This is a genomic window from Azospirillum mesophilum (assembly GCF_053470405.2).
Genome location: NZ_JBPXMQ020000005.1, coordinates 167,379 through 276,008, shown reverse-complemented (window position 1 = coordinate 276,008; position 108,630 = coordinate 167,379). Strand labels below are relative to the sequence as shown.

Sequence of the window (108,630 nt, the reverse complement as noted above, 5' to 3'; positions counted from 1 at the left end):
AGAATGCGTTCGTACTCCGGGGGGCCGCGGTCGGGCATGATCTCGGCGACCGGGGTCAGGCTGCGCCGGCAGGCCACGCCGCAGCGGCAGGCGTCGAAGGGGACTGTCTGAAATTTCGTGTACGGGCCATAACTTCGGGACCGAAGGAGGTCCCGCATGGCACGACGCAAACACCCCAGCATTCCGGACGCGCTGCTTGATCAATTGCTCGCCGGCGCCGATCCGAAGAGTGCCTTCGCCAAGGACGGCCTGCTCGATGAGCTGAAGAAGGCGCTCGCCGAGCGGGCGCTGAACGCCGAGATCGACCATCACCTGGAGAGCGGTGAGCCGGACGGCCGGAGCAACAGCCGCAACGGCTATGGCAGCAAGACGGTGCTCACCGACACCGGCAAGATCGCCCTAGACGTGCCGCGCGACCGGCTCGGCACCTTCGACCCGCAACTCATCGCCAAGTACCAGCGCCGCTTTCCGGGCTTCGATGAGAAGATCATCTCCATGTACGCCCGCGGCATGAGCGTGCGCGAGATCCAGGGGCACCTGCGCGAGCTGTACGGCATCGAGGTCTCCCCCGACCTAGTCAGCGCCGTCACCGACGCCGTGTGTCAGTGCCGGTTGAATACTCCCCAGAGCGAGCTGAAGAACCGCGGGGTCGAGGACGTCCTGATCGCCGTCGTCGATGGCCTCAAGGGCTTTCCCGAGGCGATCACCGCGGTGTTTCCGCAGGCCCAGGTGTCAAACGACATCCCGAACTGGTTCTTCCGCGTTTTCGGTGCAGCGTGAATGAACTTACCGGCGGCAGTGAGCACATGGAGGGAACGGCATCCCTTTTCTGAGTGCTCTGATTTCCTTGTCCAAATCGCTGCTGTCCCTACTCCCGCCCGGTCTCGCCGTTGATCACGTCACCGTCGCCCATGATCGCGTTGTTGTGGCCGTGCGCGCTCGCGCCGCTGCGGCGGCCTGCCCGGTGTGTCGGCGCCCTTCGCGCCGCGTACACAGTCGTTACAGTCGCCGCCTCGGCGACCTGCCTTGGCAAGGCCGGGTCGGCCAACTCGACCTCCAGGTTCGCCGGTTCCGCTGCGCCGCTGTCGAGTGTCCGCGCCGCATCTTCGCCGAACGCCTGCCGGCCGTTGCCTTGCCGAAGGTTCGGCGGACCGTCCGGCTCTCGGAGGCGCAACGGCGCATCGCCCTCAGCGCCGGCGGCGAGGCTGGTGCCCGCTTGGCGGCTTGCTTGGCCATGCCGGTCAGCGGCGACACGTTGTTGCGCCTGATCCGGGCGGCTCCCCTGCCGGCGGTGCCGACACCGCGCGTCATTGGCATCGACGACTGGTCCTGGCGGCGCGGTCAGCACTACGGCACGATCATCGTCGATCTGGAACGCAACCGCCCCATCGACCTGCTGCCCGACCGCCACGCGGAGACGGTAGCGGCGTGGTTGAAAGCCCATCCCGGGGTGGAGGTCGTTGCCCGCGACCGCGCCGGCGCTTACGCCGACGGCATACGGGCCGGCGCTCCGAACGCCGTCCAGGTCTCCGATCGCTGGCATCTTCTCCGCAATCTCGGGGACGCTTTGGCCGGGGTCCTCGACCGCCATCATCATGACCTGCGCATAGCAAGCAAAGCGGCAGCGGGAACCGCCATGGAAATCAGCACGGCCGCCGCACCGCCCCCGACGACCGCACCGCTCCCGGCACCAGCGGCCGAGTTGCCGGTGACGGATCGCCACGGCGTTCGACAGGCCCGGTTTGACGAGGTGATGGCGTTGCACGGCCAAGGCTGGCCAATGAAGCGGTGTGCAACGACAATTTTGACGTCCGGTTGACGTCAATTACGCTGTCCTGGCGGAGGTCGTGGTCAGTCGTATCGTGACAGTGCCGCTCGGCGTTTTGCGGCGCGCACGGCGGAGCGAACAGCGCGATCGATTTTGCCGATGTCGAATTTTTCGGGATGGAATGCCCGGCCCGCCCATCGCCTCATGTCGGCATGGTCGGGGTGGCTTGGGTCGTGAAAGACGTCGAGGAAGTCGGCGTAGCCATGAACGCCGCCGACATCCTCCGGCGGTCGCGAGCGGGCGCCGTCGATACAGGCGGGGTACTTGCGATCGGCCTCGGGCAAACGCAGGGTCTCGATCTCGATCCGATGGTGCCAATCGTCGCCGAAGTCGTAGAGATAGAGGAACGGCGGCGGGCTGGACAGGAAGTCGAACAGGCGAACGTCGTTCTCCGGCAGTGCCCGGCTGTCGTCGTCGAAGGCATCGGCGTTGAGCATGTCGGGGTCGCCGAAGCGCAAGCCGCCGATCTCGAACTGATGGAGATGGTAGTCCAGCCAGCCGAAGGCGGCCTGGATGATGTGGTGCAGTTCGGCCAGCGTGGTTTTGCGCGGCACCAGCAGGCGCCGCCAGATCGGCGGGTCGATGTCCAGGATCGTGATCTTCAGCTGGGCGATGGTTGGCGGCTCATACATGCCCGCCATGATGCCGCCGCGCCGGTCCGGCGACAATGACGCGCTTGTCGCATCGATTACCCTTCGCTGGCCCTCGGGTCATGGGCCGCGGCCAGGGCGGAGCGGCGGCGGTAGCTTTCCGTGTTCAGTTCCAGAATGGTGGCGTGGTGCACCAAGCGGTCGATGGCGGCCACGGTCATGGCGGGATCGGGAAAAATCGCGTCCCAGGCGCTGAAGGGCTGATTGCAGGTCAAGATCAAGCTTCGGCGTTCGTAGCGTTCGGGACATCGTTATCCATATTGCTCGTTTCCATGGTGATCTCCGCGAATGGCTCGGGCCGAAGCGATTTCCGCGGCGGCCGGACGTTCCTTCAGGCGCCACTCCCACTGGCCTCGCCCGCGCGGGGTTCGGAAAGCGATGTAGTCGCCATGCCGAACGCGGGCCCAAACGGCATCACGCTCCAGTCCCGTTTCCTCGACCACCGCGGTGAGCGTCGGCAATCCGCTCACGTCGGCGGAGCCGTCAAGCCGCGCGATGTCCGCGTCCGTCAGCCGGATCCACTGCTTCGAACAGCGACAACGTTGATCGCACGCGACGACACCGTGCTGCACCCAGACCTGCACCAGAGACGGCGTGACGCCCAACCGCTTCGCCGCCGCCTTGGCGGAGATGCACCCATCGCCCCGGGGCTGCAGTGCCCCGGGTCGGACCGGGCAGCCGGTTGGAATGCCGTGTTGCTTGCGCATGGAAAAGACGCGCTCGTAGGTCCACTCCTTTCCAGTCCGGGTGCGCAGGCCCAACGCATTGAGTGCGCCGGCAACCGCGTGGTCGGGCAACCGGGCGGACAGGTCCCGGATGCGGACGATCACCGCGGCGTCGGTGGTGGCGTGCAAGCCGATCGGCGGCAGGGGCACCATGTGCGTCGAGGTGGCGCCACCCGTCCACAGAAGGACCACATCGATGCGGCGTGCGATCCGATCGACCGTCACGGTCACGGCGGCAACCGCCAGGCGCAGAAGCCGCTTGCGATCGACGGCCGTGGTCGTTTCCGCCCGCCACAGACCGGGCAGGTCGGCGGCAATCCGGCGCACCTCCTCCCGCTCGGTGGCGGTCAGCGGCATCAGATCGGTTCGTTGCATCAAGGCGTATTCGCTGTCCAACGTCTCCAACGCGACCAACGCTGCGTTCCACCGCCGTTCCAGCTCCCGGGCCACCAAGCGGTTGTCCGGATCGACGGCGTCGTATTGACGTTGGGCCAAGGCCACCTCGTACCGGGCGCGTTCCAGGCGCAGCTGCCAGTGCCGGTCGATAACCTTCCGCTCGCGCTCCAGTGTTTCCAGGGCCGCCAGGGTGGTCTCAAGGCCAACCGGGGCCACCGCCTCCAGGAAAGCGGCAGCGACAGCGCCGTCCAGCAGGCCCACCGGACAGGACTGGCATTGCCGCTCGCCGTAATCGACCTGGGCCCGGCGGCAATGATAGCTGTGGTACACGGAGCCGTAGTTCACGGCCATCCGGCGGCCGCAGCGGCCACAGATGACCAGCCCGGTGAGCAAGGCAAACCCTTCGCGCGGGGCGCCGCGGCCTTTCCGGGCGAAGTTGTAGAGGTTGTCCTGCAGCGCCTGACGGTTGGCCAGGTAGGCGTCGTAGGTCAGGTACCCGGGATAGACGTCGGGCACCACGATGTCCCACTCCGTCACGCCGATCCGGTGGTCGATCACCGTTGGCGGGTCTCCTGGCACGGCTTGGCGCCGCCGCCGACCATAGACGAAGACGCCGGCGTAAGCGGGGTTGGTGAGGATCTGCTGGATCATCTGGTAGGTCGGCCGCACCCACGTGATGGTGCCGGCGGTGGCCCCGGTTTGCGCGCATCGCGGCAAGGCCAGCCGGTTCTCCAGAAAGTGGCGCTGTACGGCCCTGGCGTTGCGCAACACGGCGAAACGCTCGAACACCGTGGCGATGGCCAGGCGCACGGCGTCATCCGGGTCCTGCACCACCACTCCGTCGGGGCGGCGCCGGAACCCGACCGGCAGGCGCAAAGCGAGTTCACCGCGGCGCGCCTTGTTCAGCAGGTTGCCGCGCATCCGGCCACGCAGAATGTGAAGCTCGGCGGCGAACAGCGTGCCCTTGACGCCCAACAAAAGCAGATCGTTAGGATCGCGCGCGTCGTAGACGCCGTCTTCGTCAGCGATGAGGGTGCGGAAAACACCGCACAGTTCGATGACGCGGTGCCAGTCGCTGTTGCAGCGGGACAGGCGCGACACTTCGGTGACGAGGATGATGCCGACCTCGCCCAAACCGATGGCGGCGACCAGCTTTTGGAAGCCCGTCCGCTGGCGGCTGCTCGCGCCGGAAAGGCCGAGATCCTCATCAATGACCCGGATCTGGGATGGCGGCCAGCCCATCAACTGAGCGCGCTCAGCCAACTGGTATTGGCGGCGGGTGCTCTCCTGGTTGCTCTGCACCTGCTTGGGCGTGGACTGGCGGATGTAGACGACCGCCTGCAGCTGCTGATGACGGGCTTCGATCTTGGGCGAGAGGATCATGGAGCGTCTCCTTGCGGGCCATCCGGCCCGTCAGCCGGCGCCGCAGCAGGTCGCTCCACAGCGCGACCATCGGCCTCTGGGCCTCGAGCGGCAGAATGCTCCACAGGATCGGGGTCGGAGTTGGCATGGCGAGCCTCCGCGCGCGGGAATGTGCGGCAGGCGTCGACCAGTCGGACGAGGGCGCGCAGGCTTCCAGGCGTGAAGCGCAGGACCGGCATGACAGGCTCCTCGACACGGGCAGCTTCGGTCCACGCCAGCGGCATCATCTGCCGGTGGCCATCCTCTCCTTCAACGACCAGATCCGTGCCGGCGTCGCGTCGCAGCCGCCGTATGACCCGTACAACCCGCCCCAGCCACGGATGATGCGGTGCGGTTACCCGAATCCATTGGACCTGAGCGCAATTGCCCGACGCAATGTGTTGGCCGATGTGGGATCAGTTCGAACAGCACCGAGGTTTCGGCCTGGTCCTTTCGGACGTAGCCGAGGTCGTCGAGGATCAGGCAATCGAAACGGTCGAGCCGGGCCAGCAGGTTTGGCAGGGCGAGGTCGCGCCGCGCCGCCTGAAGCTTTTGCACGAGATCGGTGGTCCGGGTGAACAGGGCACGCCGGCCGCCTTCGATGAGGGCGGTGCCGATGGCGGAGGCGACATGGGTCTTGCCGACGCCGCTGGGGCCGAAGATCAGCAGGTTGGCACCGCGCTCGATCCAGCCGTCGCCCCGGCCCAGCGCCTCGACGTGGGGTTTGCGGATGGTCGGCACGGCGGCGAAGTCGAAGGTGGCCAGGGTCTTGCCGTCGGGCAGGTCCGACTCGGCCATGTGGCGGGCGATGCGGCGTTCGGTGCGTTCGGCCAACTCATGCTCGCACAGGGTGGCCAGGAAGCGTGCGGCCCCCCAGCCTTCCTGGTCGGCCCGTTCGGCGAAGCCCGGCCATAGCCGGCCGATGGTCGGCAGGCGCAGGGCGGACAGCATCACGGGCAGTTTGGCGGCGTCGACGTCGGTCATGCGGGCTCCGGATCAGGGATGGCGGGGGTCGGCCGCAGCAGGCGGTCGTATCCGGCGAGATCGGGCGGCGCCACGGTGATCAGCGGCACCGCTGTCGGCTGGGGAGGCGCCACGGCCGTCCGGGCACCCTCGAGATCGGGCAGACCGCCGCGGTCGAGCACGGCGTCGAGATGCTCGGCCAGGGCCGCTTCGCAGGCGCCGGTGGCGGCCAGATGAAGCAGGCCGACGTAGACGCGGCACGCCTGTCGGTCGTCGAGCTGTTCGTCCAGCACCTCCCAGGCCCGGCGGAAGGCCGGTCGGGGAAAGAGTTCGTCGCGGAAGACGGAACGGCGGAACGCCTGCGGCTTGCGCACCAGGGATGCGGCGAGGTGGCGGTAATCGACGACCCGGTCGCGCAGTTTGCCCTTGGGATGCTTGCGGGTGAGCGTCAGCACCTGGGTCGTGCCCAGCCAGCAGAGGAGCCGGTCGTCGTAAAGATGCACCTTGAGCCGGCAGCCGACGAGCCGGGACGGCACGGTGTAGAGCACCTTGCGCACGGAGATGGTGCCGCTGCGGGTCACGGTGACGGTGGTGGTGGAGAAATCGGTGGTGCGGTGCCGGGGCAGCGGCTTCAACGCCGGCAGTTCCACCTCCAGCGCCTTTCGGCGCCGGGCGTTCTTGCGGGCGACGGTGTCCTGCAGGAAGGCCTGGTAGGTGGGAATGTCGGGGAAATCGCGCGACCCCCGCAGGTCGAGGGCGTCGCGCAGCGCCGCTTTCAGATGGCCATGGGACGCCTCGACGCTGCCGTTCTCATGAGCGACGCCGGCGTTGTTGCGGGTCGGGGTCATGCCGTAATGGCGGCAGAAGGCGGCGTACCCGGCGGCTTCGTCGTCCTCGGCCGTCAGGTTGCGGTAGGCGGCGGACAGGCGGTCGGTGCGGTGGGTGTGGGGCACGCCGCCGAGTTGCCACAGCGCTTCCTGGAGCCCTTCGGTCAGGGCGGTGAAGCTCTCGCCGCCCTGAACAAGCTTGACGGCTTCCCAGCCGCTGTAGGCCAGCCAGAAATGATAGAGGATGTGGTCGAAGGGGCTGCCGTCGATGGTGATGCCGAGGCTGGCGGTCTCGGTGAAATCGGACAGGGCCTGGTGGCCGGGAGGATGATCCTGGCGGAAGATCAACTCCTGCTCCGGACCCTCGGTCGCCCGCCACAGCGCGACCCGACGCTGAAGCGAACGCAGCAGGCGGTCGGGATAGGCGCCGGGGTGACGGCGCTGGAGTTCTTCCAGCAGAGTGGTCGCCCGGATGTGTGGAACCGAGCGCAGGACCGGCACCAACTCCTCATCCCACACGCCGGCGAACGGATCCTCGCGGGTGCGCCAGGTCCGTTCACGGGGCCGTTGGCTTGGCAGGATCGGAATGGCGTCGATCCGGCGCGCCGTCCGCTCGCTGAACCCGGCCTTCGCCGCCGCCGTCGCCTGACTGTCTCCCTGCCTGCGCTCGTCCATGTACCGCCTGACCTGCCGGTCGGTGATCCGCGCGCCAGTCATCAGCCTCTCCCCCGCGATCGCGGGGGAGAGGCTGATGACTGGGCCGCCACCCGGCCATTCCAATCGTCGTTAGGCGGTCATCGTAATTGGCGCCGTACAGCTTGATGGGACCGTGGAAGATGCCCTCGAAACGTCGGGCAGCGTGGTTGGCGGTGGCCGATCCGGAGACGATCGATGCCACCGAGCAACGGTTCGTCGATGCCTTGCTCGTCCGTTCCGAGGGACTCACCACGGTCATCGCGTTGGCGCGCGCGTTCAGCACCATGGTGCGTCGTCAGCAGGCGGACCGGTTGGATGGATGGTTGGCCGCGGCGAAGGAAACCGCCCTGGCCGGGTTCGCCGATGGGCTCGCGCGTGATCTCGCGGCGATCCGCTCGGCGCTGTCGCTGCCGTGGAGCACCGGGCCGGTGGAGGGGCAGATCAGCCGCTTGAAGACCATCAAGCGAACCATGTGCGGCCGCGCCAAGTTCGACCTGCTGCGTCACCGGATCCTGGAGGCCGCATAAACGGCAGCGTTCCAGCCAGCCCGCTGCACCGAAAACGCGGAAGAACCCCCGAACTGGCCAATCCTCATTACCGACCGCCTGACGATCCCTGTCGCCTACCCAAAGCGATGGTGGTGGTCGAACGCGCCAAGGAGGTGTCGCATTCGGACAGCTAGTGGCGCGAGTCGAACAGGGGGTTACGTTCTACAAGGGATGTCGGCACGCTGCGGCCCCCTCTGGTTCCTGCTGCGCAAGACCAAACTGGTCCGCAACCTCATCACCCGGACCGTTCTCTACGGCGATGCCTCCGCCGAGCGCCTCGCCGTAGAGAACGGTCCGCGGCGTTGATGTCGGTGAGGCCGAGAGCGCTGTGCTCCGCGTTGGCGCGGCCATCGCCGCCGCCCTCGACCGTCTGGAACGGCTGCTCGCCGCCCCGCTGATGTCGATCTCCGACCGGACTCAGGACGCCGTGCGAACGCGGTCTCCCGTGTCCTGCGAGACGATGCTCCGAGGATGCGGCCAGTGGGCCGGTCCTGGGCCTATGTCGAGTTTACCGGATTATAGCATCCGGACGCTATAATTCGCCGCGGGAGGATGGCGGTGCCACATGACGGCGTCTCCGAGCCATAACCATCACGACCGGATTTCCGTCGTCGGCGAGCCATGCCCAAAGAGACGGTGTCCCTGAGCGGCGGCTCCGGATCCTGGCACCGCTTCTCTTAAGAGCTTTTGCGCTCCAGCGTCCGATCAGCGAGCGTGGAGCGTCTCGGTGCGGGACCATGGAACACCCGAGTGCCGCGATCTCAAACACGGAAGGTGGCCTGTGCAAGACGGGCGCCCGAGGCCGGGGCGTATGGTGGGCGTATTTCTGCTGAATAAGGGCCAGAAACATCGCGACCGTCCCCGACGGCGCAGACCTGGGCGGAGATGGTGCCGCGCACTGCCATGGCGGCTGGCCCCGTTGCGGACGAGTGGGACGGGAAACTCCTTCGGGCGGAGGCGGCTGATGCCGGACGGGCAACTCCTGCTGCACTGGCGGCCGTTGGCCTGCGACCCGCCGGATCTCGGCCACATGGCGGCGGGCTGGCGCGGCTGGTTCCTTTGGGCGTCGCCCAATTCGCATCCGACCCCCACATCCTGGAACTGGGGCGCGAAGCCCCCTGGCCCGGACCGGCCGCTCAGCAGCGACACGACAACGGCGATGGCCGCCATGGTTGCCGCGGAAGCGGCACTGCTCGAACGCCTGAGCGGCCATGAGCGTGCCACCCTGGCGCGGTCCGTCGTCCCATGACGGAACTGGGCTGGCGACTGATTGACCAGGGCTGGCGGCTGGATGTCGGGCCTGGCCTGAGGCTTCACGTGGATCCGCTGCCCCGGAAAGGCGACGGTCGTACTGTGTGGGTCTGGGCTATTTTGGCGCGGCGGACAGAAGGGTCGGAATGGGATGTGGTGGACGGTCTGGCCGTTGATCGGGCTTGCGTGGTGGCCGAACTGGCCATGAACGACGCTGTCGCGGCGTTGTTGGCGCTCGGCGTGGTGACGGCGCATGATCTGGCGCGGCTGGCAAGAGGGGAGCGCCTCCGGTAAGGCGATGACGGAACACGCCCGATGACGGGGCGTCGATGTGGCCCCGACGATTTCGGCCGCGTTGCCATGGGCTGGGAGCGTCAAGCACCGAAGCGCGACAAAGCGCGCTGATGCCGCCCACCCATGGGAGGGGCTAGCGCCATGAGCGACCCGCGCGGCCCGGCCAAGCCGGGGATTGCCTGATGGGCCCGCGGCGTCCGCCCCGACCGGTCCCCCCGCCCCACCCTTTGTGGCCTTTCCGCTTCGTCGCGGCGCGGCAAGCACGTGGAGTCCAACGGTCGGTGACCGTGTCGACGCCGCCTTGGGCATGACGCGACGACAGGAGCGTCGCGCCGCCGGTGCACGGTCGCCGCGGACGCCACAGCGTCGGGAGGAGAATGTCCCTGGCTGAACCGGCTTCTTGACGAGACCGAGGCGCATGGCCGACAGTTCCGTCGTGACGGATCGGAGGTTTCGTCCACGCGTTTGGACCATATCATTGCCGACGTCGTGGATCCGGCTTCAGGAGAAGCGTCATGCGAGTGAGCGAGTACGACCCCAAGCAACGCGCGCTTGAGAAGGCGGCGTCCCGCCGTCGCGATGAGGACGCCCTGCGGTCGGGCCAAGTCTCGCGCGAGGACCTGCAACGCATCAACGGTGGCCACGGCTTGTTCCGCAACTCGACGCTCGTGCGTCGCCCCAAAAAGGAATCCTGAGCCCGGACCGCGACGACTCCGATCCCGACCTCGACACACCCCTCATGCGCGAGCGAGGAGGCCCTGAACGAGGTGCTGGCTGGCGCGGACGAGATCCCCCACGGCCCCGAATTGCGGCGCACGCGCCCGCTCGACGAGCGGCTCGCCGGATCGCCGGCACGCGCTTCCGAGGAGCGTGACGAGGGCGGGCGCCGGCATCACCCGCCGACCGGTTGGACCGACAGAACCGCCTCCGCTCAACCCTCCGAGGGTGGGCGCTCATCACCGGAGGGGACTTCCGGATCCGCCGCCACCGGGCCGAATTCACGCCTCGGCGCCGCACCATCGTCCCGGCCGGCCGCCGCTGCGGCGCGCTTCGGCTGGCCCGTCGCCGCGGCCTTCCCCGCCGCACGTTCCTGCCGACGTTCGGCGACCGCCGCGGCGACCTCGGGCCACGCGGCCGGATGGTGCAGCGCCCGGATGGCCAGCAGCAGTCGCTCGATGGTGGCGGGATTGTTCCGTCCGCCCGACAAGGTCTTCTCGAAGGCGCTGTACGTGAGCGGACGCTTCGCGTCCACCTTTTGGAAGGCGGTGCCGAGATCTTTGATCGTGGCGCCGGCGGGCAGCAAGCCCGCCACCTCACGGCGGAATGCCCCAGGCGGCATGGCGGCCACTTCGGCCGCCGTCGGCAGCGGTGGAAGGTCGGGCGCCGATGCCGCGGCCGCCGGCGCCGCGTCGTCGTGGACCGTCACCGGCGGCGCGTCCGGCGGCGTCGCAAGGTCGGTCAGGAACCGGCGCAGCGCGGCCAGCGGCATGGCCACCAGCGCCTCCCGGGTGTAGCCCGCCGCGCCGTCTTCGCAGGCCTCGACGGCCTCCGCGAGCAGCAACACCCGCTCGACGTCCGGCTCGGCGAAGCCGGTGGCGTGCGCCAGCGTAGCGAGCCGCTCCGCCGCATCGGGTCCGCCGGCCCACAGAGTCGACAGCAGGGCGCGCGCCTGCAGGCCGAGGCGCACGGGATCCCGGCGCGCCTCGGGCGCTGCCCGCCAACCGGCGGCCAGCGCCTCCGCAGGGGTCGCCGGCTCCGCCACGCGCACGTAGGCCGTCACGTTGCCGGCTTGGCGCAGACGCGCGAGGCGCTCCAGGCCGGCCAGCACGATGACCGGGGCCTTCGGATCGGCGGGGATGGACCGGACGACGATGGGCACGTCGTGCCGGGGCTCGCCGGCGAGGTCCTCCGCGGAGGGCGGCCGCTCGAGACAATCGGGCGCCGGTTGCAGGCGGTCGAGCGCGACCATCCTTTCGGGCATCGCGTCGACCGGCCGCGGCTTGGCGGCAACGGTCAGCTTCAGTCGAGGCATCAGGACTCCGTGAACGAGTGGTCGCGCCGTCCGGCGGCGGACACGGGGGACTGGGAAGCCGTCGGGGCCGGCCGGTTCGGGGGCGTCCGCCCGGGCGGGACGGACGCGGGGATCGCCGGCCGGGGCGGGACCGGCGCCCGGGACGCCGTCCGCGATTCACCCCAATAAGCGGTGCTTATAGTCATTGCTATTACCTAAAGTTGCTGACACCGCACCGGCATAGCCCGGATTTTGGATGAGGACGGGCCGGCAAGCCGTTGATTCCGCGGGGGCGGTTTCGCGCTTCGGGCATGGCTCCGCATCTGGCCATACGCGGAGCCATGCCGGAATCCCGGCGGGCCGCGTGCGATTTTTCCGCGCTATGCCGGTGCGCGCCGCGCGTCCGCGCCGGCGTCAGCAGGCGCGGCTGGCCGCACCGCGCCGCCGTGCGCCCGCACCGGCGGCGCGGACGGACTCCGCGGCCGCGCCGCCACGCCGGCCTTCCTCCGGCGGACGCCGGTGCGGCGGCCGGTCGGTCTCGGGCGGCTCCAGGGCCAAGCGGGCGGCGCGGGCGGCGTCCAGGTGCGCCGCCGTCAACCCGCCGTGCCGCAGCAGGGCGCGGACGAGGAAGCGCTCGGGCTGACGCCACGCCAGCCCCTTGGTCGCGGCGTTGAGCGCGTCAAGACCGCCGTTGATGCGCTCCGCTCCGTTGTTCGTGGCGACCGCCCCCGGCTCCAGGCCGCGCAGGATCTGGTCGAGGTGCGTCGTCACGGTGTCCATCGGGGCGCGGAACACGCTGGCCATCTCCGGGTCCCGCTGCATCCAGCGCCGCAGCCGGGCGAAGCGGGCCCGCACCACGGCGGCGGTCACGCCGGGAGCAAACACCCCGTAGACCGCCTCCTTGAAGCAGTAGGCTTTGAAGAGCGTCGGCTTGCTGTCCTTCAGCTTGCGCAGGAGCGCCCGGTGGCTCGGCGCCATATCGCGGAGCCGCAGCGTGAAGATGCGGTTCAGCGGCGGAAGCTTTCCCCGCGCCCGCCGCCTGGCCAGACGCCTGCGCTCGCCGTGTCCCGCGTCGAGGAAGAGGCGCGCCACGTGGGCCAGGCATCGCACGATGCCGGGCTGCGGCAACCCTTGGTAGGCCTCCCGGATCGCCGCCTCGAAGCCGGGCGCGAAATCGATGACGAAGATCTCGATGTCCCGCCACTGGGGCAGGCTCCGGATCAGATCCACGATGGACGCGGTGTCCTCCTCCCCGGGCGCGCACCACAGCAGCTTTTGCCGCTCGAGATCGGTGGCGACGAGAAGGCGGAACTTCCTTTTCCCCAGTATTTTGCCGTCGAGGCCGACGATCCGGGCCGCCGGCAGCAGGTCGTGGCGCGCGGCGTGGCGCACATCCTTGCCGATGCGGTCGATCAGCTCATTGATCGTCTCCCGTGTGACGGCCGTGCGACGGGAGAGATCCGTCACGGTCGTCGTGTGGCGCAACTCCTCCTCCAGGTAGCGGGCGAGGCGCGGCGTGACCGGCAACCACGGCTCGGTCCAAACGCACCCGGGATCGATCCAAGCGGCCTTCGGCTTGATCCGAAGACCGCAGTCCGGACAGGCCCAGCACGCCTGGAATTCGATGGTCAAGTGCACCGGAAGCGGGCCGTACGGCCAGTCCCGCACCGCCTTGCGCCCTTTCGCACCCCGCGGCTGCAGTCTCCCGGCCCGGCAATTCGGGCACCCCTGGTCCGGCGGCGTCAGCACGACGAAGTGCCGAAGGTCCGACGGCAGGGGGCGCCCCCGCGCGGTGAGGGGCACGTCCCAATTGCCGCGGAACCGCGGCGTGGCCGCCACCACGGTCGCCTCGCGGGCGGGCGGTGCGGCGGCGAGGGCCGGCGGAGCCAGGGCCGGTTCGCCCCCGTCCGTGCCGCCGCCGCGCCCGGTCCCGACGGTCGCCCCGGCCACCCCGCGCGAAGGGCTCTGTGCCCGTCCACCGCGGCGGGAGGGCGGTGCCGCGTCCGGGTCCGGTGTCGGCCCGTCGTCCCCGCTCCTCCCGCCCCGCCCCGTCCTCGATCGCATCCCGCCCTCCGTCCTCGATCCCACTTCGTCCTCCTGCCCTTCGCTCCGCCGCTCCGTCGGGGACGGTGATTTCCCCGTATTCAGGACGACTTCCTCCGTATTCGAAACGACCGCCTCTCCGTCCTCGCAACGGAAAGGCACTCTTGACATCTCTCCGTCCTCGCCGTATTCATCGGAGCGAGGACGGAGAACATTCCCTTTGCCCGACCTTGACTCGACGGCGGCCGAACGGTCGGGAACGCTATGCAGCGAATGCTTAACGAATAGTTAAGACGGCCGGCGGCCCGAATGCCGCGCCTTTGCTCGGCGCAATCGGGCGGCGGCTTGAAAGTCGGGCGCGGCGGGGCTTCCGGAAGCGCTGAAGCGCGCGGGTCGTCGCTTCGGCGGACCCGGCCGCCCCATTTTTGTCACCGCCGCGCCGATCCGATTTCCACGACGGGACCCGCATCGCCGAGCCCCTCCGGCTTGCCGCTGGCCCGACCACCGTCCCGACGCCCCTGCGCCGCCGACCGTCGTGGTGACGGCGTCCCCGTCCTCGCGACAGGCGACGGCGCGAAGGGCTCGGCAGCGACCGGCGGATCAGGCGCACCGGGGCCGATACGCTCCCGCCGCCCCGACCGCCTCCTCCGTCCTCGGGACGGAGACTCCCCGTCCCCGATGCTGATCCCGGGACCGCCGCGCCCGCCCCTGCGCCTCCGGCCGTCGTGTTGACGGCGGCCCCGTCCTCGCGACAGGCGGCGGCGCGAAGGGCTCGGCAGCAACCGGCGGATCAGGCGCACCGGGGTCGATACGCTCCCGTCGCGACGGGCCGTCCCGACCGCCTCCTCCGTCCTCGGGACGGAGACTCTCCGTCCCCGATGCCGATCCCGGGACCGCCGCGCCCGCCCCGGTCGCAGCGCCTTGTCGCCGTCTTCGCTCCGTTGTCGGGACGGTGCGTCGGTCGTCCCGGGGACGGGGAAATGACGCTGCGAAGACGGCAAAGCTCCGTCACGACGACGGCAAATCACCGTCGCGAAGACGGCGGACCTCTGCCAAAACTCATCCTCACAATCGCCACAACACGAACACAGAGAAGAGACATTTCCAGAGCAGTCACGCACGCACTGCTCCGTCTCGTAAAATTTGACCACGAACAATGGGTTCAAAAAATCGAACGAAGCAGGTCTATGCTTCCTTCATCTATGAGAGGTAGGCACAATAACTTTCCAAAATCCAGACAGAGCGCTGCTAGGATGCCCTGGTCGATGGGGGAGTGACGATGGGCGGGAGGGTGGTGCATGTCCCGGACGGCGGATCAAAGGATTGAGGCAATCTGTCGGGTCTTGCGACTTTTGGGCGATGCCGCGGCGCGCCCAGCCACGCTGAAGCGCTTCGAACGCGCCATGCGCATGGTCGCGGAGGCGCTCGCTCCGGAAACCGCGCGAAACGTCCTCATCGGGCTGAACGACTTCACCCGCTTCTGCGCCCACCGCGGATCGCGCGTGCTTCCCGCCACGCCGAAGACGGTCCTGGCCTACGTGCGTCACCGGGCGACGACGCTCAGCGCGGAGGTGCTCGGCCGACGCGTCGCCGAACTGGGCCGCCTGCACCGCTTGGCCAACTGCGCCGATCCCACGGACCATCCTTCCATCGCGCTCGCGTTGAAGGGGGCGGCGCGCCAGCACCGTCGCCCGCGCCGCCAAGCGGCGCCGCTGACGCTCGAACTTCGTGACCGAATCCACGCCCGGCTCGGCAGCGGTCTCGTCGACCTGCGCGATGGGGCGCTGCTCGACCTGTCCCTCGACCTCCTCGGGCGGCGCTCCGAAATCATCGGCATCGACGTCGACGACATCGAGCGCCTCCCCGACGGAAGCGCCCTGGTGCGCTTCCGCCGGGCCAAGGTGGTCGCCGCCGATCCCGAGACCATCGGTTGGATTTCGCCGGCGACCGTGGCGAGCGTCGATCGCTGGATCGCCGCGTCCGGCATCGTCGGCGGTCCGCTGCTGCGCAGCCTGACGCGCTCCGGCGTGTCCCCGAACCGCCTGTCCCGGGAGCACGTGTCGCGAGCCTTCAAGCGCCTCGCCCACGTCGCCGGTCTCGATCCGGAGCGCGTCAGCTCGCACTCACCGCGCGTCGGCATGGCGCAGGAACTGACCGCCGGCAACTTCGCCCCGCCGCTGATCATGCACGCCGGCGGCTGGCGGGCGCCGCAGCTGCCGGCCCGCTACGCCGCGCGTCTCATCGCATCGCGTGGCGCCGTCGCCCAGCTCCATCGCCTGCGGGCCGATGGAGCGGCGACGCGGCCGATGACGGAGGTGGCGCTTCCGGCGCCGGCGCTGGAGGAACCCCAGGAATGACCGCGCCGTCGAAGGGATCGGCCAACGGACCGGCGTTGGACGTCCGATGCCGCCGGATGCTGGTGGAGGCGTTCGTCGCCGCCGCGCTGCGCCCGCTCGCGCCCCTCGTCTTTGTGAGGGGACCGGGGGCACTGGAGGCGTATTTGCGAGCGAATCCCGACCAGATTGACGCGGCCCGGCGGGCGCTGGCGGACTGCCGCGCCGAGGCGCGCCACCACATCGCCAACTACTTCGGCTGGCGCGGGGTTCCGGACGATTCCACGGAGGCTTGGTCGCTGGAGGACCTGATCGAGCAGCTTCGGCGCATTGCCGAAGCTGAGGAGTGGGCACGGATGCCGCAGGGGCGGTATCCGGGATGCCTGTGAGGACGGCGGGAGACACCAAGGATGAATGACATGACGAGGAAGGAATGCCGGTTGATAGAGCGACTCCGCAGCGGCGCCGTCGCTCCGGACGACGTGATGGGCGCGATTTCGACGTCCGAGTATTTGTGCGTGGCGCTGGGTTCCAATCGCCTGGACCTGTTGCCGCCGGGGTTCCCCGACTTCGAAAGCGCGTGGCATCGACTGGATGATACCCAGCGCTCGATCGTGCTCCACTACGTCTCCCCGAGTTGGTCGGTGTACCGGCAACCGATGTGACGCGAGGGCGCCTGTCCATCGGTGAACGGCCCCGCCCCATGGGCCGGGGGCTTCTTTCTGTGTGGAGTACTGCAGGTCGTGCGGGTGCGCGACCGAGGAGCCTTCGGCGCAGCGGCGGGCGCCCCTCAAGGAAAGGCTGCTCAGTGAGAGTCCGGCGACCGGCGAGGAATTTCACCAAATGACCGGGAGCATAGCCACAAGTCTCTCCGAGCGCATATCGAAATCACGGCGTGGGGCAAGCTGCTCACCGTCAACAACATCAATGAAGACGTACCTGGATGTCATCATTGTGGCAGCTTGTCATCAAGCCGTAACATTGTTAAACTGGAGACTATAACCCCTTCCAGCAGCAAGGTGGAGTCTACAGTACCCGCCGTAGACAATCTGCGATTTCCGTCCAGGGAACTGGCGGGGTCATGTGGCTCCAGGAAAAGCGGAGCGCGCCCTGGATCTCTTCACTCGACAATCCCATGGCAGTTAGGACATGGCTCGGGGAATAGCTCTGCGATGTGCAAGCTGACCCATTCGAGATTGCAACTAGGTCCTTGAGCACCAACATGGCCGCCTCGGAGTCGAGCCCAGGCACTGACAGGTTCAGCACGTGGGGAAGCACGTGCTCAGGGGCGCCGTGGATCTGAACGCCTAGCGGCTGGAGTGCCGCCAATGCTTCTTGCCTTTGCGCCAAGCAAAGAGACCGACGGGTGCGCCAGTCCCTTGCGGCCAACTCCGCCGCAATACCAAAGCCGGCGATCAAGGCCACGGGAAGCGTGCCCGGGCGCAGCCCGCCTTCATGCCCGCCTCCGAGAACAAGTGCCTGAAGCGGCGGGCGGCGCAGTCCACGGCGCCGGGTGACCAGAGCGCCGATGCCGCAAGGCCCATAAATTTTGTGAGCGGTAATGCTGATGAGGTCGATGCGAGGCAGTCGCAACGGTTCTAAATCCTTACCGAATCCCTGTGCTGCATCGACATGGAAATATGCCTCATGACCCTGCAGATGGCGCGCCACCTCGGTCAAGGGTTGCTGCACCCCGGTCTCGTTGTTGACATGCATGATCGATACCAGCAGCGTGTCTGGCCTTAGCGCGGCAGCGACGGCGTCGGCGTCGACCCGTCCACCCCGGTCCGGTCGGATAAGAGTGACCGTGAAGCCGCGCCGGGCGAGCTCTTCGAGAGGCTCCAGCACCGCCTTGTGCTCAATCGCGGTGCTGATGACATGCCGCCGCCCGGTCCGTTCACCTTCTTCGACCAAGCCCAAGATCGCAATGTTGTTGCTTTCGGTCGCACCGCTGGTGAAAACCATCTCGTCGGGCTGAGCATACGCCACGGCGGCGATTTGTCGTCGCGCCTCCTCAACCAATCGCTTCGCCTGCTGGCCAAAGCTGTGTGTCCGGCTGGCGGCGTTCCCAGGTGGCCCACTAAGCAACTGGACGATACGGGACTGGACCGTTGGCTCCAGCGGAGCCGTCGCATTGCAATCTAGGTAAATGGGCATGTTTGCATTCCGAAAACCGTGGTACGTTTCCAATTTGACAAACAGCCTCATGGAGTAGCAGACTCGGTTGGCATAAGGCCAGTGCTAAGTTGGGGCGGGCATGTCGAGTGGTTTCGAGTTCTCATTTCCGGCGATCCGCGGCGTGCAAGCAAGGCGGGAATACTATATTTCTATGTGCCCCTTACGGCTGCTGCCAAAAATGTTCCTCTTCAATGAGGACGAGTTGGTGCCTGAGCTTCGCGCACAGCGCTACTTAAATAAGGCGCGACTGCCAGAGATGGCGCGCTACATGCTGGCGAACCGGGATGATTATGTCTTCTCGGCGATCACGGCGTCGGTGGATGCAGATGTGACTTTCGAGCCGATAGGCGCATCAGGAGACGCGAACCGAATCGGCGTGCTGCGCATACCCATGACCGCTCGCTTCATCATCAACGACGGTCAGCACCGCCGCGCTGCCATCGAGATGGCGATCAAGGAAAATCCGGACTTGGCGGACGAGACCATCGCAGTGGTCTTTTTTTTGGACGTTGGGCTCGAGCGTTGCCAGCAGATGTTCGCGGACCTCAACCGCCACGCGCTTCGCCCATCCAAGTCCTTGGGCGTCCTATACGACCATCGGGATGACAAGGCAAAGCTCGCCAAGATGGTCGTTGTGCGGTCTCCCGTCTTCCGTGATGTGGTCGAGATGGAGCGCACTACCCTCTCGGCACGGTCAAGGCGCCTTTTCACGTTGAGCGCTATTTATGCCGCGACCGCGGCGCTGCTGAGCAACGTTGAGGAAACGGACGTCAACAAGCGGGCGGAGCTGGCGGCCAGCTTTTGGGAGGAGGTTGCCAAATACATGAAAGAATGGGCTCTCGTGCGACGCGGTGACATTACGGCCGGAGAGGTGCGTGAGGACTTTATCCATTCCCATGGCGTGGTCCTGCAGGCCTTGGGTCGGGTGGGCAACAGCCTGCTCCACCATCACCGGACCACCTGGAAGAGCAAGCTCAAGGGACTTGGAATGATCGACTGGCACCGGGCGAACAGCAAACTTTGGGAGGGTCGGGCGCTACTCGGGGGAAGGGTCTCCAAATCGATGCAGAACGTGATCTTGACCACCAACGCGATCAAGCAGCACCTCAGCATTCCGCTGACTCCCGAGGAGCAGCGGGTCGAAGACGCGTTCCAGCGGGGCGATCATGCCTGAGGCTGCGTCGTTGCGTCGTTACTCTGCCTTTGATGCCCAGGGCTTTCGCCGGACGGTTGACGGGCTGGTCGAAGAGATTCAGATGCTCTACTGCAGCGACCAAATACCGTGGGTTGTGGGTTACAGCGGAGGAAAGGACTCTACGGCAACGCTCCAGCTCGTTTGGATGGCGCTGTCACGTCTGCCACCCGCTCAGCGCACCAAGGACGTGCACGTCATAAGCACCGACACCCTTGTCGAGAATCCCGTCGTTGCCGCCTGGGTGGAGCGCTCGTTGAAACGCCTCGACAAGGCTGCACAAGACGCGGGGCTCACTAAGGTCAAGGTGCATCGACTGACACCCGAGCCGCAGGACACGTTCTGGGTCAACCTCATAGGCAAAGGCTATCCAGCGCCGCGGCCAAAATTCCGATGGTGTACCGAACGTTTGAAGATTAAGCCCTCCAATCGTTTCATCGGCGATATTGTCGACAAAAACGGAGAGGCCATTGTGGTGCTGGGAACGCGCAAGGCGGAAAGTGCCGCGCGCGCGCGCGTCATGGAAGAGTTGGAGGACAAGCGCCAGCGTGGGCGCCTCAGCCCAAACAAGTCACTGCCCAATTCCTTTGTCTACAGCCCGGTGGAGGACTGGACCAACGACGATATCTGGCTGTTCCTCATGCAGGTGAAGAATCCCTGGGGCCATGACAACAAGGAGTTGCTAACGCTTTACCAAGGGGCTTCTGCTGACGGTGAATGTCCACTCGTCATCGACACTACTACGCCCAGCTGCGGCAACAGCCGCTTCGGCTGTTGGGTCTGCACCCTAGTTGACAAGGACAAGTCGATGCAGGCGATGATCCTGAACGACACCGCGCATGAATGGATGCAGCCGTTGCTCACTCTCCGGAACGCGCTGGATATCGCCGATGACCGGCCGCTGCGCGATTTCCGGCGAATGAGCGGGCGTGTTCAGCTTTTCCACGACCGCCCCGTGCGTGGCCCTTACACGCAGGCATCGCGAGAGATGTGGCTGCGGCGCGTACTGGAGGCACAGCGGGAAATCCGCCGGCATGGGCCGCCCGATGTGGAGGACATCACGCTCATTTCCCTACCGGAACTCCAAGAGATTCGCCGCATCTGGGTGGTGGAGAAGCACGAGTTCGAGGACATCTTGCCCGGTCTCTACGAGGAGGTTATGGGCTGCGCCTATCCGGGTGGTCGCATCGATGACGCGATGATGTTCGGCGCGGATGAGGTCGCCGCCTTGCGGGAGCTCTGCGGCGAGGACACACTGCATTTCGAATTGGTGCGGGAACTCCTCTCAATTGAGCGGCGTCACCGCACAATGGCGCGGCGCCCAAACATCTTCCACGAACTGGAGCGGGCGCTGCGCAAGGGTTTTTATGAAAACGAGGAGGATGCGGTCACGCGCGCGCGCAGCCGCACCGCGCCATCTACGGAAAAACCCGGCGAGGCTGGGGAGGCGGAGTTCGCCAGATGATACTGGATCAGCTTACGCTGCATAACTTCGGCTTATATCGCGGGCGGCAGACGGCTGATCTCTCGACAGATCCAGGCCGGCCGATCATTCTTTTCGGTGGGTTGAATGGTGCCGGAAAAACGACGCTACTCGATGCACTGCAGCTCTGCCTATATGGCCAGCTCGCAGCCTGCTCGACTCGCCGCGACCTAGCCTATGATGACTTCCTAGCTCAGTGCATAAGCCGCGGTGTCGCTCCTCAGGAGGCGGCGGTAGAAGTCACCTTTCGGCACAGGAGCGAAGGTGTAGAGGACTGCTACCGCATCCATCGCTCGTGGTCGTTGAAGGGTAAGAGCTGTCGCGAGCGCCTGGAGGTCATCCGCAACGACCGCTTCGACCAGGTAGCCACCGAGTACTGGGCCGAACAGGTTGAGGAATTCTTGCCGGCGCGCATCGCGCACCTCTTCCTGTTCGATGGTGAACAGGTGGAAGGCTACGCCCACCCCCAACGCTCGGCTGCCCTCATCGCCACCGGCGTGCAAAACCTTTTAGGGCTCGACCTCATCGAACGACTGGCTGCCGATCTCAAGCTGCTTGAGCGCAAGAAGACGAGTGAGGGGCGCAAAAGCACTGATGCACAGCAGCTAAAGCGCCTTGAAGCTGATCTCGAGGCGACACGGGCAAAACTTGAGACAGCGTTCCAGCAGACCGCGCATCTAAGGACGGTGCTCGACCAGCGCGAACGTCAGCTGATCAAAGCCAATGAACGCTTTAAGAGAGAGGGAGGCGAGCTCTTCTTACAGCAGGCCTCGATTGAGGCGAACCACCAAGCCGCTCGTGAGCATCTCCAGCGCATTGAGCGGGAACTGCGCGACGTGGCTGCGGGCGCCGCTCCCATGCTACTGGTCGAGAATCTGCTCATTGCCGTCCACCAGCAGGACCGGGCGGAAACGAATGCTGAACAGGCGCAGGCGCTTGCCCAGGCACTGTCCGACCGCGACAGTTGGGTGATCGACCTTGTAGCCGAATTTGGACTTCCCAGACCGGCAGTTACCAAGTTCCAAGCGGTCCTAGCTGCTGATCGGGCAAAGCGCTCAGATGGAGGGATTGTACCCTACCTGCGGATGACGACAAGCGAGCGGGAGGTGCTGGGGCAGGTATTGGCAGCGGAGCTACCTGCGGCGAAACAACAAGTGATCTCGATGCTTAAAGAGGACGCTGAAGCCCGGGAAAGGCTTAGGGAGGCCGCGACACGGCTCGCCGCGGTTCCTGAGGCGGACGCGCTTCACGAAGTGTTATCCGAGCGCAAAGCGCTGACTGATGCCGTCGCACGGCTTCAGCAGGAGCTCAGTGCAGCCCTGGTGGAGGAGGACCGACTGCGACGCGAGTGTGAGCGGGCGCAAGAGGCTCTCGACCGGGCCTATTCAGCTTACCAGGAGGAACGGCTGGAGCGGAACGACATCGGGCGCATCCTGACACATTCAGGAAAAGTGCGGGGTACGCTGGCCAAGCTACAGAGTGTGGTTGTGCAGCGCCATGTCGCACGCATCGAGGCGCTGGTGCTCGACAGCTTCCGCCATCTCCTGCGAAAGGGCACGTTGGTAGCCAACCTTCGGATCGACCCTGGATCTTTCGCCCTCACCATCATTGGACCCGACGGCTTAGTTGTACCGGCAGAACGGCTGTCGGCTGGTGAACGCCAGCTGCTCTCGGTTGCCGTGTTGTGGGGACTGGCGCGCGCCTCCGGTCGCCCTTTGCCGACGGTGATCGATACGCCAATGGGACGGCTCGACTCGGTGCATCGGAACCTACTGGTACGGCGCTACTTCCCTTACGCTAGCCATCAAGTCGTTCTGCTATCCACCGACGAGGAGATCGTTGGGCCGTATGAAAAGGCGCTAGAGCCATATATTGGGCGACGTTACGAGCTGGTCTATGACGAGGCCAGTCGGTCCACATACATTCAACCTGGGTATTTGCGAGGGGGCCTCCAGCATGCCAGTTGAACATATCCGGCTATCACGGCAGGCGAGAGAACAGCTAATCCGCCTGAAGCGCCACACCGGAATTGAGCACTGGAATGTGCTTTGTCGCTGGGCGTTCTGTGTTTCACTGGCGGAGCCGAGCATTCCACCGGCGGCTAAGATCCCAGCCGACAGCAACGTTGAGATGAGTTGGCGTACCTTTGGCGGTCGCTATGCTGACCTCTATCTGGCATTGATGCGCCAGCGCTGCCATCAAGACGGGTTTGACATTGATGATGAAACTGTAGCCCAACAATTCCGCTTACATCTGCACAGGGGCATCAGTTACCTTTCAGCAGATAAATCATTGAGGAATATTTCGCAATTGCTTTTGAGGTGCAGGTGAATGCATATAAATTCAACAATGTACTGGAAACATTTATATTTATCCGCTTGGAGCAGAGCAGGAGGAATACAAGATACGCCTCGACATACCGCTAGAAAGTCTTGCAATATTTTGCTAATTTCTATGAGGTTTCCAAACCTGTCGTAGACAGCGGGTACAGTGCTTTCTGCGATTCGCCATTAATTCGGCAGGATGGAGAAGGGAAAAATCCTGTGAACGACAAGAAAAAGCCGATAACAATCGTTGATGCCATCAGAACAGTCTTGAAATCGTCCCGCGAGGCTATGAGCCCGAAGGACGTGTATGATGCCATCATCACACAAGAACTTTATGAGTTCAAGGCAGATCAGCCCGTTTCTGTGGTCAGGCAACAAATTCGGCGCAGGTGCTTGGGTCTGGAATTCCCCTCGGCTCTCCCGGAGAAAATCTTCGAGAAGACGGCGGATGGAAGATATACGCTTCGGTGTGAGGGCAAAGCGATTGAAGAAGCCCTGAGCGATGAGACGATGGCAATTTCGCCAATCTCGAGCGTTTCTAAGTTAGAAAGCATCAGGGAACTTTATGGCCTGCATATTGCAGAAGTTAGGGAGCAGATACTTGAAGATCTAAAAAATTTGCCGCCGCCCATGTTCGAGATTTTTGCTCAAGGCTTGGTAAGAAAGTATGGATTTCATGACGTAATCGTGACCAAGGTGTCTAAGGACGGTGGGATAGATGGTCATGGAAAGTTAAAAGTTGGCTTGGCAACCTTGAAAGTAGCTTTCCAGTGCAAGAGATGGACCAAAAATAGCGTCGGCCGCCCTGAAATAGACAAGTTTAGAGGAGCCGTCCAGGGGCGATACGAGCAAGGAATATTTTTTACAACGGCAAGATTTACCGAAGGAGCCATCGCCGAATCCACGCGATCAGGAGTTGTTCCAATCGTCCTTTTTGACGGTGATGGAATATTCGATGTTATGATGGAAAAACGTTTCGGCGTGGCTTTCGAGGACATTTCAATCCCCAGCCCTGATCTTGACAGCGCATTTGCTGGCTGAAGCGGCAACACCATTTTCCGTCGGCGGTCCTCCGCACTAGCCGAGGTGATGATTATTGAGAATAAGGCGCTTGGGTAGGCGCCGCCCTTGCTCGTTTTCTAACATTGAGAAGGCTTGGCGGCTGTTGTTGGGTCCGTGGCTCACGTGAAGTGGGCGATCTGGACCGTAATAGTAAAGGCGATCAAAAGGTGTGTTTACTACGATCCACCTTGCTACCTCGAGCATGTCTTCGTCCCGAACCAGAAAGTCTACCGCCATCCCAAGACGAGAACATATTGGTTGGCCAGAGCGGTTCAGCTCATGCCCCGCGTGCTGGTCAAGTTTGGGCGCAATACGCCCATTGATTCGGCGGGCCAACTCGGCCGAACAGAAACCATAGGTGAGTTCGATGGTTCCGAACCAGTCGACAACGGGGTCGAGGACCTGCTCGGCAAGCGCCTTCAAAGACCGGTAAGTATCCCGGGCACGCGGGAGGTTAGGCAGTCCCAGGCGCCCAACTGTCTCTCCACACTGGACAAGGTCTTTGTAGCGGAAGTGCCGCCCGCAAGGATCGTCGAGGGCCGGCAATTCGCCCCTGTCCTGCAATTCAGTTCCGATGATCTGCTTCCCGGCCAAGCGCAGACGCTCCATGAGGTCCAGCTCGACTGGCCCGCGAAAATCGTCCCCCGGGACCACCAGAGCCGACAACGCCGCATCGAACGCTGCTTGGGCTTCGAAGGCAGGCGTTCCTGGTTCCAGAAGGCGGGCCTTACCATAAAGGAGCTGCATCTCCCGGCCACTGTCAGGAGCGTACGTGAAGAGCTGGACGGCTTGCGTTCGCAGGTTGACTTTGGTTCGCTCGACCAAGCGCGGCAGCGGTATGGAGAAATCGTCATACCGCATGAAACTGATCTTGCCAGACGCGACGTGAATGCGCACGACGTCAGCCATGCTCACGTCACCAAAGAGTACAGACCCGCAACCCACATAGACACGCAGCAGAGGCGGAAGCCCATTGATCCGGCTAGCGGCCACATAGAATGACCTGTTTTCGTGCAAACAACCTGTCGCCGCCGCTGCTGCCTGCTGGCACGACTCCAAAACCGATTCAGGCTTGCCCGCATCTTTCAGGAGACGGTCAGCCGATTCCATGGCTCTGGCATAATCGCCGAAGAATGACTTTATGTCGCGTTGCAACGTAATTTCAAGCTGGCGGTAGGACTGACGGCGGCTGAACCGCTGGAGCGCCAAGTAGACCAGAATGTCGGCAGACCGATTGTGATTGGCTGCAGCAACCGTGTCCACATCGATCTGTGTGGCGGCGAGTCTGAGCGCGCGGGCAAATGATCCGAGTGTTTCTTCAAGTGCCGCCAAGCTGGTGACCTCATCGGCCACTGGAGGGCGGCCCAGTTCTTCCCACCGTTGAATCAGGTCCTGAAACGCCTCCGCACAGGCGGCCCAGGGTGCTGGCTTTGGTGCCCGCGGTGGCTTCGGAAGCTCGGGACGCTTGGCAGCTCGCGAAGCGGTGATGTGTAGTTGGCGGACCGTCCGCTCTGGCCGAAGCAGCTCTGGTGGGCGCGGGAGGGGTGGGCGCCCACGGTGCCTTACACGCGACAGCTGAAAGCGTTGCTCGTCGGTAGGGTCCCTAAAAACCAGAAATACTCCAGGCCCCAGTGCAACCGCGCCGGTCCCAAGCGATGCCTCAACATAGCCCCTCAGCTCTGCTTGCGTGTAGTAGCGTTGAAAAGTTTTCCGGCTGGTCAGGATTCCATCGGCATAGGGACGTCCCTTCAGCGCGTCCTCGGCAGCCAGCATAGCCGAGACGCACAGCGCATACCGGGCCAAAGTAAAGGCGCGTCTCAGCGTTTCTCGACGCTCCACCGGGTCTTCGATGACGTTGATGACGAAGCCGAGATTCACGATGTCCGCCGGCGCGATCGCCGCATCCGGGTCGAAGTGGGGGTCCCAGCCGACTGCGGGAACACCTAAGGCGCGTAGACCGGCCACGTCGTCCCCCCGACCGCTACCATAATCGAAGAATGACGCGGCGTTCCCGGTGAGAAGCCCAAGGCGGCACAGCATAGACACGGGAGCCGAAAGAGAAGTTCGAGAAAGCGCTGTTAAATGCCGCAAAACGGGGCCATCGCCCGCGTTTCCGTCTTCAGGGCCTACATTCTCGACATTTCCGATGGGCACTAGGGCATGCCCGGTGACGCGGTAACCCCGCTCCCGCAGCAGGGCGTCCCATTGGGCCTTAAAGCCGATGCGGACTGGGTCCTCGAACAGTCCTAGGGCAGTGAACTGGTCCGTGAGGGCCCGGAACATTGATGTCTCTGGGTGATCCGGGCGCAGCAGCAGCTCCTTGCGGTGCAGGATCGGTGGATTGGCGGATCCTCGATAGTCCCTAGTACCCATCTTGCCAGCGGTTAGGTCTACCCTCCAGCTGCGGGCCAACTGCGGGACTGCTTCCTTGAAGAAGCCAGGATAGTCGAGGAAGGCGATGGCGCCGGTTCCGTCACCCTCGACGCGAATGACGTTGAAGTCAGTTGCTGTGAGCTGGGCTCGTGCGGCCGCTTCCCAAACGCGGGTCGTCAGCGCTGGCTCCGCAGAATCCAGCGCCGAGATGTGCAGGTATAGGCGCAGCCCGACAGTCTTTCCCAAGGTCTTCATGGGCGCGGCCATGAGTGAAGGGGCTCCATGATTCCCAATATCTGGCATCTCAAAGGCAGCATAAAACGGCCTTTCGCCATATGCACCACCCCGATGGTGGAGGGCGCGCCGACTGCCTAACCCAAGTGTTCCGGTGTCGATAAAGGTGCACCACGCCTTGAAGTTGCAGACCCAACCGTCGGAACGGGCATCCCATGTCCGTTGTTGGCAGCGTCGATCGTTAGGCGCAACATTTGGTTTGCGCAACACGCCCCTGCTTCCATATGTTGCTCCCCTACGCTAGTTCCCTTGGTCAGTAGAGGTGCCGCTTGGCCCGCGACGCGACGCTGTTCGACGATCTCCGGCTCACCCTTGAGGAGGCAATCGAGCTCTCGGCCCAGTCGCTGAGCGCCTACGGAGAGAGCCATGACCACTGGGCTGTGGCTTGGTCTGGGGGCAAGGACTCAACCGCCACCCTGACCTTGTTGATGCACCTGCTCGAGTCGGGGCGCGTGCCGCGCCCGAAGAGCCTGCGGGTTTTCTATGCTGACACGCGTCAGGAGCTTCCACCGCTCGCCATCACGGCCGGGCGCCTCACCTCCCAATTGCAAGAGCGTGGTGTGCCGGTGACGGTGGTGCGCGCGGCGCTCGACAAGCGGTTTCTAGTCTACATGCTAGGGCGGGGTGTTCCCCCTCCTACCAACCGCTTCCGCTGGTGCACTGACAAGCTAAAGATCGCGCCTATGAAGGAAGCGTTCGAACGCGAGCTCGCCGATGTAGACGGTCGTATTCTGGCGATCACAGGGGTGCGGCTAGGCGAATCGGCGGCGCGCGATGCGCGTATTGCGCTAAGCTGCGGCCGCGATGGCGCTGAGTGTGGGCAGGGCTGGTATCAGGAGGCTTTGCCTGGTGCCTCTGGGGTGGGCGCACGTCTCTCGACCCTTTCGCCGCTGCTGCATTGGCGCGTGTGCCACATCTGGGATTGGCTGAAATTCTATGCACCGGGTGAGGGGTGGACAACGTCGACTGTTGCCGACGCCTATGGCGGCGAGGAGGCTGAGGAGATCAATGCCCGTACTGGTTGCGTTGGGTGCCCGCTGGTCAGTCGGGAACGGGCACTCGAGACGATCCTGCGGTCCAATCGCTGGTCCTACCTCGCTCCTCTAGCCAGACTGAAGCCCCTTTATGCTGAGCTTCGGGAAGCGCGGCACCGGCTGCGCAAAACCGGTCTTACCGCGGACGGTATGATCGCGACGGGAAAGGAAAGCCAACGTCTGGGACCGCTGACCTTGGAGGCGCGCAGGATGGCCCTTACGCGCGTTTTGGAGATCCAGGCAGCCTGCAATACGGCTGCGGACGCGCGTGGACTGCCGTGCATCAATATCTTGGACGCGGAGGAAGAGGCCAGGATCCGTGAGCTGATCGCAGCGGAGACTTGGCCGCAAGGCTGGCGGGGAGACGAGCCGACCGGCGCAGAACCGATGGACCGAATTGGGGACGAGTGGTCCCTGCCCTTCGTCCAGACGGGCGCTTATCCGGCGGCAGCACGGGAGGACTGAGCAGGGCACCTAAAACGGGGAGCACATCATCTATTCTAGTGGTGAGTTGATGCGCTTTTCCTGGCGCTTCCGCTGATCCCTACCTATTATGAGCACTGCTCCCTCCACGGTATTGCCCTGATCCCCTTTGGCATGACAATCAACGAGAAACTCCTCCGGTTCTCGGAGGTCGATCAGGCCCCCACAGGGCCCGGGTTGTACGCATGGTACGCCGTTTTCAGTGTTTCCCTGCCGGACTTAGCTCGGGCGGTCGACGCCAATGGGGCTGACCAAGGTGAGGGGCGATTCAGGAAGGTCCTAGCCCGGCACCTGCTGCGGTTCCAGCCATCGCAGATTGACCTGCGAGCGCGGAATACCTTCGGCGCAGATTGGCGAGGGGAGCTTGAGGACTATAGCCGCGAAGCGATACAGGCGCGGGTACTGGGCTCAGCCGATAAGTCCGCCGATGGGGCCGAACCCGAGGCGTCTCCTCCGTCGACCTTTGATGAGGTTGTCGGGCAGCAGCGACTCCGGCAGCTCCTTGCAGACGTCCTATCGGCAGCCACACCCCGAATCTCAGCTCCTATCTACATTGGCGTGGCCAAAGACATCCGGTCGAGGCTCAATCAGCACACCGTACGCTACAAGCAGCTCAGGGACGCAATTGGCACGGACGAGCAAAAACTCCGCCTTCTTCGACAGCAGGTGCGCCGGAAGGGAATGAGCTTTGCTGACCGGGCAATCGTTCAGGATTTCCAGCCAGAGCACCTTTGGGTCGCGACACTTCCCATCGCGCCCTTAGCGAAGACACAATGCTCCGAGCAGGAGCTGAGGGAGGTCGCCGGCGTCGCCGAGTGGCTCCTCAACCGTTGGCACCGACCGTTTGCGGGGATGCGGTAATGTTTGCGAAAAGCGGGCCCAAGATTGAGTTCCAACAGTCCGTCTACGGGACGTGGGGGCAGTTCACCACACCCGCTGGAACGGTGGCGTTCCTTGAGACGAAGGCGCGGATCGGCGCCACAGCCAAGGACCGCGAACGGCGCCTAGCTCGCGCCCTACGGCCTGTACGCGAGGTCCTTCCGACGCAGTCCATGGACTTCAACCAATTGCTTCAACGCGACCTCGACGACCACAGGGTGGCCACGGAGCTCGTAAACTATGTGCTGACCGCGGGTCGCACCGGGCCGGCCTTCTTTCCGCCCATCGTCGCGGCTGTCCTGCCATTCAACGGCAACGACCCACGCAAGACGTTTCCGGTCGCGACCACCGTCGAGCCGAAGGACGAAATCGGCAATTGGCGCGGCACGCAGTTCGGGTCGGCCTTCCAGTTCGAGCGCATGCTAGACGACCAAGGCGACGATTTCGAGATTAGGATTGGTCGCCTTTCGTGGAACCCCGAGGAAACCAAGCTGGTCGTGATTGACGGACAGCACCGTGCCATGGCCCTTCTCGCTATCGATAGGACCATCAACAACAGCTGGAGCGAGTCCGGAGAGAAGTACAAGTACTTCTATGAGCCCGTTATTCAGGAAATCTTGAAGGGGAAAAGCGAGGCTGATCGGCGAGCATTGCTGCAAAGCCTTGAGTTTCCTGTCACACTGGTTTGGTTCCCGGACGAGAATGAAGAGGGTGGCGACCACCACGGAGCAGCACGCAAGCTTTTCGTTGATGTCAACCAGAATGCGCGCAAGCCCAGCGAGTCTCGCATCCTCCTGCTGTCCGATGCCGACCTAATCGGCATTTTCACGCGATCCGTTCTCAACACCTTCCGTAGTTCCTCTGATACACTTCCGATTTACGCGGTGGAGTACGATCACCCTGGGCGAGACCAAGCCTCCAGTTCCAAGTGGAGCGTGATCTCGAATGTAATCACGTTGAGAGACTGCATTAACAGGAGTATCTTCGGCCCGCTCCGGTACGTCGACAAGCTGGACGTGAGTTTCGGTGGGCGCGAGAGCGAGTTCGAGCGCGCACAATTCATGCGCGAGACCTTGCAAATCGACGAAGGGATCGGCGAAACCGTGGAGGACATGGACCGTGCCGATATCAGCGCCACAAATTTCCCGCGGTCGACGTTAGGGTTCATGCAAGACCAGCTGATGCGCGGCTGGGGTTCATTCGTCGTACGCATGCTAAGCGATCTGCTGCCCTACAAGACCCATGGCGATGCGCTGACTAAGCTCCGCCATGGCTGGGCTACCGCTGGCTCGACCGACTCGTTGGCAAAAGACGCCATCTTCGAGGGCGTCGGCATGTACTGGACCATCCGGGACAGCTACGAGCACTGGGAACGAATGAACAAGCTGCGAGCTGACCTGAAGCAGCCCAAGGTCGAAAAGACTGACATTGTCCGGACCTGGGAAGTGTTGCAGCAAAAAAAGCAAGACTTCCTCGACTTGCGTGCCAGCCTTTATGTTGGAAAGCACGACCCTTCCAAGCCCAAACCGCTCGACACTGAGACCGCGAAGGCGGTCAACGGTGCGTTTGACATCTTTGGCACTAACGCCTGTCAGCTAGGCTTCGTCCTGGGGGCACGAACGCTGGCCAAACGCGGCAACGTCGTGCTAGACGCGATGCCTAGCTTTACCAACGCAATTATCCTAGCTGCAAATGCCGCGCTGGAGGGGGGGCCTAAAAGTGAGTTTGGCCGGCGTACCATGCTCTGGGGCGGGCACCAGGACGCACTAAACCGTATTCCCAAGCTCGACACGCCCTTCGCCGTTCAGTTCCGGTATTTCTGGCTGGAGTTGCTGGCGACCCCAGAAGGGCTCGCGCACTTGGCCGCTGTCCTCGATCCGGCGCTTGTTAAGGTGGCGCGTGACGAAGGACGTGCTGCTTACCTCAGTTACCTGACCAGGGAGATCGAGCGAGCCCTGCGCAAAGCGGAACCCGGCATCGGCAGGACTGAATTGGAGAAACGGGCGAGAAACACGGCTGAGGAAACTCTCCGCAAGGCGCTATTCCGCTGGTTCGGCATCAAAAAGCTAGAATTTGAGGATTGGCTCTCGGCTAAACCGGACGTGCAGCTCGCCAATCCCACCGAAGAGCAGGACATGGAAGTCGGGGAAGCGGCTAACGAAGGAGAGCTTGGCAGCCCTTCCCTTGAAGACCTTCTCGAGGCGGAGCCTGAGGATGAATGATGCCACCGGCGCCTTCAAGCGCCGGTGGCATGCCCCTTACGATCAATGCCTCGACATTGATCTGCCAAGTTCCAAGGTTGGAAAATGATGGAAGTGATCATTTTCCAACCATATGATACGGTCGGCGCATGAAGAGTTCCATAATCGGCCGGCCGTATGGCCCCTTTGCACAGTGCTACGCCATGTGCTGTCGGGTTAGAACCGAAGGCGTTGGATGGCTTCCATCAAACGCCTTCGGTATGAGGTCTTTGGGATTAACCTCACGTTCTGCAAAGTGCACCGATTCGATTTCCGCCTTGCCCAGCGCTGAAGCCAACTCACGCTGACATTGACTTAAATTGCAGCGCACGCCCATTCTGGTTCAATCGATCAAGGACCGCCCGCGCGTCGCAGGGAGACAGTCCGAAGTGCTCGACGAGCGTGAGGAACAAATGGTTGAATTCGTTTCTCAAGTTTGTCGCAAAGATCCCGGGATCATCCGACCCGACGCAGACCAGTGGGCGCGGAGCTCGAGCCCCGAACTCGGCTTCCCGCAAGCCTAACCAACGGAAAAGGTGGTGGTCAGCGTAATGGTCATAGACACTGATGCGGACATTGCTCGTTGGCAACGTCTCTATGCCAATCCCGCGTTGGTTGAGCAGCTCAATGACGGCGTGCTGCAAGGCTACAAGCCCCTCCCGGCCAACTTCCAACGTGTCAACCTCAACCCATTCCGCCCCGCTCCGGCGCCCTTTGAAGCTGTGGTACCAGGTAAACAGTTCGACTGCTTCCTCATCTTGAGCAAGGCAGTCCAAGACAAGAGCACATTCTCGGCGCCACTCGAACCCAATACGTTTGGAGAAGACGTGGTCCCTAAACTTTTCTATTCCCGCGACACGCCACCAGCTGGATGCCTTCTCTTTGATCACCTCGTTACAGACCAGTGGGTCAAGAAAGCGCAGCTTCCACGCACGGTGCAGGGTAGAAGCCAGGATCGGGCGGCCGTGAATGGAGGCGGCGATGTCACTGATCTTCCCTTCCAAGCGGTGAGCGAGCGTAGGATCCCGCGCGAGAAGCATCGAGTGTATGAAAACAAGGTTGTCCAGGTAATCTTGCCGACGGAGCATGAGGCGCGGACCAATCCGTTGCTGCCAGAGGCTCGGATCCACTCCTATAGCGGTCGCATGCCCGATCCGGTGTCCGGACTGCATGTCAAGGAAGCATACAGCTTCGGCCACCGCCCTGATGCCGGACACTAAGTGTTCGAAGTCCTCGCCGGCATGAAAAGTCACGTTGGAAAAGCCATTGTGGCGGAGCGTCCGGAAGAGCGGCGCGAACACCTCCGGCGGAGCATGGAGCTCGTTTGCGGCCGCGTCGATCCCAACCACCACCCGCTTCTGTTCTCCCGGCCCCTGCATGAAAGCCATGAATTCGCGACCATCCTTCACCAACCGCCGCCGCATGGCGAAGTGGCGGCAAGAGGCGGCTTGCTCGTGTTCTGTCTTGTCTGGCTCCTTGATAAAATGAGCCACGAGTTTTAGTTCCGGGCGACGGTCTCCGCTATCCTGGCCATGGTCGTGGCGAAACCGTTCGAAACCTGAAAGCACGTTCTTTAGAAGGCGCGCGGTTGCTCCGCGCGACTTCTTCGGCGCGAAGCGCCCCTCCATGGTCGCAATATCCCTCCCCCCCGGGCCGGTCAGCTGAGCAAACCGGTCCCTATACGACCGTTCCACGTCCTCACGGAGGCCATTCCAGGTAAATTTTTGGAATTGGTCGAAACCGAACTGGTCGACCTGTTGGACACTCAGCTTGGCCACCATCCCAATCGATAGTAGGTACGCATGGACCGCCGAGGCGAAGCCCGGCACAGCCCCGCTCCCCAGTTCGCGGAGCACGAGGGTATGCCACGCGAGCTCCGCCTGAATCGGGGTGAGATCGCTGGCAAGTCGCGGTCGAAACTTCTTCAGGGGGTGCAGCGCCCAATCCCGCCCACCAGAAAACAGCGGAGACAACCCGCGATGGGCACGGCGAATGTCCTCCGGGTGGAGAGGAGCGCCGTTAAAAGCGGACTCGCTGATCATCCAGCGGAGCCGTCTCGCTGTTCGGATATAGCGGCTGAACTTCAAAGCAGTGAGACCGGGGCGGACCTGCTCATAAAGCTCCTTCACACCCGGCTTATCGACGCGGGAGATCTCGCTTAGGAACCCGTTGGGATTCTCCATAATTGATAACCAGAGGACGTCAAGTTCGGTCCCGCCGGTGAGATGCATGTGCAGCTCTTGTAAGCCATCACCCTCTATGAGGTCGTCCACCAAAGGCAAGCGTAGTAGGGGAAGGCTCGAATGAGGCAGACAAGACTCCAGGTAGCGTCGCAACGCCGCGTCGTCCGGCATGTACCCCGTTCGGGACCGTCCGAGGTTCTGCTCAATGCATGCAGCCATAACGATCAGCGGCGAGACGAATGGCAGCAGGTTCTGCCATTCGTCGTGGCGTTCCGGACGAACGTTGATTTGGTAATCGCGCGCAAACAAGTAAGTGTCCGCCAACCGGCACAAGGCCTCCCGAAGCAAGCTGGCGTGGCTACCGGCCTTCCCAAGCCGGTCCGCCAAATACCCTTTGTAATAGTGGTCCGGCCGTGCCGCGTCTGTCCTCCGCTCAATGACGAAAAGCCGGCGCTTAATGTCTTGGACAGTAGGAATACCCCCGGAAACTATCTCATCAAGAGTTTCCCAATCCTCAAAAACCCTCCGATAAATCAGTCCTGGCATCTCGAGACCTAATTCCCGCTGTTATCCGCAGAGCTTGACATCATTTTGATGGGCCGGGGGCGCGAATTTCCTTGGAGGAAGAGCGCGTTGAGCGGGTGATAAAGGTTGTCGAATTCGAGGTCAACATTGACTTCTTTACCCGAGAGATGGAGTTTGGCCTTTGTGACTTCCAGGAAAGTCCTATCGGGTAGGCTGGTAGAACCAGTCCCAACACCTTCGTGCGCAACCGTTCCGGACACCGGTTGCTTCGCCGATCGGCTTCTTGATCCTTTCGCTGCCGCGGCCGCCGCTTGGGGTTGGGTTGAGTCAATTCTCTCCTGATATGCATTCAAATAATGAAGCTGCCGATCAAGCACGGACCAACCGTTTACCGCCTTCCCGGCTGGGTCTAGGAAAAACGCCCACAACGGGCAAGAGAAAAGCGACTTAAACAACCATGGCGCCTCTTTCACGCTTTCGGCGCACGAAAGGTTTGAGAGGAAGCCGCCATCGTCGGTGACGGGATTTCTCAGTTCGACATCCTTGTGGTCACCGGCGGCTCGGAGGGATTCCACCAAAAGTGCGTTGAAGTAGGCAACGATGTAGCGATGCATGAGGACACCTAGGTACCGGGTCTTCAGCGGCTTCAACTTGCCCTCGATGCTCACGCACGTTTCCATAAACCGCGCCCACGCTCTCGCGAGGGTGACAGGCGCTTCCACCGGGCCATTTTCGGTGCCAATTTTTTCGCGCCACACGACCAAAGATTCAACGAGCCTCACAACGAGTTGCTCGCTCTCGCTATCCGGGCTCTGACTTTCGGTAGTCTCTTCGTCCTCATCCGATAGCAAATCATCCGTCGATGACTCATCCTGTGGTGGGCTTGCCTCCGTGCTCGCATCGACGTGCTGCTCGGATGCCCCATACGCCTGCGCGGCAAATCTGGCTTTCAGAAGTCCCCGAATGCGGCCCTTCAGGTGCTCGTCGGACGGTAGCCGGAGGAGCTCCGCCACTACAGCTAGCAAGGCATCGAAGGCATAGACGCCAGCCTCCGTACCCATACTGGCTTGGATTCTGATTAATGGAAGTGCCATTACTATGGCGGCCGCACCACTGGTCTGGTCCGCCATCTGCTCATACGTTGGACATATGAACCTCTTTAGTAGATGCACGTTAGCACCTGAGGCGCTAGACACCTTCGAATTGAATTCTTCTAGGAACGGCAGAATATCAGATTTCAGCTTCTTTAAAGCAGCGAGCAAGTTGCTGAATTGAATAACTTCGGTTTGCGGCGTTTTGGTGTTGCTATCCTGTTGCTGGCACTCCACCTTCCCTCCACGCAATCCATAAAGCTCCAACCACCCCCTCGAATCGAAGGTCTTGAACGGGATAGGAGCTGCTCCGTAACGAATAACATGCTCAGCGTTTCTTTTTTTGCGTGCCCTGTCAAATGCCAACGTGAAACCGACGACATCCGGCAGCTTGATGTCGGAATGCAAGCGCGCCGCCTTGATGTAGGCTGCAAAGGCGTCTTTTTCCGACTGCCACTGTGCCCATTCGCGCGCCCTCGCGATCTTGAGCTGGTAGTCCACCATCGTGACCGGTTCGCCCTCGAAGCCAGCAACGAGAGAAGACGCAATCGCGAAAACAGCCAAGTTCAGGGTCTCATCCTGCTGGTCAGGACGAAAACGATAGGCTTCCTTCCAGTCCTTGTCCCCGAGCCATGTCGCTAAGTTTGCAATCAAGCGAGCCGAGTTCGCAGAACCCATCTCGTCACTACGAAGGCCATGGGCCAGCAGTTCGCTGGCAAACGTCATTCTCAGGAAGTCCCGTTCGACCTGTTTGTCCTTTTTCGGGTCCGCATCGCGGAGGCGGCGGCCTTGGAGCAACTGGACGAGAGTCCTTGTTGGCTGCCTGAGGATCGCTTCGCGGAACAAGTCCAGCTCAAGCTGGCTTCGGACCGCGAAAAGATCCTTTGCGTATTCGTCAAGGAAGTTGGAAAGCGCCATGTCAGTTTCAGGCTTCTCGCGCTTGACCACAATCCAGTCCACGTACTTACTGACCGGCTCGAGATTGATCCTGTTCTCTGGTTTGAGCACTTTCAAGAGGTACTGGGACTCGAGTTTGTCAACCATGGCTGAGATGGCTGCCATCCTGGAGACGCCTCCATTCGGTGCAAGTGCAGCCCCTTTCTCTTGTAGCCATTGTTCCTGCTTGAGGAAGGTGTCCCCGAAGCTCGACCATTGCCTGTTCCTCACAAGCATCGAGTAAAGGTCAAGGTCACCGAGCACAATGGTGATCAAAAACGGAGTGGTCAGATATTTTCGTATTGCCTCAAGCACATTCCAACCACGATCAAAGGCCGTATCTATATCATCAAAAGCCAGAACAAAAGCTCTGATCCCAATAAACTCAAGACTATTTTTGACAAATCTGTGAAATTTTTGCTCAAACCCTGTGCCGCTCGCTGCGCGACCGAGGCCACGTTCAAGGATATACTGGGCATCCTGCCAATCTTCGCCGTACGGAGTTTTGCTGCCGATATCGTCGAGGAGTGAAAGGCCTTCCGCCAAGTCCCGCAAAGATAGTTCCCAAGTGTCATAAGCTGCATCAGCTCCTCGGTCCGTGCGGAGGAGCCGGGCGTAGTCAACCTCCTGCTTTATTTTCGTAAGGAGCGTTACAATCACATGCTCCTTCGTTTCAATAAGCGTCGGGTCAATGATGCCCAAGCTTCGGACCTCGCCCTGCTTGAAACCGTTGTTTGCAGCGAATTCTGGGTTGTGCATCAGGGCGTCTAATGCGTTCAAAATAAAGGTGGTTTTACCGCTACCACGCTGCCCATGGATAGAAATGGCATCATGCCGCCGCTGATAAACAATATTCGGTTGTGGGTTTGGTAAAAGAGCCCCCCATTGCCCAACACCTATAGGCGCCACACCGGTTCCGCTAGTCAAATGTCCATGCTGCCGGGAGACAGGAGCATCGGATTCAATCATTGCTAAACTTTGGCGAAGCAGCTGGCCAAGCCTCGTTAGCGCGTGACGCTGTATGACTTTTTTGTTGTCCGAGAACACATTCGCATCGCGCGGGTCTCTGCTGAGGTCGATGATGATCTTGTTGCCGTTTTCCATGTCGCCCTCAACCGAACTCGTTTGGCTCATTTTTTCTCGTACCTCTAGAATCTTGGCGAATCGCACGCGACGCAAGTTGAATCAAACCTTTGTTAGTATATAGCTGAAAAGTGCAACCGGGTCAATTATTCGCAGTGGCTTGGGCGTGGAAATGGGGCGTCACCTCAACTCCCTGGAGCGGCATACGGCTGGCTCCATTCGACGGCGCTACCGCGGAGACGGGCGTGTTACTCAGCCGTGCGCCCGTCTCCGTTGCAAGGGCTACTTACCAGGTTTAGTGGATGGGCCGCCGTTCAATCCATCCTGAAGGCGCCGGGCTACGCGTTCCGTCTTGGAGGGCGCCCCACGACGACGCTTCCGGGAAGTGGCCCCGTCGGAGCCGAGGGTCTTCAGCTTGGCCATCCACGCGTCGAGATCATGCACGTCGTAGCGTACGATAGAGCTGCAGGGCCAATGGCTGAAGGGCGGCCCTTTCTCTTTGCCACGCGCATGGGACAGCGTGGAACAGGAGACGCCGAGGTGTTCGGCGGCGGCGCTCGTGGTGAGATACCTTGGGGATGAGGACGGCATCGTGAAACCTCCGCAGGGCAGCACCACCCGCGGAGGCTACGGCGCGGACGGCAACCCTGCGGACACTCGGAGCCGTCGCTATTTCCCACCATATGCATCCGACATGGTCCCTCCTCGGGAGCTGCCGGCATGCAGGGACGGAGGGCCTGCGCCCCTCGAGTCTCGACAGCCACGACGCGGCTTGGCCCTGGTGCCTGCGGACGGAATGATCACCGGAACCATCCGGATCACGCCTGTCATTCCGCGTGCTGGCAGCGGCGGACCGTTCACAAACGCGTGCACCGCACGCGTTTGTGAACGGTATCGTCATGACCGTAGCTGGTGGCGAGGATGGCCTGGGCGTGTGGCCATGGTCAATCCGCGCACATTGGGAACGGAGCGGCGCGTTGGTAACGCCTTACCCCAAGCGCGCGGCGAGTTGCCTGGTCCTCAGATGGGTGTAGCGCCGCAGCATCTCCGGACGGAGATGGCCGGTAATGGCCATGATCTCGTTGTCGCGCAGGTCGGTGGTCTCGAAAAGACGCGAAATGCCCTCGTGGCGCAGGTCATGCCAGCGCAGGTCGGGGAACTCCCGCTCCGTCGCGACGTCCCGGAAGGCGTGCAGGATGCCGCGCGGCGTCACGATGGGGAAGACCTTGCGACCATGGAGGTCCGTACCGTCCTCGGGACGCAGGCTGCGGAAAGCGGCGACGGCGCGGGTCGACAACGGGACGGTCCGAGCGCGGTCGTTCTTCGTTTTCGGCAGATAGACGTGGGGTTCGGGACCGTCGGCATGGACGCGGTCCCAGGTGAGATCGGCGAGTTCGGCCTGCCGCGTGCACGTCGCGATCGCCAGCACGATGGCGGCCTTCAGCCAAGGCCGCGACGATCGATCGCTGGCGGCGAGGAGTCGCGCTTCCTCGCCGTCGCGGAGACGGCGGTCGCGACCGCGCGGTGCCGGCGGCCGTACCTTGGGGATGACCGGGTTGGCGACCGCCACGCAATGCGCGAGGGACCAGATCTGGTAAACTTGGCTCAGGACATTGAGGCGGTGGATAACGGTTTGCGGCGAGCACGCGGCTTTCGGGCCGACGGTCCCACCGTCCTCGGCACTGTCCTCGTCGAGCAGGCCGCGGCGCCACTCGACAAGATCCCAGGGCCTTACGGAGACCAGCGACCAACGGGCGAAGTCCGTTTCCAGCCAGTATTGGATCTTGGACAGTTTGTTCTTGGCGTCGGCGCGGCCGCGGTCGATGCCGTGCTCGCGAAACCACTCGAGGGCGTCGCCAAGGGTGGTGCGGCGCGCCAAGCGCTGATCCTGGTAGTCGTCACCGACGATCCGGCCCTCCGTCACGAGGGCCCACTCCTGGGCCTCGCGCCGGCTCTCGAATGTGCGCGACTCGGTGATGCCGCCGCGACGGATTTTGACTCGGAACTGGAAGGGGCCGCGCTGCTCGATGGTCGCCATGGGACACCGTCCAGGGACACGCCGCAGGGGCCAGCGTCCCAATTCGTCCCAAAAATTTCAAGCGCGAAGACGGGGAGATGTGGCGGACTTTGGAGCGGGTGAAGGGAATCGAACCCTCGTCGTAAGCTTGGGAAGCTTCTGCTCTACCATTGAGCTACACCCGCGCCGCCCCATGTTTATAGGCGACGCTCACGCCGCTTTCAAGCGGTCCGAGCACGCCACAGGCGGGATTCTGAAATATCACGGAAGGATGCGGCGGTGGCCAGCGGGGCCACCACGGAATTAGGGATCAGGGTGGACACGCCGACCTCCGCCCGGCCGACCATACCGACAGCGCCGGCCAGGGCGCCCGGAACCAGTTCCAGACCCAGGAAACGGTCGAGGTCCACCGGCCCCGGCAGGGCCATGCCCAGCGTCAGGTCCCGCGTGAAGCCGAACCGCGCGTAATAGGGGGCGTCGCCCACCAGGATCACCGCGCGGTGGCCCAGGGCCGCGGCCTTGTTCAGGCTCATGCGGATCAGCTTGCTGCCCAGGCCGCCGCCCTGGAACCGCTCCGACACCGCGATGGGGCCGAGCAGCAGCGCCGGCACCCCACCTCCGGCGACCCCGGCGACCGGGCCGCCGATGGTCACCGGCCAGTAGCGGATCGTACCTTCCAGGACCTCGTTGCCCAGCTCGTCATGCTCGATGGCGACAAGGCTCAGGTCCGGGATCGGGTCCACCCCGTCCCGCAGCTTGTAGGCGGTCTTCTTGAAGCGGTCGGGACCGAAGGACCGGTCGAGCAGCGCTTCGATCGCGGCAGCGTGCCGCGGCTCTTCGAGAGAGATGATCATGTGCAGTGGCATCCCGGCGGGAAGAGTGTGTCAGAGGCGGATCGCGCCGCCGCGCCGGGGGTTCGCCGGTTCAGTGCCGGCGGAGGCCCGAAGCGCCCGCACGCGACCCAAGGACGGCCGCAGCCGCGCAAAGCGCGGCAAGGCGTCGTCGTCGGATGCTGACTTCGTGCGAACGCGGCATGGGCCAGGCTCATGGACCGTTGCTGGGACGTCCGCATATATCACCGACGGTCAGGGGGTTCAAGAGACCGTAAAAGGACGAAGCCCGTACGCCGCCGCATGGCTCGCGGGTGTGTCCCGCATGCATCGGCATGGCCCGTTACGGCCGGGGAATCGCCGCCTGCCCCCTGGACAGCCGCTTCGCCGGCCCCCTATTCTTTGCGAGGGAGTGCCGCCATGTACACGAAAGTCACCCGCGCGATCCGCATCACCGTCCAGCCGGTTTTCCTGGAGGAGCAGTCGATGCCCGCCGAGAACCGCTACGTCTGGGCCTATCACGTGCGGATCGAGAACGAAGGCCCCGAGACGGTCCAGCTGCGCACGCGCTATTGGCACATCACCGACGCGCTGGGGCGCGTGCAGGAGGTGCGCGGCCCCGGCGTGGTCGGCGAGCAGCCGGTGCTGGAGCCCGGCGGTTCCTTCGAATACACCAGCGGCACGCCGCTGCCCACGCCGTCCGGCATCATGGTCGGCAGTTACCGGATGGAAACCAAAGGTGGAGAGATGTTCGACGTGGACATCCCCGCTTTTTCCCTCGACAGCCCCCACCAGCCCCGACAGCTGAATTAGTCCCTCGGCACCGCAACTTATTGCCGCAGGCGCCGGACGGGCGCCTTGAATCTCTGGCCTTCGGGGCCACTTGCGAGAAAAATTCGGATCGGCCCGGGTGATCCGGCCCGGCGGACATTCGTACAAATACCCGACATCACGGCTCAGGCATCGAAAGGTTTTTCCCGTGACGGCTCCCAAGACCCCGCACGCCGACAACGTCGTCCGCGGCCCAGGCCACACGCAATCATCCGCGGCAGCCTCCACGGCGGCACCCCAGCGCGACGACACCCGCCCCTCGCGCACTGAGGCGGAGGAGGCCGTCCGCACGCTGATCCGCTGGGCCGGCGACGACCCGACGCGCGAAGGGCTGGTCGGCACGCCGGACCGGGTGGTCCGCTCCTACGAGGAATTCTTCGCCGGCTACGGGATCGACCCGGTGGAGATCCTCCAGCGCACCTTCGAGGAGACGGACGGCTACGACGAGATGGTCGTGCTGCGCGACATCCGCGTGGAGTCCTACTGCGAGCACCACATGGTGCCGATCATCGGCAAGGCGCATGTGGCCTACCTGCCGCGCCATCGCGTGGTCGGCATCTCCAAGCTGGCGCGGCTGGTCGAGGCCTACGCCAAGCGCCTGCAGATTCAGGAGAAGATGACCGCGCAGATCGCCAACACCATCGACCAGGTGCTCCAGCCCGAGGGCGTGGCCGTGGTGATCGAGGCGCAGCACCAGTGCATGACCACGCGCGGCGTGCACAAGACCGGCGTCACCATGGTGACCAGCCGCATGCTGGGCGCCTTCCGCACCGACCCGTCGACGCGGCGGGAGTTCCTGACGATGATCGGCAACCCGTCGAATCGCGGCGAGTAAGTCCGCTGCTATTCCGCGCGGATGCCGTGCTGGCGCAGCAGGCTGTAGAGAGTCGGCCGGCTGACGCCCAGCAGGCGGGCGGTGGCCGACAGGTTGCCGCCGGACCGGGCCAGCGCGTCCAGCAAGGCCCTGCGCTCGGTCTCGTCGCGCAGGGCGCGCAGGGTGGGCGGCGCGTCGCCGGTGTTCAGCCGGCGCCCTTCCTGTTCCAGGTCGGCGCGGTGGAAGGCGCGCTGCACCACGATGGCCAGTTCGCCGGCGTCGATGGGGGTGCAGCACACGTCGTGAGCCCCGCGCGCCACCGCGCGCACCGCCAGCATCCGCTGGTCGCGCGGCGTCAGCGCGATGACCTTGATGGACGGCACAGCCCCCAGGATCTGCGTCAGCGCGTCCAGCCCGTCTGATGGCGGTGCCGCCGTGCTGTTCCCTGCCACGACCTCCGATGCGGCCACCGTGGCGGCCACCGACAGGGCGACCACTGGCGGCCGGTGCTCCCGCACGGCCTGAAGCGCCCTTCCCACCCCGCCGGCGGCGACCACGCGGCACACCGGCAAGGCGTCTTGCAGCAAGCCTTCCAGGGCTGGGTCGTCATCGACGACGAGCAGAGTGCGCGGGACCATGATGCTCCGTGACAGGAAGACAGGGTTGCGGTGTCGGTCGCCGCAAGAATCGCGGGCGGCGCCGATTCTGTCCAACGGCCTTTGGCATGACGGCCTGCGCAATTAGGGCAAAATTGAGGCATCGAACGGAGTGCACCGCCGCGTCCCGCACGGGCTCTCTCCCGCCGGGCGTCCCGCTCTGCTAAGGTCGCGCTCCCCCACCATGGGGGCCAACACGAGATGCGGACGAGGACGCCATGGCGGCGAAGGTCACACCGGCGGTGAACGCCGCCAAGGCGGCGGGAATCGCCTTCCGCCTGCTGGAATACGACTATGACCCCGCGGCCGACGCCATCGGCCTGCACGCGGCGGCGGCGCTGGGGCTCGACCCGGCGATGGTCTACAAGACGCTGATCGTGCAGCTGGAGCCGCCAAGGAATCACGGGGCGCTGGCCTGCGTGGTCATCCCCGTCGCGGCGAAGCTGGACCTGAAGGCCCTGGCCGCGGCGGCCCGCGCGAAGAAGGCCGACATGGCCGATCCCGCGCTGGCGGAGCGCACGACCGGTTTCCTGGTCGGCGGTATCAGCCCGCTCGGCCAGCGCAAGGCCCTGCCCACCTTCATCGACGCCAGCGCCGAGGCCTTGCCGGAGATGGTCGTCAACGGCGGCCGGCGCGGCTTGCAGATCGTGCTGGCGCCGGGCGATCTGGCGCGGGTGACAAAGGCGGCCGTGAAGCCGATCGTGGTGGGCTGATCGCCCCTGTTCGCAACGGATGTCCGTAGCGGATGTTCGGATTCCGCCGAAGCCCCGCACCCGCTAAGGTGGCGCGACAGCAGGACGAACCCGTGCCCCTCGAAGAGGGGGAAAATCAGAGAGGGACATGCAGCCGATCATTCAGATCCGTGGCCTGGAAAAGACCTACGCGTCCGGCTTCCAGGCCTTGAAGGGGATCGACCTCGCCATCGGGCGCGGGGAGATCTTCGCGCTGCTCGGCCCCAACGGCGCCGGCAAGACGACGCTGATCAGCATCGTCTGCGGCATCGTGCGGGCGACCGCCGGGACCGTGACGGTGGACGGCCACGACATCGTGCGCGACTGGCGCGCCGCCCGCTCCCTGATCGGGCTGGTCCCGCAGGAGCTGACGACCGAGGCGTTCGAGAGCGTCTGGGCCACCGTCAGCTTCAGCCGTGGCCTGTTCGGCAAGCCGCCCAACCCCGCCCTGATCGAGAAGATCCTGAAGGACCTGTCCCTGTGGGACAAGAAAGACAGCAAGGTCATGGCGCTGTCCGGCGGCATGAAGCGGCGTGTCATGATCGCCAAGGCGCTGTCGCACGAGCCGCGCATCCTGTTCCTGGACGAGCCGACCGCCGGCGTGGACGTGGAACTGCGCCGCGGCATGTGGGAGATGATCGGCCGCCTGCGCGAAAGCGGCGTGACCATCATCCTGACCACCCACTACATCGAGGAGGCGGAGGAGATGGCCGACAGCATCGGCGTCATCTCCGGAGGCCGCATCATCCTGGTGGAGGAGAAGGCCGCGCTGATGGAAAAGCTGGGCAAGCGGCTGCTGACCCTGCACCTGCAAAGCCCGCTGGAGACCATTCCGCCCGAACTGTCCGGCTATCCCCTGACCCTGTCCGACGACGGGCGGGAGCTGGTCTACAGCTTCGACAGCCAGCACGAGCACACCGGCATCGCCGGCCTGCTGCGCAAGCTGGGCGACCACGGGATCGACTTCACGAACCTGCGCACGGAGGAAAGCTCCCTGGAGGAGATCTTCGTCAGCTTGGTGAAGGAGCGCGCGTGATGAACCTGCACGCGATCAAGGCCATCTACCTGTTCGAGCTGGCGCGCACCTGGCGCACACTGTTCCAGAGCATCGCCGGGCCGGTGATCTCCACGTCCCTCTATTTCATCGTGTTCGGCGCGGCCATCGGCTCCCGCTTCACGGCGGTGGAGGGCATCAGCTACGGCGCCTTCCTGGTGCCCGGCCTCGTCATGATGTCGGTGCTGACGGAAAGCGTGTCGAACGCCTCTTTCGGCATCTACATGCCGCGCTATTCCGGCACGATCTACGAGGTGCTGTCGGCCCCCATCTCCGCCTTCGAGACGGTGGTCGGCTATGTCGGGGCGGCGGCGACCAAGTCGATCATCCTGGGCACGCTGATCCTGCTGACGGCGCGGCTGTTCGTGGACTTCTCCATCGCGCACCCGGTCTGGATGGTGGCCTTCCTGGTGCTGACCTCGGTCACCTTCAGCCTGCTGGGCTTCATCCTGGGCATCTGGGCCGACGGGTGGGAGAAGCTGCAGATCGTGCCCCTGCTGATCGTCACGCCTCTGGCCTTCCTGGGCGGCAGCTTCTATTCGGTCAGCATGCTGCCGCCCTTCTGGCAGAAGGTGACGCTGTTCAACCCGGTCGTCTATCTGGTCAGCGGCTTCCGCTGGAGCTTCTACGGCGCCGCCGACGTCCCCGTGGCGCTGAGCCTCGCCATGACCGCGCTGTTCCTGGTGATCTGCCTGGGCGCGGTGTGGTGGATCTTCCGCACGGGGTATCGTTTGAAGGCGTGAAGTGCCCATAAAGCCCTTCTCCCCTCCGGGGGAGAAGGGTTGGGATGAGGGGGAGCCCCGATAGGGGCTGTATATGCCAGCGAACGGCCCTTTTCCGGCCATCCGGCCGTAAACACCCTCACCCCAACCCCTCTCCCCTCAAGGGAGAGGGGCATTTTAAGCCTTTCCCCTGGCAGAAATTGACGGTCCGTTGTCATTGTTGCCAGAGCCGGGCCGGCTAGGATTTCCCGACCACGCATAGACTGGTCGAACGGAGATCCCCCATGCCCTCCCCCCACTCGCCCGGCCGCCGGGACGCCTGGATCCTCGCCCTGTGCCAGGGGCTGTTCACGGCCGCCATTTCCATCGACCTGACGCTGACCGGGCTGACCGGCTACCAGCTTGCGCCGGACAAGATGCTGGCGACCCTGCCCTTCGCGCTCATCACGGTATCGGGCGCGGTGATCACGCTGGCGGCGTCCTTCCTGATGCAGCGGCTGGGGCGGCGGCTGGGCTTCACGCTGGGCGCGCTGTCCGGGGCGGTCGGCGGGGCCGTCTCCGTGTGGGCGGTCATGCACGGCGACTTCTGGGTTTTCTGCGTCGGCACCGCCGCCGTGGGCGTGTTCCAGGCCTTCGCGCAATACTACCGCCTCGCCGCCGCCGACGCGGTCGGGCCGGCGGAGAAGAGCCGCGCGGTGTCCCGCGTGCTGACCGGCGGGGTGGCCGCCGCGATCCTCGGCCCGCTTCTGGCGGCCTGGAGCAAGGACCTGTTCCCGACGGCGCTGTTCGCCGGGGCCTATCTGATGGTGGCGCTGCTCGGCCTGTTGTCGATGGTGCTGCTGGCCGTCTTCTACCGCGACACGCCGCAGCACGGCGCGGATGCGGCGCAGGTGGCCGAGCCGCCGCGCCCGCTGGCGGTGGTGGTCCGCCAGCCGATCTTCGTCGCCTCCGTCGCCAACAACGTGATCGGGTCGGCGGTGATGATGCTGGTGATGACGGCGGCCCCGCTCGCCGCCGTGGCCGGTCACCACAGCATCGACGACGGCGCCAACATCATCCAGTGGCACATGGTCGGCATGTACGCCCCGTCCTTCTTCGCGGGCGCGCTGATCCAGCGCTACGGGCTCGCGCCGATGCTGTTCGCCGGGATGGCGCTGAACGTGGTCTGCGCCGCCGTGGCGGTGGCCTCCGCCGACCTGACGGCCTTCACTATCGCCCTGCTGTGCCTGGGCATCGGCTGGAACTTCATGTTCGTCGGCGGGACGACGCTGCTGGCCCAGTCCTACCGCCCGGCCGAGCGCGCCAAGGTGCAGGGCGTGGCGGAGCTGGTCCGCTACGTCGTCACCGCCGCCGCGACGCTCGCGGCGGGGCCGCTGCTGGAGCGCTATGGGTGGCCGGCCCTGAACGTGATGGTGCTGCCCATGCTGGCGCTCGCCGCCCTGATGACCCTGTGGTGGATGATGGCCGAGCGGCGCGCGACCGCCCTCGCGCCGGCGGAAGCGGCGGAGTAGACTTCGGCCATGCTGTCCCCGACGCCCCCCGCCCTCTCGCTGGCCCTCTCGCTGGTTGGCCCGAAGCGCATCGCCATGCCGACCTACGACGGCGTCAACCTGATCGACGTCAGCGGGCCGTTGCAGGCCTTCCAGACCGCCGGGCGGCTGGCGGGGGAGGCCGGGCTGCCCCCGCCCTACGAGCTGCGGATCCTGTCGGCCGAGGGCGGCACGGTCATCACCTCCCCCGGCCTGCCCATCGTGACGGAGCCTCTGGCGGCGCTGGACGGCCAGGAGATCCACACGCTGATCGTCCCCGGCGGCAGCCCGAACGGCCATCCCCCCACGCCGCCGGCGCTGGTGGAGTGGCTGCGCCGGCGGGCGCCGGGGGTGCCGCGCCCCTGCTCCGTCTGCACGGGGGCGTTCATGCTGGCGGCGGCCGGGCTGCTGGACGGGCGGCGGGCCACCACCCACTGGAACTGGGCCGACCGTCTGCAACGGCTTCACCCCGCCGTCCGCGTCGATCCCGACCCGATTTTCCTGAAGGACGGCCCGGTCTGGACCTCCGCCGGGGTCACCGCCGGGATCGACCTCGCGCTGGCGCTGATCGAGGCGGACCTCGGCCACGCGCTGGCCATCGCCACGGCGCGGCAACTGGTTGTCTTCATGAAGCGGCCGGGCGGGCAGTCGCAGTTCAGCGTGCCGCTGTCCGTGCAGTCCACGCGGGACGGCGCCTTCCGCGACCTGCACGCCTGGATCGCCGCGCACCTGCGCGAGGACCTGCGCATCGAGCGGCTGGCCGAGCAGGCCGGCATGTCCCCGCGCACCTTCGCCCGCGTCTACGCCGCCCGGATAGGGCGCACCCCGGCCAAGACGGTGCAGGCGATGCGGCTGGAGGCGGCCTGCGGCGCCCTGGAGCGCACCGACGCCCCGCTGAAGTGCATCGCCGCCGACACCGGCTTCGGCGACGAGCAGACCCTGCGCCGCGTCTTCCAGAAGCTGTACGGCATCGGCCCGGCCGAATACCGCGCCCGCTTCTCCCGCCACGCGGAGGTCGCGTAGCCGGTCAAATCCCGCCCAGTCAAATCCCGCCCAGTCAAATCCCGTCGAACAGAAGCTGCGCCTGCGGCCCCTTGGGAGGGGTCTTCTTCTCCGGCGTCTTCTTTTCCTGCTTCTTCTTCTCAGCGGCGGGCTTGGGAGAAACCGCCGTCTCGGCGGCCGGCGTCGCGGCTTTCGGCTTGGGCGCCCGGCGCGGGGCGATGCCGACGCCCGCCTTCGCCCGTTCCTTCGCATTGTCGCGGGCGATGGCCTCCGGCGCGTTCGGGTCGCCGTCCAGCCACTTGCCGCGCTTGATGACTTCGTTCACCCGGCCCTGGTTGACGCCCAGGCTGAAGGCGATCTCCTGCTGGGTCATGTCGGTGGTGCGGTGCAGGCGCAGGATCTCCGCCGCCAGTTCCGGGGTCATCTTCCGCCCGACCAGCCGCCGCGCCGGCCGGATCGACCGGTTCGCCCGGTCGCGCGCGCGAAGCGTGTTCAGGGTTTCCAAAGCGGCCTCGTTGCCCGCGGCCTTCAGGGCTTCCTCGAACTCCTTCAGAGTCGTCACGCGGTCCTCCTGCCACCCGTCGCGATGGATCCGTCCGGTCACCCAATATTTAGCCACGCCCACCACAAAGGAAAGGACTCTTCCGGCGACATGTCGACGCGCGAGCACCGGTTCCGGCGGGCGTCGATCGCACATCAAAAAGCGCCCGCCTTTTGCATTCGTAAGTATGCATTCCGGGTTGCGGCAATTCATACTCAATGAAACATTACCTCAAACAGGCATCACACAATATACCCATTGATATCGGAAATCATCGGCGGCACGCTTCCGAAGCCCTCCGGCGCGGTTACCGGCTGAGTCGAGGGATCAGCGACGCACCGTCGGCGATCGATGATTGGCTGCCGGACCTGAAAGGCGATGCAGCCAAAAGACAGCGCGGCAATCATTTTAATAATTTGCGTGGCTTCTAGCGATGACTCTGGGCACCGGCAAGTTCGTCCACTGACTGGCCACGGTGCACCCCGGCACCGTGGCGAAGGCACACCGCGCGCCCGCAACACCCCTTCGTCTGTTGCTACTGCGCGGGAGTGGCCAGCCACCGCGAAGGAGGCCCCATGACCGAACCACACACAGCCGGCGTCACCATTGCCGGCGATCTGAACGACGTCGTCGACGCCATCGGCACGTTGATCAGAATGATCAGAGAAAGCCAAACAGCCACGACGCTTTTCACCATCGGATTTATTCTTCTGCTGATCACGGTTCGTTGTATCCAGAGGGCGTTGGCTTTGGATGCCAATCAGGTTCCTCCCTGGCTCAAGGTGTTTCTTTTCATGTCCTTCATCGGCAGCGGCCTTTTCGCCGCCGTTGCCGTCGCGATCACCATCCGGCCGCCTGCCAGCATCCGGCCCACAGCCACCATCCCCCACTCGACGACGGCGGAGGTGATGGAAAACCTGCGCAGCAACAAGCGAGTTTCGCACCTGATCAGGCTGGTCGCCTATGACCCCGTTTCACAACCCGACCTGTCCTTGAGCAAGATCACCCATCTGGGCAAACCGACCCAGCAGTTCACGTTCGTGGCCGATTACGACGAGCTTCGCGGCTACACCGTGGCCGAGGCAGTCCGGCGGACTGGAGGAGCTTTCAGGTCGGGACAGCATGTTTCAGCCTTCATATTCCCCATCCCGCTGGGCCAACCGCTCCGCCCGGTCAATGCGCGCGGGTTGCTTCAGGTCGTCCGCCAGATTGAAAACTCCCCTTCCGCGCCGAAAAAGGATTTCTATCGCCTGGATATCGACAGCCGCTTCAAGCCAACCGATCAACAAGGCAAGTCAGCGCTTCTGGAAGACCTCGAAAGCGAAAACATCGCCTCATACAGCTGGCCATCTTACGGAGGATTTTATGAAAGGTATTGCGAGGCAGCGATAGAGTTCATGTGTAAAAATGAGTATTTTGCGCGCGAATTTATCGGTGACATCAGCGAAGACTGGCACCCGTTGGGATTCTCCCGCCGAGATTTGCCGGAAAAAAAGCTGTGCAGCGATGATCAGATGGAAAAAAGCATCTGCCAGATCAAAGACTGGAGGAATGCTGAATCCGAGATCAAGGACCACATCGGCGCCCGCGCCTTCCTGATTCCAAACATGAGGATTACGGACATCGACGGGCGTTACATGATCGAATTCACGCAGCCGGAAAATCAAATCATTCCCAACATCCATCTCCTCGGCCAATGAATGGGGAGGTGCGCGGCATCGGGTCCGTTCCGAAGCCGCGCACCCGTGATCCCGGCCGGATACGAAAATCGTACAACGCCGCCGCGGTTCGAGAACATTCTCCGGGGAAGGGGGATCGTAGGGCGCGCAGCCGCGTTCAACGCAACCATTAATAGCCATTCCCGCGCACTCACGACTTGCCTTGTTGTTTGACAATAATCTATTATCAAACAAATAGTCAATTCCGCCGAGTTGCTCTACCCGGAGGAAGCCCCATGCCCGAATCCCCATCCACGCCGCCGGCCGAGCCGAGCCGCCGCGACATCCTCGCCGGCATGGCCGGCATCGCCGCGACGGCCCTCGCCCCGGCGGCCCTGCACGCGCCGGCCGCCGCCCCGGCCGCGGCCGCGGCCTCGCCGCTGATGCAGGCGTCGGAAAAGCTGACGGGCGTCCGGCTGGGCGCCTCCTACCTCGACCTCGCGCAGACGGTGTGGGACACGCTGGCGCCCGTCCACGGCGCGCCGGTGCTGGAAAAGCTGGTGCGGGTGGTGAACGACGCGCCGAGCGGCCGGCCGCTGAAGGACGTGCTGCTGGAGCACGGGCTGCTGCCGGCGGCGCAGGCCCTGACCGCCACCTGGTACACCGGCGCCAGCGCCGCCGACGGCGGCCAGACGGTGCTTTTCTACAACGACGCGCTGATGTGGCGGGCCTGCGCCTTCACCAAGCCGCCGGCCACCTGCGGCGGCTTCTTCGGCTATTGGGAACAGGCCTACCAGCCGGTCGCCGCCGCTCAGCCCAAGCCCGATACCAAAGCCGGCACCAAAGCCGACAGGGCGTAAAGGAACCCCGCCATGAAGCACGAACATTCGAACGTCGTGGAAGGGATCTCCGCCGACGTGGTCATCATCGGCGCCGGCGTCGCCGGCGGCCTCGCCGCCTACCAGCTTGCCCGCTACGGCCATTCCGTGATCCTGCTGGACGCCGGCCCGCGCATCGACCGGGTGGAGGCGCTGGAGCGTTTCCGCGCCTCGCCCGGCAAGGGCTCCAACGCGCCCTACGAGAACAGCTGGTACGCGCCGCAGCCGGACGACACGGACTTCGGCAACTACTACGTCCAGCAGGGGCCGAAGACCTTCAGCGCCATCTACGTGCGCGGGGTGGGCGGCACCTCCTGGCACTGGACCGGCCATGCGGAGCGCCACTACCCCAACGATTTCCGCATGAAGTCGGCCTACGGCGTGGGCGTGGACTGGCCGATCGCCTACAGCGACATCCTGCCCTATTACCTGCGGGTGGAGCAGGAATGGGGCGTGTCGGGCGACGCGTCGGACTACATCGGCCCCGACCGGCAGGGGGAGACCTTCCCGCTGCCCAAGGTGCCGATGACCTACTGCGACCACCAGATCGGCGGCGCGGCGAAGGCGACGTCGTTCAGCTACGCGTGCAACGGCAAGGCCTTCGGCCCGGTCGATCTCGCCTACGGCCCCTACCCGCACGCGCGCAACTCCGTCCCCTACGACGGCCGGCCGCAGTGCTGCGGCAACGCGTCCTGCCGCTTCCTCTGCCCCATCGCCGCCAAGTACGACGCCAGCGTCCATGTGACGAAGGCGGAACTGCTGGGCGCGCGCGTGCTCGACAAGCGCGTCGTGCACCGCATCGAGGTCGGGGCCGACGGCATGGTCGCCGGGGTACGCTACCGCCATCCCGACGGGTGGGAGGGCCGCGCCACGGGCAAGCGCTATATCCTGGCCGCCCACGCCATCGAGACGCCGAAGCTGCTGCTGATGTCGAAGGGCGAGCGCACGCCGAACGGCGTCGCCAACTCCTCCGGCAAGGTTGGGCGCAACCTGATCGCGCTGGCCGACGTCAACACCATGGGGCTGGCGCCCAACCCGACCTACCCCTACCGCGGCCCGGTCAGCGCGACCGGCGGGCTGAAGGCGTTGCGCGACGGCGACTTCCGCAAGGACCACGCGGCCATCGCCACCAACTTCGTCAACGGCGGCTTCAACGCCACGCTGGGGCCGGCGCAGCGCGCGCAGACGCTGATCTCCAAGGGCCTGTTCGGCGCCGAGCTGGCCGACGCGCTGGAGAAGCAGACGGCGCGCGAGGTGGTGCTGGGCTCCATGGTCGACGTTCTGCCGCTCGACGGCAACCGGGTCGAGCTGGACGAGACGCGCCGCGACGCGCTGGGCCTGCCGCGCCCCAAGATCACCTTCACCTGGGACGAGTACACGGAGCGCGGCATCGCCGTTGCCAAGGCGATGCACGACGCGATCCTCGACCAGATGGGCGTGCCGAAGGAGACGCGCCAGCGCGCCGAACCCGACATCGACGCGGCGGTGATCGCCGGGACCACCCGCATGGGCAGCAACGCGGGCGATTCGGTTGTCGATTCCTACTGCCGCGCCCACGACCATCCGAACCTGTACATCATCGGGACCGGCGTCTACCCGACGACCGGCATCGTGTCGCCGTCGATGACCGCCGCCGCGCTGGCGCTGCGGGCCGCCGACCAGATCCACGCCAATTTCGGCCAGGGCTGAGCCAGGGAGATCCGGCCATGAATGACCGTTTCACGATGCCGTCGCTCACCCGGCGCACCCTCACCCGGCGCACGCTGTTCGCCGGCGCCAGCGCCGTCGCCCTGTCCGCCTGCCTGCCCCGCAAGGGCGGCGCTTCGCAGGGTGGTGCGTCGCAAGGCGGCGCCTCCTCCGCGCAGGGCGGCACCGCGCCGGCCACAGCACCGGCCGCAGCCCCCGCCCCGGCGGCGGACGAGCTGATCACTCCGCTGGACGAGCGCCGCCTGAGCGTCGCCATCGACGCCATTTACAGCACCTACAATCTCGCCGGCCGCGCGGTGACGCTGCGCGGCTATGACGGCGCCCCCCGCCCGCGCACGCTGCGCGTCCGCGCCGGGGACACGCTGGCCCTCACGCTCGCCAACCGCCTGCCGATGGAAAACGTCGTCACGGCGTCCGCGACCGGCGGGCACGGGCATCATGGGACGGAGGCGATTCCCGGCATCTCCGGCCTCAACGTGCCGCACAACTTCAACGTCACGAACATGCACGTCCACGGCCTGCACGTCTCGCCGCGCTCGCCGGCGGACAACATTCTGCTGACCGTGCAGCCGGGCCAGAGCCAGGCCTATTCCTACGCGATCCCGGCGAACCACCCCTGCGGCCTGAACTTCTACCACGCGCACGAGCACGGCTCGGTGGCGCTCCAGGTCGCCAGCGGCATGGCCGGCGCCCTGATCGTGGAGGGCAAGGTGGACGCCATCCAGGACATCGCCAAGGCCAAGGACGTGGTGATGCTGCTGCAAAGCCTGCCGGTGGACGCGCGCGGCCAGCTTGAAAGCTACGCCACGCTCGACAACGGCACGCAGGTCTACGTCAACGGCCAGAAGCAGCCGACCATCCGCATGAAGCGCGGCGAGGTGCAGCGCTGGCGCCTCGTCAACGCCACGCACGACCGGTTCCTGACGCTGCGGCTGAAGGAGCACGGCTTCGTGGCGCTGGGCTTCGACGGCAACCCGCTGGAGAAGACGGAGCGCAGCGAGGCCATCTTCCTCGCCCCCGGCAACCGGGCGGAGCTGCTGGTGAAGGCCGTGGACAAGCCCGGCACCTATACCCTGGACGGCGGCAGCAACTTCGGCGTGACCTACGGCCCCATCGCCAGCGTGACGGTGACCGAGGAAAAGGGCGACATGCCGCTCTTTGAAGGCGCGCTGGTGAACTACGCCGCCGACTTCGGCGGCCACCTGAAGCCCATCGCGGAGTCGGAAATCGTCAAGGGCCGCCGCGTCGGCTTCGGCCAAGTGGGCACGCTGCCCAACTGGACCTGGACCATCGACGGCCGCCCCTTCGCGGCCGACGAAAAGGGCTTCACCGCCAAGCTCGGCACCGCGGAGGAGTGGGTCTTGACCAACCAGACCAACGACCCGCACCCGTTCCACATCCACATCAACCCGTTCCAGGTGATCGAGGCCGACGGCCTGCCCGTCCCCATCCCGCCGGGCCGCTGGCTGGACACGGTGACGATCCCGCCGCACGGCCGCGTGCGCCTGCGCACGCGCTTCCTCGACTACGACGGCACCTTCGTCTTCCACTGCCACACGCTCGCCCACGAGGACCAGGGCATGATGCGCCTGATCACGGTCGAGGCCTGACCGGATCGAATCCGTCGACGACGGGGTGGCTTCGGCCGCCCCGCTTCCGGTCTGATTCCGCGCTTTCAAAAAGGGAATGGTGCGCCCGGCGGGATTCGAACCCACGGCCCCAGGATTAGGAATCCTGTGCTCTATCCTGCTGAGCTACGGACGCGCCGCAACGCTTATAACATGGTTTGCGCGCGGGTTCAGCGCGAAATCTGGCAACATCGGCTGACCGAAAAGGTCACCGCAAGCGGCACGCCTGCGGGGCTCCGGTGCGTGGAATCCGCTGGGCTTGACGCCGCCGCTGCGTATACTGCGCCGATGGCACGCATGCTGTACCTGCGCGACATCGAGGTCGATGTGCACGTCCGCTGCCGCACCTGCGGACACGAGGGCGTGCTGCCGCGTGCCGACATGAGCCGGCGGTTCGGCCCCAATTACCCCGTGCTGTCCATCGCCCCGCACTATCGCTGTTCGAAGTGCGATTCCCGCGACACGGAAAGCCGCCCGGCGCCCCCGCCCCTGACCGTGGTCGGTGGAACGCATGTGGAGGAGACGGAGGCGGTGCCGTCTTTCGCCGGCCCGCTTGCGGCGTTGCAGGGCCTGCTGGATGCCGTGCGGGGCCGCGACGAGGCGGGCGAGGATGAGGTCAAGGAGGCCGCGGCCAGGGCGCCCATCGACACGGCCCCAGCCCACGAGCCTTCCCCCGCCGAGTCCGACATCCCCCTGGAACAGCTCATCGCCGACGGTCCGGGCGGGGCGGACGACGGGCGCAGGCCGTTGTGGGAGCCCATTTCGCTGGCCGACATGGCTGCCCGGCTGCAGGAAGACGATCCCGCCGCCGATGAGCCTGCCACCGACGACCTGATCGACCAGGAGCTGGCGCCGGCGGAGCCCGAAGGCCTGCCCGAAGGCCTGGACGAGGAACCGGAAGACGACCTCGATCTCTCCAGGTTCGACCGCACCCTTGCGGCTCTGCGCGCCATGGTCGACGGCGATGGCGCTGGGGACGGCAAGAACGGCGGCGGACAGGACGGCAAGGACGATCTCCGCCCCGAACCGGAACCCGTGCGTCTGCAGGATGCCGGGGAGGACGAGGACGAGGACGACGAAGAGGACGACGGCATGCCGCCCGTCTTCTCCGTCAAATCCCTGGTCCGCACCGATTTCGAGGACGACCTGGAGGAGGACGAGGAGGAACTGGAGGACGACGGGGCCTTCCGCGACCCCTTCGGCTTCCACGACGAACCGCCGACCGGGGAGCCGGAGGACGAGCCGTCGGAGGAGGAAATCGTCGCCTTCGCCATCCGCGATCCGGAGAAGCGCTCGCCCCGGCGGGAGCGTCCGGCGTCGGCGGAGGACATGCCGCTCGACAAGACCATCGCCGCCCTGCGCGACATGGTCCAGGAAGCGGCCGCCGACCCCGAGGAGTCTGACAGCCGGCGCGTCGTGACGCCCTTCAGCCGGCCGCGTCCGCCCGTCTTCGACAGGTTCGAGGACGAACCGGAACCCACCAGCCGGGATCGGGGCGACCGGGATCAGGACGACGGGGCCGATTCCGACGAGCCGGAGGACGCGCCGCCGTCCCGGAAGTCGGCCCAGGAAATGGAGATGGAGGAGGCCCTGCGGGCTCTGCGCGCCCTGGTCGAGGAAGAAGACCCGGACGAGCCCCCGCCCGCCGCCGTCAGGACCACCGCGGCGGTCCAAAAGGTCGCCGAGGCCGAAGATGAGGGTGAGGGTGAGGACGAGGACGAACCACTCGACCTCGTGAACATGTTGAAGAACGAGGATCCCGCTCCGCCCAGGGCGGAGGAGCCGACGCGGGCCGAACCGAAGGCGCCCGTGCCGAAACGGGACGATTCCGCGTCCGGCGACTCCACATCCGATCGGGCCGAGGACGACCACAGCCCCCTCAACAAGACCATCGCCGCGCTGCGCAGCATGCTGGAACTGGACGGGAAGCGCGGCCGGTAAGGACCGGTGCTACCCGTTCTCCGCCAGCACCGTTCCCGCCAGATAGAGCGAGCCGCAGATCAGCACGCGCGCCGGCCCGGACACGCGGGACGTCAGCGCGGCCAGAGCCTCCGCCACGCCCGCCGCCGGGGCGGTGTCGGCGATACCGCAGGCGCGCGTGGCGGCGGCTGTGTCCTCGGCGGATAGGGAGGCTTCCTCGCCGGGGATCCCCACCGTGCGCGCCGCCATGACGTGGGGCGCCAGCGGCCCGAGGAACTCCTCCGGCTCCTTGCTGGACAGCATGCCATAGACCATCAGCAGCGGACGCGCCGGCGTCTCCGCAGCCCAAGCCTGGGCCTGTACGGCCAGGACTTCGCCCGCCGAGTCGTTGTGGCCGCCATCCAGCCACAGCTCCCAATCCGGCGGCAGGCTCTCGGCCAGCGGGCCGCGGGTCAGCCGTTGCAGGCGGGCGGGCCATTCCACGGCGGCGATGCCGCGGCGCACCGCCTCGTCACCCACCGTCAGCGGCAGATAGTCGAGGCAGGCCAGCGCCACTCCGGCGTTGCCGATCTGGTGCGCGCCCGCCAAGCCCGGCGGCGGCAGGTCGATGCGGCGCTTGGCGCTTTCGAAGCGGAAACCGGTTTCGGTCGGCACGGCGCGCCAGCCGTAGACCGGCGCCCCAACCGCGGCGGCGCGGGCGGCCAGGGTGCGTGCGGCCTCCTCGGCGGGCTGCGGGGCAATGACGGCGGGGACACCCGGCTTGAAGATGCCGGCCTTCTCGCCCGCGATGGCCTCCAGCGTGTCGCCCAGGAACTGGCGGTGGTCGCAGGACACGCGCGTGATCGCCGTCACCGCCGGCCGGTCCACCACGTTGGTGGCGTCCAGCCGCCCGCCCAGCCCCGTTTCCAGCAGCACCACGTCCGCCGGCTCCCGCGCGAAGGCCAGGAAGGCGGCGACGGTCGTCACTTCGAAGAAGGTGATCGGATCGCCGGCGTTGGCCGCCTCGCACTCCTCCAGCAGAGCGGCCAGCCGGTCGTCGTCGATCAGCCTGCCGGCCAGCCGGATGCGCTCGTGAAAGCGCACCAGATGCGGGGAGGTGTAGACGTGCACGCGATACCCGGCCGCCTCCAGCATGGCGCGCAGGAAGGCGACCGTGGAGCCCTTGCCGTTGGTCCCGGCCACATGCACCACCGGCGGCAGCCGGCGTTCCGGATGGCCGAGCGCGGCGAGCAGCCGGTGCACGCGGTCCAGCGACAGGTCGATGACCTTGGGGTGCAGCCCCTTCAGCCGGTCGAGCACCGGGTCGGCGCGCGACCCGTCAGGCTTGGTCCCCACGGAGGATGCTCCTGATCGTCAGGCCGGCTGCCCAGTGGCAATCCCGGCGATGACCGGGGTGGCCCCGGCCTGCACTGGCGTGGCGTCGGCGGCCTCGGCCTGCACGCGCGCCTCCTCCGCAACCTTGGCGGCCTTGGCGGGAGCGGGCTGAATGGCCTCCGGCTCGTCCGCGTCAGCCTCGGCCACGGTGGCCAGAGTCGGCTGCAACAGCAGGGCCAGCACGCGCGACAGGGTCGGGCGCAGGTCGCGGCGGTGGACGACCATGTCGACCATGCCGTGCTCCAGCAGGTATTCGGAGCGCTGGAAGCCTTCCGGCAGCGTCTCGCGGATCGTGCTCTCGATCACGCGGGCGCCGGCGAAACCGATCTGCGCGCCCTTCTCGGCGATGTGGATGTCGCCGATCATGGCGAAGGAGGCCGTGACGCCGCCGGTCGTCGGGTCGGTCAGGACCACGATGTAGGGCAGGCCCGCTTCCTTGACCATCTCCACCGCGATGGTGGTGCGCGGCATCTGCATCAGCGACAGGATGCCTTCCTGCATGCGCGCGCCGCCCGAGGCCGGAACGACGATCAGCGCGGCCTTCTGCGCGATGGCCGTGCGGGCCGCCGCCAGGATGCCCTCGCCCACCGCGATGCCCATGGACCCGCCCATGAAGCCGAAGTCGAAGGCCGCGACCACCGCCGGCTGCCCGCCGATCAGGCCGGAGCCGACGACGATGGCGTCGTGCCGGCTGGTCTTCGACTGCGCCTCCTTCAGGCGGTCGGTGTAGCGCTTCTGGTCACGGAACTTCAGCGGGTCGACCACCGACTTCGGCAGTTCCACCGTCTGGTATTCGCCCTCGTCGAACATGGTCGTCAGGCGCTTGATCGGGTCCAGCCGCATGTGGAAGCCACAGTGCTGGCACACGTTCAGGTTCTCTTCCAGGTCACGGTGGAAGAGCATCGCCTCGCAGTTCGGGCACTTGTGCCAGAGGTTGTCCGGAACCTCCTTGCGGGCGTAGAGGGCGCGGATCTTGGGGCGGACGTAGTTGGTAAGCCAGTTCATCGAAGCAAATCTTTCCTCAAACCCCTAAAGCGAATTTGCATTCGCTTTAGACTCTTTCGGCCTCACATGCCAGCCGGGCTTCGGCCGCATGTGCGGCCGGGACCGCCGTCGCGGTCCAAAGCGGATCGAAATCCGCTTCAACCGCGCGCCCGGCGCACGCCGGCCGCCAGTTCGCGCACGAAGCCCAGAACGTCGTCGGCCAGACCCGGACGGGCCTTGCCTTCGGTGTCGAGCCCGCCGGCGATGCGCGTGACGATGGCGGAGCCGACCACCGCCGCGTCGGCCACGCGGGCGATGTTGGCGGCCTGCTCCGGCGTCTTGATGCCGAAACCGACGGCGATAGGAAGGTCGGTGTGGCTCTTCAGCCGCTCCACCGCGCCGGCGACCGCGACGTTGTCGGCGCTGGCCGTGCCGGTGATGCCGGCGATGGACACGTAATAGACGAAGCCCGAGGTGTTCTGAAGAACCGTCGGCAGGCGCTGCTCATCCGTGGTCGGCGTCGCCAGTCGGATGAAGTTCACCCCGGCCTTCAGGGCGGGGATGCACAGCTCCTCGTCCTCTTCCGGCGGCAGGTCCACGATGATCAGCCCGTCCACCCCCGCCGCCACGGCGTCCGCCAGGAAGCGGTCCACCCCATAGGCGTGGATGGGGTTGTAATAGCCCATCAGGATGATCGGGGTGTCGGCGTCCTTCTGGCGGAAGCCGCGCACCAGCTCCAGCGTCTTGCGCGTGGTGGTGCCGGCGTGCAGCGCGCGCAGGCTGGCCGCCTGGATCGCCGGGCCGTCGGCCATCGGGTCGGAGAAGGGCAGCCCCAGCTCGATCAGGTCGGCCCCGGCCGCCGGCAGTCCGTCCAGGACGGCGCGGCAGGTCTCCAGGTCCGGATCGCCGGCCGTGATGAAGGTGACGAGGCCGGCGCGGCCTTCCGCCTTCAGCGCCGCGAAGCGCTTGGCAATGCGCCCCTGATTCATGCTCACAGGTTCACTCCCAGATGCTTGGCGACGGAGAAGATGTCCTTGTCGCCGCGGCCCGACAGGCACAGCACCAGCAGGTGGTCCTTGGGCAGTTTCGGGGCGCGCTTCACGATTTCCGCCAGCGCGTGCGCGGATTCCAGCGCCGGGATGATGCCTTCCGTCCGGGCGCAGAGCTGGAAGGCGTCCAGCGTCTCCTGGTCGGTGGCCGAGACATACTCGACGCGGCCGATGTCGTGCAGCCAGGAATGCTCCGGCCCGACGCCGGGGTAGTCGAGGCCGGCGGAGATCGAGTGGCCCTCGATGATCTGCCCGTCCTCGTCCTGCAGCAGGTAGGTGCGGTTGCCGTGCAGCACGCCGGGGCGCCCGCCGGTGATGGAGGCCGCATGCTCCAGCGGACCCTTGTCGATGCCATGGCCGGCGGCCTCGACCGCGACCATGCGGACGGTCGGATCGTCCAGGAAGGGGTGGAACAGACCGATGGCGTTGGACCCGCCGCCGACGCAGGCGACCAGCGTGTCCGGCAGGCGGCCTTCCAGCTCCTGCATCTGGGTGCGCACCTCGTCGCCGATCACCGACTGGAAGTCGCGGACCATCATCGGGTAGGGGTGCGGGCCGGCGGCCGTGCCGATCAGGTAGTAGGTGTCCTCGACGTTGGAGACCCAGTCGCGCAGCGCCTCGTTCATCGCGTCCTTCAGCGTCTTGGCGCCGGAGGTGACCGAGACCACCTCCGCCCCCAGAAGCTTCATGCGGAAGACGTTCGGCTGCTGGCGGGCGATGTCGGTCTCGCCCATGTAGATCACGCAGGGCATGTCGTACAGCGCGCAGACCGTGGCGGTGGCGACCCCGTGCTGGCCCGCGCCCGTCTCGGCGATGATCCGCTTCTTGCCCATGCGGCGGGCGAGCAGGATCTGGCCGATGCAGTTGTTGATCTTGTGCGCGCCGGTGTGGTTCAGCTCCTCGCGCTTGAAGTAGATCTTCGCGCCGCCGAGCTGTTCCGTCAGGCGTTCCGCGTAGTAGAGCGGATTCGGCCGGCCCACATACTGCTTCAGCTGCTGGCGGATTTCCGCCTCGAAGGCCGGGTCGGCCTTGGCCTCCTTGTAGGCTTTCTCCACCTCAAGGATCAGCGGCATCAGCGTTTCGGCGACGAAGCGGCCGCCATAGATGCCGAAATGCCCGCGCTCGTCGGGACCGGAACGGTAGGTGTTGGGTCTGGTCATGGCCTGGGAAACTGCCTGAAGCGGGTCGCACGGCACCCGGAAGGCGCCACCATAGCGGCGAAGCTTCCGGATTTGAAGCGTTCGCCAAACATGCCCCCCAACATGGGGGCGGCGCGGGATGGAGCAAGGGGCGGAGAGAAGAGGGACCTACCCGCCCAGCGGCGGCGCGTACATCAGCCCGCCCTTGTTCCACAGATCGTTCGGCCCGCGCTCGATCCCCAGCGGGGAACCGGCGCCGAGGTGGCGGTCGTACATCTCGCCGTAGCTCCCGACCTGCGTGATCACCCGCCAGCCCCAGCCGTCATCCAGCCCGAGTCCCGCGCCCAGCCCCGGCACGGCGCCCAGCAGCTTGCGCACCTCCACGTCCGCGGAGCCCTTCATGCCGGCGGCGTTGGCGGAGGTGATTCCCTTTTCCTCGGCCAGAACGGTGGCCAGGAAGACCCAGCGCACCACGTCGAACCAACGCTTCTCCTGCACGCGGACCATCGGCCCCAGCGGCTCCTTGGAGATGACGTCGGGCAGGATGACGTAGTCGCTGCTGTCCGGAGCCTTCAGCCGGCGTTGCGCGTGCAGGCCGATGCGGTCGCCGGTGAACAGGTCGCAATGGTGGTTGAAGAAGGCGCTCAGCGCCCCTTCCGTCGAGCGCACCCGCTTCATCGAGAAGCGCGCCCCGGTGCGGGCGATCCAGCTCTCCAGGTTGAGCAGGGTGGTGGTCTGCTCGATCACGCAGACCGACGCGGCGGTCTTCACCAGATCGGCGGCCCGCGCGATCCCGGCGGAGCGGTGGACGATGAAGCCCTGCCCGTCGAACAGATAGACCACCGGGAAATCGACGCCGAAGGTGGCGTCGCGCTGCAGGGTCCAGGTGGTTCCCTCCATCACCACGTCCACCTCGCCGTTGCGCAGGATGGCGAAGCGGTTTTCGGCGTTGGCCTCCACGAACTCGATCCGGTCGGCGCTGCCGGTGACGGCGGCGGCCAGCGCCCGGCACATGTCCACGAAGAAGCCGCGCCAGTGCCCGGATTCGTCCACCGCCGACAGCCCGGCTCCGCTTGAGGAAACCCCGCAGCGCAGCATCCCGGCCTGCCGCACGTCGTCCAGCGTGTCGGCCCGCGCGGCCCCGCCGGACAGCGCAATTCCCAGGATCAGCGCCACCAGAATCCGCCCCATGACCATCCCCCTTCCCCACCCGCACCGCGCGAGGATCGACCTCACCGCACCGCCCGGTCAAGCCCGCCCCATCCCACAAGTCCCCTCTCCCCTTCACGTTCCCTCTCCCCTCCGGGGAGAGGGTTAGGGTGAGGGGGTCCGGCGGCTGCCGAACTCTCACGTTCCCCGACATCCCCCTCACCCTGCCCTCTCCCCGGAGGGGAGAGGGAAACAGAGCGGAGAGGGACGAATGGCGCCGGTTTGCGCCGTGCCGACACGCCATGGTATTGGACGAGGTGTGACGATCTTGGGGGACAGGGGCATGCGGCTTCCCCGGCTGGGCGTGGCGTTCCGCATTCTCGCGGGCTTGACGGTGATCGCCGGCCTGACCGCCGCCACCGGGGTGGTGGCCGTCTCGCTCTTCTCGCGCTTCCATCAGGGGTTCGACCAGATCGCCACGGCCCGCGTGCCGGGCCTGATCAGCGCCTCGCAGCTGGCGCAGCAGAGCGGCACGCTGGCCGCCAACGCCCCGGCTCTGGTCGCGGTGCAGAGCCAGGCGGTGCGCGAGGCGGTGATGGCGCGGCTGGGCGATCAGATCGTGCTGCTGGAAGACCTGATGGCGCGCCTGCGCGCCCGCGGCATCGACGCCACCGACCTGGACGAGCTGGAGCGCCGCAAGAACGAGCTGGTGACGAACCTGCTGACGCTGAACGGCCAGGTGGAGCGGCAGCTGTCCCACACGGCGGAGACCGGCGGCCTCGTCAACCGCCTGATGCTGCTGGCCGAGCGCGTCCGCGCCGCTGAAGACGCTGCGGAGCAAAGCTCCGTCCCCGACCCGGACCTGCGCGCCCTCGACCACTGGACCGACGAGTCCTACCACGCCATCACCGTGATGCTGGCCGCCGCCCGCGCCGACCACGAGGCGCGGGTGGAGCGGCTGCGCGACGACTGCCGCGCATCCCTGGAGCGCGCCGCCGCCGAGGTCGCGGGCCTTCCCCCCGGCCTCGCCGCCGGGATCGAGCCGCTGTACCGCGAGCTTCAGGCGCTCGCCCTGGGGGAGCGCAACCTGTTCGCCAGCCGCCTGGACGAGATCGCGCTGAACCGCGCCATCAAGGGATCGCTGGCGCGCAACCAGAACGTCTCCGACCGGCTGGTCGCCGCCGTGTCCGACCATTTCCTGGCCGTGCAGCGCGACATCGCCCAGCGCTCCGCCGACTTCGAGCGCGCGATCCGCGACGGGCAGCGGGCGGTGGTGGCCCTGGCGCTGGTCTCCATCCTCGGCGCGCTGGGCATCTTCCTGTACATCCACCGCAACATCGTGCGGCGGCTGCGCGGCTTGCAGGAGGCGATGACCGCCTCGGCCTCGGGCCGGGCGGTGACCATCCCGACGCGGGGGATGGACGAGATCGCCGACATGGCCCGCGCGCTGCAATATTTCGTCGCCACCATCCGCGCCCGCGAGCGCGACCTGTCGGACGGCGAGCGCCGCCTGCGCGCCATCCTGGAGCAGAGCCCCGTCGGCGTGTCCATCGGCCGGGCCGACGGCACGGTGGCCTTCGCCAACGCCCGCGCGGCGGAGCTGGCCGGCCGCCCGCTGGACGCCTTCGTCGGCAGCCGCCACGCGCTGGCCCTGCCCGGCGCCACCGTGCAGCGCCGCACGGCCGGCGCGCGCCCGGCGGGCGAGCCCGGCCTCGTCATGCGCGACGTGGAGGTGGCGGTCGACCGGCCGGACGGCAGCCGCGTCTGGGCGCTCCAGACCCTTCAGCGCACGGAGTTCGAGGGCGAGCCGGCCATCCTCGCCTGGAGCTACGACATCACCGGCCGCAAGCGCGCCGAGGAGGACCTGCGCCACGCCAAGGAGCAGGCGGAGGTCGCCGCCCGCTCCAAGTCGGAATTCCTGGCGACCATGAGCCACGAGATCCGCACCCCCATGAACGGCGTCCTGGGCATGCTGGAGCTGATGGCCCTGACCCCGCTGGACACGGAGCAGACGCAGATCGTCACCACCGTGCGCGACAGCGCCACCGCCCTGCTGCGCATCATCGACGACATCCTGGACCTGTCGAAGATCGAGGCCGGCAAGCTCGACCTGGAGGAGATGGACCTCGACCCGCGCGACCTCGTGGAGGGCGTGGCCGACCTGCTGGCCCCGCAGGCCCACCAGAAGCGGCTGACGCTGGTCTGCGACCTCGACCGCGCGGTGCCCCCGGCGGTGCGCGGCGACCCCGGCCGGCTGCGCCAGATCCTGTTCAACCTCGCCGGCAACGCCATCAAGTTCACCGACGCCGGCCGCGTCGTCCTGCGCACCCGCGTGGAGTCCTCTCCCAAATCAGGCACCGCGCGCCTGCGCTTCGCGGTGGAGGACACCGGCATCGGCATCAGCGCAGAGGGGCAGTCCCGCCTGTTCCAGCCCTTCAGCCAGGCCGACAGCTCGACCACCCGGCGCTTCGGCGGCACGGGCCTGGGCCTCGCCATCTGCGCGCGTCTGGTGGAGATGATGGGCGGGCGCATCGGTGTCGATTCGGCTCCGGGGCGCGGCTCCACCTTCTGGTTCACCGTGGATCTGGTCACGGTGGACTTGGCGCCGGGCGCGCCGCGAGACGACACCGACCTGTCGGGCCTGTCCATCCTGGTGGCCGACCCCGACCCGGTGCAGCGCGCCGTGCTGACCCGCGCCCTGGAGGACAAGGACGCCGCCGTCGTCGAGGCCACCACGGCGGCGGAAGCGGCGGAGCTTCTGAGCCTCGCCGAAGCCGACCTGCTGGTGCTCTCCACCCCCTTGCCCGAGCATCACCCGGCCAACCACCCAGATAATGGCACACCCGACGCCCCGCCCCGCCTGCTGTCCGCCGGGGAGGTCCTGTCCCGCCTCGCCGCCGAGGCCGGCGCTCCCCCGCCCCCGACCCTGCATCTGGTAGACAGCCGCGAGCAGGCCGCCGACCGCCGCCCCGCCCCGGCCCTCTCGGAGTCCGGCGGAGATGAGCCCGCCCACGACCACCTGACCCGCCCGATCCGCCGCGACGCCCTGGTCCGCAAACTTGCCGTCCTCGCCGGCCGCACCGCGCCCACCGAGCCGCCCTGCGCCCCCTCCCGCCCCGACGACGTGGTGCTTTCCCTGCCCGGTCCGGCCCCGGCGCACCCACCGACTTCACCCGCGCCGATCCTGGTGGCCGAAGACCACCCGACCAACCAGCAGGTGATCCTGCGCCAGCTCCGCCAGCTCGGCTTCGAGGCCGACCTGACCGCCGACGGGCTGGAGGCCCTGACCGCGTGGCGGACCAAGCCCTACCGCCTGCTGATCACCGACTGCCACATGCCGCGCATGGACGGCTACGAGCTGTCGCGCCAAATCCGCACCGCCGAGGCCCAAGGCGCCGCGTCCTCCCCCAATGAGGCCCACCCCCGCACGACCATCATCGCCATGACCGCCAACGCGCTGGCCGGCGAGATGGAGCGCTGCACCGCCGCCGGCATGGATGACTACATTTCGAAGCCCGTGACCCTGAAGCAGCTGGAAACCGTCCTGAACCGCTGGCTGGCCGACAACTCCGCCGCCCCGGCCCCCGAATCAGGCGAAGCCCAGGCCTCCGGCCCGGCCCGCGTCCCCCTGGATCTCAATCACGTCCGCGCCACCTTCGGCACCCTCGACGCCTCGGCCTTCGAGATGCTGGACTATTTCCTGGAAACCACCCGCCCCCTGATCGACGAGGCTGCGACCGCCGTGGCGCAAGGCGACCTGCCCACCGCCCGCACCGCCGCCCACAGGCTGGCCGGCGCCTCCCGCACCGCCGGCGCCAACGAACTCGCCCACACGGCGTCCGCCCTGGAAATCGCGGCGGCGGAGGGAGACGGGGAAGCGGCGCCGCGGTGGGTTGAGGCGATGCGCGCCGCGCTTCCGGGGGTGGAGGGGGCTATCGAGAAATTGAAAACGGAAGAAATGATGCCGGGATCGCCCAACTGAACACAAATCGGTAGCGGCTCGGCACCTTCGAATTATAGATCGTGGATGATCACGGATCATGATCCGGGGTTTGTGTTTGAAGAAGACGCACATCTCATCGATGCACCCGTCATCCCCGCGAAGGTACATAAGCGCTGACCTAAGTCCCCTCGCCCGCCCCCGGCGGGAGAGGGAGGGGCCCACCGCGCAGCGGTGGGAGGGTGAGGGCAAGGTCTGCCCCAGAATCCTGCACCCGCTTTTCCTGAATTCTCGGCAAGACCTTGCCCTCACCCTCCCGCACCTTTGGCGCGGGCCCCTCCCTCTCCCATCGGGGATGGGCGAGGGGACTTCGAAATCGCCCCACCCCCGCTCCCCGCCTTGTCCCGCCGGGGGGCGTGGACTAGTCTCTCCGTCGTGAACGCGTTTACCAAACCATACGCCCTCGCAGCGCTCGGGTTGGCGGCGGGGCTTGGCGTGACGGCCGAGCCTTCGTCGCCGGTCGTGCTGGGCATCGCCGGCATCCTGGGGGCCGCCGGGTTCGGCGGGTTCTTCTGGAACGCCAAGGAAAACCGCCGCCGCGCCGACCGGCTGTCGGCGGAGATCGCGCGGCTGGAGGCTCTGCTGGCGGCCAGCCCGCACCCCTGGTGCGCGTGGAACGCGGACGGGGCGGCCTCGGCGGCGGCGGACTGCGCGGCGCTGCTCGGCGTGGCGCCGGACGGGGACCTGCCCGCCGCCTTCGGCCCGACCGACGCTCCCCGAGTCGCAGAGGCGGTGCGCCGGCTGCGGGCGAAGGGCGAGGGGTTCCGGCTGGAGGCCACGGCCCGCAGCGGGCGCCGCGTCCTGCTGACCGGGCGGCGGACGGGGGGCGCCCCAGAAGGAGATATCACAGAAGGCGGTATCCCGGAGGGCGGCATCCCGGGGGCCATCCAGCCGGCGGGCCACCAGGACGTGGTCTGGCTGGAGGACATCACCGACCGGTGCAGCGAGCGCGACGGGCTGGCCCGCGAGCGCCAGGGCGCCGAGTCGGCGCTGGCGGAGCTGCGGGCGGCGCTGGACGCCCTGCCCGTGCCGGTGTGGCTGCGCGGGGCCGACCTGCGGCTGAGCTGGTGCAACCGGGCCTACGCCCGCGCCGTGGACTCCGACCCCGCCGCCGTGCCGGCCGCGCAGGCGGAACTGGCCTCGACCGGCGCCGGCCGGGCGCTGGCCGAGCGGGCGCGGGCCGGCGGCGTGGCCCAGTCGGAGCGGATCACCGTGGTCATCGGCACCGAACGCCACCTGCTGGAGGTGACGGAGGCCCCGCTGCCCGCCCCGGACGGCCGGGGCACGCTGGTGATCGGCTACGCGCTCGACCTCACCGCGCTGGAGGAGGCGCGGGCGGAGCTGAAGCGCCACCTCGCCGCCCACGCGGAGGTGCTGGAGCGGCTGGGTGCCGCCATCGCCGTCTTCGGGCCGGACACGCGGCTGAGCTTCTTCAACCAGGCCTACGCCCGGCTGTGGGAGCTGGACGAAGCCTGGCTGCGCAGCCAGCCCAACCACGCCGAGATCCTGGAGGAGCTGCGCGCCCGCCGCCGCCTGCCGGAATACGCAGACTACCAGAGCTACAAGCGCGAACGGCTCAGCCGCTACACCCGCCTGCTGGAGCCAGTCGAGGAGCTGATGCACCTGCCGGACGGCACCACGCTGCGCAGCCTCGCCGCCCCGCACCCCATGGGCGGGCTGATGCTGATCATGGAGGACGTGACCAACACGCTGGCTCTGGAGTCCTCCTACAACACGCTGATGGCGGTCCAGCAGGAGACGCTGGACAACCTCGCGGAGGGCATCGCGGTGTTCGGCGGCGACGGGCGGCTGAAGCTGTCCAACCCCGCCTTCGCCCGCATCTGGGACCTGCACCACGACGACCTGCACGGCGAGCCCCACATCTCCGACCTGTTCGAGCGGATGCGGCCCTTCCTGGAGAACGGCGGCGACTGGGACAGCCTGAAGGACGAGATGATCGGCGCCACGCTGGAACGGGCCGTGCGGTCCGGCCGGCTGGAGCGGGCCGACGGCTCGGTCGTGGAGTTCGCCACGCTGCCGCTGCCCGACGGGGCGGTGCTGAACAGCTATCTGGACGTGACCGACGGCGCCCGGCTGGAGCAGGCGCTGCGCGCCTCCAACGCCGCGCTGGAGGCCGCCGACCAGCTGAAGAGCGAGTTCATCGCCAACGTCTCGCACCACCTGCGCACCCCGCTGAACGGCATCATCGGCTTCGCCGAGGTGCTGGCGAACCAGTATTTCGGGGAGCTGAACGCCCGCCAGATGGAATATGTGAAGGGCGTGCTGAGCGCGGGCGAGCGGCTGCTGGAACTGATCGACGACGTGGTGGACATGACCAGCCTGGGCGCCGGCGTCACAACGCTGGAGCGCGGCCCGGTGGACGTCGCCGACCTGCTGGAGACCGTAGCCGAGCTGACCCGCGAGTGGGCGCGGCGCGAGGGGCTGCGCATCGACCTGACCGCCCCGCACAGCCTGGGCGAGGTGGAGGGCGACGCCCGCCGGCTGAAACAGGCGCTGTTCACGCTGGTGGTCGGCGCCATCCGCCACCCGCCGCAGGACCGGCGCATCCTGCTGGCGGGGGAGCGGACCGCCGGCACGCTGGTCCTGACCGTCGGCAGCGGCGTCCCGCCGGGGGCGACCGCCCTGCCCTCCCGCTATGACCGCACCGACCCGCGCGGCGCCGCGGCGCTCGGCCTGTCGCTGGTCCGCAACGTGGTGGAGCTGCACGGCGGGCGGCTGGAGGTCGAGGAATGGTTCGGCGAAGGCACCCGCTTCCGCTGCCTGCTGCCGCTTCCGGCAACCCGTTCCGATCAGCCAGTCGCTTGATCAGCCCTGGCGGCGCCGGGCCTCCTGGACGGGCGGCTCCTCGATGCGGGGCTCCGCGAAGGGTGTGGCCTCCCGCCCGATGGGCGAGGCCGGGGCGTCCAGCGTGATCAGCCGCGCGCCGCGCTGGTAGGTGGCGTAGCGCCACAGCCACTGCATGGTCACCTGCATCCGTTTCTGAAAGCCGACCAGCAGGTACACGTGCACGATGGCCCACAGCACCCAGGCGAACCAGCCCTTCAGGTGCCGCCGGCCGAAGTCGAAGACCGCGGCGCTGCGCCCCACGATGGCCGTGTTGCCCCGGTTGTGGAAGCGGAAGGGCTGCATGGGCTGGCCGCGCAGCAGGTTGGCCTCCAGGTTGCTGCCCAGATGCTCGCCCTGCTGCTTGGCGACCTGGGCGAGGCCCGGCAGAGGCTTGCCGCCATTTCCAGCCAGGGGGCCAGCCAGCGCCGCCGTATCGCCCAGCGCGTAGACGTCCGGCACGCCCGGCACCGACATATCGGCGTTGACCGGGATGCGCCCGGCGCGGTCCGTCTCCACCCCCAGCCATTGTCCGGCGGGCGAGGCCTTCACCCCCGCGCCCCACACGATGGTCCCGGCCGGGATGAAGCGCCCGGCCACCGTCGCCCCCTCCGGCGTGATCGACTCCACGGCCTGCCCGGTCAGCACGACCACGCCCAGCTCCTCCAGCTTGCGGCGGGCGTAGTTGGCCAGATCCTCCGGAAAGGTCGGCAGGATGCGCGGCCCCGCCTCGACCAGCAGCACCTTGGCCGCGCGCGGGTCGATGCGGCGGAAATCCTTGGCCAGCGCGTGGCGGGCCAGCTCCGCGATGGCCCCGGCCATCTCCACCCCGGTCGGCCCGCCGCCGACGATGACGGAGGTCATCAGCGCCTTCTGCCGCGCCGGATCCTGGCACATCTCCGCCTGTTCGAAGCTCATCAGCAGGCGGGCGCGGATGCGGCGGGCGTTCTCGATGGTCTTCAGGCCGGGGGCGATCTCCGCCCAGTCGTCATGCCCGAAATAGCTGTAGGAGGACCCGGTCGCCAGCACCAGCCGGTCGTAGGGGACGAAGCTGCCGTCGGCCAGCATCACCGTCTTCCGCGCCCGGTCAATCCCCGTCACCTCCCCCATCACCACGTCGATGTTTGGATGGCGGCTGAGAATGCGGCGGATCGGCTCCGCGATGTCGGCCGGCGACAGGGCAGCGGTCGCCACCTGATAGAGCAGCGGAACGAACAGGTGATAATTGTGCCGGTCGATGACCGTGACGCGGATGTTGGTGCTTCCCAGCGCCCCCGCGCAGGCCAAACCGCCGAACCCGGCCCCCACGATCACGACATGGGGGCTTCCGTCCACGGGCGCCGGCGTTCGGTCGAGATGGGGCATGGGGCGGTCTCTCCGGTCGATCGGGTCACCGACAGAAAACCGCCGCGCCACCGTTCATGTTGCGGTGCATTGGACATAAGGGGCGTCGTCGTTGGGCTAGCGGAGCACCTTGACAGTATCGCTATTGATATCACATCTTTCGCGTCATGGCGAAGGTCGACGACATCCTGAAGCGCATGCGAACCGTTCCGCACGATGTCCCGTTCGACGATGTTGCGAAGGTGTGTGAGCATCACTTCGGCAAGCCAAGGCAACAGGGGACGAGCCACAGGGTGTACCGGATGCCATGGCCGGGCGATCCGCGCGTGAACATCCAGCGCGGGAAGGACGGAAAGGCCAAAGCCTATCAGGTCAAGCAGGTTCTCCAGGCCATCGACAAATTGCAGACCCCGGAACGGGAGGACGACGATGCCGAATAGCCACTACTCGTACCGCGTCACCTGGTCTCCCGAAGACAACGAACACGTCGCGACCTGCGTGGAGTTTCCCAGCCTGTCCTGGCTCGACGAGGATGAGGTCGAGGCTCTGCGCGGCATCCGGAACCTGGTGGCCGAAACCATCGCGGACATGCACGCCAACGGCGAACCCATTCCGGCGCCGTTGGCCGACCGTGAGTATTCGGGCAAATTCGTCGTCCGCACCACACCGGAAGTGCACCGCCGCCTGACCATCGAGGCCGCCGCGGCGAACGTCAGCCTGAACCGCTACGTCAATTCGAAGCTGGCGGTTTCCTGATCGTGCCGGCCCCGTAAACCCCACCTACCGCGGCAAGGTCACCGTCACCCGAAGGCCGCCCTCCGGCCGGTTGCTCAGCGCGATGTCGCCGCCGTGCCCGCGCACGATGGTCCGCGCGGTGGCGAGGCCCAGCCCCACGCCGCCCGTGTCGCGGGAGCGGGAGCGCTCCAGCCGGTAGAAGGGGGCGAAGACCTTCTCGAACTCGGATTCCGGGATGCCGGGGCCGTTGTCGTCGATCTCCACGCGCAGGTGCCCGTCCTCCGGCAGCAAGCGCACCGTGAAGGCGCCGCCGTAGGCGATCGCGTTGTCCATCAGGTTGGCGAAGGCCCGGCGCAGCGCCACCGGCCGCCCGTCGAGCGTGGCGTGCGCCGGCCCCTCGTAAGCTGCCGCGTGGCCGGCGTCCACGCGGTCGTCGCACAGGCTCTGCAGCAGGTCGGCGAGGTCCAGGGCCCCGCGCGGCTCGCGCTTGGCGTCGTCGCGGGCGAAGGCCAGCGTGGCGTTGATCATCGCCTCCATCTCGTCGAGGTCGGCCAGCATCTTGCGCTGCATCTCCGCGTCCTCGACCAGTTCGGCGCGCAGCCGCAGGCGGGTCAGGGGCGTGCGCAGGTCGTGGCTCATGGCGGCAACCATCTGCGTGCGGTCGGCGACGAAGCGGGCGAGCCGCGCCTGCATCCGGTTGAAGGCGCGGGTGGCGGCGCGCAGCTCGTGCGGGCCGGCCTCCGGCAGGGGCGGCGCCTCGCCGTCCACCCCCAGCCGCTCGGCCGCCTCGGCAAAGCGGGCGATGGGGGCGGTCAGCCGGCGCGAGGCCCACAGCGACACCAGCGCGATGGCCGCGACGATGCCCGCCATCCACAGCGCGAAGCGCAGCAGCCGGAACGGCCCCTCCAGCGGGTCGCCGCCGGTGAAGACCAGCCAGGACCCGTCGGACAGCTGCACCGACAGCCGCACGTCCCGCCCCCAGTGATGGTCCTCCATGGGGAAGGAGCCGGGCAGCGTCCGTTCGCGCTTCACCTCCACCACCACCGCGCGGGCCGGGTTGCCCAGCGCGTTGCGGATGGCGCGGCGCATGCGCTCGAAGGGGAAGCCCTCCCGGACATCGCCGAAGGCGGGCCGGTCGCGGTCCCATTCGACGCGCAGCACGGGGTCGTCGATGGCGCGGACCAGCCGCGCACGCTCGGGCGGCGGCGTGCTTTCGACCAGTTGAACGATGGCCGTGACGCGCTCGATCAGCACGCGGGGGCCGTGCACCGGCGGCCCTTCCGGCCGGTCGGTCAGGTAGACCAGCGCGCTGACCGCCTGCGTCAGCAGCAGCGCCAGCACCACCGTCAGCGCCATGCGCGCGGCGATGCTGTCGGGCAGCCAGCGCCGGGCCAGCAGCAACCGCCCCTTGCGCCGTTCCGTGTCCATCACGCCCCCACCACCGGCGGGGTGAAGAGATAGCCGCCGCCGCGCACCGTCTTGATGAGCGTCGGCTCGGCCGGATCCGGTTCGATCTTGCGGCGCAGGCGGCTGACCTGCACGTCGATGGAGCGGTCGAAGGGCACCGCCGACCGTCCGCGCGCGAGGTCCAGAAGCTGGTCACGGGTCAGCACCCGCTGTGGATGCTCCACGAAGGCCACCAGCAGGTCGTATTCCCCGGCGGAAAGCTGCACCAGCACCCCGTCGGGCGACCGCAGCTCCCGCTTGGCGAGGTCGAGCGTCCAGCCCTCAAAGCGCAGCAGCTTGCCCTCCCCGCCGCCGGGTGCCGGCGCGGTGGAGGCGCGGCGCAGCACCGCCTTGATGCGGGCCAGCAGCTCCCGCGGGCTGAAGGGCTTCGCCAGATAGTCGTCGGCGCCCATCTCCAGCCCGACGATGCGGTCGGTCTCGTCCCCCATGGCGGTCAGCATGATGACCGGCGTCTGCGCCGTGTCGCTTGAGGCCCGCAGGCGGCGGCACAGGCTGAGCCCGTCCTCCCCCGGCATCATGAGGTCCAGCACGATCAGATCGACGCGCGCCGTCTCCAGCGTGCGCAGCATCTCCGCCCCGTCCTTGGCCGCGGTGACGCGGAAGCCGTGCCGCGTCAGAAACTGCGCGAGGAGAGAGCGGATTTCGCGGTCGTCGTCGACGACGAGGAGATGGGGCGTGCGGTCCATGGACCCATGATCGGTCGGGCGCGCGCGTGGGTGAAGGGGAAATGTGTAACGCCGCGTTACGGCCGCGCCGGCTGTTACACAGCGTTACCAAAGGACGGGTCGCCGGACATCAACCGGCAAAGTTCGAGGCCCATCTTCAAGCCATCGGGAAGGCAGAAACCCCCTGGAAACAGGTCCCAAGGACAAGGAGCATCCCCATGAAACGCGCCCTGATGACCACCGCCGCGCTGGCTCTCGGCCTCGGCCTCGCCGCGCCGGTCTTCGCCCAGCAGCAGCCCGGTCCCGGCGCCGGTCCCGGCCCCAATGGCGGCCCCGATGGCGGCCGCATGTTCTCCCGCATGTGCGAGGACCAGGACGCCCACCTCGCCGGCATGCTGGCCTTCGCCGAGAAGAAGCTGAAGATCACCGACCAGCAGCGCCCGGCCTGGACCAGGTTCGCCGACAGCGCGCGTTCGGCGGAAAAACCGATGCAGGACCTCTGCGCCAAGTACAAGGACCAGCCGGCGCCCACCACCCTGCCGCAGCGGATGGAGCGGATGGAGGCCATGATGTCGGCCCGCCTGTCCCAGCTTCAGCAGGTGCGTCCGGCGCTGAACGACCTCTACGCCCAGCTCTCCCCCGACCAGCAGAAGACCGCCGACAGCCTGCTCAACCGCGGCGGCCGGGGCTTCGGTCCCCATGGCGGGCATCATGGCCCCATGGGCGGCGGCATGGGCGGCGGCATGAACCACCACGGGATGGGCGAGCGTGGGGAGGGCCCCCGCGGCGGCTGATTTCGTGCCTCCCGTCAGCCGCCTGCAAGATGGGCCGCCGGTTCCCACCGGCGGCCCGTTTTGTTTGTGCAGGTCGCCTAAAGGAACCCGCCCTCTTCCAATGCCGCCTTCATGCGGCCGATCGGCACGCGCCACGACTTGTTGTGCGGACTGAGGGGTTCCCACGCGCCGTCATTCTCGCCGACGACGCAGCCGTACCGCATGCCCTTCAGGTTGCCGAGCCGCCGGAAGAGCCAATTCACGTTCAGGTCCATCTGCAGTTCGCAGATTGCCGCCGCACCGGTGGCGTACACCACGTTGGTCAGACCGGCGCCGTGCGGACCGACGATGTGCGATGCCTCGGCGAAGCGTTGCACCTGTTCGGCGAGCGGCATCGCCTCGCATTCCAGAATGTCGTAGCGCGCCGATTGCAAAAGGTCGATCACCTCCTGCTCGTTGATCAGACGGCGGTGATCCGCGTTGCGACGGGCGACGTAAATCCGCCGCCACGGCTTCTCGCAATGCCCGACAGGCGCCAGGGCGTCGAACACGCCAAGCTGCTCCGGCCGGGGCGCCCGGCCGAAGTCTCCGACGTTCGGCACCAGAACCAGTTCGTCGACCTCGACGGTCTCGCTCGCCTCGACGGCCTGCAGCAGCATCGGCCGGCGCCGCGCCACGGCCTGCATGAGATCCCACTGGAACTGGTGCCCCAGCGGCGGAACAAGAAAGACATCGTCGAAATGCGCCGCCGGCAGGACGGACAGGCGCGACGCGACGTCGATGTTCCAATGATAGTAGTTCGAGGCGCCGCCCGGTGCCAGCAGGTGCACCGCCCGGCGCGGCAAGCGGGTGTGCTTGCCCATGGACACCGTGAAGGTGCCCGCGTTGGCATCCAGGCTTATGCCATGCTCGGCCAGATCGATGAATTGGATCGTCTCGTCCAACAGGCACAGGCGCATGCCGCCGGTGGCATCGTCGCGCACCCTCGCCATGACGATGCCGGAGGATGAATGGACGAGGGCGTTCCGCAACCGGTACAGCGTCACAGGGGCGGAGCGGTATTCCGTTTCGCACCACGCCCCCCGGTTCGGCCGTTCGAACATGCGGCGGTTCGCGAGATCGGTGTCGCCGAACGCCAGGGGCGCCACGGCGACGTTGCGCCCCGGCAGCAGATCGACGGACTCGACCACAGGGTTTCCGACGTCGTCGGTCAGGCCCCGCGCTTCCAGTTCGGCAAGCGACAGATGCGCCGGAATGCTCACCCTATTATCGCCTCTTTCCAATCAACAGCGACCAAGCCGGCCGACAGCGACCAAGCCGGCGCCGCGGACCAGCCCCGGTCGGGCCACCGTGGCGCTTCGCCCCTTATTCCGCTCCCGGAACGCCCTTCGAGGTGGAGTATTCGAAGTGCAGCGCCTCGCCCGGATGGACCAGCGGGTGGATGGCGTGGGCGGCCTGCGCGGCCTCGGAGAAGCCGCAGAGGATCAGCTTCAGCTTGCCCGGATAGGTCGCGATGTCGCCGATGGCGTAGACGCCGGGCGCGCTGGTGGCGCAGCCGGGCAGGGTCACGCCGATGTGGCTGCGTTCCAGGTTCAGGCCCCAGTCGGCGATGGGACCCAGGTTCATCGACAGGCCGAAGAAGGCCAGCAGCGCGTCGGCCGGCAGGTCCTTCTCCCCGCCGTCGAGATCGGCGACGCGCACGGCGCTGAGCTGGCCGTTCTCGCCCACGAGGCCGGAGAGCTGGTAGGGCACCACCATCTCGATCTTGCCCTCGCGGGCCAGCACGTCCATGCGGGCCACGCTTTCCGGGGCGGCGCGGAACTTCGGCCGGCGGTGGACGACGTAGACCTTCTCCGCCACGTCGGCCAGCGACAGCGTCCAGTCCACCGCCGAATCGCCGCCGCCCGCGATCACCACGCGCTTGCCGGCGAAGTCCTGCTTGCGGCGGACCATGTAGAAGACCGACGTGCCCTCGAACCGCTCCAGCCCGTCCAGCGGCGGGCGGTTCGGCCCGAAGGCGCCGCAGCCGGCGGCGATGATGACCGCCTGCGTGTCGATCTTCGTGCCGATGCTCGTCTCGACCAGCCAGCGGCCCTCGTCCGTGCGGGTCAGCTTTTCGACCTGCTGGCCCAGATGGTAGGTCGGCGCGAAGGGGGCGGCCTGCTCCGCCAGCCTGTCGATCAGGTCGGCGGCCTCGATGGCCGGGTGGGCCGGGATGTCGTAGATCGGCTTTTCCGGGTAGAGCGCCGTGCACTGCCCGCCGACCATGTCCAGCGCGTCCACGACGTGGCACTTCATCTTCAGCATGCCGCATTCGAACACGGCGAACAGGCCAACGGGGCCGGCCCCGACGATGACGACATCGGTGCGATGGACGGTCTGCGACATGGAGCCACTACCCTTTGCAGGACTTTCGATGGAAACGGCGCGGCGTGCCCGCGAATCGTGCATTCAATGGAGCGCTTCCGCCCCCGCGGTCAAGCCCGTCGAGCCGGCCATGCGCCTTCGGGAGGGGAGAAAGGCGCAAGAAGACGTAATTTGTATAAAATTGTTAATTAGAGGCGCGTCATACTGCGGTAGAATTTTCGCCGAACGGCCCGCCGGAGCTGCCCGCCATGAAGGAACTTCGCTGCCTCGTGTTCACCGACCAGGAAGTGGTCAAGGCGGTGCTGGACCGGCGCCGCCGCATGCGCGAGCCGCTGCCCAGCGGCACGGTCGGCAAGGTCACCTACCGCACGGCCCAGGGCGTGGAGACGCGAATCCAGGTCACCGGGGACGAGGGCGACGACCGCAGCATGGTCCTGCACGAGGCGGAGGTGGCGGCGGCCCTGGTCGCCTATTGCATGAGCCGCAAGGTTCCGCTGCCGGTCGATTCCGACAAGATGCTGCATCTGATCAACGACAGCCTGACGCTGATGATCACCATGAACTTCAAGAAGGCGCCGCGCCTCGTGGTGGACAAGCCGGACGGCGCGGAGACCGGCACGCGGCACTGATCCGCCCCCTTTCCACCACCGCTTCCATCGCCGCTTCCGTCACCGCCGTGACCTCGGCCGGCAGCCCGCCTTTCCGGCTTGCGGGCGATGCCGCCGTTCCCCCACAATCCGGCGCCATGACACCACCAATCACCACCGTCCACACCATCCCCTTGCCCGACGAGGCCGCAACCGCCGCTCTCGCGCACCGGCTGGCGTCCGCGCTGAAGCCCGGCGACCTCGTGGCGCTGCGCGGGGATCTCGGCGCCGGGAAGACGGCGCTGTCCCGCGCCCTGATCCGCGCCGTGACGGAGGAGGAGGCGGAGGTGCCCTCCCCCACCTTCACGCTGGTGCAGACCTACGAGACGGCCATCGGCCCCGTCTGGCATTTCGACCTCTACCGCCTGTCCGGCCCCGACGAGGTGACGGAACTCGGATGGGACGAAGCGCGGGCGGAGGCCGTTCTGCTGGTGGAATGGCCGGACCGGCTGGGTCCGCTGCTGCCGGCCGACCGCCTGGACCTGACCCTGACTTTCACCGGCCCGACCAGCCGCCAGGCGCAACTGGTCGGCCACGGCGCCTGGAGCCAGCGCCTGTCCACGCTCGACCTGTCCACCCTCGACCTGTCCAAACGGGAGCAGCCGTGAGCGACCGTTCCGACGCCATCGCCACCTTCCTCGCCCGCCATGGGCTGGGAGCGGCCAAGCGCCAGCCGCTGGCCGGCGACGCCTCCGCGCGCCGGTACGAGCGTGTGGAAAAGCCCGAGGGCGGCACGGTCATCCTGGTGGACACACCGGCCCCGGCCGAGGATCTGGTCCCCTTCATCGCCATCGGCGACAGCTTGGGCCGCCTCGGCTTCTCCGTCCCCGACATCCTGGCGGCGGAGGTGGAGGCCGGTCTCGCCCTTCAGGAGGATTTCGGCGACGACACCCTGTCGCGCCTGCTGGCGGCCGGGGAGGACCAGCGCGCCCTTTATGAGCTGGCGACCGATGTCCTGATCGCGCTGCACCGCCGCTTCCCCGTGGAGGAGGCGCAGCGCCTCGGCCTGCCCGTCTACGACGCCGCCCTGTTCGCGCAGCAGGTCGCCCTGTTCGCGGAGGTCTATGTCCCCGCCGCGACCGGAAAGCTCCTGTCCGATAAGGCTCTTTCCGACCTCGAAACGGCCTGGGCCGCCGTCATCCCCGGCGCCTGCGCGGGGCCGCAATCGCTGCTTCTGCGCGACTATCATGTGGACAACGTGATGCGGCTGCCCCGGCCCGGCATCCGGGCGGCGGGCCTCATCGACTACCAGAGCGCCGGGCTCGGCCCCGTCGCCTACGATCTGGTGTCGCTGCTGGAGGACGCGCGGCGCGACGTGCCCGCCGATCTGGCGGCAAGCCTGCTCGACCGCTACACCGCCGCCTTCCCCGGCCTGGACGTGGAGGCCTTCCGCCGGTCCTACGCCGTGCTGGGCGCGGTGCGGCACGCGCGCATCGTCGCGATCTTCGTGCGGCTGGCGGTGCAGCAGCGCCGCCGCGGCTACCTCGTCCACCTGCCGCGTGTCTGGCGGCTTCTGGAAGGGCAGCTCGCCAAGCCCGAGCTTGCCCCCGTCGCCGACTGGTTCGCCCATCATCTGCCGCCGGGAACCCGCGCGGACTTCGTCGTTCCGGAGCCGGATTGATTATGCCGTCTGATTTTATGCCTGAAAATGCGATGGTGATGGCCGCCGGCCTCGGCCTGCGCATGCGTCCGCTGACGCTGGAGCGCCCGAAGCCGCTGATCCCCGTGCTGGGCAAGCCGATGCTCGACCATGCCCTCGACCGGCTGGAGGAGGCCGGCGTCCGCTCCGCCGTGGTCAACAGCCATTACAAGGGCGACATGATCGCGGCGCATCTGAAGGCCCGCAGCAAGCCCGCCATCGCCCTGTCGCCGGAAGACGTACTGCTGGAAACCGGCGGCGGCGTGAAGAAGGCGCTGCCCCTGCTGGGCGCGGACCCCATCTTCGTGGTCAACGCCGACATCCTGTGGCTGGACGGCCCGTCCCCGGCGCTGGCCCGGCTGGCCCGCCACTGGAACCCGGAGGAGATGGACGCGCTGCTCCTGCTCATGGCGACGACCAAGGCCGTGGGCTACGACGGGCGCGGCGATTACCACATGGACCCGCTGGGCCGGCTGACCCGCCGCGCGGAGATGGAGATCGCCCCCTTCGTCTACGCCGGCGTCCAGATCGTGAAGCCGGAGCTGTTCGCCGCCGACACGCCCGACGGCGCCTTCTCCACCAATCTGATCTGGAACCGCGCGCAGGAGGCCGGGCGCCTCTTCGGCCTGAACCACGACGGCCTGTGGTTCCACATCGGCACCCCCGACGCCCTGACGGAGGCGGAGGAGATGCTGTCCATGAGCGACGTGTCCGTGGTCACCACCTGACATGGCAAGCATGAGCGGACCGGAACCAAAGGTCTTCACGATCCCCTTCGGCGTGTCCTTCGTGGACACGCTGGCGGCCGGCATCGTGGAGCGGGTGGGCGACGACCCGCTGGCGCTGGCCGGCGTGACCGTCCTGCTGCCCACCCGCCGGTCCTGCCTGTCGCTGCGCGATGCCTTCCTGCGCCGGTCCGGCGGGCGGCCGATGCTGTTGCCGCGCATGAGGCCGCTGGGCGAGCTGGACACCGACGCGCTGAGCCTGACCTCGCAGGAGTTGCCCGGCGTCCCGCTGGAGCTGCCGGAACCCATCGGCGGGCTGAAGCGCCAGCTGAAGCTCGCCACGCTGATCCTGCGTACGCCGATGTCGGCCACCACCACCCAGGCGGTCCGGCTGGGCGGCGACCTCGGCCGGCTGATCGACGCGGTTTGGACGGAGGGCGTGGCCTTCGACAAGCTCGGCTCCCTGGTGCCGGAGGATTACGCCCAGCACTGGCAGGTGACGCTGGAGTTCCTGCGGATCGTCACGGAGCACTGGCCCGCCATCCTCGACGAGGGGAAGGAGGTCGATCCGGCCAACCTCCGCAACATCGTGCTGAAGACGCAAGCCGACCTGTGGCGCGCCGAGCCGCCGCAAGGGCTGGTCATCGCCGCCGGCTCCACCGGCTCCATCCCCGCGTCCGCCGACCTGCTGGCCGTGGTGGCGCGGCTGCCGCAGGGCGCCGTCGTTCTGCCCGGCCTGGACCAGGACGCCGACGAGGCGAGCTGGGACGCCATCCGCCGCGACGAATCGCACCCGCAGCACGGGCTGGCCCATCTGCTGGACCGGCTGGGCACCACGCGCGAATCGGTTCGGGGCTGGAACAATGCCGAGGAACCGCGCGCGGCCCGCGCCCGCCTGATCGCGGAGGCCATGCGCCCCGCCGCCACGACCGAAAGCTGGCGGGAGCTGGACGGGCTGGACGAGCGCGCGCTCGCCAACCTCACCCGCATCGACGCGCCGACGTCGGAGGAAGAAGCGTCGGTCATCGCCCTGCTGATGCGCCACGCGCTGGAGACTCCGGAGAAGCGCGCGGCGCTCGTGACGCCCGACCGAAACCTCGCACGCCGGGTCGCCATGGCGCTGTCGCGCTGGGACATCACGGTGAACGACTCGGCGGGCCAGCCGCTCGTCCACACCGCCGTCGGCACCTACCTGCGCCTGACCGCCGAACTCGCCGCCAGCCGCGCGCACCCGTTGGCTCTGCTGGCGCTCGCCAAGCATCCGCTGGCCAGCGGCGGGCGCGACCCCGCCGACTTCCGCAGCGCCGCCCGCGCGCTGGAACGCACCGTCCTGCGCGGCCCCCGCCCGGCGGAGGGCTTCGGCGGCCTGATCAACGCCCTGAAGGCCACCGAGCGTTTCGAGCACGAGGAGCAGCGGGCGATCCTGCTGGACTGGCTGCAAGACCTCGCCCAGCTCGCCGCCCCCTTCATGGAGGTGCTGTTCAGCGAGGCCCCCATCGGCGATCTGGTCCGCGCCCACATCGCTTTCGCGGAAAAGCTGGCCGCCCGCCGGGACGCCCCCGGAGAGAAGTTCCTCTGGCTTCAGGAGGACGGTGAAGGGGCCGCGGGCTTCGTTCACGAACTCCTGGAGGCCGCCGACGGCTTCCCGGCGGTTCCGGGCACCGATTACCCGGCCCTGCTCGACGCGCTGATGGCCATGCGCCCCGTGTACCCCCGGTACGGTGTGCACCCGCGCCTGTCGATCCTCGGCCCCATGGAGGCCCGCCTCCAGCATTTCGACCTGATGATCCTCGGCGGGCTGAACGAGGGCACGTGGCCGCCCGACCCCGCCGCCGATCCCTGGATGTCGCGCCCCATGCGCCGCGACTTCGGCCTGCCCAGCCCGGAACGCATGGTTGGTCTGTCCGCCCACGACTTCACCCATGCCTGCGGCGCCCCGCAGGTGGTGCTGACCCGTGCGGAGCGCGTGGACGGCACGCCGACCGTGCCGTCGCGCTGGCTGCTGCGCCTGGAAACGGTGCTGCGCGCGTTGGGGCTGGACGGCCGCATCGACCTTGCGGGCGAACCCTGGCTCGCCTGGGCGCACGGGCTGGACGAGCCCGACGCCGTGCGGCCCGTTTCGCCCCCGGAACCACGCCCGCCGGTCGCCGCCCGCCCGCGCAAGCTGTCGGTCACCAAGATCGAGCGCTGGATGCGCGACCCCTACGCCATCTACGCGGAGCATGTGCTGCGCCTGCGCAAGCTGGACCCCATCGCCGCCGATCCGGGGGCGGCCGACCGCGGCCAGTTCATCCACGCGGCCCTCGACGCCTTCGTGCGCGAGTATCCCGGCCCACTGCCCGGCGATGCCCTGCACCGCCTGCTGGAGCTTGGCCGCGAGTCCTTCGGCCCGCTGCTGCACAGCCACCCCGACGTCTGGGCCTTCTGGTGGCCGCGCTTCGAGCGCATCGCGGAGTGGTTCATCGGTCTGGAGCGCGACCGCCGCCTGACGGTGAAGCCGCTCGCGACCGAGGTTTCCGGCGAACTGGCCCTGACTGGCCCCGCCGGCCCCTTCCTGCTGACCGCCAAGGCCGACCGCATCGACTCGTCCGGCGAGGGGCTGATCCTGATCGACTACAAGACCGGCACCCCGCCCTCGACCCGCGAGATCGAGTTGGGCTTCGCCCCGCAGCTTCCCCTGGAAGCCGCGATCGCGGAGGCCGGCGGCTTCGGCGGCGTGGTAGCGGGTAAGGTCGCGGAGCTGGCCTTCTGGCGCCTGTCCGGCGGCGACCCGGCCGGCGAGGAGAAGCCCGTGAAGGGCGACCCGGCGACGCTCGCCGCCGACGCCCGCGCCGGCCTTGAGGAGCTGATCCGCCACTTCGACGACCCCGACACCCCCTACCGCTCCTGCCCCCGCCCCGCCATGGCCCCGCGCTACACCGACTACGCCCACTTGGCCCGCGTCCAGGAATGGTCGGCCGGTGGGGAAGGAGGTGAGGGATGAGCCGCGTTTGCCCCCTCCCTCCCACGCTGGCGCGTGGGTCCCTCCCTCCCCCGCCATTGGCGGTGGAGGGGAACAGGCCCCCTCTCCCGCGAAGCGGGGGAGGGTTGGGGAGGGGGCTCGTCGCCCGCACCTCCCCCGGAGCGACCGGCCCATGACCCAGCTCGACTTCCCCATCCGCGACCTGCCGCTCGACCCCAACGTCAAGCAGCGCCAAGCGTCCGACCCGCTGTCCTCCGTGTGGGTCGGCGCGTCGGCCGGGTCCGGCAAGACGAAGGTGCTGACCGACCGGGTGCTGCGGCTGATGCTGGCCGGAACGCCGCCGGCGCGCATCCTCTGCCTGACCTTCACCAAGGCGGCGGCGGCGGAGATGTCCATCCGCATCAACCGCACGCTGGGCATCTGGGCGACCCTGCCCGACGACGGGCTGGAGGACCGCCTCTTCGACCTCTGCGGCGAGCGTCCGACCGCCGAGACGCGCACCGCCGCCCGCCGCCTGTTCGCGCAGGTGGTGGACTGTCCGGGCGGCATGAAAATCCAGACGATCCACGCCTTCTGCCAGTCGTTGCTGCGCCGCTTCCCCCTGGAAGCCGGCCTCGCCCCGCATTTCGAGGTGATGGACGAGCGCACCGCCGCCGGCCTGCTGACCGAGGCGCGGGACGAGGTGCTGCACGCCGGCCGCGCCGCGCCGGACACACCGCTCGGCAAGGCGATGGCCCGCCTGACCGCCGACCTGAACGCGGAGGAGTTCGCGGACATCCTCGCCGAACTCGCCAGCGAGCGCGGTCGCATCCAGCGCATTTTCGAGCGGTTCAAGGGGCTCGACGGGGCCATCGACGAGGTTCACCGCACGCTGGGCGTCGAGCCGGGCGTAACCGAAGCCTCCATCCTGCACGAGGCCTGTTCGGACGAGGCTCTGGACGTGCCGACCCTGCGGGAGGCCTGCCGGGCGCTCGCTGGCGGCACCAAGACAGACGAGGAGCGCGGCATCGGCATCCAGCAGTGGCTGGACGCCGCTGAAAGCCGCGTGCGCGCCTTCCAGGCCTACATGCGCCTGTTCCTGACGGCCGAGGGCAGCCCGCGCAAGACGCTGATCACCAAGAAGCCGGCAACCGCCTACCCCGCCGCCGTCACGGCGCTGGAGCGTGAGGCGGAACGGCTCGTTTCGCTGATGAAACGGGTGAAGTCGGCCGGCGTCGCCGCCTCCACCACCGCCCTGCTGACGCTCGCCGAGGCGCTTCTGCACGCCTACGAGGCGAAGAAGAAGGCCAAGGCGCTGCTGGATTACGACGACCTGATCCTGTCGGCCAACGCGCTGCTGCGCGGCAAGGACGGGGTTCCCGCCGTGCCCTGGGTGCTGTTCAAGCTGGACGGCGGGCTGGACCACATCCTGATCGACGAGGCGCAGGACACCAACCCGGAGCAGTGGCAGGTCGTCGGCTCCATCGCGGAGGAATTCTTCGCCGGCCTCAGCGCCCGCGACGGCGGGGAGAGCACCCGCACCGTCTTCGCCGTGGGCGACGAGAAGCAGTCGATCTTCAGCTTCCAGCGCGCCGACCCCGCCGAGTTCGCGCGCATGCGCCGCCATTTCCAGACCCGCGCCGAGGCCGCCGAGCGGACGTGGCAGGCGGTTGACCTGGACATCTCCTTCCGCTCCACCGCCACGGTGCTCCAGGCCGTGGACGCGGTGTTCCGGCTGGACACGGCCAGGGATGGTGTCGCTTCCGAAACGAGCCCCGTCATCCGCCACCGCGCCTTCCGGCGCGGCCACGCGGGCTTGGTCGAGCTGTGGCCGCCGGTGAAGCCTGCGGAGGTCGAGGACCCGCCCGCCTGGGCGCCGCCGGTGGAGCGCGAGGCCGCCGATTCGCCCTCGGCGCGCCTCGCCGCCGTCATCGCCGACACGATCCGCGACTGGACGGAGCGGGGCGAGACGCTGGAATCGCGCGGGCGGCCGATCCAACCCGGCGATGTGATGGTGCTGGTCCGCCGCCGCACCAGCTTCGTCACCGAACTGGTCCGCGCGCTGAAGGACCGCGCCGTGCCCGTGGCCGGCGTCGACCGCATGGTGCTGACCGAACAGCTGGCGGTCATGGACCTGATGGCGCTGGCCGAATTCCTGCTGCTGCCGGAAGACGACCTGACGCTCGCCACCGTCCTGAAAGGCCCGCTGATCGGCCTGTCGGAGGAGGCGCTGTTCCATCTCGCCCACGGGCGGCGCGGCACGCTGTGGAAGGCGCTGGTTGCGAAGGCGGAACAGGACCCGGCCTACCGCCCGGCCCGCCGCTACCTGGGCGACCAGCTGGCCCGCACCGACTTCCTGGCGCCTTACGAGCTGTTCGCCGGCCTGCTCGCCGCCCCCTGCCCGGCCGACGACCGGTCGGGCCGCCGCGCCATCCTGAAGCGGCTCGGCCCCGACGCGCAGGACCCCCTGGACGAGTTCCTGGCCGTTTGTCTGGCGTTCGAAAAGACCGAGCCGCCGTCCCTGCAGAACTTCCTCGCCTGGCTCGCCGCCAGCGACGCGGAGATCAAGCGCGAGCTGGAACAGGGCGGCGGGCGCGTCCGCATCATGACGGTGCACGGCTCCAAGGGCTTGCAGGCGCCCATCGTCTTCCTGCCCGACACGCTGGGCACCCCGGCGCAGAGCCCGCCGATCCTGTGGCCGGACGAGGGCTGCGAGATCCCCCTGTTCGCCGCGCGCCGCACCCAGGAGGACGCGCTGTGCGCCGACGCGCGCGCCCGCGCCAACCGCCGCCGCGACCAGGAATACCGCCGCCTTCTCTACGTCGCGCTGACCCGCGCCGAGGACCGGCTCTACGTCTGCGGCTACCAGGGCAAGCGGGAGCCGTCGGACAGCTGCTGGTACAAGCTGATCGAGGCCGCGATGGGGGAGATCGGCGTCCAGCACGCCTTCGACTTCTCCACGCTGTGCCCGACCGACGGCTGGACCGGCGACGGCTGGCGCCTGCACGACCCGCAGACCGCCGCGGCCAAGCCGGACGGCGCCGGGGCCGGCCGCGTCCTGGCCGCCCACGCGCCGGAGCCCTGGCTGACCGCCCGAGCCCCGGAGGAGCCGGAACCCTCCCGCCCCCTCACCCCCTCCCGCCCCGATGGGGACGAGCCGGCGGTGCGCTCCCCCCTCGGCGAGGATGACGGGGCGCGCTTCAAGCGCGGGCTGCTCGTCCACCGGCTGATGCAGACCCTGCCCGACCTGCCGCCGGACGCGCGGGAGGCCGCCTGCCGCCGCTTCCTCGCCCGCCCGGCGCACGATCTGCCCTTGGAACGGCAGGACGAAATCGCTTCCGAAACGATGGCCGTGGTGAACAACCCGGACTTCGCCCATCTGTTCGGCCCCAACTCCCGCGCGGAGGTTCCGGTGGTCGGCGTGGTGGCCGGCCGCGCCCTGTCCGGCCAGATCGACCGGCTGGTGGTGGAGGGCGACACGGTGTGGATCGTCGACTACAAGACCAACCGCCCGCCGCCCCGCCGGGTGGAGGAGGTTCCGACCGTCTACCGCCGCCAGATGGCCGCCTATCGCGGCGCGATGACCGCCGTTTATCCGGGCAAGCGGGTGCGCTGCGTCCTGCTGTGGACCGACGGGCCGTTCCTGATGGAGCTTCCCGCGGAACTTTTGGACCTGTCGTAACGTTCTACGAACCTGATCCCGGTCCGAATCCATATCTGGATTTGGGCCGGGGGTCCGGGTTGACGGGACCGCAATGCGGCCCGGCTTGACCGGCGTGGGGGGTCGGTCATACATTTTGGCGAATTCCACCGATAGGCAGAGGACCGCCGCCGGCTGGACATGACACACGGCGGCACCCCTGAACCCAGGCAAGAGGTCACATGAGCAACCCCATCAAGGTCACCGACGACAGCTTCGAGCAGGACGTCCTGAAGGCTGACGGTCCGGTCCTGGTCGATTTCTGGGCGGAGTGGTGCGGCCCCTGCAAGATGATCGCTCCGGCGCTCGACGACCTCGCCAAGGAATACGGCGGCAAGGTGACGGTCGCGAAGCTGAACATCGACGACAACCCCGGCACCCCGACCAAGTACGGCGTGCGCGGCATCCCGACGCTGATGATCTTCAAGGGTGGCCAGGTCGCCGCCACGAAGATCGGCGCCCTGCCGAAGACCGCGCTGTACAGCTGGGTCGACTCGTCGATCTGACCCCAGCCGCACCGGTTTCCCGAAAAGCCCCGCCCCCGGCGGGGCTTTTTGCTTTCCATCGCGAGCCCGGCCCTTGCGGCGGCGACGCGCTGCCCGCAGACTGCAAGGCCATGGCCTACCGTCTGCCGCCGCTCAACACCCTCCGCCTGTTCGAGGCCGCCGGCCGCCACCTCAGCTTCAAGGCGGCGGCGGAAGAGCTGCACCTGACCCCAAGCGCCGTCAGCCATGGCATCCAGACGCTGGAGGAGTGGCTGGGCGTGCCGCTGTTCCTGCGCGGCAACCGCAGCCTGTCGCTGACCCCGGCGGGCCAGGCCTACCTGCCGCGCGTGCGCGACGCGCTGCACGGGCTGGCGCTGGCGACCGAAAGCGTGCCGGGCCGAACGCCCAGCGGACGCCTGTCGGTCAGCGCGGCGCCGACCTTCGCGCTGCGCTGGCTGATCCCCCGCCTGCCCGCCTTCCGGGAGCGGCACCCGACCATCACCGTCAGCCTCGACACCTCCCACCGCGTGGTGGAGTTCCCGCGCGACGGCATCGATGTGGGCATCCGCATCGGCCGGGGTCCCTGGCCGGGGCTGGCTGCTATGAAGCTGCTGGAGGAGGACTTGGTTCCCGTGGCCGCCCCCGCGCTGGCCGCGCGGATCACCTCCCCCGCCGACCTCGCCGGCATGCCGCTGCTGCACGTCGCCGACGTGACGGAGGACTGGACCGCCTGGGCCGAGTCCGCCGGCCTGCCGCCGTCGGCCGTGGCCGGCGGGTTGCGCTTCGACGCCATCCACATGGCGATGGACGCGGCGGTGCGCGGCCTGGGCGTCGCCATCGGCCGGCGCCCGACCGTCGATCCGGAGCTGGAGGCCGGCACGCTGGTCGAGGTGGCGGCGCCGCGCCTGCGCGCCCGCGGCGCCTGGTGGCTGGTAACCTCCCGCGACAGCCTCCGCCGGCCGGAGGTCGCGGCCTTCCGCGCCTGGATGCGCGCGGAGTTCACGCAGAAGCGATAGGCAAAGCCCTCCGGGTGAAATCCCCTCACCCGACCGTGAGGAGGTCTCGTTTGCCGGCTCCCCGGCGGCGGCGGATGCTGGCATCCGGTCCACCCCGCCGCCGGAGGCGATCCCATGGCCGTTCAGATCCTTCCCCGCTTCCTTCCCCGCCTGCTCGTCACGCGACCGCTCCTCGCCTGGTTCGCCCAGCTGTGGCGGCAACGCCGCGAGCGCGCCGAGCTGCTGTCCCTCACCGACCACGAGCTGCGGGACATCGGCATCACCCGCTACGACGCGCTGGCGGAGGCGCAGAAACCCTTCTGGAAGCGTTAAAGTTCCTGCGGAACCGTAAGGATAACGGTGGTGCCGACGCCGGGGGCGCTGTCGACCTGCATGCGGCCGCCCAGCGGGCCGGTCACCGTGTTGAAGGCGATGGTCAGCCCCAGCCCCTTGTGCCCACGCCCGCGCGCCGTGGTGTAGAAGGCGTCGGTCAGCTTGGGCAGAGCGTCTTCCGGGATGCCGACGCCGCGGTCGCGGATGGTCAGGCGCCAGGCCGGCTTGCCGTCCAGGGCATCGGGCTCGATCTCCACCTCCACGAGGTTTCCCCCGGCGCCTTCCGGAAAAGTCCCCTTGGGGTAGGCGTGCGCCGCCGCGTTGGAGAACAGCTGGCAGAGCGCCCGTTCCAGATGGGTGCGGTAACCGACCCAGGGGCAGGGTCCGTCCACCGTGGTCCGGATCAGGATGGGTGCGTCCGGCCGTTCCATGGCGAAAAGGGCCGCGGCCTGTTCGGTTACCCCCTGGATGTCCAGTGTTTCCAGCGGTTCGGCGTGGTGGCAGGCGGCGATGGCGGTGAAGGCCTGGACCAGCCGCACCGCCCGGTCGAGGTTGGACACGAGGAGCGCCGCCGAGTCCTTCAGCGACGGCGCCCGTGATTCGGCCAGTTCCTGCACATGGCTGGCGGCGGTGACGCAGATGCCGAGCGGCGTGTTCATCTCGTGCGCCAGCCCGGTGACCGCCTGGGTGATGGCGCGGTGGCGGGCCAGTTCGGCCTCCGCCGCGCGGGTCCGGCGCTCCAGATCCTCGCGCACCACCCGCTCCGACACGTCGCGGATCTTGCGGCTGAGTTCGCGCAGCAGCTTGGTCATCAGGCTGGGGGCCTGGGCCATCACCTCCATGAAGGACTCGCGCTCCAGTTCGAACACGCGCACCTTCGTGGCGGCGATCACGGTGGCGGAGCGCAGGCCACCGTCGATCAGCGCCATCTCGCCGAAGCATTCGCCGGTCAGGCGGAAGCCGACCTCCACCAGATTGCCCACCGCGTCGGCGCGCACCACCCGCACCGTGCCTTCCAGCAGGACGTAGAGCGCGTCGGCGTCGTCGCCCTCGCGCATCAGCACGGTGCCGGCCGGCAGTTGCAGCAGGCGGCCGCGCGCGGCGACGGCGTCCCGCTCGTCGGGCGTGAAGGACTCGAACAGGGCGACCCCGTCGAGGACGCCAGCCGGGCTGGACATGGGAAGGCTGGACGGGGGAAGGCTGGACATGGGAAGAACCGCTCCCAGGGGTTGAGAGCGTCACCATACCCCATCCGCACACCGCTCAGCGAGACGCGATGTGCTGCGCCGGGTTACGAAGAGGCGCCGGACTCAACCGGCAGGAATTCCCGCCGGATGTGGTCGAGCAGGCCAAGCGCCCCGGCCTCGCAGAGATCCAGCACCTCGGTGAAGTGCAGCGACTCGCCGTAATAGGGGTCCGGCACCTCGCGGGTCGGCGCGTCGGGGGCGTGGTCCAGGAACAGCGCGACGGTCGCGGCGCCGTCCGGCAGTGCCATGCGGCGCAGCTGCGTCAGGTGGCTGCGGTCCATCGCCAGGATAAGATCGAAATCGGCAAAGTCGCGGGCCGTCACCTTGCGGGCGCGGAGATCCGACAGGTCCACCCCGCGCGCCCGGGCGGCGCGCTGGCTGCGCGGGTCGGGCGGCTCCCCCACATGATAGCTGTGGGTGCCGGCCGAGTCGGCAACGATGCGGTGCTCCAGCCCGGCTTGCTTTACCAGATGGCGGAACACACCTTCGGCGGTGGGCGACCGGCAGATGTTGCCCGTGCACACGAACAGGACCTTGACCACGCCGGCTCCCTCCTCTTTCGTTCGGAGGAGCCGATGTACCAGCCTTCCCCCGAACCCGCCAGGGCGCCCATGCCGACCACCGACATGCCGATCACCAACCAGCTGAAGCCGACCGACTCCATCGTCATCCTGACCGGCGCCGGAATTTCCAAGGAATCCGGCCTCGACACCTTCCGCTGCGCCGACGGCATCTGGGCCAAGGTGGACCTGGAGGACGTCGCGACGCCGGAGGGCTTCGCCCGCGACCCGGCGCTGGTCCACCGCTTCTACAACGACCGTCGGCGCGGCCTGCTCGACCCGGAGGTCCAGCCGAACGCCGCCCACGCGGCGCTGGTGGCGCTGGAGAAGGCCTGGAAGGGCAGGCTGCTGCTGGTCACCCAGAACATCGACGACCTGCACGAGCGCGCCGGCTCCCAAAGCCTGATCCACATGCATGGGGAGCTGATGAAGGTCTTCTGCCGGCACTGCCGCACGGTGGAGCCCTGGACCGGCGACCTGTCGGTGGAGGACGTCTGCCCCACCTGCGGCCGCAAGGGCGGCATGCGGCCGGACGTGGTCTGGTTCGGCGAGATGCCCTACCAGATGGACCGGATCTACCGTGAGCTGGGGGCCTGCGACCTGTTCATTTCCATCGGCACCTCGGGCAACGTCTACCCCGCCGCCGGCTTCGTGGCGGAGGCGCGGAACGCCGGCGCCCTGGCGGTGGAGCTGAACCTGGAACCCTCCCTCGGCGCCAGCCTGTTCACGGAGACGATCAACGGCCCCGCGACGGAGGTGGTGCCGGCCTTCGTGGAAACGCTGCTTCGCCTTTGAACGACGACCTGCAAGCCCTTTTCGAGCGTGCGCGCGCCTGCCGCCTGTGCGAGGCGACGCTGCCGCACGGCTGCCGCCCGGTGCTGCGCGGAAGCCCGGCCGCGCGCCTCCTGATCGTCGGGCAGGCGCCCGGCGCGCGGGTGCACGCCACGGGCATTCCCTGGAACGACCCGTCCGGCGACCGGCTGCGCCAGTGGCTCGCCATGGACCGGGCGGCCTTCTACGACGAATCGCGCATCGCCGTGGTGCCTATGGGGCTCTGCTACCCCGGCACGGCGCCCAAGGGCGGCGACTACCCGCCGCGCCCGGAATGCGCCCCGCTGTGGCACCCACCCCTCCGCGCGGCTCTCACCGGCGTGCGGCTGACGCTGCTGATCGGCCAGTACGCGCAGGCCTATTACCTGGGCGACCGCCGCAAGCGCACCATGACCGACACGGTGGCCGCCTGGCGCGAGTATCTGCCGGGCTTCCTGCCCCTGCCCCACCCGAGCTGGCGCAACACCGCCTGGCTGAAGAAGAACCCCTGGTTCGAGGCGGAACTGGTCCCGGCGCTCCGCCGCCATGTCGCCGCCGCGCTGGACGGCTGATCAGTCCATATTCTCGATGCGCTCCATATCCTCGTCGGACAGGCCGAAATGGTGGCCGATCTCGTGGATCAGGACGTGGCGGACGATGGCGAACAGGTCTTCGCCCGTCTCGCACCAGTAATCCAGGATGGGGCGGCGGTAGAGGAAGATCATGTCGGGGCCGGTGCGCAGGTCCACGACGCTCTGCCGCGTCAGGTCCACGCCCCGGTAGAGGCCCAGCAGGTCGAAGGGGCTTTCCAGCTCCATCTCGCGCTCGGTCTCCTCGTCGGGGAAATCCTCCACATGGATGACGAGGTTGCCGACGGGGGCCAGAAGCTCCCGCGGGATGGTTTCCAGCGCCGCCTCGGCCATGCGCTCAAGGTCGGGCATGGAGGGCGGGGTGGTGTGGGTCTGGGCCGGTTTGCGGTTCATGCCAGGAAAGGTAGCGCCCCTTGCCGCCGGGGCCAAGCGGCGGTAAACCGGGATCCACGTTTGATCCAAACTGTGCCAATCACCGAAGGGGGGAACGTTCCATGTCGGACAAGCTGGTGGGCGCCAAGCGGCAGACCGCGCTGAAGGAACTGCACGGCTGGACGGAGGTGCTGGAGCGCGACGCGATCCGCAAGACCTACCACTTCCCCGATTTCCCCACCGCCTGGGGCTTCATGAGCCAGGTCGCCCTGCTGGCCGAGCGCACCAACCACCATCCCGAATGGTTCAACGACATGGGCCGCGTCGAGGTGATCCTGAGCACCCGCGCCGTGGACGGCCTGACCCAGGCCGACATCGACTTCGCCCACCGCCTGGACCAGCTCGCCCCGAGCAACGGTCGCTGACTCACTGCCGTTTTCAGCGGAAGCGGCACGTTTTCATCGTCATCCCCGCCTGCGCGCTACGGGATGCACAGATTTCGCTGGTGCGGTAAGTAGCTGATTTAGCGCCAAAAAGCCCCTCTCCCTTGAGGGGAGAGGGGTTGGGGTGAGGGTGGCGCCGGCGCAGCCGGCTCTCGGCGAATGCTAAGCCATTCGCCTGACGCCGTCAGCGGGAACGGAGTTCCCGCGAGGGGCCGGAAGTTGGTTGTTTTCCGCCCTGCCGGGCGTAACGACCCCTCATCCCAACCCTTCTCCCCCAAGGGGAGAAGGGCTTCTCCTACCTCCGCCCATTTCTCGCAACGCAACATTCGTGCATGCCGTAACGCGAAGGCGGGGATGACGGTAACTCATTGTTAGAATGCGGACTTTTAGGATCATTTCACTGATCCAATGCTACACCCCCACCTCGTCCGCCACGCGGCGGCCGACTTCGTAGCAGTATTGGCTGGCGGGGCGGTGCCAGACCTCGACGCCGTCGTGGGTCTTCAGGGCGGCTTGCGTGCGGGTGGTCGCCCCCACCCAGCGCAGGGGCGCGTTGCGCTTCGCGAGTTGGATCAGTCCGTTGATCGTAACGGAATCGCTCACCGCGTCGTCGGTTCCCGCCAGCGCGCAGGCCCAGGAGGGCCGGCCGCTCCCCGCGGAGAGGGACACGAGATCCACCGGCCCCTCCGGCAGGCGGGCGTAGTGCAGCCGTGCCCGTTCCGGCGAGGCCAGCCATTGGCCGATCACCGCGCTCTCGGCCAGGGCGGGCAGCACCGGATCCTCTGCCCCTACCGGACCGAACAGGGCGGCGTAGAGGCAGGGGGTGGTCAGGTGGATTTTGAAGGTCCGCATGCGCTGGAAGCGCCCGCCCTCCGGATGCACCCGCGCCATGCGGACGATCAGGAAGGACGCCTCCAGGTAATCGAGGTAGCGGCGGATGGTGTTCTTGGCGATGCCCGCCTGCTCGGCGATGGCCTCGATGGAGACCTCCCGCCCCGTGTTGCGGGCCAGCAGCAGGAACAGCGCGTTCAGCTCCGCCGTGCCGCCGATACCGGCGAGCCCCGGCAGGTCCTGGTGCAGCAGCGCGCCCAGCACCTCCGTCCGCAGATGCCGCGCACCGTCGCCCTGGGACGGGCGCAGCAGCACGGCTTCCGGGAAACCACCGCCGTTGATGTAGTGGAGGAAGCGCGCGTTCAGCGCCGCGACATCGTGCACGACGTACATCGGCGTGCCCTTGCCGAAGAACATCGGCTCGATCAGCTCGCGCTCGGCCCCGGTCAGGCGGAGATATTCGGCGAAGGTCAGCGGCGGGAGAATGAATTCGGCGCAGCCCGCCGGAGTCTCCCGCCGCGCGCCGCCGCTGGAGACGGCGACGATCCGCGCGTCCGGGTGCGCGGCGGCGATGACCGGCAGGTGCGTGCCCCAATCCCGCGCGTGGTGGATGGCGTCGAGGATGACCAGCCCTGGCCCCTCCGCCCGCTCCCGCAGCGCGGCGACCAGCCGGTCGAGCGGAAGCCCCTGCACGGCCGGTGCGTCCAAGCTGGCGTAGGCGATGGAGCCTGCGGGGGTGCCGGTTTCCAGAAGACGCTGGATCGCCTGCCGGACCAGCACCGTCTTGCCGACGCGCCGGGGGCCGGCCAGAACCAGCGGCGTGCCGGGCTCCAGCCTCCCGAGCCGGCGCAGGAAGGCGTCGAAGAAGGCCCGCCGGGGCAAGGCCGTGGTCTCACCCTCCGTCCAGCCGCCGCCCCACCACGGATTGTCGAGCGCCAGACGGTCCACCGCATCCCGTTCGCCGAAGGCCCGCATGGCGTCTCGCGAAAAAGATCATCGTTGTGATCTTATACGCCGTGCGTGCATTCGCGATCAAGAATTCGCTCGGTTGGAAGCCTTACAGCCAGCCGCGCCGGCGGAAGTACCAGAGCGGCACGACGGCGGACAGCACCATCAGCACCACCGCCATGGGATAGCCGAACTCCCAATCCAGCTCCGGCATGTGCTTGAAGTTCATGCCATAGGCCGACGCGATCAGCGTGGGCGGCATCAGCGCCACGGCCACCACCGAGAAGATCTTGATGATGGCGTTCTGCTCGATGTTGATGAGACCCAGCGTGGCGTCGAGCAGGAAGTTCGCCTCGTGCGCCAGGAAGCCGGCGTGTTCGTTCAGCGAGCGCAGGTCGCGCGTCAGCGTCTTCAGCGCGGTCTTCTGCTCCTTCGTCAGCCGCCCGGCGGAGACGGAGGCGAGGAAGGCCACCAGCCGGTCCAGGCCCGCGAGGCTGTCGCGCACCTTGTGCGTCAGGTCGCCGGCACGGCCGATGCCGCGCAGCACGTCCTGCAACTCGTCCGGCTTCTTGGCCGCGCGGCCGAAGCCGCCGCTGTCCAGCGATTCGGTGAAGATGCGCGTGGACAGGTTGTCGATGCGCCCGCCGATCAGCTCCAGCACGTCGGCGACCCGGTCGATGACCGCGTCGAGGATGCCGAGCAGCGCGTCCTCCGCGCTCGCCAGCAGCTCCGGCTGGCGGATGGTGCGGGCGGCGAAGGTGGCGACCGAGCGCGGCTCCGTGTAGCGCAGCGTGATCATGTGCCGGGGCGTCAGCACGAAGGTGATCTCGCCCTGCTCCGGGTACGGCGTGTCGGCCCGCGCGATGACGGAGGAGGTGAGGTAGAGCGTCTCCCCCTCCGTGTAGAGCTGGCTGGACGCCTCGATCTCCTTCATCTCCTCGCGCGTCGGCAGGTCGCAGCCGGTGGCGGCGCCCACATGCGCGCGCTCCGCCTCGTCCGGGCGCAGCAGGTCGATCCAGACCGTGCCAAGCGGCAGCGGGTCGCCGAGGCCGAGCGGCTGCTCGACGACGCGGCCGCCGACGCGGGCGTGGACCGTGATCATGCAAGGGCCTCGGCGGGGACCGGGGCGCCGGCGGCGCGGCAGGCGGCGGTCAGCGTGTTCAGCATCAGGCAGGCGATGGTCATCGGCCCGACGCCGCCCGGCACCGGGGTGATGGCGCCCGCGACCTTCACGACCTCGTCATACGCCACGTCGCCAACCAGCCGGGTCTTGCCCTCCTCAGCCGCCGGAACGCGGTTGATGCCCACGTCGATGACCACGGCGCCCGGCTTGATCCAGTCGCCGCGCACCATCTCCGGCCGGCCGACGGCGGCCACCAGGATGTCGGCGCGGCGGCATTCCCCGGCCAGATCCTCGGTGCGGGAATGGGCGACGGTCACCGTGCAGTCCTGCTGGAGCAGCAGCTGCGCCATCGGCTTGCCGACGATGTTGGAGCGGCCGAGCACCAGCGCCCGCTTGCCCTTCAGGTCATTGCCCAGCACGTCGCGGATCAGCAGCAGGCTGCCCAGCGGCGTGCAGGGGATGATGGCGCCGGGGCTGCCGGTGGCCAGCAGGCCGGCGTTGACGACGTGGAAGCCGTCGGCGTCCTTCTCCGGCACGATGCGGGCCAGGACCTTGGCGGTGTCGATGTGCTTGGGCAGGGGCAGCTGCACCAGGATGCCGTGCACGGCGGGATCGGCGTTCAGCGCGTCGACCAGGGCCAGCAGGTCGGCCTCGCTCAGGTCGGCGGGCTTGTGGTGGTCGAAGCTGTTCATGCCCAGCTCGACCAGCGCGCGCTCCTTGGAGCGGACATAGACCTGGCTGGCCGGGTCCTCGCCGACCAGCACGACCGCGAGGCCGGGGGTGACGCCGTGGCTGGCCTTGAGGGCGGACACGCCCTCCGCGACGCGCGCCCGCAGGCCGGCCGCGAACGCCTTGCCGTCGATGATCTTCGCCTCAGCCATCGGTACCCTCCGAAGTCGTCACAAGCGCCGTCAGCCGGCGCATCAGCTCGGCCGGCTCCCCGGCCACGTGCAGAATCTTGTTCCGGTCGGTGGCCCCGGCCACCACCGTCAGGCTGGTCTTGGGCAGTTTCCACGCCTTCGCCAGCAGCTTCACCACCGCCTCGTTCGCCTTGCCGTTCTCCGGCACGGCGGTGACGGTGACCTTCAGCGCCTTGTCGCCGGACGCGGTGTCGGCCAGTCCGGCGATGGCGTTGCGCGACGCCTTGGGCGTCACCCGCACCGCCAGCCGGACGCCGTCCGCCACCGCCTCCAGAAGACCGGGCATGACCTTTCCCGTCAGAACCGCGGCCAGTACTGGAGCATCAGGTTGCGGATGAAATAGATCAGCAGGATCAGGACGATCGGGGAAATGTCGATCCCGCCCATGTTCGGCAGGACGCGGCGGATCGGCCGCAGCACCGGCTCCGTCACGCGGTACAGGAAGTCGCCGATCGCGTAGACCGCGCGGTTGCGCGTGTTCACCACGTTGAAGGCGACCAGCCAGCTCAGCACCGCCGAGGCGATGAGAAGCCATGTGAAGATGTCGAGAACGGTGTCGATCAGCAGGTACAGCGCAATCATGCCCGGCCCGTCCCATTTTGTCCGATTTTGCGGGGCACCCTAAGCACAAGCGGTGAAGCCTGTCCAGTGCCGCGCGGCGGGCCTGCGCGCGCCGTTCCGCGCCGTCGCCAAAGGTTGCAGTTTCGTGTCGTTCAGAAGGCTTGACAGGCCCCGTCCGCATCACCATTATCCGCCGCACGCCGGTAACGGTGTGTGGGGCCGTAGCTCAGCTGGGAGAGCGACGCGTTCGCAATGCGTAGGTCGGGAGTTCGATCCTCCTCGGCTCCACCAATCACCCTCAAGACATTGATGCGACACAGGAATTCGCCCGGAAGCGGCGGAATTCCCCGCGGTGTGACACCGCCCTGTCGCACGCGGCGTCGACCGAATCGCCTCCATCCCCTTCAAAATCCGCCGTTTCTGCCCGCCCAGGGTGTCGCACATCCCTGTCGCCCAGGCGGCGTCCCACAGGGCTGTGGCTGCGGGGAGCCGTGTGGCAGTTCCGGACGCGGGTTCCAGCCGACCTCCAGGCGGTGCTGGGCCGGACGCACATCAACCGATCCCTCAGGACCAGCAGCTACCCCGACGCCATCCGGGCGGCCTGCAAAGCGGCCTTCGAGATCGAGCAGGAATTCGAGGCGGCCCGTGGGGGCACCGGGGACGACCCGGCCCACGCCGCGTGCGACAGGGCCTGCCGACCGCCCCCCGCCCCCTCGGTGACGGCCGACGCCGTCCTGCCCGATCCCACCGGCCCTGCCATCCACATCGACCTGGACCTGCTGGCCAGCCGCATCGCCGAAAAACTCCAGGCCGCCCAACAGGTCGCCAAAGAGGCGGCTGTGCCCGCTGCCGAGCCCGCCAAGGCGAAGACCATCCAGCAGGTCTATGACGCCTACATGGCCGATCCTGGCGTCATCCGGTCCGGCAAGACCGTCCTGGCCTACGAGACCGTGTTCGGGCTGCTGATCGAGATCATCGGACAAGACACACCGGTATCCGACATCGGCCGGGAGACCTGCCGCGAGGTTATGGATACCCTCCGGTGGCTGCCGCCCAACTCGACCAAGCGGTATCCGAACCTGACCGCCCGCGAGATCGCCCAGAAGACACGCGATGCCGGCAAAGCGTCCGGCCTCAGCCCCGCGACCGTGAACGGCTATATGACGAAGCTGTCCGCTCTCCTGACCTGGGCGGTCAACGAGGGGTTCATCGACCGGAATCCCGCGAAGGGACTTGGCGTCGTGGACACGACCAACCGCAAGGACAAGCGGCAGCCGTTCACCCCGAAGCAGCTTCAAGCGATCTTCACCGCCCCGCTCTACACCGGCTGCCAGGACGACGACTACGGCTACGCCAAGCCCGGAGAGGCCCGTCCCCGGCGGGGACGCTTCTGGGTGCCGCTGATCGGCTTGTTTTCGGGCATGCGGCTCAACGAGATCTGCCAGATGAACACCGAGGATGTCCGTGTGATCGACGGCACCCTGTGCTTCGTCGTCACGGCCGAGGCGATCAAGGGGACCGACGACAAGCGGCTCAAGACCGGCAGCAGCGAGCGGGTCATCCCGGTCCATCCGACACTGCTCGCGGCGGGATTCGAAGACTACGTCAGCGAGCAGCGACGGAAGAGGAACGCTAAACTGTTTCCGGAACTACTTCCGGCAAAAACCGGATATTATTCCGACGTTTTTTCAAAGTGGTTCCGCCGCTTCCTTCAAAAAGCAGGAGCATCGGCTGGTCGAACTTGCTTCCACAGCTTCCGTCACAATTTCCGCGATGCTCTCCGGGAGGCTCGGGTTGACCGTGAGCTTGCCCTGGCTCTTGGCGGTTGGGCCGGCGACAACGGCGACATGGGCTCGGAAAGTGCTGAGTTCTATGGCCGGGGGTTCCGGGCATCCACCCTTCTGGAGGCAATCTCCAAGGTCCGCTACCCGGAACTGGACCTTGGCCACTTGATGCTCGCCCCGTTCCCGGCGTAGGCCCGGTTGCTACTCGAAGAAGTCCTCGTCCACCCTCTTGATGTGCAGGGTCTCCTCGATCCGGCAGCCGACCTCGTGCCGGATCATCAGCTTGGCCAGTTGGATGCCGTCGATCAGCACGATGCGGGTGCCCAGCCGGTCGGCCGTCTCCCTGGCCGACGCGGTGAAGGTGGAGGTCGTGACGAACAGCCCCTTGGTCGCCTTGAACAGGTTCAGACTGCCGAAGAAATCGCGGATCGCCCCCGCCCCAACGGTGTTGCCATCTGCGTACCGCTTAGCCTGGACATAGACCCGGTCCAACCCGAGCGGGTCCTGGTCGATGACGCCGTCCACTCCGTCGTCGCCGGACTTCCCGACTAGAGCCTTGTCGAGTTCCGTGACCGAACCGCCATAGCCCATGGTGATCAGCAGGTGGACCACGGTCTTCTCGAAGAAAGCAGGCGTGCCGGATCGCACCCGCTGGAGGATTTCCTCCGCCAGCGACGCCTCGATCCGCAGATGGGCCTGCCGCATGACCTCGTCGGGGGTCAGGGGGCTCTCGGCGACCGGCAGCACGACCTCGGCACTCTCAGCAACCTCAGCCGTCCCGGCCTCGCCATCACGGAAGCCCTTGAAGCTCGGGAATTGCTCCAGGAACCGGATGGTGATCCGCTCCGGCGGCGAGTTCAGCACGTCCCGGCCGGTCGGCGTGATGCGGAAATGTGCCCGCCGGGTGAGGTCCACCAGACCGGCTTTGGTCAGGTAACTCTTTGCCCAATGGACCCGATTTGCGAAGGTCGTTTGGCGGCCCGACGGCAGAAGCTGGGCTCGCTCATCGTCGGTCAACGCGAACACGTCGGCAAGCTGGTCAACCACATCGCCGATGCGGACCTCGCCACCCCCGGCGGCGGCCTTCAGGACGGGGAGCATCAGGGTCTGGAAATCGGGAATGGCCATCAGGTCGGCTCCACGCGTCGCAACGTCAGGAAATGCTCGTTCTGGTCCAGCCACACCTTCCTGGCCTCCCAGTCCGGCACGATGGTTCCGACCAGCCCCCAGAAGGCCCGGTCGTGGGTGCGGTGCCGCAGGTGGCAGAGTTCATGGACCACCGCGTATTCCAGCACCGTCCGGGGGGCGAAGACCAACTGCCAGTTCAGGTTTACGACGCGGTCGATCCCGCAGCTTCCCCAGACATGCTTCTGGTCCTTGACCCGGACATCTCTGGGCTTCAGCCCGTTCGGCTCGCCGTGACGGCGGACGAGGTCGGCGACATCCTGGCGGAGCCGCTTCCTCAGCCACAGCCGCAAGGCCGACTCGATCAGGTCGTCGTGGGAGGCGAGAGCCACGGACCGCGGGCAGCCGACCAAGAAGCCGTTGCGGTAGGCGACGCTCACCAGCGTATCGTCGCTCGGCTCGACCCGCAGCCGCATGAGCCGGCCCCGGTAGGGGATCTTGGCCCCGCTGACGAACCGCCGGACGGCGTTGGAGCGGGCCATCCGCTCGGCCATGTGGCGGGTCTGCTCGTACAGCCATGCCCGGCGGCGATGAAGCACGCCGGCAATCTCATCCTCGGTGGCGGCGGTGGGCACGACCACCTCGACGCTGTCCGGGGTGACGGTGATGCGTGCCCGCGTCGCCGCGTCGGAGCGATGCAGGACATAGGGGATCTCGACGCTGCCGACCGTCAGCATGGGCATGGGATCAGACCTTGGCGAACTGCTTGAGGGCGAATTCCTCGACCTGTTCGGAGACCTCCTTGAGGTTCCCCAGGCCGAATTCGTGGGCCAAGCCGCGGACCTGCTGCCGCAGCGACCTCCGCAGCCCCTCCTTCTCCTGCCACAGCCGCGGGGCGGTCGCATCGTCCTCGTAGAGGGCGGCGATCCGCTCCGCCAGCCCATCCGCTCCTTCACCGGCCTCGAAGGCCAGAAGGACCTGGAGGATGCCATAGGCCCCCTGCGACATCCCGGCCTCCTCATGGGCGGTCGCCTCGGCCTCCAGGTCCTTGGCGAGGTCCTCCGCCATCTTCAGCGTGTCGGCCCAGGAAAGCTGGGCACCCTCCAGCTTCCCCAGCAACTCCCGCAGCCGGTCGGAGAATTTGCCGTACTGGTGGGCGTTCTGGCCCAGCCGCTCGTAGACGACCTTGCGAAGTTCGGTGGTCTTGCGGATTGCCGCCGTTTTGAGATCGTCCTCCGTCTTGCCCTCGACCTTGAAGTCCTCCCAGAACTCCGGGTCGGTGATGTGGCGGAGCTTCACCGTCACGCTCAGCCCGGTGGCGTCGAGGTGGCGTTCCAGCATGTCGCGGATCTTGCGGCTGTAGGACCGCTGGTCGAACGCCTCCCGCTTCTCGATGGCCTGGGTGGCGTACTGGAGGAACAGGGCCACCCATTTCAGGTCGGCGGTGAACTCCAGCACGCAGGGGTCCGGGCTGACGGCCTCGTACAGGCCGACGAACTCGCGGGCCGCCTTGCGGAACTCGATCCACTGGGTCTCGTCGGGTTTCAGCCGGGCGACAAGCTGGTCGAACTCGGCCTTCAGGCTGTCCTTGTCGATCCGCCCGCCGGCCCGCTTCACCCCCTTCATCATGTGGAGCACGGCGGCGTGGGCGGCCCGAAGCTGGTTGCGGAGGTCATCCAGATCCCGCATGGCGTTGCGGACATCGTCGGCCCGATAGGAGGCCAAAGCCCTGTCCAAATGGGCCGACACGCCGATGTAATCGACGATCAGTCCGTTCCGTTTGCGGGCGTCGGCGACCCGGTTGGTGCGGGCGATGGCCTGGAGCAGGCCGTGCTCCTTAAGCGGCTTGTCGAGATACATCACGGACTCGGCGGGGGCGTCGAACCCGGTCAACAGCTTGTCGCAGACGATCAGAAAGTCCGGCCGGACGCCCTTCTTGCCGAACGCCTTTTTCACGTCGATCTCGGCCTTGTCGTCCAGATAGTGGGCGACAAGGCCGTCGCGGATCGACTGGGTGTATTCGTCCTCACTCGGCTTCGCGTCCTCCTGCGATGAGGAGTAGACGCAGGCGGACATGTTCGCCGCCATCGCTTGGGCGTCCTCGGCGGGCATGCCCTCGGCAGCCAGATCGGCGGCGATGACCGCATCCAAGGCCCGCTTGTAGAGGATGACCGCCTCGCGGTCGAAGGCGACGACCTGGGCCTTGAAGCCGTCGGGGCGGGCGTATTCTTTGAAGTGGGTCCAGATGTCGTAGGCGATCAGGGCGATCCGCTTCGGGTGCTTGACCAGATCGGCGACCGTCACGCCCCGCTTCTTCAGTTCCGCCAGCTTGTCGTCGGGCAGGTCGGCGAACCACTGATCGAACAGGATATCGATCTTGGCCTCGTCGATGTGCCAGTCGGTCTTGCGGCCGGTGTAGTAGATCGGCACCGTCGCCCCGTCGGCTACGGCGTCGTCGATGCCGTACTTGTCGAGATAGCCCTCGCCGACCACGCCGAAGTTGGCGTAGGTGTCCTTGTCGTCCTTCTTGATCGGCGTGCCGGTGAAGCCGAAGAAGCGGGCGTCGGGCAGAGTCTTCCGCAGGAAGGCCCCGAGGTCCTTTTCCTGGGTGCGGTGGGCCTCGTCCACCATGACGATCCAGGTGGCGGAGTTCGCGACCGCCTCTTCGGACCCCTGGAACTTGAAGATGGTCGACAACGCCATCAACCCGTCCGTCTTGCCGTCCATCAGGGTCCGCAGATCGCGGATGCTGCCGATGTCGGTCGGGTTCGGCAGGCCGCAGGCGGTGAAGGTGGTGGTGATCTGGGTGTGCAGATCCACCCGGTCAGTCAGCACCAGGATGTTGGGGTTGGTCAGTTCGGGCGAGTCCACCGTCCGGTGCGTCTTCAGCTTCAGGGCGGCGAAGGCCATGGTCAGCGACTTGCCCGACCCCTGGGTGTGCCAGACCAGCCCCCGCCCGTGCCGGTTCTCCACCACCCGCTCGACGATCTTGTTGACCGCCCGGAACTGCTGGTAGCGGCACATCTTCTTGACGATTCCCTCCTCGGTCTTCTCGAACACCACGAAGTGAGCGATCAGGTCGAGCAGGCGGGACGGCTCCAGCAGGCACCACAGCCCCTTGGACAACTCGTCGGTGAAGTCGGACTCCCGGCGGGGCCACGGGTCCCGCCACGCCGCGAAGAACTTCGACGGGCTGCCGGTGGATCCGTAGAGGCAGTTGGTGCCGTCGGTGACGATGTTGAAGACATTGGACAGGAACAGCCGGGGGATGTCCCGCTCATACTGCCGGATCTGGTCGAACGCCTCGCCGGTCTTGTCCTTGTGGTTGATCGGGCTCTTGCACTCGATCACCACCACCGGGATGCCATTCAGGTGGACCACCACGTCGGGAATGCGGGTCCGTTCGGCCTTGACGCGGAACTGGTGGGTGACGGTCAGCCGGTTGTTGGCCGGGTTGGCGAAATCGACTACCCGCAGGGTCCGCCGCGTCCCCTCCCCCTGCACCGGGCGGCTGAAATCGCCGCGAAGCTTTTTGAGCCACACTTCGTTGTCGTTGACCGACACGAGGTCGGCGTAGGCGGCCTGGGCGTCGGCCAGGGAGACGCCGTTGATTCGCTGGATGGCCTCGACAAGGTGGGGGCGGAACAGCACCTGATTCTCGCCGTCCCGCAGACCGGCATGCTCCTCCGGCGGGACAAAGCGGTAGCCCATGGCCTCAAGGCAGGCGATGGTGGGTTGCTCGGCGAGGTGCCATTCCATGCCCTGGGCCACGGTGCTGCTCCTGTGCCTTATTCGGCGGCGGCTAAAGTATTGACGGGCAGCCGTTTCCGGCCGGTTGTGAGATTGGAGATCAGGGTGAATTTCATGGAAATGAGCCGGCCGAGTTTGTCGTCCTCCGCCTTCAGAGCGTCTTGGAATCTTGACCACACGCCGAGAATACGGCTCTGCTCTTCTAAAGGCGGAACTGGTATTTGCAGTTCCCGGAGTACGCTTGAGTTGATAGCCCCCATCACACCGCCCTGGGCTGATCGTTCAAATTCCTTTAGAATCCAAGGGGCATAGTTCAACTGCCAACATACGAGTTCAGGAATGCAACGCCTTTGATCAAGGGTCATTGCCCACACATGCTTGGACGACAAGGCGAGCCCAATGGACGCAGGGACTACGCAGCATCGGCCCACCGTCCCCATGATCGTAATCATCACGTCGCGGGGGCGAACCGCAAATCGGTGAAGCTCGTTGAATTTTTCTTCGGTCACAAAACGTTTGTATTTTGACACGAACTGTTCTGCATGCACGTTATCGATGCCAAGGAACGGAATTCCAGACTCAACAAGTTCTTCCTTCTTGAGAGCACTGCCGAAAGGACCACTTCGCATTGGCGTGTTGACATTAGCCAGTACGGACTCAAGCCGTAGGACCTCCCACTTTTCTGGGATCTCTCCAATATCGGTTTTCTTGAAACGGGTATGTCCAATACCTCTGGTTAGCAGACGCTCTAGAACACCCTGCTTGACCACGCGAGTCTGCTCGATAACCATCTGCGTCGCGGCGATGGCTTCGTCTATGCTGGATAGAATTTCCGCAATACGCCTTTGTTGGCGAAGAGGCGGAAGACAAAGTGGAAGCTTCAAGAATTCCTTCTGACCAAGCGTCTTGTTCCGACCAGCACCACCGGGCGAGGCGAGAGCAAGCAACTCTCTTCCCCGCTCAGTCTTGAAGAAATACAGGATGTAATCAACATCCGCCAAACCACTTTTGGGCCGGTACATGGGGAACCGATGGGAAGCTATCTTCCCAACATCTTCAACTGTCGTACGACCGACAGCACGCTCCCAGGCGAAGACGATGTTGAGGATGAAACAGTCAGGCTGAATCCAGAAAACCCGCTTCTCGCCGAGAACGGCCCCCGACACCGGTTCCTTGTTGAACAAGCCCTTCCCATGGGACCGGATGCCGATCTCTTGGTAGGTTTTGGACGGGTCAACAACTACAGGATCTGCTACCCGCTCAAGAACCTCACCAACGGTCGTTTGGGTCCACCCCTCCGGCACCCTCATCGCCCGCTTCCCTTCCAGGTCTTCGACACCTCGACCTCGATGGCCTTCAGTTCTTCCAGGTCCGCGGCGTCGGCGGCGATGGCATCCTGCTGCTTCCGCTGCCGGTCGAACTCGTCGTAGCGGTCGTGGGCGATGCGTTTCATGGCGTCATGGCTGATCCGGCCGTTCCCGTTGAGGAGTGGCCGTTCGTTGAAGGTGATGAAGCGGTCCACATAGGCCCGCCAGTCGTCCAGGGTCAGGTGCTTCCGCTGGCTCACCCGGTCCTCGGCGTAGTCGAGGAACATAGTGACAATGCGGTTCAGTTCGGTGATCTCCCCGGCGGCGAGGTAGTTCTTGGCCACAATCACATCGGCTTTGCGGACGCGAGCACCGGTCCAGCTTTGCAGGTTCATGTTGGGCTTGCCGGGATCGGACCGCTCCACCACCAGTTCGGCGGCGGTGTGGCCGGTGACGGCGTGCAGCAACTTGTTCTGAACCTCGGCGAAGAACAGGGCCGCCGCCCCATGGTCGTCGCGGTAATCCTGCGACAGGGCGAACAGGTCGCGGATCTTCTGGTAGAACCGCTTCTCCGACGCCCGGATGTCGCGGATGCGTTCGAGCAGTTCGTCGAAATAATCCCAGCCGCCAGGGTTCTTCAGGCGTTCGTCGTTCATGACGAAGCCCTTGACCAGGTACTCGGCCAGCGTCGCCGTCGCCCATTGCCGGAACTGGACGCCCCGCGGTGACCGGACGCGGTAGCCGACGGCCAGGATCATGTCCAGGCGATAGAGGCGGATGGACCGCTGGACCCGGCGATTCCCCTCGGTTCGAACTTGTAAGTCGGACTTACAGGTTGCCTCCTCGGTCAGTTCGCCTTCTGCATAGACCCCCTTCACATGCTGCGTCACCGCCTGCGGCGTGATCTGGTAGAGGTCGGCGATCTCGGCCTGACTGAGCCATACGGATCCGTCCGTCGTGGCAAGCCGGAACTCGGCCTTTCCGTCGTCGGTCCGATAGAGAATGACGTTGCTGTCCGGCATGGCGTCCTCACGCCCCGTCCGGCAGGTAGCCGAGTTCCCGCAAGAACCCCATCATCCGGGCCTCGGCGGCGTCCCGCTGCTCCCGCAACTCCAGAAGCTTCTGGACCTCCTCGGCCACGTCCAGATCCTTCTCCTCCTCGGTCAGGTGGACATAACGGCTGATGTTGAGGTTGTGGTCGTTGCCGGCGATCTCCGCCATCGGCACCACACGGGCGAGGCGGTCCACATCGGCATAGTCGTGATACGCCTGGGCGAGCGTGGCGACGTTGGCGTCGGACAGGTGGTTCTGGGCCTTGCCTTCGATGAACTGCTCGGCCCCGTTGACGAACAGCACCTTGCCCTTGCGGTCCTTCGGCTTCGACTTGCGGATGATCAGGATGCAGGCGGGGATGCTGGCCCCATAGAAGAGGTTGGGGGTGAGGCTGATCACCGCCTCGATCAGGTCGTCTTTCAACAGGCCCTCGCGGATACGGCCCTCCGCCCCGCCGCGGAACAGGATGCCGTGGGGCAGCACCACCCCCATCATGCCGTCCTGCCGCAGGCTGGCGACCATATGCTGCACGAAGGCGAGGTCGCCGTAGGATTTGGGCGGGCAGCCGTAGCAGTCGCGGCCGAACCGGTCGCCCTTGCTCCACACCTCGTGGCCCCAGTCCTTTAGGGAGAAGGGCGGGTTCGCCAGTACCCGGTGGAAGGTGCGGATCGCCTTGGTGCCGTCGCCGGTCAGATGCTTCGGATCCAGCAGCGTGTCGCCACGGGCGATGTCGAAGTCCTGGATGTCGTGCAGAAACAGGTTCATCTGGGCGATGGCCCAGGTGTTCAGGTTCTTTTCCTGCCCGCACAGGGTCAGGCTGCGGGCGTTCTTGCCCTGCCGCTCCAGATGGTGGAAGGCCTCCAGCAGCATGCCACCCGATCCGCAGGTCGGATCGTAGATCGACGTGCCTTCCTCGGGCCGCAGGCACTCCACCAGCAGCCTCACCACCATCTTCGGCGTGTAGAATTCTCCGCCCTTCTTGCCGGAATCGTCGGCGAACCGCTCGATCAGGTATTCATACGCCTGCCCCAAAACGTCTGGCTCCACGTCGGCGTTGCGGAGGCGATGCTTCTCGAAATGCTGAAGCAGCTTCTCAAGCGACGCGTCGGGGAACCGTTCCTTGTTGTTGAAGTCCACGTCCTGGAAGACGCCCCGCAGGCGGTGATTGGCGTCTTCAATGGCGTGGAACGCGGCGTTCAGTTGTTCGCCGATGTTGGTCGTGTGCGTCCGTACGTCCTTCCAGAACCGTCCCTCGGGAATGTGGAAGCGGTGCTCGTCCGGGTCGGCGGCCAGAGCGGCGTCGCCGTACTTGGCCATCCGCTCCTCGTATTCCTCCTCCCACACGTCGCAGAGCCGCTTATAGAACAGCAACCCAAAGATGTAGTGCTTGTAATCCGCTGCATCGATGGAGCCCCTGAGAATGTCGGCGGCCTTCCACAGATGGGATTCAAGCTGGTCCAGGGTCAGAACGGCCATCGCGAGCCCAACGTCTCTTCAAAAGTGTGCAAAGCGGCGGCACTCTATCAGACCGGGTGCGGCAGGCAACGGCGTTGACCGGAAGCGGGACTGCGGCAGGGTGGCCGGCTCAGTCCTCCTCGTCGAAATCGTCGTCGGAGTCCGGGTACTGGGGCGGGGCCTTGCCGACCGACGCGACCACCCTCGGGTAGCGTTTGCGTGGCTCCCGCTCGCCGAGGGCCAGGACCTCGACCCGGAACCGCCACTCGTCCCCGTAGTCGAACAGGAACGTCATCGCCTTTCCGACCTTCGGGAACGCCTGGGCCACCGTCGTCTTCTTGACGCTGAGGGAGTCACCGCCCTCGCCCATATCGGCCCCTAGGTCTGCGAAGAGTTCGTACCGGGGCTTGGCGTCGTAGATGTTCCCGGTGAGCTTGGGGAAGAACCCGAAAGCGTGGTCCATGTCGAAGGCGTAGGCCCGGACGATGGCCTCGGCGAGGTCGTAGAGGGAGCGGTCGCTCGGGATCTCGATGTCCCGGTAGAGCTTGGGCCGAAGGGCGGCCCGGACGATGTGGGTGGCGGCTTCGGCCATGGCGTTACTCTCCTGTCGGTGCGGCGGCCCGCCGCGTCACGCTTGCGGCAGGCTTTCCGGGATGTCGGGGACGCCGGCCAGGAAGATGGCGTCGGGTTGGTGGTTGACGTAGGCGAGGAAGATGTACTCGTTCCAGTGGTTGGCGGTCGGGCCGAACTTCAGCAGGGTTTCGGCGTCCACGGCTTTCCGGCCGCCGGCTGCGGCCATCCGGGCGACCTCGCGGCCGATATAATCCAGGAACCGCTGCTCCGTCCCGTCCAGCACCACGTAGGGCGTGGTCATGACCACATGGTGACCGATGTCCGGGACCGGCGGGGGCAGCAGGCGGGTGTACCAGAGTTGGCCGGATTCCCCCGCATACCCCGTCGCGGAGTGGCACCGCCGGACCTGCCGGGTGACGATGTCCTTCAGCAGAACCAGCGGGCCGTCCATGCCCATATGGACGTAGAACCCCATGCGGGACTCCTGCATCGGCCGGACGATGTCGGCGATCCAGGCCGGCATGCCGGTGGACTCCGCCACCCGCAGGATGCAGGTTCCCATGGTCTCCCGGCTGGCCCCGAACTGGAGGTCGAAGAAGGCCCACATGTTGAAGTGGCTCGCCGTCAGCGGACTGATCGGCGGGCCTTCCGGCACATACTCGTCCTCCGCATTCGCCACCGCCTTGGCGTAGCCCTTCGCCTCGGGCATGGCGGACATCGCCTCGGCGAACACCGACACCAGCGTCAGCCCCTGGGCGTAGAAAGCGAAGGCGGGGTCGTAGCCCTGCTCGACAAGGTCCTTGAACCGGCTGCCGTCGAGGCCGGCCTCAACGGCAAGTTCCCGGCTCGCCCGAAAGGCGGACAGGTCGATGACGTTCGACCGGATCTGGGTCGCCACCTTCCGGGCGATCTTGTCGGCGACGCTTCCCATAGGGGCTCCTGCTCCGCGATTTCCTAAACACGGAACGTAGGAATGCCTGTCGGGTGGTGTGATGTCCAGACAGACTGGCGGGCACAGCCGCCGCCGCTTTTTTCATGCCTGGATTTTCGTGAGGTTCGGGGTGGGGGCAATAGCCCTACCCCCTCGCCCTCAGATACGGCGTCATGCGCCATTCCGCGTAGCGGATCGCGCGCGAGGCGATGAAGTTCAGCAGCAGGTAGATGCTGCCGGCCAGGATGAAGATCTCGAACACGGCGAAGGTCTGGGCGATGATCTTGCGGGAAAGGCCGGTGATCTCCAGCAGCGTGATGGTGCTGGCGAGCGAGCTGGCCTTGACCATCAGGATCACCTCGTTGCCGTAGGCCGGCAGCATCTGGCGGATGGCGACCGGCAGCACGATGCGGCGGAACACCAGCGCCCGCGACATGCCGCAGGCGCGCGCCGCCTCGACCTGCCCCTGCGGGACGGACAGGATGGCGCCGCGCAGGATCTCGCTGGTGTAGGCGCCGGTGTTCAGCGACAGCGCCAGGATGGCGCACCAGAAGGGCTCCCGCAGGAAGGTCCACAGGACGCTGCTCCGCACCAGTTCGAACTGGCCGAGCCCGTAGTAGATCAGGAAGATCTGCACCAGCAGCGGCGTGCCGCGGAACACGAAGACGTAGCCGGCCATGACCCGCTCCGCCACGCGGTTGCCGGACAGGCGCAGCAGGGCGGCGGCGAAGGCCAGGACGATGCCGAACAGCAGCGCCAGCCCGACCAGTTCCAGGGTCACCGGGACGCCGCCCAGAATGGTCGGCAGGCTGTCCCACATCAGTTCCCAATTCACCGGTCAGACCCCCTATGCCGCATTTGGCCGCACGCCGCGGTTGGCGCGCCGCTCCGCCCGCTCGAACGCCGTGGTCGAGATGGTGGTGAGCAGCAGGTACAGCGCCGCCGCCGTGGTGTAGAACAGGAACGGCTGGCGCGTGGAGCCCGCCGCGACATGGGCCACGCGCATGATCTCGGCCAGCGCGGTGACGGAGATCAGCGCCGTGTC

87 protein-coding genes, 3 tRNA genes and 5 pseudogenes (1 of these 95 cut by a window edge) are annotated in these 108,630 nt (G+C 66.8%); 48 read left to right on the top strand and 47 right to left on the bottom strand.

The window, feature by feature from the left end; translation table 11 throughout:
* Positions 1 to 161, bottom strand: a pseudogene (locus ACSVC7_RS08385) (ISKra4-like element ISAzba1 family transposase); the annotation flags it as partial.
* Here ACSVC7_RS08385 and ACSVC7_RS08380 point away from each other — a divergent pair.
* A pseudogene (locus tag ACSVC7_RS08380) lies at positions 157 to 744 on the top strand (transposase); the annotation flags it as partial. The pseudogenes ACSVC7_RS08385 and ACSVC7_RS08380 sit on opposite strands and share 5 nt — an antisense overlap.
* A gap of 94 nt (positions 745 to 838) precedes the next feature.
* Positions 839 to 1,616, top strand: a pseudogene (locus tag ACSVC7_RS08375) (ISL3 family transposase); the annotation flags it as partial.
* Between the two features lie 235 nt (positions 1,617 to 1,851).
* On the opposite strand, the gene ACSVC7_RS08370 reads toward ACSVC7_RS08375, so the two are convergent.
* The 6 genes and pseudogenes from ACSVC7_RS08370 to istA form a co-directional block, all read right to left on the bottom strand.
* Positions 1,852 to 2,469, bottom strand: a complete 618-nt coding sequence (locus ACSVC7_RS08370; RefSeq protein WP_448203516.1) for a plasmid pRiA4b ORF-3 family protein — start codon at positions 2,467 to 2,469, stop codon at positions 1,852 to 1,854.
* A 47-nt stretch (positions 2,470 to 2,516) separates the two neighbouring features.
* A pseudogene (locus ACSVC7_RS08365) lies at positions 2,517 to 2,717 on the bottom strand (ATP-binding protein); the annotation flags it as partial.
* Positions 2,718 to 2,729: 12 nt separating this feature from the next.
* Positions 2,730 to 4,982 carry a recombinase family protein gene (locus ACSVC7_RS08360; protein WP_448203517.1) on the bottom strand — a complete coding sequence of 751 codons (2,253 nt, stop codon included), beginning with the start codon at positions 4,980 to 4,982 and terminating at the stop codon, positions 2,730 to 2,732.
* Positions 4,979 to 5,305 carry a hypothetical protein gene (locus ACSVC7_RS32780; protein ID WP_510166938.1) on the bottom strand — a complete coding sequence of 109 codons (327 nt, stop codon included), beginning with the start codon at positions 5,303 to 5,305 and terminating at the stop codon, positions 4,979 to 4,981. The genes ACSVC7_RS08360 and ACSVC7_RS32780 overlap by 4 nt, the downstream gene beginning before the upstream one ends.
* Positions 5,271 to 5,984 carry an ATP-binding protein gene (locus tag ACSVC7_RS08355; protein ID WP_448203518.1) on the bottom strand — a complete coding sequence of 238 codons (714 nt, stop codon included), beginning with the start codon at positions 5,982 to 5,984 and terminating at the stop codon, positions 5,271 to 5,273. Before ACSVC7_RS08355 ends, ACSVC7_RS32780 begins: the two co-directional genes overlap by 35 nt.
* Positions 5,981 to 7,507: an IS21 family transposase gene (gene istA / locus ACSVC7_RS08350; protein WP_448203519.1), complete on the bottom strand. Its 1,527-nt coding sequence runs from the start codon at positions 7,505 to 7,507 to the stop codon at positions 5,981 to 5,983. Before istA ends, ACSVC7_RS08355 begins: the two co-directional genes overlap by 4 nt.
* Positions 7,508 to 7,620: 113 nt before the next feature.
* On the opposite strand from istA, the pseudogene ACSVC7_RS08345 reads away from it, so the two are divergent.
* The 4 genes and pseudogenes from ACSVC7_RS08345 to ACSVC7_RS08330 all read left to right on the top strand — a co-directional run.
* Positions 7,621 to 8,013: pseudogene (locus ACSVC7_RS08345) on the top strand (transposase); the annotation flags it as partial.
* 985 nt (positions 8,014 to 8,998) lie between these two features.
* On the top strand, positions 8,999 to 9,283 hold the full coding sequence (locus ACSVC7_RS08340) for a hypothetical protein (protein ID WP_448203520.1): 285 nt from the start codon (positions 8,999 to 9,001) through the stop codon (positions 9,281 to 9,283).
* Complete coding sequence (locus tag ACSVC7_RS08335; RefSeq protein WP_448203521.1) at positions 9,280 to 9,579, top strand: hypothetical protein; 300 nt, start codon at positions 9,280 to 9,282, stop codon at positions 9,577 to 9,579. The genes ACSVC7_RS08340 and ACSVC7_RS08335 overlap by 4 nt, the downstream gene beginning before the upstream one ends.
* Before the next feature lie 521 nt (positions 9,580 to 10,100).
* Complete coding sequence (locus ACSVC7_RS08330) at positions 10,101 to 10,274, top strand: hypothetical protein (protein ID WP_209773321.1); 174 nt, start codon at positions 10,101 to 10,103, stop codon at positions 10,272 to 10,274.
* A 236-nt stretch (positions 10,275 to 10,510) separates the two neighbouring features.
* Here ACSVC7_RS08330 and ACSVC7_RS08325 read toward each other — a convergent pair whose 3' ends face one another.
* Positions 10,511 to 11,611, bottom strand: coding sequence for a serine/threonine-protein kinase (locus ACSVC7_RS08325; protein WP_448203522.1), 1,101 nt, complete (start codon positions 11,609 to 11,611; stop codon positions 10,511 to 10,513).
* A 393-nt stretch (positions 11,612 to 12,004) separates the two neighbouring features.
* Positions 12,005 to 13,540: a transposase gene (locus ACSVC7_RS08320; protein WP_448203523.1), complete on the bottom strand. Its 1,536-nt coding sequence runs from the start codon at positions 13,538 to 13,540 to the stop codon at positions 12,005 to 12,007.
* A 1,436-nt stretch (positions 13,541 to 14,976) separates the two neighbouring features.
* Between ACSVC7_RS08320 and ACSVC7_RS08315 the strand changes: the two genes are divergently transcribed.
* From ACSVC7_RS08315 to ACSVC7_RS08305, 3 genes are read left to right on the top strand one after another with little or no spacing between them, the layout of a single operon-like run.
* On the top strand, positions 14,977 to 15,990 hold the full coding sequence (locus ACSVC7_RS08315) for a tyrosine-type recombinase/integrase (protein ID WP_483508168.1): 1,014 nt from the start codon (positions 14,977 to 14,979) through the stop codon (positions 15,988 to 15,990).
* Positions 15,987 to 16,355 carry a hypothetical protein gene (locus ACSVC7_RS08310; protein ID WP_448203525.1) on the top strand — a complete coding sequence of 123 codons (369 nt, stop codon included), beginning with the start codon at positions 15,987 to 15,989 and terminating at the stop codon, positions 16,353 to 16,355. Before ACSVC7_RS08315 ends, ACSVC7_RS08310 begins: the two co-directional genes overlap by 4 nt.
* 21 nt (positions 16,356 to 16,376) lie before the next feature.
* Positions 16,377 to 16,631, top strand: a complete 255-nt coding sequence (locus ACSVC7_RS08305; protein ID WP_448203526.1) for a hypothetical protein — start codon at positions 16,377 to 16,379, stop codon at positions 16,629 to 16,631.
* Between the two features lie 361 nt (positions 16,632 to 16,992).
* On the opposite strand, the gene ACSVC7_RS08300 is transcribed toward ACSVC7_RS08305, so the two are convergent.
* Positions 16,993 to 18,174, bottom strand: coding sequence for an aminotransferase class V-fold PLP-dependent enzyme (locus ACSVC7_RS08300; protein ID WP_448203527.1), 1,182 nt, complete (start codon positions 18,172 to 18,174; stop codon positions 16,993 to 16,995).
* Positions 18,175 to 18,223: 49 nt separating this feature from the next.
* Between ACSVC7_RS08300 and dndB the strand changes: the two genes are divergently transcribed.
* The 5 genes from dndB to ACSVC7_RS08275 all read left to right on the top strand — a co-directional run bounded on the left by dndB (position 18,224) and on the right by ACSVC7_RS08275 (position 24,187).
* The gene (gene dndB, locus ACSVC7_RS08295) at positions 18,224 to 19,318 is read left to right on the top strand and encodes a DNA sulfur modification protein DndB (protein ID WP_448203528.1); all 1,095 of its coding nucleotides are present in this window, start codon (positions 18,224 to 18,226) and stop codon (positions 19,316 to 19,318) included.
* Positions 19,311 to 20,801 carry a DNA phosphorothioation system sulfurtransferase DndC gene (gene dndC / locus ACSVC7_RS08290; RefSeq protein WP_448203529.1) on the top strand — a complete coding sequence of 497 codons (1,491 nt, stop codon included), beginning with the start codon at positions 19,311 to 19,313 and terminating at the stop codon, positions 20,799 to 20,801. Before dndB ends, dndC begins: the two co-directional genes overlap by 8 nt.
* Positions 20,798 to 22,786, top strand: a complete 1,989-nt coding sequence (dndD, locus tag ACSVC7_RS08285) for a DNA sulfur modification protein DndD (RefSeq protein WP_448203530.1) — start codon at positions 20,798 to 20,800, stop codon at positions 22,784 to 22,786. Before dndC ends, dndD begins: the two co-directional genes overlap by 4 nt.
* On the top strand, positions 22,776 to 23,150 hold the full coding sequence (gene dndE, locus ACSVC7_RS08280; protein WP_448203531.1) for a DNA sulfur modification protein DndE: 375 nt from the start codon (positions 22,776 to 22,778) through the stop codon (positions 23,148 to 23,150). The genes dndD and dndE overlap by 11 nt, the downstream gene beginning before the upstream one ends.
* Before the next feature lie 212 nt (positions 23,151 to 23,362).
* A complete protein-coding gene (locus ACSVC7_RS08275) occupies positions 23,363 to 24,187 on the top strand; it encodes a restriction endonuclease (protein ID WP_448203532.1) in 825 nt (274 codons plus the stop codon).
* A gap of 36 nt (positions 24,188 to 24,223) precedes the next feature.
* Here the strand turns inward: ACSVC7_RS08275 and ACSVC7_RS08270 are convergent, their stop codons facing one another.
* The gene (locus ACSVC7_RS08270; protein ID WP_448203533.1) at positions 24,224 to 26,848 is read right to left on the bottom strand and encodes a DNA phosphorothioation-associated putative methyltransferase; all 2,625 of its coding nucleotides are present in this window, start codon (positions 26,846 to 26,848) and stop codon (positions 24,224 to 24,226) included.
* Between the two features lie 296 nt (positions 26,849 to 27,144).
* On the opposite strand from ACSVC7_RS08270, the gene ACSVC7_RS08265 reads away from it, so the two are divergent.
* From ACSVC7_RS08265 to ACSVC7_RS08255, 3 genes are all read left to right on the top strand, one after another.
* Positions 27,145 to 28,374, top strand: a complete 1,230-nt coding sequence (locus ACSVC7_RS08265) for a phosphoadenosine phosphosulfate reductase domain-containing protein (protein ID WP_448203534.1) — start codon at positions 27,145 to 27,147, stop codon at positions 28,372 to 28,374.
* Between the two features lie 132 nt (positions 28,375 to 28,506).
* Entirely contained in the window at positions 28,507 to 29,253 is a 747-nt protein-coding gene (locus tag ACSVC7_RS08260; protein WP_448203535.1) for a GIY-YIG nuclease family protein, read from the top strand.
* On the top strand, positions 29,253 to 31,493 hold the full coding sequence (locus ACSVC7_RS08255) for a ParB N-terminal domain-containing protein (RefSeq protein WP_448203536.1): 2,241 nt from the start codon (positions 29,253 to 29,255) through the stop codon (positions 31,491 to 31,493). Before ACSVC7_RS08260 ends, ACSVC7_RS08255 begins: the two co-directional genes overlap by 1 nt.
* 317 nt (positions 31,494 to 31,810) lie before the next feature.
* Here the strand turns inward: ACSVC7_RS08255 and ACSVC7_RS08250 are convergent, their stop codons facing one another.
* From ACSVC7_RS08250 to ACSVC7_RS08230, 5 genes are all read right to left on the bottom strand, one after another.
* Positions 31,811 to 34,018: a hypothetical protein gene (locus tag ACSVC7_RS08250; protein ID WP_448203537.1), complete on the bottom strand. Its 2,208-nt coding sequence runs from the start codon at positions 34,016 to 34,018 to the stop codon at positions 31,811 to 31,813.
* 230 nt (positions 34,019 to 34,248) lie between these two features.
* Positions 34,249 to 37,350, bottom strand: coding sequence for a hypothetical protein (locus ACSVC7_RS08245; RefSeq protein ID WP_448203538.1), 3,102 nt, complete (start codon positions 37,348 to 37,350; stop codon positions 34,249 to 34,251).
* A 967-nt stretch (positions 37,351 to 38,317) separates the two neighbouring features.
* Positions 38,318 to 39,367, bottom strand: a complete 1,050-nt coding sequence (locus ACSVC7_RS08240) for a tyrosine-type recombinase/integrase (protein ID WP_448203539.1) — start codon at positions 39,365 to 39,367, stop codon at positions 38,318 to 38,320.
* Positions 39,368 to 39,457: 90 nt separating this feature from the next.
* A tRNA-Gly gene (locus tag ACSVC7_RS08235) sits at positions 39,458 to 39,531 on the bottom strand.
* Between the two features lie 36 nt (positions 39,532 to 39,567).
* The gene (locus ACSVC7_RS08230; RefSeq protein ID WP_448203540.1) at positions 39,568 to 40,200 is read right to left on the bottom strand and encodes a GNAT family N-acetyltransferase; all 633 of its coding nucleotides are present in this window, start codon (positions 40,198 to 40,200) and stop codon (positions 39,568 to 39,570) included.
* A 396-nt stretch (positions 40,201 to 40,596) separates the two neighbouring features.
* Here ACSVC7_RS08230 and apaG point away from each other — a divergent pair, with 396 nt between their 5' ends.
* On the top strand, positions 40,597 to 40,989 hold the full coding sequence (apaG, locus tag ACSVC7_RS08225) for a Co2+/Mg2+ efflux facilitator ApaG/CorD (RefSeq protein ID WP_448203541.1): 393 nt from the start codon (positions 40,597 to 40,599) through the stop codon (positions 40,987 to 40,989).
* 166 nt (positions 40,990 to 41,155) lie between these two features.
* Entirely contained in the window at positions 41,156 to 41,842 is a 687-nt protein-coding gene (gene folE, locus ACSVC7_RS08220) for a GTP cyclohydrolase I FolE (protein ID WP_448203542.1), read from the top strand.
* A gap of 8 nt (positions 41,843 to 41,850) precedes the next feature.
* Here the strand turns inward: folE and ACSVC7_RS08215 are convergent, their stop codons facing one another.
* Positions 41,851 to 42,459 (bottom strand): helix-turn-helix domain-containing protein, encoded by a 609-nt coding sequence (locus ACSVC7_RS08215; protein ID WP_448203543.1) that lies wholly within the window; start codon positions 42,457 to 42,459, stop codon positions 41,851 to 41,853.
* A 236-nt stretch (positions 42,460 to 42,695) separates the two neighbouring features.
* On the opposite strand from ACSVC7_RS08215, the gene ybaK reads away from it, so the two are divergent.
* The 5 genes from ybaK to ACSVC7_RS08190 all read left to right on the top strand — a co-directional run bounded on the left by ybaK (position 42,696) and on the right by ACSVC7_RS08190 (position 47,536).
* Positions 42,696 to 43,190 (top strand): Cys-tRNA(Pro) deacylase, encoded by a 495-nt coding sequence (gene ybaK / locus ACSVC7_RS08210; protein WP_448203544.1) that lies wholly within the window; start codon positions 42,696 to 42,698, stop codon positions 43,188 to 43,190.
* Between the two features lie 127 nt (positions 43,191 to 43,317).
* The gene (locus ACSVC7_RS08205) at positions 43,318 to 44,244 is read left to right on the top strand and encodes an ABC transporter ATP-binding protein (protein ID WP_448203545.1); all 927 of its coding nucleotides are present in this window, start codon (positions 43,318 to 43,320) and stop codon (positions 44,242 to 44,244) included.
* Positions 44,244 to 45,005 (top strand): ABC transporter permease, encoded by a 762-nt coding sequence (locus ACSVC7_RS08200; protein ID WP_448203546.1) that lies wholly within the window; start codon positions 44,244 to 44,246, stop codon positions 45,003 to 45,005. The genes ACSVC7_RS08205 and ACSVC7_RS08200 overlap by 1 nt, the downstream gene beginning before the upstream one ends.
* 263 nt (positions 45,006 to 45,268) lie before the next feature.
* A complete protein-coding gene (locus ACSVC7_RS08195; protein ID WP_448203547.1) occupies positions 45,269 to 46,495 on the top strand; it encodes an MFS transporter in 1,227 nt (408 codons plus the stop codon).
* A 9-nt stretch (positions 46,496 to 46,504) separates the two neighbouring features.
* The gene (locus ACSVC7_RS08190) at positions 46,505 to 47,536 is read left to right on the top strand and encodes a GlxA family transcriptional regulator (RefSeq protein ID WP_448203548.1); all 1,032 of its coding nucleotides are present in this window, start codon (positions 46,505 to 46,507) and stop codon (positions 47,534 to 47,536) included.
* Between the two features lie 34 nt (positions 47,537 to 47,570).
* Here the strand turns inward: ACSVC7_RS08190 and ACSVC7_RS08185 are convergent, their stop codons facing one another.
* Positions 47,571 to 48,077, bottom strand: coding sequence for a sigma factor-like helix-turn-helix DNA-binding protein (locus ACSVC7_RS08185; protein WP_448203549.1), 507 nt, complete (start codon positions 48,075 to 48,077; stop codon positions 47,571 to 47,573).
* Between the two features lie 554 nt (positions 48,078 to 48,631).
* Between ACSVC7_RS08185 and ACSVC7_RS08180 the strand changes: the two genes are divergently transcribed.
* The 4 genes from ACSVC7_RS08180 to ACSVC7_RS08165 all read left to right on the top strand — a co-directional run bounded on the left by ACSVC7_RS08180 (position 48,632) and on the right by ACSVC7_RS08165 (position 53,909).
* The gene (locus ACSVC7_RS08180) at positions 48,632 to 49,756 is read left to right on the top strand and encodes a hypothetical protein (protein ID WP_448203550.1); all 1,125 of its coding nucleotides are present in this window, start codon (positions 48,632 to 48,634) and stop codon (positions 49,754 to 49,756) included.
* 254 nt (positions 49,757 to 50,010) lie between these two features.
* Positions 50,011 to 50,574, top strand: a complete 564-nt coding sequence (locus ACSVC7_RS08175; RefSeq protein WP_448203551.1) for a sugar dehydrogenase complex small subunit — start codon at positions 50,011 to 50,013, stop codon at positions 50,572 to 50,574.
* Positions 50,575 to 50,586: 12 nt separating this feature from the next.
* Complete coding sequence (locus ACSVC7_RS08170; RefSeq protein WP_448203552.1) at positions 50,587 to 52,281, top strand: FAD-dependent oxidoreductase; 1,695 nt, start codon at positions 50,587 to 50,589, stop codon at positions 52,279 to 52,281.
* A gap of 17 nt (positions 52,282 to 52,298) precedes the next feature.
* Positions 52,299 to 53,909, top strand: coding sequence for a multicopper oxidase family protein (locus ACSVC7_RS08165; RefSeq protein ID WP_448203553.1), 1,611 nt, complete (start codon positions 52,299 to 52,301; stop codon positions 53,907 to 53,909).
* 77 nt (positions 53,910 to 53,986) lie between these two features.
* Here ACSVC7_RS08165 and ACSVC7_RS08160 read toward each other — a convergent pair.
* Positions 53,987 to 54,063 (bottom strand) — tRNA-Arg (locus ACSVC7_RS08160).
* A gap of 161 nt (positions 54,064 to 54,224) precedes the next feature.
* On the opposite strand from ACSVC7_RS08160, the gene ACSVC7_RS08155 reads away from it, so the two are divergent.
* Positions 54,225 to 55,868, top strand: coding sequence for a hypothetical protein (locus ACSVC7_RS08155; RefSeq protein WP_448203554.1), 1,644 nt, complete (start codon positions 54,225 to 54,227; stop codon positions 55,866 to 55,868).
* A gap of 9 nt (positions 55,869 to 55,877) precedes the next feature.
* Here ACSVC7_RS08155 and ACSVC7_RS08150 read toward each other — a convergent pair whose 3' ends face one another.
* From ACSVC7_RS08150 to ACSVC7_RS08130, 5 genes are all read right to left on the bottom strand, one after another.
* A complete protein-coding gene (locus tag ACSVC7_RS08150; RefSeq protein WP_448203555.1) occupies positions 55,878 to 57,182 on the bottom strand; it encodes a bifunctional folylpolyglutamate synthase/dihydrofolate synthase in 1,305 nt (434 codons plus the stop codon).
* Between the two features lie 18 nt (positions 57,183 to 57,200).
* Positions 57,201 to 58,226, bottom strand: a complete 1,026-nt coding sequence (accD, locus tag ACSVC7_RS08145) for an acetyl-CoA carboxylase, carboxyltransferase subunit beta (RefSeq protein WP_448203556.1) — start codon at positions 58,224 to 58,226, stop codon at positions 57,201 to 57,203.
* Between the two features lie 137 nt (positions 58,227 to 58,363).
* Positions 58,364 to 59,194, bottom strand: a complete 831-nt coding sequence (gene trpA / locus ACSVC7_RS08140) for a tryptophan synthase subunit alpha (RefSeq protein WP_448203744.1) — start codon at positions 59,192 to 59,194, stop codon at positions 58,364 to 58,366.
* Between the two features lie 2 nt (positions 59,195 to 59,196).
* On the bottom strand, positions 59,197 to 60,414 hold the full coding sequence (trpB, locus tag ACSVC7_RS08135; protein ID WP_448203557.1) for a tryptophan synthase subunit beta: 1,218 nt from the start codon (positions 60,412 to 60,414) through the stop codon (positions 59,197 to 59,199).
* A gap of 147 nt (positions 60,415 to 60,561) precedes the next feature.
* Complete coding sequence (locus ACSVC7_RS08130; RefSeq protein ID WP_448203558.1) at positions 60,562 to 61,584, bottom strand: amino acid ABC transporter substrate-binding protein; 1,023 nt, start codon at positions 61,582 to 61,584, stop codon at positions 60,562 to 60,564.
* A gap of 301 nt (positions 61,585 to 61,885) precedes the next feature.
* On the opposite strand from ACSVC7_RS08130, the gene ACSVC7_RS08125 reads away from it, so the two are divergent.
* Together ACSVC7_RS08125 and ACSVC7_RS08120 are read left to right on the top strand one after the other, a co-directional pair.
* The gene (locus ACSVC7_RS08125; RefSeq protein ID WP_448203559.1) at positions 61,886 to 65,524 is read left to right on the top strand and encodes an ATP-binding protein; all 3,639 of its coding nucleotides are present in this window, start codon (positions 61,886 to 61,888) and stop codon (positions 65,522 to 65,524) included.
* A 453-nt stretch (positions 65,525 to 65,977) separates the two neighbouring features.
* Entirely contained in the window at positions 65,978 to 68,368 is a 2,391-nt protein-coding gene (locus ACSVC7_RS08120; RefSeq protein ID WP_448203560.1) for a sensor histidine kinase, read from the top strand.
* Here ACSVC7_RS08120 and ACSVC7_RS08115 read toward each other — a convergent pair whose 3' ends face one another.
* Entirely contained in the window at positions 68,369 to 69,751 is a 1,383-nt protein-coding gene (locus ACSVC7_RS08115; protein ID WP_448203561.1) for an NAD(P)/FAD-dependent oxidoreductase, read from the bottom strand.
* Positions 69,752 to 69,897: 146 nt separating this feature from the next.
* Here ACSVC7_RS08115 and ACSVC7_RS08110 point away from each other — a divergent pair, with 146 nt between their 5' ends.
* Positions 69,898 to 70,170 (top strand): hypothetical protein, encoded by a 273-nt coding sequence (locus ACSVC7_RS08110; protein ID WP_448203562.1) that lies wholly within the window; start codon positions 69,898 to 69,900, stop codon positions 70,168 to 70,170.
* On the top strand, positions 70,160 to 70,486 hold the full coding sequence (locus tag ACSVC7_RS08105) for a type II toxin-antitoxin system HicB family antitoxin (RefSeq protein WP_448203563.1): 327 nt from the start codon (positions 70,160 to 70,162) through the stop codon (positions 70,484 to 70,486). Before ACSVC7_RS08110 ends, ACSVC7_RS08105 begins: the two co-directional genes overlap by 11 nt.
* Before the next feature lie 24 nt (positions 70,487 to 70,510).
* Here ACSVC7_RS08105 and ACSVC7_RS08100 read toward each other — a convergent pair whose 3' ends face one another.
* Both ACSVC7_RS08100 and ACSVC7_RS08095 read right to left on the bottom strand, forming a co-directional pair.
* Positions 70,511 to 71,893: an ATP-binding protein gene (locus ACSVC7_RS08100; protein ID WP_448203564.1), complete on the bottom strand. Its 1,383-nt coding sequence runs from the start codon at positions 71,891 to 71,893 to the stop codon at positions 70,511 to 70,513.
* The gene (locus ACSVC7_RS08095; RefSeq protein ID WP_448203565.1) at positions 71,893 to 72,618 is read right to left on the bottom strand and encodes a response regulator; all 726 of its coding nucleotides are present in this window, start codon (positions 72,616 to 72,618) and stop codon (positions 71,893 to 71,895) included. The genes ACSVC7_RS08100 and ACSVC7_RS08095 overlap by 1 nt, the downstream gene beginning before the upstream one ends.
* Before the next feature lie 197 nt (positions 72,619 to 72,815).
* Here ACSVC7_RS08095 and ACSVC7_RS08090 point away from each other — a divergent pair, with 197 nt between their 5' ends.
* Positions 72,816 to 73,391 (top strand): Spy/CpxP family protein refolding chaperone, encoded by a 576-nt coding sequence (locus ACSVC7_RS08090; protein ID WP_448203566.1) that lies wholly within the window; start codon positions 72,816 to 72,818, stop codon positions 73,389 to 73,391.
* Positions 73,392 to 73,468: 77 nt separating this feature from the next.
* Here ACSVC7_RS08090 and ACSVC7_RS08085 read toward each other — a convergent pair whose 3' ends face one another.
* Entirely contained in the window at positions 73,469 to 74,632 is a 1,164-nt protein-coding gene (locus ACSVC7_RS08085) for a glycosyltransferase family 61 protein (RefSeq protein WP_448203567.1), read from the bottom strand.
* A gap of 103 nt (positions 74,633 to 74,735) precedes the next feature.
* A complete protein-coding gene (locus ACSVC7_RS08080) occupies positions 74,736 to 75,758 on the bottom strand; it encodes an NAD(P)/FAD-dependent oxidoreductase (protein WP_448203568.1) in 1,023 nt (340 codons plus the stop codon).
* Between the two features lie 227 nt (positions 75,759 to 75,985).
* On the opposite strand from ACSVC7_RS08080, the gene ACSVC7_RS08075 reads away from it, so the two are divergent.
* The 9 genes from ACSVC7_RS08075 to ACSVC7_RS08035 all read left to right on the top strand — a co-directional run bounded on the left by ACSVC7_RS08075 (position 75,986) and on the right by ACSVC7_RS08035 (position 87,202).
* Positions 75,986 to 76,366, top strand: a complete 381-nt coding sequence (locus ACSVC7_RS08075; RefSeq protein WP_448203569.1) for a hypothetical protein — start codon at positions 75,986 to 75,988, stop codon at positions 76,364 to 76,366.
* A 116-nt stretch (positions 76,367 to 76,482) separates the two neighbouring features.
* Positions 76,483 to 76,992: a tRNA (adenosine(37)-N6)-threonylcarbamoyltransferase complex ATPase subunit type 1 TsaE gene (gene tsaE, locus ACSVC7_RS08070; RefSeq protein WP_448203570.1), complete on the top strand. Its 510-nt coding sequence runs from the start codon at positions 76,483 to 76,485 to the stop codon at positions 76,990 to 76,992.
* Positions 76,989 to 78,005: an aminoglycoside phosphotransferase family protein gene (locus ACSVC7_RS08065; protein ID WP_448203571.1), complete on the top strand. Its 1,017-nt coding sequence runs from the start codon at positions 76,989 to 76,991 to the stop codon at positions 78,003 to 78,005. The genes tsaE and ACSVC7_RS08065 overlap by 4 nt, the downstream gene beginning before the upstream one ends.
* Before the next feature lie 32 nt (positions 78,006 to 78,037).
* Positions 78,038 to 78,751: a nucleotidyltransferase family protein gene (locus ACSVC7_RS08060; RefSeq protein ID WP_448203572.1), complete on the top strand. Its 714-nt coding sequence runs from the start codon at positions 78,038 to 78,040 to the stop codon at positions 78,749 to 78,751.
* A 10-nt stretch (positions 78,752 to 78,761) separates the two neighbouring features.
* A complete protein-coding gene (gene addB / locus ACSVC7_RS08055) occupies positions 78,762 to 81,731 on the top strand; it encodes a double-strand break repair protein AddB (RefSeq protein ID WP_448203573.1) in 2,970 nt (989 codons plus the stop codon).
* A 151-nt stretch (positions 81,732 to 81,882) separates the two neighbouring features.
* Positions 81,883 to 85,371, top strand: a complete 3,489-nt coding sequence (addA, locus tag ACSVC7_RS08050; protein WP_448203574.1) for a double-strand break repair helicase AddA — start codon at positions 81,883 to 81,885, stop codon at positions 85,369 to 85,371.
* A 200-nt stretch (positions 85,372 to 85,571) separates the two neighbouring features.
* Entirely contained in the window at positions 85,572 to 85,895 is a 324-nt protein-coding gene (gene trxA / locus ACSVC7_RS08045; protein ID WP_448203575.1) for a thioredoxin TrxA, read from the top strand.
* Positions 85,896 to 86,005: 110 nt separating this feature from the next.
* Positions 86,006 to 86,890, top strand: a complete 885-nt coding sequence (gene gcvA / locus ACSVC7_RS08040; protein WP_448203576.1) for a transcriptional regulator GcvA — start codon at positions 86,006 to 86,008, stop codon at positions 86,888 to 86,890.
* Between the two features lie 114 nt (positions 86,891 to 87,004).
* Complete coding sequence (locus ACSVC7_RS08035) at positions 87,005 to 87,202, top strand: DUF1127 domain-containing protein (RefSeq protein ID WP_448203577.1); 198 nt, start codon at positions 87,005 to 87,007, stop codon at positions 87,200 to 87,202.
* Here ACSVC7_RS08035 and ACSVC7_RS08030 read toward each other — a convergent pair.
* Together ACSVC7_RS08030 and ACSVC7_RS08025 are read right to left on the bottom strand one after the other, a co-directional pair.
* Positions 87,199 to 88,410, bottom strand: coding sequence for a sensor histidine kinase (locus ACSVC7_RS08030; RefSeq protein ID WP_448203578.1), 1,212 nt, complete (start codon positions 88,408 to 88,410; stop codon positions 87,199 to 87,201). The genes ACSVC7_RS08035 and ACSVC7_RS08030 overlap by 4 nt on opposite strands.
* 83 nt (positions 88,411 to 88,493) lie before the next feature.
* On the bottom strand, positions 88,494 to 88,991 hold the full coding sequence (locus tag ACSVC7_RS08025; protein WP_448203579.1) for a low molecular weight protein-tyrosine-phosphatase: 498 nt from the start codon (positions 88,989 to 88,991) through the stop codon (positions 88,494 to 88,496).
* 84 nt (positions 88,992 to 89,075) lie between these two features.
* On the opposite strand from ACSVC7_RS08025, the gene cobB reads away from it, so the two are divergent.
* Positions 89,076 to 89,804 (top strand): Sir2 family NAD+-dependent deacetylase, encoded by a 729-nt coding sequence (cobB, locus tag ACSVC7_RS08020; RefSeq protein WP_448203745.1) that lies wholly within the window; start codon positions 89,076 to 89,078, stop codon positions 89,802 to 89,804.
* Positions 89,801 to 90,391, top strand: coding sequence for a uracil-DNA glycosylase family protein (locus tag ACSVC7_RS08015; RefSeq protein WP_448203580.1), 591 nt, complete (start codon positions 89,801 to 89,803; stop codon positions 90,389 to 90,391). The genes cobB and ACSVC7_RS08015 overlap by 4 nt, the downstream gene beginning before the upstream one ends.
* On the opposite strand, the gene ACSVC7_RS08010 is transcribed toward ACSVC7_RS08015, so the two are convergent.
* Complete coding sequence (locus tag ACSVC7_RS08010; protein WP_448203581.1) at positions 90,392 to 90,802, bottom strand: metallopeptidase family protein; 411 nt, start codon at positions 90,800 to 90,802, stop codon at positions 90,392 to 90,394. It lies immediately after the preceding gene.
* Positions 90,803 to 90,903: 101 nt separating this feature from the next.
* Here ACSVC7_RS08010 and ACSVC7_RS08005 point away from each other — a divergent pair, with 101 nt between their 5' ends.
* A complete protein-coding gene (locus ACSVC7_RS08005; protein WP_448203582.1) occupies positions 90,904 to 91,206 on the top strand; it encodes a 4a-hydroxytetrahydrobiopterin dehydratase in 303 nt (100 codons plus the stop codon).
* Positions 91,207 to 91,635: 429 nt separating this feature from the next.
* Here the strand turns inward: ACSVC7_RS08005 and ACSVC7_RS08000 are convergent, their stop codons facing one another.
* The 5 genes from ACSVC7_RS08000 to ACSVC7_RS07980 all read right to left on the bottom strand — a co-directional run bounded on the left by ACSVC7_RS08000 (position 91,636) and on the right by ACSVC7_RS07980 (position 95,628).
* Positions 91,636 to 93,030: an ATP-binding protein gene (locus tag ACSVC7_RS08000; RefSeq protein ID WP_448203583.1), complete on the bottom strand. Its 1,395-nt coding sequence runs from the start codon at positions 93,028 to 93,030 to the stop codon at positions 91,636 to 91,638.
* A gap of 82 nt (positions 93,031 to 93,112) precedes the next feature.
* On the bottom strand, positions 93,113 to 94,105 hold the full coding sequence (locus tag ACSVC7_RS07995; protein ID WP_448203584.1) for a magnesium transporter CorA family protein: 993 nt from the start codon (positions 94,103 to 94,105) through the stop codon (positions 93,113 to 93,115).
* Positions 94,102 to 95,007: a bifunctional methylenetetrahydrofolate dehydrogenase/methenyltetrahydrofolate cyclohydrolase FolD gene (gene folD / locus ACSVC7_RS07990; RefSeq protein WP_448203585.1), complete on the bottom strand. Its 906-nt coding sequence runs from the start codon at positions 95,005 to 95,007 to the stop codon at positions 94,102 to 94,104. The genes ACSVC7_RS07995 and folD overlap by 4 nt, the downstream gene beginning before the upstream one ends.
* The gene (locus ACSVC7_RS07985; RefSeq protein ID WP_448203586.1) at positions 95,000 to 95,332 is read right to left on the bottom strand and encodes a DUF167 domain-containing protein; all 333 of its coding nucleotides are present in this window, start codon (positions 95,330 to 95,332) and stop codon (positions 95,000 to 95,002) included. Before ACSVC7_RS07985 ends, folD begins: the two co-directional genes overlap by 8 nt.
* A gap of 11 nt (positions 95,333 to 95,343) precedes the next feature.
* Entirely contained in the window at positions 95,344 to 95,628 is a 285-nt protein-coding gene (locus ACSVC7_RS07980; protein WP_448203587.1) for a YggT family protein, read from the bottom strand.
* Positions 95,629 to 95,822: 194 nt separating this feature from the next.
* On the opposite strand from ACSVC7_RS07980, the gene ACSVC7_RS07975 reads away from it, so the two are divergent.
* Together ACSVC7_RS07975 and ACSVC7_RS07970 are read left to right on the top strand one after the other, a co-directional pair.
* Positions 95,823 to 95,898 (top strand) — tRNA-Ala (locus tag ACSVC7_RS07975).
* The gene (locus ACSVC7_RS07970) at positions 95,880 to 97,583 is read left to right on the top strand and encodes a DUF6538 domain-containing protein (protein WP_483508172.1); all 1,704 of its coding nucleotides are present in this window, start codon (positions 95,880 to 95,882) and stop codon (positions 97,581 to 97,583) included. The genes ACSVC7_RS07975 and ACSVC7_RS07970 overlap by 19 nt, the downstream gene beginning before the upstream one ends.
* 9 nt (positions 97,584 to 97,592) lie before the next feature.
* Here ACSVC7_RS07970 and ACSVC7_RS07965 read toward each other — a convergent pair whose 3' ends face one another.
* The 10 genes from ACSVC7_RS07965 to ACSVC7_RS07920 all read right to left on the bottom strand — a co-directional run.
* Positions 97,593 to 98,519 (bottom strand): restriction endonuclease, encoded by a 927-nt coding sequence (locus tag ACSVC7_RS07965; RefSeq protein ID WP_448203588.1) that lies wholly within the window; start codon positions 98,517 to 98,519, stop codon positions 97,593 to 97,595.
* A complete protein-coding gene (locus ACSVC7_RS07960; RefSeq protein WP_448203589.1) occupies positions 98,519 to 99,259 on the bottom strand; it encodes a M48 family metallopeptidase in 741 nt (246 codons plus the stop codon). Before ACSVC7_RS07960 ends, ACSVC7_RS07965 begins: the two co-directional genes overlap by 1 nt.
* A gap of 4 nt (positions 99,260 to 99,263) precedes the next feature.
* The gene (locus ACSVC7_RS07955; protein WP_448203590.1) at positions 99,264 to 102,287 is read right to left on the bottom strand and encodes a type I restriction endonuclease subunit R; all 3,024 of its coding nucleotides are present in this window, start codon (positions 102,285 to 102,287) and stop codon (positions 99,264 to 99,266) included.
* Positions 102,288 to 102,304: 17 nt separating this feature from the next.
* Positions 102,305 to 103,576, bottom strand: a complete 1,272-nt coding sequence (locus tag ACSVC7_RS07950; RefSeq protein WP_448203591.1) for a restriction endonuclease subunit S — start codon at positions 103,574 to 103,576, stop codon at positions 102,305 to 102,307.
* On the bottom strand, positions 103,573 to 104,595 hold the full coding sequence (locus tag ACSVC7_RS07945; RefSeq protein ID WP_448203592.1) for a virulence RhuM family protein: 1,023 nt from the start codon (positions 104,593 to 104,595) through the stop codon (positions 103,573 to 103,575). The genes ACSVC7_RS07950 and ACSVC7_RS07945 overlap by 4 nt, the downstream gene beginning before the upstream one ends.
* A gap of 7 nt (positions 104,596 to 104,602) precedes the next feature.
* A complete protein-coding gene (locus ACSVC7_RS07940) occupies positions 104,603 to 106,102 on the bottom strand; it encodes a type I restriction-modification system subunit M (protein WP_448203593.1) in 1,500 nt (499 codons plus the stop codon).
* 109 nt (positions 106,103 to 106,211) lie between these two features.
* Positions 106,212 to 106,673: an IS1096 element passenger TnpR family protein gene (locus ACSVC7_RS07935; protein ID WP_448203594.1), complete on the bottom strand. Its 462-nt coding sequence runs from the start codon at positions 106,671 to 106,673 to the stop codon at positions 106,212 to 106,214.
* A gap of 36 nt (positions 106,674 to 106,709) precedes the next feature.
* Entirely contained in the window at positions 106,710 to 107,585 is an 876-nt protein-coding gene (locus ACSVC7_RS07930) for a hypothetical protein (protein ID WP_448203595.1), read from the bottom strand.
* 145 nt (positions 107,586 to 107,730) lie between these two features.
* Positions 107,731 to 108,420, bottom strand: coding sequence for an ABC transporter permease (locus ACSVC7_RS07925; RefSeq protein WP_448203596.1), 690 nt, complete (start codon positions 108,418 to 108,420; stop codon positions 107,731 to 107,733).
* 12 nt (positions 108,421 to 108,432) lie between these two features.
* Positions 108,433 to 108,630: the end of an ABC transporter permease gene (locus ACSVC7_RS07920; protein WP_448203597.1), read on the bottom strand. 513 nt of this gene lie beyond the right edge of the window; 198 of the gene's 711 nt are visible here — the last part of the coding sequence; the start codon falls outside the window, past its right edge — the gene reads right to left on this strand; the stop codon is at positions 108,433 to 108,435.

Bases quoted from the DNA above. Each gene is read 5' to 3' on its own strand.
- ACSVC7_RS08340 (WP_448203520.1), top strand. From the start codon at position 8,999: ATGCCGGACGGGCAACTCCTGCTGCACTGGCGGCCGTTGGCCTGCGAC.
- accD (WP_448203556.1), bottom strand. From the start codon at position 58,226: ATGAACTGGCTTACCAACTACGTCCGCCCCAAGATCCGCGCCCTCTAC.
- ACSVC7_RS08080 (WP_448203568.1), bottom strand. From the start codon at position 75,758: ATGTCGCAGACCGTCCATCGCACCGATGTCGTCATCGTCGGGGCCGGC.
- ACSVC7_RS08105 (WP_448203563.1), top strand. From the start codon at position 70,160: ATGCCGAATAGCCACTACTCGTACCGCGTCACCTGGTCTCCCGAAGAC.
- ACSVC7_RS08005 (WP_448203582.1), top strand. From the start codon at position 90,904: ATGTCGGACAAGCTGGTGGGCGCCAAGCGGCAGACCGCGCTGAAGGAA.
- ACSVC7_RS08170 (WP_448203552.1), top strand. From the start codon at position 50,587: ATGAAGCACGAACATTCGAACGTCGTGGAAGGGATCTCCGCCGACGTG.
- trpB (WP_448203557.1), bottom strand. From the start codon at position 60,414: ATGACCAGACCCAACACCTACCGTTCCGGTCCCGACGAGCGCGGGCAT.
- ACSVC7_RS08205 (WP_448203545.1), top strand. From the start codon at position 43,318: ATGCAGCCGATCATTCAGATCCGTGGCCTGGAAAAGACCTACGCGTCC.
- ACSVC7_RS08090 (WP_448203566.1), top strand. From the start codon at position 72,816: ATGAAACGCGCCCTGATGACCACCGCCGCGCTGGCTCTCGGCCTCGGC.
- addA (WP_448203574.1), top strand. From the start codon at position 81,883: ATGACCCAGCTCGACTTCCCCATCCGCGACCTGCCGCTCGACCCCAAC.
- ACSVC7_RS08305 (WP_448203526.1), top strand. From the start codon at position 16,377: ATGAATGACATGACGAGGAAGGAATGCCGGTTGATAGAGCGACTCCGC.
- gcvA (WP_448203576.1), top strand. From the start codon at position 86,006: ATGGCCTACCGTCTGCCGCCGCTCAACACCCTCCGCCTGTTCGAGGCC.
- folD (WP_448203585.1), bottom strand. From the start codon at position 95,007: ATGGCTGAGGCGAAGATCATCGACGGCAAGGCGTTCGCGGCCGGCCTG.
- ACSVC7_RS07930 (WP_448203595.1), bottom strand. From the start codon at position 107,585: ATGGGAAGCGTCGCCGACAAGATCGCCCGGAAGGTGGCGACCCAGATC.
- ACSVC7_RS08030 (WP_448203578.1), bottom strand. From the start codon at position 88,410: ATGTCCAGCCTTCCCCCGTCCAGCCTTCCCATGTCCAGCCCGGCTGGC.
- dndE (WP_448203531.1), top strand. From the start codon at position 22,776: ATGCCAGTTGAACATATCCGGCTATCACGGCAGGCGAGAGAACAGCTA.
- ACSVC7_RS08255 (WP_448203536.1), top strand. From the start codon at position 29,253: ATGTTTGCGAAAAGCGGGCCCAAGATTGAGTTCCAACAGTCCGTCTAC.
- ACSVC7_RS08240 (WP_448203539.1), bottom strand. From the start codon at position 39,367: ATGGCGACCATCGAGCAGCGCGGCCCCTTCCAGTTCCGAGTCAAAATC.
- ACSVC7_RS08310 (WP_448203525.1), top strand. From the start codon at position 15,987: ATGACCGCGCCGTCGAAGGGATCGGCCAACGGACCGGCGTTGGACGTC.
- ybaK (WP_448203544.1), top strand. From the start codon at position 42,696: ATGGCGGCGAAGGTCACACCGGCGGTGAACGCCGCCAAGGCGGCGGGA.
- ACSVC7_RS08095 (WP_448203565.1), bottom strand. From the start codon at position 72,618: ATGGACCGCACGCCCCATCTCCTCGTCGTCGACGACGACCGCGAAATC.
- ACSVC7_RS08260 (WP_448203535.1), top strand. From the start codon at position 28,507: ATGACAATCAACGAGAAACTCCTCCGGTTCTCGGAGGTCGATCAGGCC.
- ACSVC7_RS08165 (WP_448203553.1), top strand. From the start codon at position 52,299: ATGAATGACCGTTTCACGATGCCGTCGCTCACCCGGCGCACCCTCACC.
- ACSVC7_RS08100 (WP_448203564.1), bottom strand. From the start codon at position 71,893: ATGGACACGGAACGGCGCAAGGGGCGGTTGCTGCTGGCCCGGCGCTGG.
- cobB (WP_448203745.1), top strand. From the start codon at position 89,076: ATGCCGATCACCAACCAGCTGAAGCCGACCGACTCCATCGTCATCCTG.
- ACSVC7_RS07960 (WP_448203589.1), bottom strand. From the start codon at position 99,259: ATGCCCATGCTGACGGTCGGCAGCGTCGAGATCCCCTATGTCCTGCAT.
- ACSVC7_RS07995 (WP_448203584.1), bottom strand. From the start codon at position 94,105: ATGATCACGGTCCACGCCCGCGTCGGCGGCCGCGTCGTCGAGCAGCCG.
- ACSVC7_RS08215 (WP_448203543.1), bottom strand. From the start codon at position 42,459: ATGGTCCCGCGCACTCTGCTCGTCGTCGATGACGACCCAGCCCTGGAA.
- ACSVC7_RS08325 (WP_448203522.1), bottom strand. From the start codon at position 11,611: ATGCCTCGACTGAAGCTGACCGTTGCCGCCAAGCCGCGGCCGGTCGAC.
- ACSVC7_RS08060 (WP_448203572.1), top strand. From the start codon at position 78,038: ATGGTGATGGCCGCCGGCCTCGGCCTGCGCATGCGTCCGCTGACGCTG.
- ACSVC7_RS08000 (WP_448203583.1), bottom strand. From the start codon at position 93,030: ATGCGGGCCTTCGGCGAACGGGATGCGGTGGACCGTCTGGCGCTCGAC.
- ACSVC7_RS07945 (WP_448203592.1), bottom strand. From the start codon at position 104,595: ATGCCGGACAGCAACGTCATTCTCTATCGGACCGACGACGGAAAGGCC.
- ACSVC7_RS08300 (WP_448203527.1), bottom strand. From the start codon at position 18,174: ATGAGGCTGTTTGTCAAATTGGAAACGTACCACGGTTTTCGGAATGCA.
- dndD (WP_448203530.1), top strand. From the start codon at position 20,798: ATGATACTGGATCAGCTTACGCTGCATAACTTCGGCTTATATCGCGGG.
- ACSVC7_RS08230 (WP_448203540.1), bottom strand. From the start codon at position 40,200: ATGATCATCTCTCTCGAAGAGCCGCGGCACGCTGCCGCGATCGAAGCG.
- ACSVC7_RS08075 (WP_448203569.1), top strand. From the start codon at position 75,986: ATGAAGGAACTTCGCTGCCTCGTGTTCACCGACCAGGAAGTGGTCAAG.
- ACSVC7_RS08270 (WP_448203533.1), bottom strand. From the start codon at position 26,848: ATGGCCGCGCCCATGAAGACCTTGGGAAAGACTGTCGGGCTGCGCCTA.
- ACSVC7_RS08180 (WP_448203550.1), top strand. From the start codon at position 48,632: ATGACCGAACCACACACAGCCGGCGTCACCATTGCCGGCGATCTGAAC.
- ACSVC7_RS08190 (WP_448203548.1), top strand. From the start codon at position 46,505: ATGCTGTCCCCGACGCCCCCCGCCCTCTCGCTGGCCCTCTCGCTGGTT.
- tsaE (WP_448203570.1), top strand. From the start codon at position 76,483: ATGACACCACCAATCACCACCGTCCACACCATCCCCTTGCCCGACGAG.
- ACSVC7_RS08115 (WP_448203561.1), bottom strand. From the start codon at position 69,751: ATGCCCCATCTCGACCGAACGCCGGCGCCCGTGGACGGAAGCCCCCAT.
- ACSVC7_RS08200 (WP_448203546.1), top strand. From the start codon at position 44,244: ATGAACCTGCACGCGATCAAGGCCATCTACCTGTTCGAGCTGGCGCGC.
- ACSVC7_RS08175 (WP_448203551.1), top strand. From the start codon at position 50,011: ATGCCCGAATCCCCATCCACGCCGCCGGCCGAGCCGAGCCGCCGCGAC.
- ACSVC7_RS08130 (WP_448203558.1), bottom strand. From the start codon at position 61,584: ATGGGGCGGATTCTGGTGGCGCTGATCCTGGGAATTGCGCTGTCCGGC.
- ACSVC7_RS08335 (WP_448203521.1), top strand. From the start codon at position 9,280: ATGACGGAACTGGGCTGGCGACTGATTGACCAGGGCTGGCGGCTGGAT.
- dndC (WP_448203529.1), top strand. From the start codon at position 19,311: ATGCCTGAGGCTGCGTCGTTGCGTCGTTACTCTGCCTTTGATGCCCAG.
- ACSVC7_RS07985 (WP_448203586.1), bottom strand. From the start codon at position 95,332: ATGCCCGGTCTTCTGGAGGCGGTGGCGGACGGCGTCCGGCTGGCGGTG.
- ACSVC7_RS08245 (WP_448203538.1), bottom strand. From the start codon at position 37,350: ATGGAAAACGGCAACAAGATCATCATCGACCTCAGCAGAGACCCGCGC.
- ACSVC7_RS07940 (WP_448203593.1), bottom strand. From the start codon at position 106,102: ATGGCCGTTCTGACCCTGGACCAGCTTGAATCCCATCTGTGGAAGGCC.
- ACSVC7_RS08010 (WP_448203581.1), bottom strand. From the start codon at position 90,802: ATGAACCGCAAACCGGCCCAGACCCACACCACCCCGCCCTCCATGCCC.
- trxA (WP_448203575.1), top strand. From the start codon at position 85,572: ATGAGCAACCCCATCAAGGTCACCGACGACAGCTTCGAGCAGGACGTC.
- ACSVC7_RS08370 (WP_448203516.1), bottom strand. From the start codon at position 2,469: ATGGCGGGCATGTATGAGCCGCCAACCATCGCCCAGCTGAAGATCACG.
- istA (WP_448203519.1), bottom strand. From the start codon at position 7,507: ATGACTGGCGCGCGGATCACCGACCGGCAGGTCAGGCGGTACATGGAC.
- ACSVC7_RS07935 (WP_448203594.1), bottom strand. From the start codon at position 106,673: ATGGCCGAAGCCGCCACCCACATCGTCCGGGCCGCCCTTCGGCCCAAG.
- ACSVC7_RS07980 (WP_448203587.1), bottom strand. From the start codon at position 95,628: ATGATTGCGCTGTACCTGCTGATCGACACCGTTCTCGACATCTTCACA.
- ACSVC7_RS08035 (WP_448203577.1), top strand. From the start codon at position 87,005: ATGGCCGTTCAGATCCTTCCCCGCTTCCTTCCCCGCCTGCTCGTCACG.
- ACSVC7_RS07965 (WP_448203588.1), bottom strand. From the start codon at position 98,519: ATGGCCATTCCCGATTTCCAGACCCTGATGCTCCCCGTCCTGAAGGCC.
- ACSVC7_RS08360 (WP_448203517.1), bottom strand. From the start codon at position 4,982: ATGATCCTCTCGCCCAAGATCGAAGCCCGTCATCAGCAGCTGCAGGCG.
- ACSVC7_RS08125 (WP_448203559.1), top strand. From the start codon at position 61,886: ATGCGGCTTCCCCGGCTGGGCGTGGCGTTCCGCATTCTCGCGGGCTTG.
- ACSVC7_RS07950 (WP_448203591.1), bottom strand. From the start codon at position 103,576: ATGAGGGTGCCGGAGGGGTGGACCCAAACGACCGTTGGTGAGGTTCTT.
- ACSVC7_RS08110 (WP_448203562.1), top strand. From the start codon at position 69,898: ATGGCGAAGGTCGACGACATCCTGAAGCGCATGCGAACCGTTCCGCAC.
- ACSVC7_RS08195 (WP_448203547.1), top strand. From the start codon at position 45,269: ATGCCCTCCCCCCACTCGCCCGGCCGCCGGGACGCCTGGATCCTCGCC.
- addB (WP_448203573.1), top strand. From the start codon at position 78,762: ATGAGCGGACCGGAACCAAAGGTCTTCACGATCCCCTTCGGCGTGTCC.
- dndB (WP_448203528.1), top strand. From the start codon at position 18,224: ATGTCGAGTGGTTTCGAGTTCTCATTTCCGGCGATCCGCGGCGTGCAA.
- ACSVC7_RS08355 (WP_448203518.1), bottom strand. From the start codon at position 5,984: ATGACCGACGTCGACGCCGCCAAACTGCCCGTGATGCTGTCCGCCCTG.
- ACSVC7_RS08155 (WP_448203554.1), top strand. From the start codon at position 54,225: ATGCTGTACCTGCGCGACATCGAGGTCGATGTGCACGTCCGCTGCCGC.
- apaG (WP_448203541.1), top strand. From the start codon at position 40,597: ATGTACACGAAAGTCACCCGCGCGATCCGCATCACCGTCCAGCCGGTT.
- trpA (WP_448203744.1), bottom strand. From the start codon at position 59,194: ATGAATCAGGGGCGCATTGCCAAGCGCTTCGCGGCGCTGAAGGCGGAA.